This window comes from Klebsiella oxytoca NBRC 105695 (assembly GCF_001598695.1).
Taxonomy (GTDB): domain Bacteria; phylum Pseudomonadota; class Gammaproteobacteria; order Enterobacterales; family Enterobacteriaceae; genus Klebsiella; species Klebsiella oxytoca.
In genome coordinates, this window is record NZ_BCZK01000005.1 from 1 (window position 1) to 113,113 (window position 113,113).

The 113,113-nt window shown below is 56.4% G+C and carries 103 protein-coding genes, 1 tRNA gene and 1 pseudogene (1 of these 105 cut by a window edge); 53 read left to right on the forward strand and 52 right to left on the reverse strand.

Going from position 1 to position 113,113, the window contains the following annotated elements:
• The 6 genes from KO1_RS09885 to KO1_RS09910 form a co-directional block, all read left to right on the forward strand.
• The coding region (locus KO1_RS09885; protein WP_064406919.1) for a BapA/Bap/LapF family large adhesin at window positions 1-3,050 on the forward strand (3,050 nt) is incomplete at its 5' end.
• Between the two features lie 170 nt (window positions 3,051-3,220).
• A complete protein-coding gene (locus KO1_RS09890; RefSeq protein WP_004100810.1) occupies window positions 3,221-4,657 on the forward strand; it encodes a TolC family outer membrane protein in 1,437 nt (478 codons plus the stop codon).
• Window positions 4,654-6,801 (forward strand): type I secretion system permease/ATPase, encoded by a 2,148-nt coding sequence (locus KO1_RS09895; protein WP_004100811.1) that lies wholly within the window; start codon window positions 4,654-4,656, stop codon window positions 6,799-6,801. Before KO1_RS09890 ends, KO1_RS09895 begins: the two co-directional genes overlap by 4 nt.
• Window positions 6,798-8,003: a beta-barrel domain-containing protein gene (locus tag KO1_RS09900; RefSeq protein WP_047720071.1), complete on the forward strand. Its 1,206-nt coding sequence runs from the start codon at window positions 6,798-6,800 to the stop codon at window positions 8,001-8,003. Before KO1_RS09895 ends, KO1_RS09900 begins: the two co-directional genes overlap by 4 nt.
• Window positions 8,004-8,227: 224 nt before the next feature.
• On the forward strand, window positions 8,228-11,371 hold the full coding sequence (locus tag KO1_RS09905) for a glycosyltransferase (protein ID WP_049095006.1): 3,144 nt from the start codon (window positions 8,228-8,230) through the stop codon (window positions 11,369-11,371).
• Window positions 11,372-11,413: 42 nt separating this feature from the next.
• Window positions 11,414-12,382, forward strand: coding sequence for a hypothetical protein (locus KO1_RS09910; RefSeq protein ID WP_064406920.1), 969 nt, complete (start codon window positions 11,414-11,416; stop codon window positions 12,380-12,382).
• On the opposite strand, the gene hspQ is transcribed toward KO1_RS09910, so the two are convergent.
• On the reverse strand, window positions 12,379-12,696 hold the full coding sequence (hspQ, locus tag KO1_RS09915; RefSeq protein ID WP_004100817.1) for a heat shock protein HspQ: 318 nt from the start codon (window positions 12,694-12,696) through the stop codon (window positions 12,379-12,381). The two genes, KO1_RS09910 and hspQ, sit on opposite strands and share 4 nt — an antisense overlap.
• A gap of 59 nt (window positions 12,697-12,755) precedes the next feature.
• Window positions 12,756-13,958 carry a 23S rRNA (cytosine(1962)-C(5))-methyltransferase RlmI gene (rlmI, locus tag KO1_RS09920; RefSeq protein ID WP_049129428.1) on the reverse strand — a complete coding sequence of 401 codons (1,203 nt, stop codon included), beginning with the start codon at window positions 13,956-13,958 and terminating at the stop codon, window positions 12,756-12,758.
• 190 nt (window positions 13,959-14,148) lie between these two features.
• Here rlmI and KO1_RS09925 point away from each other — a divergent pair, with 190 nt between their 5' ends.
• From KO1_RS09925 to yccX, 3 genes are read left to right on the forward strand one after another with little or no spacing between them, the layout of a single operon-like run.
• Window positions 14,149-14,703, forward strand: coding sequence for a YbhB/YbcL family Raf kinase inhibitor-like protein (locus tag KO1_RS09925; protein WP_023320671.1), 555 nt, complete (start codon window positions 14,149-14,151; stop codon window positions 14,701-14,703).
• 16 nt (window positions 14,704-14,719) lie between these two features.
• On the forward strand, window positions 14,720-15,508 hold the full coding sequence (locus tag KO1_RS09930) for a helix-turn-helix domain-containing protein (protein WP_004111923.1): 789 nt from the start codon (window positions 14,720-14,722) through the stop codon (window positions 15,506-15,508).
• A 52-nt stretch (window positions 15,509-15,560) separates the two neighbouring features.
• Complete coding sequence (yccX, locus tag KO1_RS09935) at window positions 15,561-15,842, forward strand: acylphosphatase (protein WP_004100825.1); 282 nt, start codon at window positions 15,561-15,563, stop codon at window positions 15,840-15,842.
• Here yccX and tusE read toward each other — a convergent pair.
• A complete protein-coding gene (gene tusE / locus KO1_RS09940) occupies window positions 15,839-16,168 on the reverse strand; it encodes a sulfurtransferase TusE (protein WP_004100828.1) in 330 nt (109 codons plus the stop codon). The two genes, yccX and tusE, sit on opposite strands and share 4 nt — an antisense overlap.
• Window positions 16,169-16,256: 88 nt before the next feature.
• Window positions 16,257-16,916, reverse strand: coding sequence for an FtsH protease modulator YccA (gene yccA, locus KO1_RS09945; protein WP_004100829.1), 660 nt, complete (start codon window positions 16,914-16,916; stop codon window positions 16,257-16,259).
• Window positions 16,917-17,183: 267 nt separating this feature from the next.
• On the opposite strand from yccA, the gene KO1_RS09950 reads away from it, so the two are divergent.
• Window positions 17,184-18,812, forward strand: a complete 1,629-nt coding sequence (locus KO1_RS09950) for an ABC transporter substrate-binding protein (protein ID WP_004100830.1) — start codon at window positions 17,184-17,186, stop codon at window positions 18,810-18,812.
• Between the two features lie 143 nt (window positions 18,813-18,955).
• Window positions 18,956-19,043, forward strand: a tRNA-Ser gene (locus KO1_RS09955).
• A 225-nt stretch (window positions 19,044-19,268) separates the two neighbouring features.
• Here the strand turns inward: KO1_RS09955 and KO1_RS09960 are convergent.
• The 4 genes from KO1_RS09960 to KO1_RS09975 are packed head-to-tail and all read right to left on the reverse strand — an operon-like array spanning window position 19,269 to window position 23,546.
• Window positions 19,269-20,129 carry a ketose-bisphosphate aldolase gene (locus KO1_RS09960; RefSeq protein WP_064406921.1) on the reverse strand — a complete coding sequence of 287 codons (861 nt, stop codon included), beginning with the start codon at window positions 20,127-20,129 and terminating at the stop codon, window positions 19,269-19,271.
• 2 nt (window positions 20,130-20,131) lie between these two features.
• Window positions 20,132-21,544, reverse strand: coding sequence for a PTS fructose transporter subunit IIC (locus KO1_RS09965; protein WP_024273988.1), 1,413 nt, complete (start codon window positions 21,542-21,544; stop codon window positions 20,132-20,134).
• 21 nt (window positions 21,545-21,565) lie between these two features.
• Window positions 21,566-22,039 (reverse strand): PTS sugar transporter subunit IIA, encoded by a 474-nt coding sequence (locus KO1_RS09970; RefSeq protein ID WP_004100834.1) that lies wholly within the window; start codon window positions 22,037-22,039, stop codon window positions 21,566-21,568.
• Window positions 22,029-23,546, reverse strand: coding sequence for a BglG family transcription antiterminator (locus tag KO1_RS09975; RefSeq protein ID WP_024273990.1), 1,518 nt, complete (start codon window positions 23,544-23,546; stop codon window positions 22,029-22,031). The genes KO1_RS09970 and KO1_RS09975 overlap by 11 nt, the downstream gene beginning before the upstream one ends.
• 427 nt (window positions 23,547-23,973) lie before the next feature.
• On the opposite strand from KO1_RS09975, the gene KO1_RS09980 reads away from it, so the two are divergent.
• From KO1_RS09980 to KO1_RS09990, 3 genes are all read left to right on the forward strand, one after another.
• A complete protein-coding gene (locus tag KO1_RS09980; RefSeq protein ID WP_024273991.1) occupies window positions 23,974-24,984 on the forward strand; it encodes a LacI family DNA-binding transcriptional regulator in 1,011 nt (336 codons plus the stop codon).
• Between the two features lie 141 nt (window positions 24,985-25,125).
• Entirely contained in the window at window positions 25,126-26,601 is a 1,476-nt protein-coding gene (nhaC, locus tag KO1_RS09985) for a Na+/H+ antiporter NhaC (RefSeq protein WP_017146173.1), read from the forward strand.
• The gene (locus tag KO1_RS09990; protein ID WP_004100842.1) at window positions 26,591-27,769 is read left to right on the forward strand and encodes a MalY/PatB family protein; all 1,179 of its coding nucleotides are present in this window, start codon (window positions 26,591-26,593) and stop codon (window positions 27,767-27,769) included. The genes nhaC and KO1_RS09990 overlap by 11 nt, the downstream gene beginning before the upstream one ends.
• A 112-nt stretch (window positions 27,770-27,881) precedes the next feature.
• Here the strand turns inward: KO1_RS09990 and KO1_RS09995 are convergent, their stop codons facing one another.
• Together KO1_RS09995 and cspE are read right to left on the reverse strand one after the other, a co-directional pair.
• A complete protein-coding gene (locus KO1_RS09995) occupies window positions 27,882-28,784 on the reverse strand; it encodes a DMT family transporter (RefSeq protein ID WP_004112000.1) in 903 nt (300 codons plus the stop codon).
• Between the two features lie 532 nt (window positions 28,785-29,316).
• The gene (gene cspE, locus KO1_RS10000; RefSeq protein WP_004100844.1) at window positions 29,317-29,529 is read right to left on the reverse strand and encodes a transcription antiterminator/RNA stability regulator CspE; all 213 of its coding nucleotides are present in this window, start codon (window positions 29,527-29,529) and stop codon (window positions 29,317-29,319) included.
• Between the two features lie 446 nt (window positions 29,530-29,975).
• On the opposite strand from cspE, the gene KO1_RS10005 reads away from it, so the two are divergent.
• Window positions 29,976-30,203, forward strand: a complete 228-nt coding sequence (locus tag KO1_RS10005) for a cold shock domain-containing protein (protein WP_004100846.1) — start codon at window positions 29,976-29,978, stop codon at window positions 30,201-30,203.
• 244 nt (window positions 30,204-30,447) lie between these two features.
• Here the strand turns inward: KO1_RS10005 and lysM are convergent, their stop codons facing one another.
• Entirely contained in the window at window positions 30,448-30,900 is a 453-nt protein-coding gene (lysM, locus tag KO1_RS10010) for a peptidoglycan-binding protein LysM (protein ID WP_004100853.1), read from the reverse strand.
• 390 nt (window positions 30,901-31,290) lie between these two features.
• Here lysM and KO1_RS10015 point away from each other — a divergent pair, with 390 nt between their 5' ends.
• Both KO1_RS10015 and KO1_RS10020 read left to right on the forward strand, forming a co-directional pair.
• Window positions 31,291-31,668, forward strand: coding sequence for a RidA family protein (locus KO1_RS10015; RefSeq protein WP_004100855.1), 378 nt, complete (start codon window positions 31,291-31,293; stop codon window positions 31,666-31,668).
• A 177-nt stretch (window positions 31,669-31,845) separates the two neighbouring features.
• Entirely contained in the window at window positions 31,846-32,874 is a 1,029-nt protein-coding gene (locus KO1_RS10020; protein ID WP_016807364.1) for an LLM class flavin-dependent oxidoreductase, read from the forward strand.
• Window positions 32,875-32,925: 51 nt separating this feature from the next.
• Here KO1_RS10020 and KO1_RS10025 read toward each other — a convergent pair whose 3' ends face one another.
• The 5 genes from KO1_RS10025 to KO1_RS10045 all read right to left on the reverse strand — a co-directional run bounded on the left by KO1_RS10025 (window position 32,926) and on the right by KO1_RS10045 (window position 37,346).
• Window positions 32,926-33,261 (reverse strand): gamma-glutamylcyclotransferase family protein, encoded by a 336-nt coding sequence (locus KO1_RS10025; protein WP_024273992.1) that lies wholly within the window; start codon window positions 33,259-33,261, stop codon window positions 32,926-32,928.
• A gap of 105 nt (window positions 33,262-33,366) precedes the next feature.
• Window positions 33,367-34,125, reverse strand: coding sequence for a thiol:disulfide interchange protein DsbG (dsbG, locus tag KO1_RS10030; protein WP_004100860.1), 759 nt, complete (start codon window positions 34,123-34,125; stop codon window positions 33,367-33,369).
• A 38-nt stretch (window positions 34,126-34,163) separates the two neighbouring features.
• Window positions 34,164-34,886, reverse strand: coding sequence for a DsbA family protein (locus KO1_RS10035; protein WP_024273993.1), 723 nt, complete (start codon window positions 34,884-34,886; stop codon window positions 34,164-34,166).
• Between the two features lie 6 nt (window positions 34,887-34,892).
• Window positions 34,893-36,917, reverse strand: a complete 2,025-nt coding sequence (locus KO1_RS10040) for a protein-disulfide reductase DsbD family protein (protein ID WP_064406922.1) — start codon at window positions 36,915-36,917, stop codon at window positions 34,893-34,895.
• Between the two features lie 48 nt (window positions 36,918-36,965).
• Window positions 36,966-37,346: a hypothetical protein gene (locus KO1_RS10045; protein ID WP_023329474.1), complete on the reverse strand. Its 381-nt coding sequence runs from the start codon at window positions 37,344-37,346 to the stop codon at window positions 36,966-36,968.
• Window positions 37,347-38,294: 948 nt separating this feature from the next.
• On the opposite strand from KO1_RS10045, the gene leuO reads away from it, so the two are divergent.
• A complete protein-coding gene (gene leuO / locus KO1_RS10060; protein WP_064406923.1) occupies window positions 38,295-39,242 on the forward strand; it encodes a transcriptional regulator LeuO in 948 nt (315 codons plus the stop codon).
• A gap of 312 nt (window positions 39,243-39,554) precedes the next feature.
• The gene (locus KO1_RS10065; protein ID WP_162098346.1) at window positions 39,555-40,034 is read left to right on the forward strand and encodes a hypothetical protein; all 480 of its coding nucleotides are present in this window, start codon (window positions 39,555-39,557) and stop codon (window positions 40,032-40,034) included.
• Between the two features lie 185 nt (window positions 40,035-40,219).
• Here KO1_RS10065 and KO1_RS10070 read toward each other — a convergent pair whose 3' ends face one another.
• Together KO1_RS10070 and hpxD are read right to left on the reverse strand one after the other, a co-directional pair.
• Entirely contained in the window at window positions 40,220-41,188 is a 969-nt protein-coding gene (locus KO1_RS10070) for a PDR/VanB family oxidoreductase (protein ID WP_024273996.1), read from the reverse strand.
• A gap of 13 nt (window positions 41,189-41,201) precedes the next feature.
• Window positions 41,202-42,239, reverse strand: a complete 1,038-nt coding sequence (gene hpxD / locus KO1_RS10075) for a molybdenum cofactor-independent xanthine hydroxylase subunit HpxD (protein ID WP_024273997.1) — start codon at window positions 42,237-42,239, stop codon at window positions 41,202-41,204.
• A 125-nt stretch (window positions 42,240-42,364) separates the two neighbouring features.
• Here hpxD and hpxR point away from each other — a divergent pair, with 125 nt between their 5' ends.
• Window positions 42,365-43,297, forward strand: a complete 933-nt coding sequence (hpxR, locus tag KO1_RS10080; protein WP_004100870.1) for a LysR family hpxDE operon transcriptional regulator HpxR — start codon at window positions 42,365-42,367, stop codon at window positions 43,295-43,297.
• A gap of 143 nt (window positions 43,298-43,440) precedes the next feature.
• On the opposite strand, the gene hpxO is transcribed toward hpxR, so the two are convergent.
• On the reverse strand, window positions 43,441-44,595 hold the full coding sequence (gene hpxO, locus KO1_RS10085) for an FAD-dependent urate hydroxylase HpxO (protein WP_024273998.1): 1,155 nt from the start codon (window positions 44,593-44,595) through the stop codon (window positions 43,441-43,443).
• 346 nt (window positions 44,596-44,941) lie between these two features.
• Between hpxO and KO1_RS10090 the strand changes: the two are divergent.
• The 3 genes and pseudogenes from KO1_RS10090 (at window position 44,942) to uraH (ending at window position 47,124) form a co-directional block, all read left to right on the forward strand.
• Window positions 44,942-46,323: pseudogene (locus KO1_RS10090) on the forward strand (nucleobase:cation symporter-2 family protein).
• Complete coding sequence (uraD, locus tag KO1_RS10095; protein WP_004100882.1) at window positions 46,301-46,801, forward strand: 2-oxo-4-hydroxy-4-carboxy-5-ureidoimidazoline decarboxylase; 501 nt, start codon at window positions 46,301-46,303, stop codon at window positions 46,799-46,801. Before KO1_RS10090 ends, uraD begins: the two are co-directional and overlap by 23 nt.
• Window positions 46,798-47,124, forward strand: coding sequence for a hydroxyisourate hydrolase (uraH, locus tag KO1_RS10100; RefSeq protein ID WP_004100883.1), 327 nt, complete (start codon window positions 46,798-46,800; stop codon window positions 47,122-47,124). Before uraD ends, uraH begins: the two co-directional genes overlap by 4 nt.
• Before the next feature lie 146 nt (window positions 47,125-47,270).
• On the opposite strand, the gene guaD is transcribed toward uraH, so the two are convergent.
• Both guaD and KO1_RS10110 read right to left on the reverse strand, forming a co-directional pair.
• A complete protein-coding gene (gene guaD / locus KO1_RS10105) occupies window positions 47,271-48,590 on the reverse strand; it encodes a guanine deaminase (RefSeq protein WP_024273999.1) in 1,320 nt (439 codons plus the stop codon).
• 109 nt (window positions 48,591-48,699) lie between these two features.
• Window positions 48,700-50,187 carry an NCS1 family nucleobase:cation symporter-1 gene (locus KO1_RS10110; RefSeq protein WP_016807375.1) on the reverse strand — a complete coding sequence of 496 codons (1,488 nt, stop codon included), beginning with the start codon at window positions 50,185-50,187 and terminating at the stop codon, window positions 48,700-48,702.
• Between the two features lie 143 nt (window positions 50,188-50,330).
• Here KO1_RS10110 and KO1_RS10115 point away from each other — a divergent pair, with 143 nt between their 5' ends.
• The 3 genes from KO1_RS10115 to puuE are packed head-to-tail and all read left to right on the forward strand — an operon-like array spanning window position 50,331 to window position 52,739.
• Complete coding sequence (locus KO1_RS10115; RefSeq protein ID WP_017146161.1) at window positions 50,331-51,047, forward strand: GntR family transcriptional regulator; 717 nt, start codon at window positions 50,331-50,333, stop codon at window positions 51,045-51,047.
• Window positions 51,047-51,790 carry an allantoin racemase gene (hpxA, locus tag KO1_RS10120; RefSeq protein WP_004100891.1) on the forward strand — a complete coding sequence of 248 codons (744 nt, stop codon included), beginning with the start codon at window positions 51,047-51,049 and terminating at the stop codon, window positions 51,788-51,790. The genes KO1_RS10115 and hpxA overlap by 1 nt, the downstream gene beginning before the upstream one ends.
• Before the next feature lie 16 nt (window positions 51,791-51,806).
• The gene (gene puuE / locus KO1_RS10125) at window positions 51,807-52,739 is read left to right on the forward strand and encodes an allantoinase PuuE (protein ID WP_004100893.1); all 933 of its coding nucleotides are present in this window, start codon (window positions 51,807-51,809) and stop codon (window positions 52,737-52,739) included.
• 57 nt (window positions 52,740-52,796) lie between these two features.
• On the opposite strand, the gene hpxZ is transcribed toward puuE, so the two are convergent.
• From hpxZ to hpxW, 4 genes are read right to left on the reverse strand one after another with little or no spacing between them, the layout of a single operon-like run.
• Window positions 52,797-53,183, reverse strand: coding sequence for an oxalurate catabolism protein HpxZ (gene hpxZ / locus KO1_RS10130; protein WP_024274001.1), 387 nt, complete (start codon window positions 53,181-53,183; stop codon window positions 52,797-52,799).
• A complete protein-coding gene (locus KO1_RS10135) occupies window positions 53,180-54,577 on the reverse strand; it encodes an AtzE family amidohydrolase (RefSeq protein WP_064406924.1) in 1,398 nt (465 codons plus the stop codon). Before KO1_RS10135 ends, hpxZ begins: the two co-directional genes overlap by 4 nt.
• Complete coding sequence (gene hpxX / locus KO1_RS10140) at window positions 54,574-54,762, reverse strand: oxalurate catabolism protein HpxX (RefSeq protein WP_004100898.1); 189 nt, start codon at window positions 54,760-54,762, stop codon at window positions 54,574-54,576. The genes KO1_RS10135 and hpxX overlap by 4 nt, the downstream gene beginning before the upstream one ends.
• Window positions 54,763-54,771: 9 nt before the next feature.
• A complete protein-coding gene (hpxW, locus tag KO1_RS10145) occupies window positions 54,772-56,355 on the reverse strand; it encodes an oxamate amidohydrolase (RefSeq protein WP_004112028.1) in 1,584 nt (527 codons plus the stop codon).
• Between the two features lie 169 nt (window positions 56,356-56,524).
• Between hpxW and hpxU the strand changes: the two genes are divergently transcribed.
• From hpxU to hpxK, 7 genes are all read left to right on the forward strand, one after another.
• Window positions 56,525-57,364 (forward strand): MurR/RpiR family transcriptional regulator HpxU, encoded by an 840-nt coding sequence (hpxU, locus tag KO1_RS10150; protein WP_024274003.1) that lies wholly within the window; start codon window positions 56,525-56,527, stop codon window positions 57,362-57,364.
• A gap of 215 nt (window positions 57,365-57,579) precedes the next feature.
• Window positions 57,580-58,365: a transporter substrate-binding domain-containing protein gene (locus tag KO1_RS10155; RefSeq protein ID WP_024274004.1), complete on the forward strand. Its 786-nt coding sequence runs from the start codon at window positions 57,580-57,582 to the stop codon at window positions 58,363-58,365.
• Window positions 58,366-58,374: 9 nt separating this feature from the next.
• Window positions 58,375-59,040 carry an amino acid ABC transporter permease gene (locus tag KO1_RS10160; RefSeq protein ID WP_004100905.1) on the forward strand — a complete coding sequence of 222 codons (666 nt, stop codon included), beginning with the start codon at window positions 58,375-58,377 and terminating at the stop codon, window positions 59,038-59,040.
• The gene (locus KO1_RS10165) at window positions 59,040-59,696 is read left to right on the forward strand and encodes an amino acid ABC transporter permease (RefSeq protein ID WP_024274005.1); all 657 of its coding nucleotides are present in this window, start codon (window positions 59,040-59,042) and stop codon (window positions 59,694-59,696) included. Before KO1_RS10160 ends, KO1_RS10165 begins: the two co-directional genes overlap by 1 nt.
• On the forward strand, window positions 59,677-60,417 hold the full coding sequence (locus tag KO1_RS10170; RefSeq protein WP_004100907.1) for an amino acid ABC transporter ATP-binding protein: 741 nt from the start codon (window positions 59,677-59,679) through the stop codon (window positions 60,415-60,417). The genes KO1_RS10165 and KO1_RS10170 overlap by 20 nt, the downstream gene beginning before the upstream one ends.
• Window positions 60,418-60,427: 10 nt before the next feature.
• The gene (locus KO1_RS10175; protein WP_004100908.1) at window positions 60,428-61,669 is read left to right on the forward strand and encodes a pyridoxal-phosphate-dependent aminotransferase family protein; all 1,242 of its coding nucleotides are present in this window, start codon (window positions 60,428-60,430) and stop codon (window positions 61,667-61,669) included.
• Window positions 61,666-62,928 carry an allantoate amidohydrolase gene (gene hpxK, locus KO1_RS10180; RefSeq protein WP_024274006.1) on the forward strand — a complete coding sequence of 421 codons (1,263 nt, stop codon included), beginning with the start codon at window positions 61,666-61,668 and terminating at the stop codon, window positions 62,926-62,928. The genes KO1_RS10175 and hpxK overlap by 4 nt, the downstream gene beginning before the upstream one ends.
• A gap of 81 nt (window positions 62,929-63,009) precedes the next feature.
• Here the strand turns inward: hpxK and KO1_RS10185 are convergent, their stop codons facing one another.
• Window positions 63,010-64,719: a pectate lyase gene (locus tag KO1_RS10185; RefSeq protein WP_024274007.1), complete on the reverse strand. Its 1,710-nt coding sequence runs from the start codon at window positions 64,717-64,719 to the stop codon at window positions 63,010-63,012.
• A 72-nt stretch (window positions 64,720-64,791) separates the two neighbouring features.
• Window positions 64,792-65,493, reverse strand: coding sequence for an oligogalacturonate-specific porin KdgM family protein (locus tag KO1_RS10190; protein ID WP_004100915.1), 702 nt, complete (start codon window positions 65,491-65,493; stop codon window positions 64,792-64,794).
• A 681-nt stretch (window positions 65,494-66,174) separates the two neighbouring features.
• On the opposite strand from KO1_RS10190, the gene KO1_RS10195 reads away from it, so the two are divergent.
• Both KO1_RS10195 and KO1_RS10200 read left to right on the forward strand, forming a co-directional pair.
• Window positions 66,175-66,759, forward strand: a complete 585-nt coding sequence (locus KO1_RS10195; RefSeq protein WP_064406925.1) for a helix-turn-helix transcriptional regulator — start codon at window positions 66,175-66,177, stop codon at window positions 66,757-66,759.
• 120 nt (window positions 66,760-66,879) lie between these two features.
• Window positions 66,880-67,653 carry a nucleotidyltransferase domain-containing protein gene (locus KO1_RS10200; RefSeq protein ID WP_023320688.1) on the forward strand — a complete coding sequence of 258 codons (774 nt, stop codon included), beginning with the start codon at window positions 66,880-66,882 and terminating at the stop codon, window positions 67,651-67,653.
• 19 nt (window positions 67,654-67,672) lie between these two features.
• Here KO1_RS10200 and KO1_RS10205 read toward each other — a convergent pair whose 3' ends face one another.
• Entirely contained in the window at window positions 67,673-68,146 is a 474-nt protein-coding gene (locus tag KO1_RS10205; protein ID WP_024274009.1) for a DUF2938 domain-containing protein, read from the reverse strand.
• Window positions 68,147-68,229: 83 nt separating this feature from the next.
• Here KO1_RS10205 and KO1_RS10210 point away from each other — a divergent pair, with 83 nt between their 5' ends.
• The 3 genes from KO1_RS10210 (at window position 68,230) to KO1_RS10220 (ending at window position 70,245) form a co-directional block, all read left to right on the forward strand.
• The gene (locus KO1_RS10210) at window positions 68,230-68,628 is read left to right on the forward strand and encodes a MerR family transcriptional regulator (RefSeq protein ID WP_024274010.1); all 399 of its coding nucleotides are present in this window, start codon (window positions 68,230-68,232) and stop codon (window positions 68,626-68,628) included.
• Window positions 68,629-68,661: 33 nt separating this feature from the next.
• Window positions 68,662-68,976, forward strand: a complete 315-nt coding sequence (locus KO1_RS10215; RefSeq protein ID WP_004100922.1) for a hypothetical protein — start codon at window positions 68,662-68,664, stop codon at window positions 68,974-68,976.
• A 366-nt stretch (window positions 68,977-69,342) separates the two neighbouring features.
• On the forward strand, window positions 69,343-70,245 hold the full coding sequence (locus KO1_RS10220) for a GGDEF domain-containing protein (RefSeq protein WP_024274011.1): 903 nt from the start codon (window positions 69,343-69,345) through the stop codon (window positions 70,243-70,245).
• Between the two features lies 1 nt (window position 70,246).
• Here the strand turns inward: KO1_RS10220 and KO1_RS10225 are convergent, their stop codons facing one another.
• Entirely contained in the window at window positions 70,247-71,080 is an 834-nt protein-coding gene (locus tag KO1_RS10225; protein WP_024274012.1) for a helix-turn-helix transcriptional regulator, read from the reverse strand.
• A 252-nt stretch (window positions 71,081-71,332) separates the two neighbouring features.
• Between KO1_RS10225 and KO1_RS10230 the strand changes: the two genes are divergently transcribed.
• Window positions 71,333-72,100, forward strand: a complete 768-nt coding sequence (locus tag KO1_RS10230) for a phytanoyl-CoA dioxygenase family protein (RefSeq protein WP_004100928.1) — start codon at window positions 71,333-71,335, stop codon at window positions 72,098-72,100.
• A 120-nt stretch (window positions 72,101-72,220) separates the two neighbouring features.
• Here KO1_RS10230 and KO1_RS10235 read toward each other — a convergent pair whose 3' ends face one another.
• The 5 genes from KO1_RS10235 to KO1_RS10255 are packed head-to-tail and all read right to left on the reverse strand — an operon-like array spanning window position 72,221 to window position 77,185.
• Window positions 72,221-72,562 carry a PTS fructose-like transporter subunit IIB gene (locus KO1_RS10235; RefSeq protein WP_004100931.1) on the reverse strand — a complete coding sequence of 114 codons (342 nt, stop codon included), beginning with the start codon at window positions 72,560-72,562 and terminating at the stop codon, window positions 72,221-72,223.
• 15 nt (window positions 72,563-72,577) lie between these two features.
• Entirely contained in the window at window positions 72,578-73,453 is an 876-nt protein-coding gene (locus KO1_RS10240) for a [formate-C-acetyltransferase]-activating enzyme (RefSeq protein WP_004100933.1), read from the reverse strand.
• The gene (locus KO1_RS10245) at window positions 73,419-75,716 is read right to left on the reverse strand and encodes a formate C-acetyltransferase (protein ID WP_017146153.1); all 2,298 of its coding nucleotides are present in this window, start codon (window positions 75,714-75,716) and stop codon (window positions 73,419-73,421) included. The genes KO1_RS10240 and KO1_RS10245 overlap by 35 nt, the downstream gene beginning before the upstream one ends.
• 51 nt (window positions 75,717-75,767) lie before the next feature.
• A complete protein-coding gene (locus tag KO1_RS10250; RefSeq protein WP_004100938.1) occupies window positions 75,768-76,088 on the reverse strand; it encodes a PTS fructose-like transporter subunit IIB in 321 nt (106 codons plus the stop codon).
• 20 nt (window positions 76,089-76,108) lie between these two features.
• Window positions 76,109-77,185 (reverse strand): PTS fructose transporter subunit EIIC, encoded by a 1,077-nt coding sequence (locus KO1_RS10255; protein ID WP_017146152.1) that lies wholly within the window; start codon window positions 77,183-77,185, stop codon window positions 76,109-76,111.
• 308 nt (window positions 77,186-77,493) lie between these two features.
• Here KO1_RS10255 and ptsP point away from each other — a divergent pair, with 308 nt between their 5' ends.
• On the forward strand, window positions 77,494-79,995 hold the full coding sequence (ptsP, locus tag KO1_RS10260; protein WP_024274013.1) for a phosphoenolpyruvate--protein phosphotransferase: 2,502 nt from the start codon (window positions 77,494-77,496) through the stop codon (window positions 79,993-79,995).
• 164 nt (window positions 79,996-80,159) lie between these two features.
• Here ptsP and KO1_RS10265 read toward each other — a convergent pair whose 3' ends face one another.
• A complete protein-coding gene (locus KO1_RS10265; protein WP_017146150.1) occupies window positions 80,160-81,269 on the reverse strand; it encodes a tartrate dehydrogenase in 1,110 nt (369 codons plus the stop codon).
• Between the two features lie 82 nt (window positions 81,270-81,351).
• On the opposite strand from KO1_RS10265, the gene KO1_RS10270 reads away from it, so the two are divergent.
• Window positions 81,352-82,332 (forward strand): LysR substrate-binding domain-containing protein, encoded by a 981-nt coding sequence (locus tag KO1_RS10270; RefSeq protein ID WP_029496840.1) that lies wholly within the window; start codon window positions 81,352-81,354, stop codon window positions 82,330-82,332.
• On the opposite strand, the gene KO1_RS10275 is transcribed toward KO1_RS10270, so the two are convergent.
• The 4 genes from KO1_RS10275 to puuD all read right to left on the reverse strand — a co-directional run bounded on the left by KO1_RS10275 (window position 82,329) and on the right by puuD (window position 86,673).
• Window positions 82,329-83,609, reverse strand: coding sequence for an NAD(P)/FAD-dependent oxidoreductase (locus tag KO1_RS10275; RefSeq protein ID WP_004112063.1), 1,281 nt, complete (start codon window positions 83,607-83,609; stop codon window positions 82,329-82,331). The genes KO1_RS10270 and KO1_RS10275 overlap by 4 nt on opposite strands.
• Window positions 83,610-83,611: 2 nt before the next feature.
• The gene (gene puuC, locus KO1_RS10280; RefSeq protein WP_004100952.1) at window positions 83,612-85,099 is read right to left on the reverse strand and encodes an aldehyde dehydrogenase PuuC; all 1,488 of its coding nucleotides are present in this window, start codon (window positions 85,097-85,099) and stop codon (window positions 83,612-83,614) included.
• Window positions 85,100-85,337: 238 nt separating this feature from the next.
• The gene (gene puuR / locus KO1_RS10285; protein WP_004100955.1) at window positions 85,338-85,895 is read right to left on the reverse strand and encodes an HTH-type transcriptional regulator PuuR; all 558 of its coding nucleotides are present in this window, start codon (window positions 85,893-85,895) and stop codon (window positions 85,338-85,340) included.
• 25 nt (window positions 85,896-85,920) lie between these two features.
• Window positions 85,921-86,673, reverse strand: coding sequence for a gamma-glutamyl-gamma-aminobutyrate hydrolase (puuD, locus tag KO1_RS10290; RefSeq protein WP_168421987.1), 753 nt, complete (start codon window positions 86,671-86,673; stop codon window positions 85,921-85,923).
• 224 nt (window positions 86,674-86,897) lie between these two features.
• Here puuD and puuA point away from each other — a divergent pair, with 224 nt between their 5' ends.
• On the forward strand, window positions 86,898-88,316 hold the full coding sequence (gene puuA, locus KO1_RS10295) for a glutamate-putrescine ligase (protein WP_004112067.1): 1,419 nt from the start codon (window positions 86,898-86,900) through the stop codon (window positions 88,314-88,316).
• Between the two features lie 352 nt (window positions 88,317-88,668).
• On the forward strand, window positions 88,669-90,060 hold the full coding sequence (locus KO1_RS10300) for an APC family permease (RefSeq protein WP_004100961.1): 1,392 nt from the start codon (window positions 88,669-88,671) through the stop codon (window positions 90,058-90,060).
• Window positions 90,061-90,182: 122 nt separating this feature from the next.
• Here KO1_RS10300 and KO1_RS28135 read toward each other — a convergent pair whose 3' ends face one another.
• A complete protein-coding gene (locus KO1_RS28135) occupies window positions 90,183-90,305 on the reverse strand; it encodes a small membrane protein (RefSeq protein ID WP_004100963.1) in 123 nt (40 codons plus the stop codon).
• 273 nt (window positions 90,306-90,578) lie between these two features.
• Here KO1_RS28135 and KO1_RS10305 point away from each other — a divergent pair, with 273 nt between their 5' ends.
• Complete coding sequence (locus KO1_RS10305; protein ID WP_004112069.1) at window positions 90,579-90,803, forward strand: hypothetical protein; 225 nt, start codon at window positions 90,579-90,581, stop codon at window positions 90,801-90,803.
• 137 nt (window positions 90,804-90,940) lie between these two features.
• Window positions 90,941-92,188, forward strand: a complete 1,248-nt coding sequence (gene agp, locus KO1_RS10310) for a bifunctional glucose-1-phosphatase/inositol phosphatase (RefSeq protein ID WP_004100966.1) — start codon at window positions 90,941-90,943, stop codon at window positions 92,186-92,188.
• A gap of 139 nt (window positions 92,189-92,327) precedes the next feature.
• Here the strand turns inward: agp and KO1_RS10315 are convergent, their stop codons facing one another.
• Both KO1_RS10315 and wrbA read right to left on the reverse strand, forming a co-directional pair.
• The gene (locus KO1_RS10315) at window positions 92,328-92,555 is read right to left on the reverse strand and encodes a YccJ family protein (protein WP_004100967.1); all 228 of its coding nucleotides are present in this window, start codon (window positions 92,553-92,555) and stop codon (window positions 92,328-92,330) included.
• 20 nt (window positions 92,556-92,575) lie between these two features.
• The gene (wrbA, locus tag KO1_RS10320; protein ID WP_004100968.1) at window positions 92,576-93,172 is read right to left on the reverse strand and encodes an NAD(P)H:quinone oxidoreductase; all 597 of its coding nucleotides are present in this window, start codon (window positions 93,170-93,172) and stop codon (window positions 92,576-92,578) included.
• Window positions 93,173-93,546: 374 nt separating this feature from the next.
• Here wrbA and KO1_RS10325 point away from each other — a divergent pair, with 374 nt between their 5' ends.
• A complete protein-coding gene (locus KO1_RS10325; protein ID WP_004100969.1) occupies window positions 93,547-93,720 on the forward strand; it encodes a con-10 family general stress protein in 174 nt (57 codons plus the stop codon).
• 240 nt (window positions 93,721-93,960) lie between these two features.
• Here the strand turns inward: KO1_RS10325 and rutG are convergent, their stop codons facing one another.
• From rutG to rutA, 7 genes are read right to left on the reverse strand one after another with little or no spacing between them, the layout of a single operon-like run.
• Entirely contained in the window at window positions 93,961-95,283 is a 1,323-nt protein-coding gene (rutG, locus tag KO1_RS10330; RefSeq protein WP_004100970.1) for a pyrimidine utilization transport protein G, read from the reverse strand.
• Between the two features lie 21 nt (window positions 95,284-95,304).
• Complete coding sequence (gene rutF, locus KO1_RS10335) at window positions 95,305-95,799, reverse strand: NADH-dependent FMN reductase RutF (protein WP_004100971.1); 495 nt, start codon at window positions 95,797-95,799, stop codon at window positions 95,305-95,307.
• 9 nt (window positions 95,800-95,808) lie between these two features.
• The gene (locus KO1_RS10340) at window positions 95,809-96,399 is read right to left on the reverse strand and encodes a malonic semialdehyde reductase (RefSeq protein WP_004112075.1); all 591 of its coding nucleotides are present in this window, start codon (window positions 96,397-96,399) and stop codon (window positions 95,809-95,811) included.
• Window positions 96,396-97,199, reverse strand: coding sequence for a pyrimidine utilization protein D (gene rutD, locus KO1_RS10345; protein ID WP_004112078.1), 804 nt, complete (start codon window positions 97,197-97,199; stop codon window positions 96,396-96,398). The genes KO1_RS10340 and rutD overlap by 4 nt, the downstream gene beginning before the upstream one ends.
• On the reverse strand, window positions 97,196-97,588 hold the full coding sequence (gene rutC / locus KO1_RS10350; protein ID WP_004100974.1) for a pyrimidine utilization protein C: 393 nt from the start codon (window positions 97,586-97,588) through the stop codon (window positions 97,196-97,198). The genes rutD and rutC overlap by 4 nt, the downstream gene beginning before the upstream one ends.
• Entirely contained in the window at window positions 97,581-98,291 is a 711-nt protein-coding gene (gene rutB / locus KO1_RS10355; protein WP_004100975.1) for a pyrimidine utilization protein B, read from the reverse strand. Before rutB ends, rutC begins: the two co-directional genes overlap by 8 nt.
• Entirely contained in the window at window positions 98,291-99,382 is a 1,092-nt protein-coding gene (rutA, locus tag KO1_RS10360) for a pyrimidine utilization protein A (protein WP_004100980.1), read from the reverse strand. Before rutA ends, rutB begins: the two co-directional genes overlap by 1 nt.
• A gap of 284 nt (window positions 99,383-99,666) precedes the next feature.
• Between rutA and rutR the strand changes: the two genes are divergently transcribed.
• On the forward strand, window positions 99,667-100,305 hold the full coding sequence (rutR, locus tag KO1_RS10365) for an HTH-type transcriptional regulator RutR (protein ID WP_004100981.1): 639 nt from the start codon (window positions 99,667-99,669) through the stop codon (window positions 100,303-100,305).
• On the opposite strand, the gene KO1_RS10370 is transcribed toward rutR, so the two are convergent.
• Window positions 100,302-100,697 carry a lysozyme inhibitor LprI family protein gene (locus KO1_RS10370; RefSeq protein ID WP_004100983.1) on the reverse strand — a complete coding sequence of 132 codons (396 nt, stop codon included), beginning with the start codon at window positions 100,695-100,697 and terminating at the stop codon, window positions 100,302-100,304. The two genes, rutR and KO1_RS10370, sit on opposite strands and share 4 nt — an antisense overlap.
• A 179-nt stretch (window positions 100,698-100,876) precedes the next feature.
• A complete protein-coding gene (putA, locus tag KO1_RS10375; protein WP_004112096.1) occupies window positions 100,877-104,839 on the reverse strand; it encodes a trifunctional transcriptional regulator/proline dehydrogenase/L-glutamate gamma-semialdehyde dehydrogenase in 3,963 nt (1,320 codons plus the stop codon).
• Window positions 104,840-105,395: 556 nt separating this feature from the next.
• Between putA and putP the strand changes: the two genes are divergently transcribed.
• On the forward strand, window positions 105,396-106,904 hold the full coding sequence (gene putP, locus KO1_RS10380) for a sodium/proline symporter PutP (RefSeq protein WP_004100988.1): 1,509 nt from the start codon (window positions 105,396-105,398) through the stop codon (window positions 106,902-106,904).
• Window positions 106,905-107,016: 112 nt separating this feature from the next.
• The gene (locus KO1_RS10385; protein WP_004112099.1) at window positions 107,017-107,451 is read left to right on the forward strand and encodes a DUF3574 domain-containing protein; all 435 of its coding nucleotides are present in this window, start codon (window positions 107,017-107,019) and stop codon (window positions 107,449-107,451) included.
• 129 nt (window positions 107,452-107,580) lie between these two features.
• Here KO1_RS10385 and KO1_RS10390 read toward each other — a convergent pair whose 3' ends face one another.
• Window positions 107,581-108,765 (reverse strand): NupC/NupG family nucleoside CNT transporter, encoded by a 1,185-nt coding sequence (locus KO1_RS10390; protein ID WP_024274018.1) that lies wholly within the window; start codon window positions 108,763-108,765, stop codon window positions 107,581-107,583.
• Between the two features lie 272 nt (window positions 108,766-109,037).
• Here KO1_RS10390 and efeU point away from each other — a divergent pair, with 272 nt between their 5' ends.
• The 4 genes from efeU to phoH form a co-directional block, all read left to right on the forward strand.
• The gene (gene efeU / locus KO1_RS10395) at window positions 109,038-109,868 is read left to right on the forward strand and encodes an iron uptake transporter permease EfeU (RefSeq protein ID WP_004100994.1); all 831 of its coding nucleotides are present in this window, start codon (window positions 109,038-109,040) and stop codon (window positions 109,866-109,868) included.
• Between the two features lie 55 nt (window positions 109,869-109,923).
• A complete protein-coding gene (gene efeO, locus KO1_RS10400) occupies window positions 109,924-111,051 on the forward strand; it encodes an iron uptake system protein EfeO (RefSeq protein ID WP_023320698.1) in 1,128 nt (375 codons plus the stop codon).
• Window positions 111,052-111,055: 4 nt separating this feature from the next.
• Window positions 111,056-112,336 (forward strand): iron uptake transporter deferrochelatase/peroxidase subunit, encoded by a 1,281-nt coding sequence (gene efeB, locus KO1_RS10405; RefSeq protein WP_024274019.1) that lies wholly within the window; start codon window positions 111,056-111,058, stop codon window positions 112,334-112,336.
• A gap of 509 nt (window positions 112,337-112,845) precedes the next feature.
• Window positions 112,846-113,113: the 5' portion of a phosphate starvation-inducible protein PhoH gene (phoH, locus tag KO1_RS10410; protein WP_017146145.1), read on the forward strand. It continues 521 nt past the right edge of the window; 268 of the gene's 789 nt are visible here — the first part of the coding sequence; its start codon is at window positions 112,846-112,848; the stop codon falls past the right edge of the window.

Genomic DNA, 113,113 nt, shown 5'->3' on the forward strand with positions numbered 1-113,113 from the left:
CGGACAGCGATTCGGATTCTGACAGCGATTCGGACTCTGACAGCGACTCGGATTCCGACAGCGATTCCGACTCCGACAGCGACTCGGACTCTGACAGCGATATTGAGGCCAACCCCGATAGCAACAGCCCGGACGTTGTCGCGCTGGAAGGTAACCTGAACAATGTCAGCGGTACCAGCGGTCAACTGGTTGGCCTGACCTTGCTCAGCACCGTCGATGTCTCGCTGCTGGCGGGCAATAATCTGCGCTTTAGCGTGGGAGCCGGCACCGTGGAGGATATGACGGTATCGGTGAACGGCAACTCGCTGCTGACGGCGAGCGGATTGCTGACCACTATCGTCAATCTGCTGGGGGCAGGAAATACCCTGAAGGCCGATCTGTCGGTGGTGAATACGGTCACCGGTGAAGTTGTGGCGATAGCGGAAAACAGCGTCTCTATCTCGGCGAGCCTGCTTGGCGGGCTCTCCTACAACGGCACGGTCTCCTTCGCCAATCTGCCGGCCGGTGACTACACCATGGTTATCTCTGCGCCGGAAAGTAACGGCACCCTGGTATCGTTGATCAACGCGCTGGCAGCGGCACAGGTGGCAAGCTTCGTCAACGTAGATGTGACGGATTCGGTTGGCTACAGCGTCGACGCCATTGAAGGTAACGTGCTGGATACAACCGCCAGCGGCGATATGCAGGATAGCGGTCAGGGCATCTCGGTCACCAGTGCGGTATCGGATTCCGTCGACGGATCGACCCCGGTCAATGTGACCAGCGCTGGCGTCGATATCACCGGAGCTTATGGGGTGCTGACGATTCACTCTGATGGCAGCTATAGCTACCAGTTGACCAAAGGCGGGGCCGCTATCGGTAAATCGGATGTCTTTAGCTATACCATTACCGATGAAGCGGGTAATACATCGACGACGAACCTGACGATTAATATCGGCGGCAATATCGAACCGGCGCAGGCCAATCCGGATGCTCAGGAAACGGATCTGACCGCGACGTTCGATACTCTCAACGGAGAAAGCGGTACTGTCGGTCAGCTCGTCGGCGTCTCGTTACTCGGTAACGTCAATGTTGGGTTACTTAACGGTAATAGCTTTGACTTTGATGTGGCCGCCGGCGCGAACGAAAAAGTGCTGCTGACGGTCTCAGGGAGCACCGGACTTAGTCTGGGCGCGGCACTGACGACGCTGCTGAGCCTGTTGGGCGGCGCATCGTCCTTCACGGCGGATCTCTCTATCATCGATAAGGCTACCGGAGAAGTCGTGCAGGTCCTGACAAACGCCGTCAACATTAACGTTAACGGCATCGGGCTCAGCCTCGGCTATAGCGGAGGCGGCTGGTCCTCGATGTTACCTTCAGGATCGTATACGGCGGTGGTCTCATCACCGAATACCGGAGGCCTGCTGGGGGCCCTGCTGGACCTGAACCTGGGGACCTTTGTCAACGTCTCGGTCACCGATTCTGAGGGCTATCACACCGACAGCCTGACGGGCAACGTGCTGCAAAGCGATGGTGCAGGCGACGTAGCGGATACAGGGGTCAATATTAAGGTGACCAGCGTCACCGCCACCTCGGTTAACGGCGCTGAACCTAAGGAGGTCAGCGGCAGCGGAACGACGATAGAGGGCGCATGGGGATCGTTGACCATCCACAGCGACGGTAGCTATACCTATCAGCCTTATGGCGGAGTGAATAGCGTCGGTCAATCGGAAGTCTTTACTTACACCATTACTGACAGCCTCGGCCACACGGCGAGCACCACGCTGACGATCGATATCGATAGCCCGGCTTCGCTGGCGGTCAATGACCAGGTCACGCTGAACGTAGCAACGGCGCTGGCAACGGTGAATGTTCCGGCGATTGACACTGCGGGGCTGAATACAAGCGGTAAATCAACCACGGGAGGCGTATCAGCAACCAGGACCATCAACTTCAGCGTTGGGGCCGATCGCGAAATGGATACGCTCTCGGTGAAAGTGAACTACACCGCGAGTGGCTCGGTGGTCAATACCGTCAAAATAGACAGCACGGTCAGCATTTATCACGTGCTCAGCGATGGCAGTAAGGTTCTGGTATGGCAGGGCACGCCGACAGAGAGCTTGACCACCGTTATCGGCACCACAACAAATGCTGCGGATACGTTAACGCTGATGAATGTGGCATTGAGCGAAGGTAACTACGAGATGGTTCTGGTGTCTAAGGCGACCGCCACTCTTGATACTTTCTTAACGCCGGCACCGAATTATACCGTCGGGGCTTCGATAACCGGTACGACCATTGACACCGCGACGCACTACACGGTAGCGGGAACCAACGTCAGTGGAAATATACAGAACGGAAATAACTCAGGCGGTACGGAAGATTTCCATGGCGTACTGTACTCGTCTTACAGCGTCTCCGGACACACTTCCAGCGGCGCTGCGGAAACCTGGACTTTCCACAGCAATGGCAGTATCACGACCAGCAACGGGAGTAACGTAAGCGCAACCAGCGTCACAATTTACGGTGACTATGGCACCCTGACGATGGCGAATAATGGTTCTTACACCTACAGTCTGAAGGCAGGAATGGATGTGTCGACCATCACGCATAAGGAAGTCTTTGCCTACTCGGTGAACGACAGCAATGGCGCTTCTTCCGCGGCGACGCTGACTATCGATCTGCATCCGCAGATTACCGGCAGCGTGAACGGCGACGACATCCACAGTACCGCTTACGACGATACCTTCACCCTGGGCATCGGGGCCGACACGGTAATCTACAACCTGCTGGCCGATGATAATACCGGCGGCAACGGAAGCGATACCTGGAAGGACTTCTCGGTTGCGCAAGGGGATCATATCGACGTATCGGCGCTGCTGGTCGGCTGGGATGGTAACAGCAGTAGCCTGGGCAATTATGTCACCTTGAGCTACGTGGGCAGTAATACGGTGGTATCTATCGACCGCGACGGTGGCGCAGGCGGCCATCAATCGACAACCTTAATCACGCTGGAAGGGGTGCATATCAATTCGCTCAACGAGCTGCTTGATACTAATAACTCCAACTAACTAGCTTAAATCGATGACGGCACAGGGAAGCGCCGTCCAGATTATTTTATCGCGGAGGAATCATTCAGGTCAGTGAAGCGGGAGATCGCCGACTATCATTTAATAAAAATAATGATGCGGAAATTATTATATCCGTTTTTTCAGTGCGTGTTTTCTGAAGGGTAAATTTGATGCGTCTATTTATACAAAAAAGGAATGTCATAACCTGTGGCTATACAGCTCTATTAATCACGTTAAATCCGTCGCTTTCAGCTCATGCGGAAAATTCATATTTGCTGCCGAATGATATTAGCAGCCAGCGTTTAACCGATAATCAGCAGGTCGCGGGGTATAACGACGAGATTATTAACAGTCAGACCCGAATATCCGGTCCGCTGGATATTAAAAAGGCGGTAAAAAACGCGGTGAACTGGCATCCCTCTATTACGCAGGAGGTCAGTAAGCTTCAGGAGATGGCGCAAAAAGTTGATGTGGCGAAAGCAAAATATTACCCGCAAATAAGTGCGGGTATGAATAATGGTTATACAAACACTTATTCTGATGCCGGATATACGCCATCGCTGGTCGTCTCAGTGTCGCAAATGCTTTACGACTTCGGCAAAGTGTCCAGTTCGGTGAGAGCAGCAGACTCCGGCGTGGCTCAGCAGCAGGCCACCGTGATGCTGAATATCGATCAGGTCGCTCACGATACCGCCGCGGCGGTAGTCCAGGTGCAGGGCTATCAAAAGCTGGTTGAAATCGCCAAAGCGCAGGTTAACTCGCTACAGCAGATCGGCGATCTTATTCGCCAGCGCAACGATGCGGGGGCATCTTCATTATCGGACGTTGTGCAGACCGATACCCGCGTGGAAGGCGCGCAATCCACGCTCCTGCAATATCAGGCGGCCCTTGAACGCTGGAAAGCCACGCTCGCGACCTATATCGGCATCGGCGGAATCGCGACGGTAACGGATGATGTCCCGCAGGGAATGGATGCCGCCTGCGCGGTATCCAAAATCGATTACCGTTCCGTTCCAGCGGTACTGGCGGCGCTGGCCCAGGCCGGTCAGGCGCAGGCGCAGCTGGATAACGCCAACGCGCAAATGCTGCCGACGATTTCCCTGGAACCGGAGGTGACCCATTACCTTAACGATAACTACGCCAACAGCGCGGTGCTGAATAAAACGCAATATTCCGCTTGGGTAAAAGTGCAAATGCCTATCTACCAGGGCGGGGCGATGACCGCCTCCCGAGACGCCGCCCAACAAAGTCTGGCGGCGGCGAATGCGGCGATCAAAACCGCCCAGCTGGACGCCAGCCAGAAGCTGAACGCCTCTCGCGATGAAGCGGTCAATCTTGCCCAGTCGCTGGGGATTCAGAAACGACAGCAGCAGCTGGGCGAGCAAACCCGGGCGCTGTACCAGGATCAGTATCTCCAGCTCGGTTCACGGCCGCTGCTGGATCTGCTCAACGTCGATCAGGAAATTTACCAGGCCAGATTTAGCCAGGTCCTGACGGAATCACAACTGCGCTCGCTGGAGCTGGACTGCCTGTTCAGCACCGGCAAGATGCGCACGGTGTTCGCGCTGGAAAATCAAAATATCCAGGGCGTGGAGATCCGCCCATGACCCCACAAGATGAACGTGCCGGAATACCGCACTTGTCCGATTGGTCGAATGCGATTGCCTTTATTGCCAACCACTATCGACAAAGTTTTTCTCCCGGAACGCTACATGCGGCTGCCGAATGGGCGACGCAGAAAACGCTGCCCGAAGCGCTCCGGCACCTGGCGCGCCACGCCGGATTACACTGCCAGTTTTTATCCGCCACCGATCAGAAAATGTCGGCCTGGCGGCTACCGCTCGTTATCCAGCTGCGCGATGGCCAGGTGGCGATAGTTGAAAGCTTTGACGTCAATAATGCCGTCGGGGTGCGGTTCGTGAAGGAGCTGTCGCTGCTCAGCTACTGCCCGCTGGAAACTCTGCTGCCGGAAATTGACAAGACCGTTGCTTTTCGCCCGTCGGCTCCGGAAAGGGATATTCGTACAGAAAGCTATCTGACCCGCTTTCAGCCGGACTGGCTGCGTAAAATTGTGCTGAAAGATCTTCGCCCCTATATGCACGTCATGCTGGCTTCGTTCGCCATTAACGTTCTGGCGCTGAGCGGGATTCTGTTTTCGATGCAGGTATACGATCGGGTGATCCCGGCCCAGTCTTATCCCACTCTTTATGTCCTGTTCAGCGGCGTATTGCTGGCGGCGGTATTTGCTTTTGCGCTGAAAATTATGCGCGGACACGTCACGGATCTGCTCGGCAAACGTGGGGATATTCGGGTCTCGGACCGGGTTTTCGGCCACGCGTTGCGCCTGAAAAACAGCGCAGTGCCGCGCTCAACGGGGAGCTTTATTTCGCAAATCCGCGAGCTGGAGCAGGTGCGCGAAATGATGACCTCAACGATGATGACCATCGTGGCGGATTTACCGTTCTTTTTGCTGTTCCAGGTGGTGCTGTTTATCGTCTCGCCGTGGCTAAGCTGGATAGCGCCGGTGGCGACGGTTCTGATGATCCTGCCCGGCCTGCTATTGCAGCGCAAGCTCGCGGCGCTGGCCAACAAAAATCAGCACGAAAATACCTTACGAAACGCCATTCTGGTGGAGAGTATTCAGGGTTTGCAGGACATCAAAATGATGCAGGCGGAAAGCCGCTTTTTGCATCAGTGGAATAGCTATATTGCGATTACCGCCGAGTCGGGGGTCAGAACGCGCAGGCTCACTCACGGCCTGGTCAGCTGGGGAATGTCGGTACAAAACCTGCTATACGCCACGGTAGTGGTGGTCGGCGCGCCGCTGGTGATTAATGGCGACATCACCACCGGGGCCATGGTGGCGGCATCGATGCTTTCAACCCGCATGGTCGCGCCGATGACCGCGCTGTGCGGCGTGCTTGCTCGCTGGCAGCAGGTGAAAACGGCGAAGGCCAGCCTCGATAATCTGATGGCGCTACCGGTCGAAGGCGGCCAGGACGAACCCCGGGTTCACCGCGCCGTGCTGCACGGTAACTATGAGTTCCGCCAGGCGGAATTCCGCTACGGCCTTAACGACGCCGCGATTCCGCTGCGAATTAACCAGCTATCGATTAAAGCCGGTGAGAGAATCGCCATCCTTGGGCGAATCGGCGCCGGTAAATCGACCCTATTGCAGGCGATGATGGGCAACGTCGAGCTGGTCGCCGGCGAACTGCGGCTGGATGATTTAAGCCTGCCGCAGATCGACCTTGCGGATATTCGCCGCAACGCCACTTTGCTCACCCAGGAGGCGCGGCTGTTTCACGGCACCCTGCGCGAGAATTTAATCCTTGGGCGGCCAGCGGCGACGGATGATGAAATCTTCTCGGTGCTTACCCTGTGCGGCGCTCTGGAGTTTGTACGCAAACTGCCCCTCGGCCTCGAACATATTGTCATGGAAGGCGGGGTGGGGCTTTCAGGCGGCCAGCGCCAGTCGCTGCTGCTGGCCAGAACCCTGCTGCGCGATCCGAACATCGTCCTGCTTGATGAACCGACCTCTTATTTCGACGAGCGAACGGAAAAGGCCTTTGTGGAACAGCTGGCGCTGTGGGCCGGCGAGCGAACGATGATTATCGCCACGCATAAAGCGGCGGTGCTCAATATCGTTGACCGGATTCTGGTCATCCAGGATGGACAGCTGGCGCTGGATAAACCTAAAGCCACCGTCTTTGAACAAGAGAAAGCCCGCGGCCAGGTGGTGAATATATGAATAAGCTTCCCATGATGGCGGATCATGACCCGGTGGCGCTGCTGCCGGATAACGAACAAGACGAAGCGAAGATCGTAAAATCGCGGCGGCTGATACTGCTGCTGGCCGGTATGCTGCTGGTGGGCGCTGTCTGGGCCTGGTTCGCCGTGCTGGATGAAGTCTCTACGGGCACCGGAAAAGTGATCCCCAGCTCCCGGGAGCAGGTGATTCAGACCCTCGATGGCGGCATCTTAACCGAGCTGAACGTGCAGGAGGGCAGCAAAGTGCAAGCCGGACAGGTCGTGGCGCGCCTCGACCCCACCCGCAGCGAATCTAACGTGGGGGAAAGCCAGGCGAAGTATCGCGCCTCTCTGGCGGCGAGCATTCGCTTAACTGCTGAGGTCAACAATCAGCCGCTGGTGTTTCCCGACACCCTGAAAGCCTGGCCCGCGCTGTTGGCGGAGGAGACCCGCCTTTACCATAGCCGCAAGGAGCAACTGAGCAAATCGACGCGTCAGCTGGATGAGTCGTTAAAGCTGGTCAATAGCGAACTGGCCATTACTGAAAAACTGGCGAAAACCGGGGCGGCGAGCAACGTCGAAGTGCTGCGTCTTCGTCAGCAGGTCGCGGATATTAGTTTTAAAAAAATCGATCTCAATACGCGTTATTTTGTTGACGCGCGTGAACAGCTGTCAAAAGCCAATGCCGATGTAGCCAGCCTGGCGGAAGTGATTAAAGGGCGCGCCGATTCGGTGACGCGTTTAACCGTCCGCTCGCCGGTACAGGGAATTGTTAAAAATATTAAGGTCAATACTATTGGTGGGGTTATTGCGCCCAATGGCGAATTGATGGAAATCGTGCCTGTAGACGGCCGTTTATTAATCGAAGCGCGGATCTCCCCTCGCGATATTGCTTTTATCCATCCCGACCAGCAGGCGCTGGTCAAAATTACCGCCTATGATTATGCCATCTATGGCGCACTTAACGGCGTGGTGGAAACCATATCGCCGGATACCACTCAGGATGAAGCTAAACCCGATATTTACTACTACCGGGTATTTATCCGTACTGATAATGATTACCTGGAGAATAAGAGCGGCAAGCGCTTTTTAATTGGCCCGGGGATGATCGCTACCGTTGATATTAAGACTGGTGAAAAAACGATTATGGATTATCTGGTAAAACCATTTAATCGGGCCAAAGAAGCATTAAGGGAGCGCTAATCAAAGTGCGAACATCTTGTCGGCTACGGGTTCTCCGCCGTTTGCGGTCCGGGAGATGTGCCGGGGCTGATACCCCGGCGCGGTATACGGGAATGACAGGTCGGATAAGGCGTCATACGCCACCCGACAATAATGTGGCGCAATCCCTAAAACGAGTTTGTTTGCAGTCTCTGATAATAATTTTTAAACATCCAACGCATTCTTGAATAAATGGAGAGGGAAAGATGGCGCTAAGTGACTTACTGCAACAAGCTTGCTTTCAGGCCAAAAAATTGAAATCCACCGTGTTGCCCTCTGACTATCCGGCATGGGTGATTTTCTTTAGCGTCAGCGATGGCAAAGAGCGGGCGCATATGCATATCGCCAGCGGAACCAGCTTCGATCTCGCCTGGCTGGCGGGGGCCAGAGCGCTGCAGGAGTGGCGTAAAAAGCAGGCCAATGAACCGCAGTGGCTGCGTATCGACGTTGTGGACAGCGTGGAAAAGCTCAGCTGGCACTCCCTCAATGAGAAATTCAGAGTCACCAAGCGCAACTATTTTCGCTTTGGACTCGCGTTTGACCCGCAGTTTAGCTGTGCGATGCTAGAGCAGGAAATCGCCGGCAACGCGCTGCTCTACGACGGCGACAATGGCGTCGTCGCGCCGAATAGCGTCAATTTGCAAAACTACGGCCAGCGGCGGTTTAAGCAGACGCTTAGCTGGCCGGAGGATCCGCAGCAGCCTCTGTGGCGTTTTAAAACCCAGGCGGTCTTTTGCGATCGCTTTGGCGTAAAAGTCATTGAACATGCCGGGAGGGGCTCCGGCTATCGCGCCATTGGGGAAAACTGGCAGCAAGCGTGCCTGGCTGAGGTGATTAAAAAAGGCAGCGATTATCTGGCCCGTCAGGTCAGGAAAGACGGGCTGTATCATTATGGCTGGTTTCCCTGTTTCGATCGCCCGGTCCGTTCCTATAACGCGCTGCGCCACGCCAGCTCGACCTATTCGCTGATCGAAGGCTGGGAAGCGACGCGCCTGCCGTCGGTTCGCCAGGCCATAGACCGGGCGATTGCGTATCTGGTAAGCACGCTGATTGAGGTGCGGACGTTGGATGATGGGCGCGAGGCAGCGTTCCTCTGCGACGTTGGCGAGGAGATCAAGCTTGGCGGTAATGCCGTCAGCATCCTGGCGCTGGTAAAATATACCGAAACGACCGGAGACCGGCAGTACCTGCCGCTGATGGCGCAGCTGGCGACCGGTATTGCCTGGATGCAGGATCCGCAAAGCGGCCAATTTGTTCATGTATTAAATAGCCACGATCTGTCGTTGAAGGCCAAATTCCGCATTATCTACTACGATGGCGAAGCGGCGTTTGCCTTGATGCGCCTGTACGGCCTGACCAAAGAGCCATTGTGGCTGGACGTGGTGGAAAAAGCCTTCGCCTATTTCATTCAAAACAAACACTGGCAGCATCACGACCACTGGCTGAGCTACTGCGTAAATGAATTAACCCGCTTCCGCCCGGAGGAGAAGTACTTTCGTTTTGGTCTCAATAATGTGCGCGATCATCTTGATTTCGTACTGCATCGTGTGACGACCTATCCCACGCTGCTGGAGCTAATGATGGCGGCGTCGGAAATGGTCACCCGGCTGGGCGCCTCGCCCGAGCACCGCCACCTGCTGGATGATTTTGACCAGCAAAAATTCTGGCAGGCGCTGGAAACCCGCGCCCGCTATTTGCTGAACGGCTTCTTCTGGCCCGAGCTGGCGATGTTCTTTAAAAATCCCGCGCGGATCGTTAACAGCTTCTTTATACGCCACCACAGCTACCGCGTACGTATCGATGACGTCGAACACTATCTCTCCGGCTTTATCGCCTATCAGAAATACCACTTAGCGGCAAAAAAGCCGTCGCTCCAGCAGGACAACGCGCCGTCGTCGATTGATGCGACGCCCGTTTTTCTGCTGGAGACGCTACGCGATGTCGGTAACGGTATCGAGGTGGCCGCCATGCGGCGGGCGAAGCTGTTCACCGAACATCTGCGCGCCGTACCCTGGCTGATTACCGCGACGTGGAATCCCGAATTACCCACGGTGGTCAAGGCGCTGAAGGCGCGGGGGGCGCTGCCCAAAGAGGTACCGGTTTATAACCTTTACCAGTGGTTAAGCGACTGCCTGGAGATGAACGCGATTGCGACGCTGGAGCCGCTGGTGGGGAGTATTGAACTCAGGCATGTCGTCAATCCCGACGCGGACCTGCCGGTGGGAAAACAGAACTTCCTGCTACGCCCGCAGGGGAAAATTATCGAAGATTATATCGATAGCGCCGGCAATATTCTGCTGCGTAAAAGCTTTGATGAGAAGAAAGGCAACCTGCGGCTCAGCGCTCTGGAAATTGCCCTCGCCGGGGGCGACGTCAAACGCTTTACTCTGGAGGAGGACTTTTTTTCGTGGATGCTGGAAACCATGCTGGCGGGGAAAGGGCGTTGGCACTTTATCGTGGATAAAAATAAAACGTGGAAAAACTTCGTCTGTTCACGGCCAGCTCAGCGTATGGCCTGCTCATTAAGCGCCATTATTCACTCCCATCATCAGCTCTCTAACGGCGCGCTGAAAAGCTCATATCGACACCTCCTGGAGCAGCCGGATCTCGTCGACCAGTTGATTATCCTCACCGATGAGCAGTGGCAGGATTTGCAGCAGGAGGGATTCCCGGCTACGCAGATGGCGGTGATCCCCAACCATCTCGATAACGGCAATATTCCGGCGAACCCGCAGAAAGTGCCGTCACAAACGGTTATCTACCTCGCGCGTTACTCGGAGGAGAAGCAGCACGCCTTACTGCTGAGCGCCTTTCGTAAAGTGCTGGCGGTTATCCCCGATGCGCAGCTGCACACTTATGGCGTAGGGCCGCTGCGGCGCAGCCTGAGCGCGCAGGTGGCGGAGTGGGGGCTGGCGCAGGCGATCCATATCAATGGCTTCACGTCCGATATCGCCCAGGCGCATAAAACGGCCTGCTGTACCGTGCTTTGTTCGACTCAGGAAGGGCAGTCTATTTCCGCCGTGGAGGCGATGGCCTACGGTACCCCGCTGATTAGCTTTGCTATCAAATACGGTCCGCGCGACATCCTGCAGGACAGGCAAGCGGGGATGCTGGTTCCCTGCGGCGATGAAGAAGCTCTGGCGGCGGCGTTGATCAAGGTTATCGCGGACAAAACGCTACAGCAAAGTATGCGGCAGGCCGCGCTGCGCAACGCTCAACGCTATTATGCCAGCGCCATCGCCGAACGCTGGGCAGCGTGGCTGCAGGCCAGCGAGCGGCTGATGGCAGCGCAGGCGAAGGCGGATATCGGCCTGGCCAGCAAGAGTCCACAGGCGGCAAGCGTTGGGTAACCGTCCGTGTCCGTTTCCCCTGCGCTTGCCGCAGGAGAGGCCATGAGGCGAGTCGTCGCGCTGCTGCTGGCCTGCGGCGGCTGTGCGCCGCTGCTGGCCCGCGACGTGGTGCAGGTTGCCCGCTGCGTGCCAGGATCGCTGCTGCACAATCATCATCTGGAAAAAGCGCACGTTGTCGATGAGTTTCATATTTATTACAGCCTGCAGGGTAAGGACGCCCTGCAATACCCGCAGGATAGTACCGGCGATGGCGTGCCGGATGTCGTGAAAGACATCGCGAGCCAGCTCCAGGCTGCAAAATATCTTTACACCTCGCTGCTGGGTCTACGCCCGCCGCTGCAGCAGAAAATTTATACCCAGGCCCGACAAATTAATATCTACCTGCTGACGCTTCCCAAAGGTCACGGCCTGGCCTTTGACCGCGTGGCGGCGGAAACCATGAGCGATGGCGCGACGCTCCCCTGCGGTTTAAAAATTGTCCTCAATGCGGCCCGGCGGCCGGCGCGCAACGTTACGCCCGCCCATGAATTGTTCCATTTGTATCAGTACGGCTACGCGGTTTTTAAACAGAAATGGTATCTGGAAGGCATGGCGCGCTGGATGGAAAATGCATTCAGGCCCGCGGAGCAAAGCATCTTGCCGTTAGCCGCCCCGCCCGTTTGCGAAAATTATTTCTCGCGCGGCTACGGCGCGGCAAGCTTTTGGGCCAGCCACGCGCAGCAGTCGTTTGCCGCCACCATATTGCCGGACCACGCGCTGGCGTATCGCTACATCGACGGTAGCCCGGTGTTTAAAATTCAGGTTTTACCGGGTGGGGCGATGCTCGCGCCGTTTTTTCAACAGCTTGCGCTTAATAGCGAGGGCATTTCACGTGAGATGAGGCTGGCTAATACCCGCTGGAGTGAAAAACAGCAGCGTGACGGACGGTTTAATAACCAGATATGCCAGGCGCTGGCAGCGACTGCAAAAAGAGAGGGTAATAAAAAACCCGCAGCGCGGGTTTTAGATTAGTTGCGCAATCGCGGCGCCTGCAGCTGCTGGCGTATGGTTCTCGCCAGCTCGTCCAGAGACGGTTGCTCCGGATGCTCGTCGCTGGGCTCGCTGCTTAGCTGCGCTTCTGCAAGATAAGTGTGAATCGGCTGGCCATCGTCATCTTCCATCACCACGTGATACCAGGGCGCAAGACGCAAATCGTCGTTAGCGGCGATTTCGTCTACTTCCGGCTCCGTGAGCGAATATTCTGGATCGACATCGACGATTACGCCCAGGTAGCCCAGAAGCGTGTGGCGAACTTGTTGGCCAATACCGAATTTGCTGGCTATCATAAGCACCTCCCGGGTTACATGATTACCTGCTATATGCGGGCCGATTCTCCATTTTCAAGTTACATAATGCGACAAGCAAACCCTTTCAGATACAGCCCTTCCGGATAGGTTGCAATCACCGGGTGATCGGCAGCCTGACGGAACTGTTCTATAAATTGTACATCACGTCCGGCATCCAGGGCGGCATCGGCGATGATTTTCTGAAATAAATCGGTGGTCATCAGGCCGGAGCAGGAGAAGGTCAACAGAATGCCGCCGGGGTTCAGGAGCTGGATCGCCAGCATATTGATATCTTTATAGCCGCGGCAGGCGCCCATCAGCTGGCTTTTGTTTTCGACAAACTTTGGCGGGTCCATCACGATGACATCAAACTTTTCGCCTGAATCGCGATATTTACGCAGCAGCTTGAACACATCGTCACGGACGAATTCCGCTTTCGATAAATCCAGCTTATTCAGCTCAACGTTCTGTCTGGCGACGTCCAGCGCTTCCTGCGACGTATCGACGCTGACAACCTGACGGCAGCCGCCCATCAGCGCAGAGATGGCAAAACCGCCGGTATAGGAGAAGCAGTTCAGCACACGTTTATCCGCAACATAGCGACGCGTCGCCAGGCGGCTGTCGCGCTGGTCAAGGTAATAGCCGGTTTTGTGGCCGCCCTGAATGTCGACCAGCAGCTGCATACCGTGCTCGGTAATCGGCAGCAGGGCAGGCGGCAGTTCACCGACCACCGGCCCCTGCGCCAGCTCCAGGCCCTCTTTTTTACGTACCGCGACATCGCTACGATCGTAGATGGCGCAGTTCGGGAACAGCGTTTGCAGCGCGCTGACAATTGACGCGCGCTGATATTCAGCGCCGGCGCTCAGCAGCTGCAGCACAAAAAAGTCGCCAAAACGATCGATGGTAACGCCCGGCAGGCCGTCGGATTCTCCGGCAATCAGGCGGTAGCTATCGAGCCCGTCGCGGGCCGCCAGCCACTCACGCCAGGTGTGCGCCTGCTGCAGGCGACGCTCGAAAAAGGCGTTATCAATGGCTTCAGTGCGATCGAAGCTCCAGACGCGGGCGCGGATCTGCGACGAAGGCGAATAGGCGCCGCGGGCCAGCCATTTTCCCTGTGCATCCACAATATCGATGGTTTCACCTGAACGGGCTTTACCTTCCATCCGGGCGACGGCGCCGGAGAAAATCCACGGATGGCGACGCAGCAGGGATTTCTCGCGTCCTTTGGTTAACACTAAGCGGGGGAAAATGGAGTCTGTCATGGAGCTACCTTTAAGCAACGGGAATATCGGCACTAAAAAACGGCGCGTAGATTAGCACAAGTGGCTGTGGCAAGCACCATTCCACCGCTATCGGCAGGTGAGCGTTTCGGCACAAAATGCAGGCGCTTTGGCACAATAAAAATCTCGCCGCGATCTTACAGTATTTCCTCAACCGACGGAGGAAAATACGATGAAAACAGGATTGAAATGGGCTGTCGCAATAATGGTTATTATGAGCGGAACGGCGAATGCCGCAGCGTTTAGCGTCAGCAGCGTAGATATGCGCGATGGCGGGTCTCTGGCGCAGAATCACTGGTTTGGCGGCTTTGGCTGCACCGGCGGCAATGTATCACCGCAGATCGCCTGGCAAAATGCCCCCGCGGGTACCCGTAGTTTCGCGGTGACCGCATATGACCCGGATGCGCCGACCGGGAGCGGCTGGTGGCACTGGACGGTGGTGAATATTGCCCAACAGGTGACAAGTTTAGCCGCTGGCGCCGGAGACAAAAATAACGCTAAACTGCCTGCCGGGGCGGTACAGGGGCGCAATGACTTTGGCTATGCGGGTTTTGGCGGCGCGTGCCCGCCGGCCGGAGATAAACCTCATCGCTACCGCTTTACGGTCTGGGCGCTTGATACCCCGACGCTGCCCATTGATAGCGCGGCCAGCGGGGCGTTAGTCGGATTTATGTTACACAGCCACGCCATCGCCAGCGCGCAGTTAACGGCGCTGGCCGTAAGATAACAAAAAGGGCGGCATGATGCGGAATATCAATTTTCACCATAATGCGCTAACGGCGGCGGAAATTACCACCCGCCGTCTATGCAAACTGCACCGCGTCACGCTGTTCTCGCCCGCGATCTGCCGGGTAAACCGCGGCAGTAAGGTCATTGTGCAGGGAGCCAGCGAGATGCTGGCAACGCCGCAACAGCTGATCATTTTGCCCGCCGAGGTGGAGCTGGAAGTCATAAATCAGCCGGAAAACGGGCTGTTTTGCTCCGATCTGCTGTCACTAACGCCCGAGCTGTTGGCCGATTTTAAGCATCGCTATATGAGCGAACCGCAGGTCGGTCGTTTGACTTCGCTTTGCGCGCCGCTGGTGCCGGAACTGTCGTTTATGTGGCAGAGCGTTCTGCAGGCGGTGCGGGAAGGGCTTTCGGCGGAGTTACAGCATCATCAGGCGATGGGGTTGCTGCTGGCGTTGTATCAGGCCGGATACGCCGGACCGCTGCTTAACGAACGGCGCGACGACATAACCGGTCAGGTCAGGCAGATTATTATGCTGTCGCCTGCCGAAGCGTGGAGCGTGGCGAAAGTCGCAAAAATGCTGTTTCTTGGCGAATCGACGCTGCGCCGCCGTTTGCAGCAGGAGTCCCGGAGCTTTCGCCAGATCGTGGAAGAGGTGCGGATGGCCTACGCGCTGGGGCAATTACAGTCGACGTCGCGGCCCATTGGCGACATTGCGCAAAGCAGCGGCTATCTGTCAGGCTCGCGCTTTACCGCCCGTTTTCGTCAGCACTATGGATTATTACCAAAGCATGTACGCTGAAAGAATTTGCTATCCTCTGTCATTGAGTCAATGTCCGGAAAGGAGAGAAAGCATGGCAACGGTTTGCACGATGGCGTGGGTATACGGTTCCGTTCAGGGCGTCGGATTTCGCTATTCTACCCAGCGCGAGGCGCTACAGCTTGGGCTAACGGGATACGCGCGCAACCTAGACGACGGCGGCGTGGAGGTGCTTGCCTGCGGAGAGCCGGAGCAGGTGGAGAAACTTATCGCCTGGCTGAAAGCCGGTGGGCCGCGCAGCGCGCGGGTGGACAGGGTTCTGACCGAGCCGCATCAGCCTACCAGAGAGTGGCAGAAATTCGCCATTTTGTATTAGATACACTTTACCGGTTTAGGCAGACCGGCGATTTTTGTCGCCTGCTTAGCCGGGCCTTTCGGAAACAGGCGGTAAAGATAGCGGCTGTTGCCTTTCTCTTCGCCGAACTTGTTCGCCATGGCTTTCACCAGCATGCGTATTGCCGGTGAGGTGTTGAATTCCAGATAAAAATCGCGCACGAAGCGCACGACTTCCCAGTGTTCAACGGACAGGGCGATGCCCTCCTGTTCAGCAATAACGGTCGCCATCGCCTCGCTCCACAGGGTCGTATCCTTCAGATAGCCTTCGCTATCGGTCTCTATTTCGTTGCCTTCAAAGATAAACATGATTCTTCACATACCGCTGAAAATGGCGGCAGTGTAGCAAAAAATAAGGCCCCGCATAAGCGGGGCCTGAGTAGAGCCGGAGAGAGGATTAGTCTCTGCTGGCGAAGCCAAGGATGCTCAGCAGGCTGACGAAGATGTTGTACAGCGAGACGTACAGGCTTACGGTCGCGCGGATGTAGTTGGTTTCACCGCCGCGGATGATGTTGCTGGTCTCAAACAGGATGGCGCCTGAAGAAATCAGGATAAACACCGCGCTGATCGCCAGATGCAGAGCCGGCAGCTGCAGGAAAATATTGGCAACCATACCGATAAGCACCACAACCACGCCCGCCATCAGCATGCCGCCGAGGAAGGACATATCTTTACGGGTCGTCAGCACGTAGGCCGAGCAGCAGAAAAACACCAGCGCGGTTCCGCCCAGCGCCAGGCCAATCAGATCGCCCATGCCCGCAGACAGGTAGGCATTGAGCATCGGCCCCAGGATATAGCCAAGGAAGCCGGTAAAGGCAAACGCGGAAATAATGCCGGTAGGTTTATTTGCCGTTTTATAGGTCAGGAACATCAGGCCATACATGCCGACCAGCGTCAGAATCAGACCCGGCGAAGGCAGCATCAGTACCGTGCTGGCCGTCGCCGTAATGGCGGAAAATGCCAGCGTCAGGCTAAGCAAAAAATAGGTGTTCCGCAGAACTTTATGCGTGCTAAGCAGCGATGAACGGTCACGCGACGATGTAATTATACGATCCATGAGTCACTCTCTTATGACAGATGTAATTAATAATGAAGCATAAAAAAAACGAGGCCGAAGCCCTAATGCTTTTACCCATCTTTACTCAAAGTAAACGGGCTGGATTCAGCATTTTATTCCAGTAAAAGACTAATAAGTGGAATTTTTATTCATTTGCTTTCTGTGGCCAGATCGAAATCTGATAACTAACTGAAAAATATTGCGTTATAGCCATTCTGCGACTAACTCTGGAGAGGGTACAAACGAAGCGTAACAAAGGCAAGGGATATGAAATCACAAAAATATAATCACATCACGCGGGTACTGCTGGCTGTCGGTCTGTTCTCAATCACTCTCCCGGCGCTGGCCGCGCAGGTGCCGCCGGGAACGGTGCTGGCAGAGAAGCAGGAGCTGGTCAGAAATAACGGCAGCGAGCCGTCGTCGCTGGATCCGCATAAAGTCGAAAGCGACGTTGAAAACAATATCATTAGCGATCTTTTCGAAGGGCTGGTCAGCGTTTCGCCAGCAGGCGACATTCAGCCCCGGCTGGCGGAGAAGTGGGAGAATAAAGATAACACCGTCTGGACCTTCCACCTGCGTCCAGGTGCGACCTGGTCTGATGGGACGGCGATTACGGCGCAGGATATCGTCTGGAGCTGGCAGCGTCTGGTGTCGCCGCTCACGGCGTCCCCTTACGCGAGTTATCCCGGCAATATGCATATCGTCAACGGTGCGGAGATAGCACGGGGTCAAAAAGCGCCCGAGACGCTGGGCGTCAGAGCGGTTGATGATGCGACCTTTGAGGTGACCTTAACCCAGCCGAATGCGGCGTTTTTGGCCATGCTGGCGCACCCGTCTCTGGTTCCGCTCGATAAAGTCCTCATTTCGCGCTACGGCGACAAGTGGACCAAACCGGAACATATGGTAACCAGCGGGCCCTACAAGCTGTCGCAGTGGGTGGTGAACGAGCGTATCGTCGCAGAGCGCAATCCGCGTTACTGGGATAACGCGCATACCGTCATCAATAAGGTGACCTATCTGCCGATAAGCTCTGAAGCCGCCGATATCAACCGCTACAAAGCGGGGGAGATCGACATCGTCTATACCGTGCCGATTAACCAGTTCGCCCAGCTTAAAAAAACTCTGGGCGAACAGCTGAATGTTTCGCCGCAGCTGGCGACCTACTATTACCAGTTCAATACGACCCGGCCGCCGTTTAATGACCCGCGCGTACGGCGGGCGCTGAATATGGCCCTCGATAAAGAGATTATCGCGGAGAAGGTACTGGGGCAGGGGCAGCGTCCTGCCTGGCTTGTCAGCCAGCCTGATATCGGTGGGGTGAAGCTGCACAATCCCGAATATGCCAGCTGGTCGCGCGATAAACGTATCGCCGAGGCGAAAAAACTGTTGAGCGAGGCCGGGTATAACGAGACCCATCCGCTGGTATTTAATTTGCTCTATAACACTTCGGAATCGCACCAGCGAATTGCCATCGCCGCCAGCTCAATGTGGAAAAAGAATCTTGGCGTCGAGGCGAAGCTGCAAAATCAGGAGTGGAAGACCATGCTCGACACCATGCACACGCATAATTTTGACGCCGTGCGCTACGCGTGGATTGCCGACTATGACGATGCCGCGACTTTTCTCAATACCTTCCGTACCGGCGATAGTGAAAATACCACTCAGTACAGTAATCCAGCCTACGATGAGGCGTTGCGCAATGCGGCAAAAGCGTCTGATACCGCGGCGCGGGGTCAGTTCTACCAGCAGGCGGAGGATTTACTAGGCCAGGATGTCCCGGCTATTCCGGTCTATCACTATGTGCGTACCCATCTGGTGAAGCCATGGGTCGGGGGTTTTACGCCGGATAAACTGGGGTATTACTACACCAAAGATATGTACATCAAAAAACATTAGGTCGGCGCGGGCAGTTTGCGCTGAATTTCTGCGCAAACTGCCTGAGTTTCAGACGAATAACACGTTTTTGCTTATTTTTAAGCCGATTGAACAAATTGATGCTTTACAGCCTCAACAGAGGTGTTTATAGTGCGCCCCATACCGGAAGCGTGGCCGAGCGGTTGAAGGCACCGGTCTTGAAAACCGGCGACCCGAAAGGGTTCTAGAGTTCGAATCTCTACGCTTCCGCCAAATAAAACAAGGGGTTACCGAAAGGTAACCCCTTGTTGCTTTGTAGTGTTGGAATATTCTGAGGTTCCAGCCCATAAAAAGACCCGCCGAAGCGGGTTTTTTTATGCCTGTTTTACTGCAAGGGGTGCCCATCTGAGAGATGAGCTTCATTTCGCTGATTCATTCCCTGTTTTAGGGCATCAGCAACAGAGTCGGTCAGGACTTCCTCTGCTCCCATCGCATACCTCAGACGTAGAGCGCCGCCTTGCCGATAGATGAAAACAAATGCATCTTGCGAACCACAACGGCTTTTGCGGCTTTCATTGGCCTGATAAATAAGCTGTTAGGTTCGTGGCTGCCTGATTTCAGCTCTTCTTCCAGAGCAACAAAGAATGCTTTTTTCATGTCGCTGGAAATATTGATTTTTCCGACCCCGTGCTGGATAGACTCGGCGACTTCTTCATCCTTATTTCCCGATCCGCCATGAAGAACCAGCGGGATGGTTAACCGCTGTTTAATGGATTTCAGCCTTTCGATATCCAGTTTTGGCTGCATTCCTGCAGGATATAAGCCATGCGATGTACCAATCGCGACCGCCAGCGTATCGACCCCGGTCTCGTTGACAAATTGCTCAGCCTGCTGCGGATCGGTATACAGTATTTCGCCATGCCCGCCTTCGCCGCTGCCTTGTGCCACGCCGATGGTACCCAGTTCAGCTTCAACGGAAACACCTGCAGCATGAGCGACTTCCGTCACGCGGCGTGTGATAGCGATATTGTCTTCCAGCGGGTGCGCTGAAGCATCAATCATCACTGAGGTATAGCCGGTGCGAATCGCCCGCATAACCTGCTCCAGAGTCTGCCCATGATCCAGGTGAATGACGACCGGTACCGTTGCTTTGATAGCCAGTTCACGAAGATAGAAAATAAAATCATCGCCGGTGAAATCATGTTCATCAGGATGAATTTCAAGAATAACCGGCGAACGCAGCTTTTCTGCAACCTCAATAACCGCTCTGGCGAATTCGGCAGAAGCAATATTAAAAGCGCCAATACCAAATTTATGTTGCTGAGCTACAGATAATAACTCTTTCATATTCATAAGCATGACTACATCTCCTGTACAGTTTCAGGGCTGTCTTTTTTAATAAAACGCAGAATAATCGCGGTGAGTAACGCGCCGGCGGCGATGGCGACGATATATCCCACAACGTGGGTGATCACATTGGGAATAAACATGACGAATATGCCGCCGTGTGGGGCTCTGGAGGCACATCCCAGAGCCATGGAGAGCGCGCCTGCCAGCCCGGAGCCGGCGACGATAGCGGGAATAACGCGTAGCGGATCGGCTACGGCATAAGGGATAGCGCCTTCAGTGATAAACGACAGGCCGAGAACATAGGTGACTTTGCCGGTGTCCCTCTCCTGACGGGAGAATTTCCGCCCGAACAGCGTGGTGGCGAGCGCAATACCCAACGGCGGTACCATTCCTGCCGCCATACAGGCCGCGATAGGTTCGTAGATCCCTGTCGACATCAAGCCAATTGCAAACATGCAGACAGTCTTGTTAAGGGGACCGCCCATATCAAACGCCACCATCATGCCTATCAAAAGGCCCATAATTGCTGCGTGGGTATTGCCCAGGTTTTCGAGGAACGCTGTCAGCGAGTCGAGAAGAAACTTGATCGGTTCGCCAATCACCAGCACCATTAACGCCCCGGTAATAAAAACGCTCAGCAATGGCACGATTAAAATAGGCTTCAGGCCCGCTATCGATTTAGGAAGGTTGATATATTTGACGATGAGCAGCGTGGCGTATCCGGCCAGAAAACCCGCCAGCAAAGCCCCCAAAAAACCTGACCCTGTCTGAATGGCCATCATGCCGCCGACCGCGCCCGACACTATCCCCATATTGCCGCTAATCGATTTACTTATTCCGAGCGAGAGAACGGGTAGCATCAGCGCAAAGGCCGCACCACCGCCAATGTCAGAGAGCATTTTCGCCAGCGGGTTAAAATTTTCATCTCCCGGCGTTGCCGCAGTAATACCAAATGAGAAGCTCAGCGCGATTAAAATACCGCCGGCAACGACGAACGGGATCATCAGGTTAACGCCGGTGATAAGATGAATATAAATTTGAGACACCAGTGATTTATCTTTATCTTTATCTTTTTTCGGCGATTCCTGAGCATCGTCTGCCGCCAGGTGTCGTTGTGGCTGTAATTTACCGGTGACAATCTCGTCCAGTAATCCTGCAGCATCCTTTGCGGCGCGAGTCACCGAGACGCGGATTATATTTTTGTTATGGAAACGAGAGAGATCGATGACCTTATCCGCGGCGATTAAAACAATATCTGCTTGTTGAATATCCTCCTCGGTAAAAATATATTCACTGTCTACGGCACCATGCGTTTCAACGAGTAAAGGGATGCCTTTTTTAAGGGCGTTCTTTTTAAGATTGGCTTCTGCAAGGTAAGTATGTGCAACGCCTGTTGGACAGGCGGTAATGGCAATTATTTTCATATTATTCTCCTTGTGAGGATACTACTCTCCGGTATTGTTAATAATTAAGCGGTAGAGTTCCTCTGGCGAACTGGCATTAATTAGCTTTTCAACAACCTCATCGTCACCCAGGGCGATAGATATACGAGCGAGAACTTTTATATGTCCCGCTCCGCTGTCGGCTTCTTTTACCGCAAAAAGAATAACCAGCTTAACATCTGAACTATCCATGGTTTCCCAGTCGACATTATCCTTCAGTTTTGCGACGGCTATCCTTGTTTCATTGACCCAACAGGATTTGCCATGAGGAATGGCTATTTGGTTTTCAAAACCAGTCGATCCCAGGGCTTCACGAGCCAGGACATCTTTAATAAAACCTTGTTTATTATCAATGACGCCTTCATCGCACAGCGCCTGAGTCAACTGCTCGATGACGTCGATTTTACTTTTTGCCTGCATCTCAGTAATAACGCAGGCCTTACTTAACAGATCGCTGATTACTATTTTATTTAACATATTCACTCTCCTGAGTCTGGCGTTTGCTGAATAAGGCTTCGGTCACCCGAATGATGTCTTTCGCAGAAAATAGTGCGGAAACATAGGCAACAGGGATCATCATTTCCTCTATTCGGATGGTGGATATGATTAGGTCGCACTTTTTTTCAGCTAACGTCTCCTTTAATCGACTGCCGGGAACAATGTCGATAATCTCCCAGTCGGGGAAGGCTTTGGTAATCCGGCTGTACAGGAGCTGAGATGTACCGACTCCGCTTGAACAGACAAGGATGATTTTCTTATTTTCTTTAATCTTTTCGATTGCCGCCTGGATGTATACCGTTAAATAGGCGACTTCATCCTCAGAGGGGGGATCGTGTTTACTGTAATTATTGATTTGCATAGTTGCGTTTCTGACCGCTAAAAATACCGGAGAGAGTTCTTTTTTAATCTCATCCAGCAAAGGGTTATGAATAATGATGCGGAAAGCCAGACGGTTCAACATCGGCTTAATATGCATAACCAGAGCGTTCAAGAGCGGCTGATCGGAGATTAAATCACATTTAAGCAGCTGCGAAAGTAGACTGGTTAACTTAATGGCATAATGTAACGCTTCCTGGTCCTGCACTCCTCTGTCAGGATGGACGGCATGAACGGGATGCTTGCCGGATGAAACAAGATATTGATAAATATAATTAATCTCGATTTGCGGGAACCTGAGCGTATATTTCTGCTCAAGCCATGCGATAGCTTTTTCAGCAATCTGCCATTCCTTGTTGTCATGCACTGGCGCAGCTTCATCAGCCGGGCAAACGATTCTCTTCTCCAGACGTCTGATGGTGACCAGTAAATGTGAAAACAGATTGGTATAGTAGGGCTCGCTAATGGCGCAGGTTAATTCATCCTCGATAAATGCAATCAAATTGATACAGTTGGCCACGTTGTCTTTACCAAATTCTTTGATAAGCTGTACGCGAGAGAACCTATCGATTCTGCTATCGGTCATGTGATAGTTACATAAAACGCTATGAGTAATGATCTCCTTAAGCGCCATGCGGATGTCATAGTCATTACCGTCAATAAACGTACCGGTATGGTTCTTTATCATTCTAAGGGAGAAACACTCTAGCCATTTTTCAACTTTAATTAGGTCTTCCACAATGGAAGAGCGACTGATGAAGTATTTCTCAGCTAAAAAGCTGATAGATAATGGCGTGGGAGAATGCGTCAGCAAATCGGTCGCAATGCCCACCAGCCGCTTGTTTTTAAGTATGTTTACAACCTGCGCATCCCCGGAGATAAGGGGGAGGGGAACAACGTCGTTCGCCTCAAGCTTCAGGCCCAGACCGGGTTTACTGAGTACAGAATGACCTTTATCAGTGAAATAAAGGTTAATAGCTTCAACATCTCGTCTGAGCGTACTGACTGAAGTATTGAGTATTTTTGCCGCCCGGGAGGTGGCCAGCCAGCCACTTTCCTGCGTTAAATGATTGATTAATGATATTTGTCTTTTACTGAGCACTTTCATTATCCGCTCCTACAAAGATAAGTTGGCGCCTTAATGACGTTAGTTATAGCGGCTGGCATGACAAAGGGAAATACCAGGAGATGAACATATGTAAACCATCATAATGAACAGCAGGCAACAAGGCAGATACATCATTATACGTGGAGATATGTAAGAAATTGTCCCTGATGGAAAAGAATATAATATCTGAATAACACGCTGTGGGGATGATATGATTAGAATGTTCTTTTTGTTAATTCTTTATGTTGATCTTTTACAAAAAGAGCGCAAACCTCAATGAAGCTAAAACTAAAGCTATTATTAAAATTGATAAAGTGATCCAAGGGGATTTTGCGGTTTTAAATAAAACGACAGCGATCGCTACAGAAAATATCACCACCACGGTACTATGAATCTCAGTTAAATCTAAAGCATAAAAGGAAGGGGAATGGCAACAATAAAGGATGTTGCACAGCTTGCGGGGGTTTCAACCGCGACGGTTTCGCGCGTTATTAATCAAACTGCCTGGGTTGAACCGGTAACGCGTGAGCGTGTTGAAAAAGCGATGCGTGAACTGAATTATCATCGCAATGCCGCGGCGCTGGCGCTGGCGAAACGCAGCGGCGATATGCTCGGGTTATTGACCGGTAACCTTGCCGATCCCTTTTTCGCTCGCCTCGCCCGCGGCGTCGAGGAGGTCTCACGGCAGGAACAATTCCGCTTGATGGTATGCAGCGGCGGGCATGATGAAGGGATGGAAAAAGCCGGGCTGGATTTTCTAATCAACCAGGGCTGTGAGGCGATCGTGGTCCATGCGAGCAGATTGGCGGAAAAGGAGTTGCTACGTTATGCCGCCCATTTCCCCGCGATGGTGGTGGTAAATCGCTATATTGCCGGGATGGCCAATCGCTGCGTCTGGCTGGAGAACTGCGAGGCCTCAAAAAAGGCAACGCTGCATTTACTTGAGCAGGGGCACCGCTGTATTGCCTGCGTGACGAGCGACTTACCGATAATCGATCGCCGCGAGCGGCTGGAAGGCTATCGCCAGGCGCTAGCGGAATACGGCATTACCCCGGACAGGAGCTGGGTGATAAGCGTTCCTTTTAACGAAGAAGGCGGCGAACGCGCGGCGCATCAGCTTCTTAACTGCGGGATCCCTTTTACCGCGGCGGTAACCTTTAATGATGTGATGGCGGCCGGCATCATGCGTATCCTGCATCTGAAAGGCATTACGCTACCGCAGCAGCTTTCAATAGTCGGGTTCGATGATGTGGTGATGGCGCGTTATCTCTATCCGGCGCTGACAACAATGCATTACCCGGTTGAGCGAATGGCGCGTTGCGCTTCGCAGCTGGCGATCCAGCTCTTTAAAGGCGCCACCCAGCAGCCCTGCGTCAATAGCTTCGCTGCGGAGCTGGTGGTCCGCGATTCCGTTCTTTCTCCCGGGAGCGGTAGTTAAATCGTCAAGCCTCACAAGTGTGATCGGCTTCAAATTTAATAGTCTCATGTAATCGCTTACATGAAGGCGAACGGAGGATCACAGTCAGGCAAAAGGGGGGGCAGTTACCCTTGAACGACCTTACAGACTGGAGTTCTAGTTATGAATGCCTCTCAAAAGCAGAAAAAAACGCTCTCATTTGGCCTGGCCACCGTCCCTATTTTAGCCATGCTAATGCTGTTAATTATTGGCTACGGCATCATGGGGTTGCGAATCGAACCGCTACTGCTCTGTTCCGCTGCCGTAGCCGCCGTATTAGCCTTATGGCAGGGCTTTACGTGGGAAGAGATCATTAGTTCGGTCGTGGATAAACTGGCGAAAGCGATGCCAGTCATTATGATCCTCATCTGCGTTGGCGCTTTAATTGGCACCTGGATGTTCAGCGGCACCATTCCTTATATGGTGTATTGGGGGCTTAAATTAATCAGTCCTGAGTATATTCTTATTGCCGCATTCTTTTTGACCAGCGTCGTCTCGGTGTGTACCGGAACATCATGGGGATCGGCGGGAACGGTGGGGGTGGCGCTGATGGGGGTCGCGGCCGGGCTGGACGTCTCCCTGGCGGCTGCTGCCGGGGCGGTGGTATCCGGGGCTTACTTCGGCGATAAAATTTCACCGCTGTCTGACTCCACCAACTTCGCCGCTATTGTCGCCGATACCACGCTCTTCGAGCATATTCAGCACTTACTATGGACCACAATCCCCAGCTTTCTGCTTGCCGCGGCGGTATATCTTATCGCCGGTCACAGCAATATGCTGGGCGAGGTCGCGACGCCGCAGCGGGTCACCGATATTGTCAATGCGCTGGAGTCGCTGTACCGCTTTAATATCGTTTTGATTTTACCGCCCGTCATTGTTCTGTGGGGAGCGGTTCGCAAAAAACCGGTCATTCCTTTAATGCTGGGCGCCTGCGTGTTAGCCCTGATTCTCGGCGTCGTGATGCAGGGGCTTAGCCTTAAGCAGGGGTTGGATGCCTTTATTGACGGTTTCAACATCTCCATGTTCCCGCAGGGGAGCGAAGGCATCATTGCTGATGTGCCGCGACTGCTCAACCGTGGCGGTATGTTCTCTATGATGAGCACCATTCTGCTGGTGTTTTGCGCTTTCTCCTTTGCCGGCGCTTTAACCTTAACGGGGGCGCTCAACATTATTATCAACCGCCTATTGACGGTTATTCACAGCGTCGGTCAGCTCATCGCCGCCACCATTGGCACCACTATTCTGGTAACTGGCGCAACGAGCGATGGAAAACTGGCTCTTCTGGTACCCGCTGAATTATTCAAAGATGCCTACCGGCGTATGGGGCTGGATACCAAAAATCTTTCTCGAACCATCGAAGATGCGGGCACCGTTATTGAGCCTTTATTACCCTGGACCTCTGCCGGGGTCTATATGGCAACGACGCTGGGAGTGAGCACCCTGGATTTACTGCCCTGGGCGGTTCAGTGCTATGCCGCCATCTTCTTTGCCTTATTTTTCGGCTTTACCGGAATCGGTATCGCGAAAACCTCCCCAGCCGCAGAAAATGCAACGAATATGCTGGCCACAGAACAGGAAGGGAAGCCAGATGGACTTTAATAAAATAATTGATCGCCACCATACCGGATCGCTGAAATGGGATTTTATGACGCGCTATTTTGGCGAAGAAGCCACTGAACTGTTGCCGATGTGGGTTTCCGATTTTGACTTTAGCTGCCCGCCGGACGTTCAGAAAGCCTTAGTTCAGCGTATTGAACACGGTATTTTTGGTTACAGCGAACGACCGCAAACCTACTATGACGCATTAATCTCATGGTTCTTAACGCGGCATCAGCTGGCTATAAAACCAGAGTGGATATGCAGTATTGAAGGGGTGGTTCCCGGATTATCCCTCCTCGTGCAAATGCTGAGCCACCCCGGTGAAGGGGTGGTGGTTCAGGGACCCTATTATGGATCTTTTGCCAAAATTATTTCGCTCAACGGTAGACGCCTGCTGGATAATCCGCTCTATGAGGAGCCTGACCAGGGCTACAGAATGGATCTCGATCATCTGGAAAGGCTGTTTCGTACAGAGCGCCCGCCGCTAATGATCCTCTGTAATCCGCATAATCCAACCGGTCGGTGTTGGTCAGCTCTGGAACTGAGCGAGTTGCTCCGGCTGTGTGAAGAGTATGATGTTATTTTAATTTCCGATGAAATCTGGGCCGATTTACTGCTTCCAGGGGAAGCATTTACTTCGGTCTTGCATTTAGAGGAGCGCTGGCATTCGCGCGTGATATCCGCCACCTCCGCCAGTAAAACGTTTGGTTTATCTACCCTACGCATTGCGAACTTTCTCATACCGTCGCCGGCGCTGCGTGAACAATTTATGCGCCGTCTCGATGCTCATGGACTGGACGTCTTCAATGCGTTGTCCATTGAAGCGAGCACAGCTGCGTGGCAACACGGCGCTCCCTGGCTGGATGAGCTACTGCGCTATCTGGCAGAAAATCGACGGTGGTTTATTCAGCAGGTTGAGCAATATCTACCGTGGGCGCGCATCATCCCTGCTCAAGGGACGTACCTGCTATGGATAGACTGCAAACGGCTGGGACTGGACGATGAACAGCTGAAATGGCTCATGGTGGATGTTGCGGGTATTGCCCCTTCAATGGGAAACAGCTTTGGCGCAACCGGCAGCGGTTTTATTCGCCTTAATCTCGGGTGTCCGCGCGCGTACCTCGAAAAAGCGGTGGAGGGACTGAAACGCATTGCTTTTACAGCATAAATAACATTGCCTTCGGTGAGTCCGTCTAAGCGAAGTTCCTGTCGCCCGTTTTAATGCGCAGGTGCTGAGAGTCTGTCCTCCCCCTGTCAGGGTTAAAACGGTGCATTCCTGCTTACGAATGCACCGTTTCCTTTTTTGCGATCGAACAAATCGCGATGCCAATTAAAATTAACAGCGTGCTCAGTAAGTGATAGAGGTGCGGCCGGGTATGTAAAAACAGAATACTCAATATCCCGCCAGACAGCGGAATAAGGTGAGTGTAAATTTCACCGCGAGTCGCGCCAATGGCGGCGATGCCTTTGTTCCAGAACAAATAGGCCAGCCACGAGGGGAAGATAACCAGATACGCCAGGCCGGTGAGGAAAGAGATATCGTGGTACGCGGCGAACGAGGTGGCGGGGTGTCGCCATAGCCAGAAAATGACCACCGGAAGCAGAATCAGGGCGCCGATAAGTGAACTGACGGCGACGAAAGCGTTGGCGGGAATACGCCGATCTTTATTACGCAGCAGAGAGCAATAAACCGCCCAGCTTAGCGCAGACCCCATGGCCCACAGGTCGCCCTGGCTAAATCCTTTGAGTCCCTCGGCGTTGGTCAGATTGCCGTGCAGCAGAAGCAGCAGTACGCCTGCGGTGCTAAACGCAACGCCGCACCAGTTACGCGCTGAAACCCGGTCATGGAAAATCAGACGGTTAATCATCAGCACCATGCAGGGGGTCGCCGACATATAAATTGCGGCGTTTAGCGCGGAGGTGGTCTGCAGACCGATATAGAGGGTTAGCGGGAAACTCACCTGCCCACACAGCGTTAAAATCAGCAGCGTCGATGCATTTCCACGCAATAAACGCCAACTCTCGCGGATTTGACGTTGATAAAGCCCTACCAGCAGCACGGCGGTTAGCGCCCACCTTGCTTCCGTCATAACAATCGGATCTGCGCCCTGAACGAGAATATGCCCTACAACATAATTCCCTCCCCAAAACAGGGCTGCCAGCGTAAGTAACAGGTAGGGCATGCTGATTCCTTGCATCGCTTTAAACTGTACTACATGGTAACTACGTTTTTTTTAAAACATCAATTAAATTGGACGTTTTTTTTAATTTTCATGAATAATCAATGGGTAGCGGCGTCATTCAGGATGGCTATCATCATTACTATCCCTTCCGCAGGTGCTGGCTTTAACCACCTTGAGAAAATATCGCGAAAAAACTGATAGAGACGCGCCTTATCGACAGGCTCTCTTCACTGGCAGCATAAACGATACGCACTGTACATTCTTATCTTTTTAATTGCTGAAGTCGCTCGCCGTTAATTTAAAACGAGGGCTGCGTACTTTGCCGGTGGCTTAAGGTATTACGACTCTAAACGGGAGCATTTATTGCTGCAAAGAGATATACCAGTGGGAGGGGTTATAGCAATACTCTGGGGGCGTCATTTGGGGGGGGTTATCGAAAGCATGAAAATAGCAAAATGACGCGATTATCTCAAAAACTCTCATTATAAATAACCCCGACGTGATGTCAGGGTCATTAAAGCAGGAGCGCGCTTTAAACGGCGTAGACGTTACCCGCTGAAGGACCCTTCTGGCCATCTTCAATGGTGAATTCGACTTTCTGGCCTTCGCTCAGGGTCTTAAAGCCACCGCTCTGGATAGCAGAAAAATGGACGAAAACATCCTTGCTACCGTTGTCCGGAGTGATGAAACCAAAACCTTTTGATTCGTTAAACCATTTTACTAAACCAGTCATTTTATTAGACATTGATAATACCTCAACATATCTGAGCCTTACGGCGAAAAGGGTTTTCGCACAGAATCAAATTAATAACGATAAGGAGACTCAAAAGGAAGAATTATCAACGGATAACACTTAAGATGAGGACTGCTTTACTAAACCGCTTTATTATGTCTGTATGCTAAACCGACCCCTCATTAGTCACACACATCACTATAGATAGCAAGACTTATTTCCAGGTAAATATCCTGATAAAGCTTTTTGCTGCGCCAGGATATCTGGATGGCTAAAAATTGATTTGCTTATTATCGCTATCCGTGCATTAATGGCCTAATCTGTGCGCGATAAACGAACATCAAACTCTACTGAGCAGTTCTCATGACCAGGCGCTATCGCTGATATCCCCTCCTTTTGAGTCCAAAATTTGATCCTGTACGTTTCTCTCAATTTCATGCTGTGTAACTGGAGGGAGTATGTCCTCAAGAATTAAAGGTCTGGTGAAGTGGTATAATGAATCGAAGGGGTTTGGTTTCATCTCTCCTCTTGATGGCAGCAAAGATATCGCCGTTAATTACTCAGCGCTTCACGGCGATAACTTTAATACCCTCTTTGAAGGGCAAAAAGTTGAATTCGCCATACATCGCGGTGATAAAGGTCCAGCGGCGACGAAAGTTATTCTGTGCGATAAAGAGATATTTTAGAACGATGACCATGAGAGGAGAGGGCATCGATTGTGCCATCTCGACGGCTGCGGTTCGCCGTGGCAGAAGCCATCCCGAACTGACAGAAAAATTATCTCTCCCGGCCACTAAAGCGGCCTGCGATGCTGCCAGGCAGAATGCCCTGATAAACGTTCACATGGTCGAGAGTGAATTACCGACCAGCAGACCGGCCGGTAATAAACGAAGTGTGGTGAGTGAACTGACGGAAGCTTAGCGAAATAACTTACTGCTTCGCCGGGATAATCAGCACCTGACCCGGATAGATCTTATCGGGATGCGTCAGCATCGGTTTATTGGCTTCAAAAATACGCTGATAGTCATTAGCCGAGCCGTACATCGCTTTTGAGATGGCGCTCAGGGTATCGCCGGATTTCACCGTGTAATAACGGCTTTCCGCTCCGCTCTGCGTCACATTAACGCTATCATTGACCTGGCCTACCCCGGTGACGTTACCCACCGCCACCAGAATTTTTTCTTTATCTTCCTGTGAGCCGACGTCGCCCGTTATCGTTGCGGTGCCATCGTCCGCGACATCAATATTCACTTTTTCAGCGCCGGGCAGGTTAAGGTTATCAATGTGTTTTTTCAGCTTTTCGGCCCGATCTTCCTTGCTGCCGCCAGAAACCGCATCCCAGATTTTCTCGCCCGCGTCTTTCACAAAACTTAATAATCCCATCGTTCCATACCTCCATTACTGCTTCATGATTAATATTTTCATCAGACCCAATAATCCAATATCCAATATAGATAAGTGCAGGATGCCTCCACCGTAGCGGCAACGTCTTAAAGAAGCGCAACCTGCCATTGAAGTATATGCAATAAGCGTCAAAGTGCAGGATATTTGCCTTAAATTCTCCGCGATGGCGCGGCATCAACGCTAGTCATCACGGCCATTATGCGATCCGTTTTGCAACGATATCGGTACCGTAGCAACGCCTTACCAGGCTGCGAAGAGAGCATAGATAAGGGCTGTAATGCTATTTTTTGCCAGGAGGAGACATACTGAATGCCTTAGCTAAAGCATGTTAGGATGACGACTCCTTTCCTCTGAAATAAGGACGTCAGCATGAGCAAGGTGGTACGGAAAAATTATCCTCAACTGGGTGAAGTCAAGGCTCCCTACGTTCACTCGGTAACGCACGGAAACACGCTCTATATTTCAGGGTTAACCGCGTTCGGCACGCAGGCGCAGCAGGGGAGCATCGCCGCCCAGGCGGAGGAGATCTTTAAGCAGATCAGAACCATCGCTGACGCAGAAGGCGTTGATTTTTCATCCCTGATTAAAGTCACTATTTTTATAACCTCATTTGCTGAGATCGACGCATTACGCCGGGTTCTCTATCAAAACTACGGTGACCATCTGCCTGCCAGCTCTCTCGTTGAAGTCAGCCGCCTCTTTTCACCCGACCTTAAAATTGAAATTGAAGCGATTTTCGGCCTCTGAAGGACCGCCCATGGCCGGGAGGCGGCAAATAGCTTTATCAATTTATTTGAAGTATTCGGTTAAACAAACGATATTTATTCTCACCTGGTTACGCGTAGAGTAGTGGGATACGCGGCAGACACGCTTGTCATAAGGCGCGCTCTACCGACGACTCCCTGCAAACCAGGAAACTTCGTCATGAAAAAGATTGGCTTTTTATCATTTGGTCACTGGACGCCGTCGCCGCAGTCCGGAACGCGTTCAGCCGCTGATGCGCTGTTACAATCCATCGACCTTGCCGTCGCCGCCGAAGAACTGGGCGCGGACGGCGCCTATTTCAGGGTGCATCATTTTGCTCGCCAGCTCAGTTCCCCGTTTCCCCTGCTGGCTGCGATAGGGGCGAAAACCAAAAAAATTGAAATCGGCACCGGCGTGATCGATATGCGTTATGAAAACCCGCTGTATATGGCAGAGGATGCGGGTGCGGCGGACCTCATCTCCGGTGGCCGCCTGCAGCTGGGTATCAGCCGCGGCTCTCCGGAGCAGGTTATTGATGGCTGGCGCTATTTTGGTTACGTCCCGGGCGAAGGCGAAAACGAGTCGGATATGGCGCGTCGTCACACCGAAGTGCTGCTGGACGTCCTGCGCGGAGAAGGTTTTGCGAAACCCAATCCGCAGCCTATGTTCCCCAACCCGCCGGGGCTGCTGCGTCTGGAACCGCATTCCGAAGGTCTGCGCGAACGAATCTGGTGGGGCGCCGGTTCGAATGCTACCGCGAAGTGGGCGGCAACGCTGGGTATGAACCTACAAAGTTCGACGCTGAAGGATGATGAAACCGGGGAACCGTTTCACATTCAGCAGGCGAAACAGATCCGCGCCTATCGCGAAGCGTGGGCACAGGCGGGCCATACCCGTACGCCGCGCGTCTCGGTTAGCCGCAGCATTTTCGCCCTGATGGACGATCGCGATCGTCTCTATTTCGGTTCAGGCCGTGACGAGAGTGATTCGATCGGTTTCCTCGATGAGAAAACCCGCGCTATTTTCGGCCGCAGCTACGCCGCAGAGCCGGACAAGCTCATCACGCAGCTGAAACAGGATGAGGCCATCGCCGAAGCGGATACGCTGCTGTTGACGGTGCCGAACCAGCTGGGCGTGGAATATAATGCGCATGTCATTGAGTCGATTCTGAAGCACGTTGCGCCGGCAATGGGCTGGCGCGATGCCTGAGTTAGTCGCGGTCGATGCCCCGCCGGCAATCGCTGTGCGGGGCGAAATCGTCTACGGGATCCTCTTCGGCTGTAGCTGGTAGGTCCAGGCGGTCACTCGCTGACCCTCATCGGTGGTGACTTCAACAGCAACGCGATCGTAGCCCTCTTCGAACGCATCCAGCATGGCCCAATGGGCCTCGAGATTCGCCGACAGAAACAGAAAGCCGGGCACCCGGGGGCCGTTTTTGTCGAGAACAATGCCCGGAAAATCTGCTGCTGCTCCCCAGCCGCGTTCATAAAAGGTGCCGGTGACGTAGCCTGGCTGCCACTCTCCGCCAATGCTGTCCATAATATGGGCGTTAGAGTGGCCCGGGCGCAGCGTGCCGTAGACAAATAAGCGTTCCATTATCCCTCATTAACTCAAGCGTTGAAGACCCAAACGGGCAGAACAGGCCATAAAATACGAACTCTGGCCTGGGTTGGCAAGGCGCCCCGCAGAGCGCCTTATCTGTCAGGGCGCTGGCCCGAACATCTCCCGCAGCTGCTGTTCGTCGGGCATGCCGATGACCTGCTGGAGCTCATTCTGCTCATTCATGTAATAAATAGCCGGCGTCGCGCTGGCGCCCAAATCATCCATCAGTTTTTGATGATGCTGAAGAAGATTAAAGGTGTCGCGTGGAGTAACGCCCTCAAAATGCGGCACTTTTTTGCCGCCTGAAAGCTCATACTCTCGCCACGCGGCGGCCGGATCGCGCGCGTTCAGGATCGCCGTTGCGTATCTGCCGCTTTTCGGATTGAGAAAAGCAACGAGCAGGGTATTTAGCTGGACCTTGCCCGCTTTTACCCACGGCTGCGCCGCCGACCAGAACGCTTTGCACCAGGGGCAGAAAGGATCGGCAAAGACAATGATTTTTCTGGCAGCCGAATCCGCGCCTTCCTTCAGCGGACGAGCATTATTCAGCGTCTGCCACATTTTGCGGCCTGAAGGGGTATAGATGGCTTCCTGAAAATAGGCCTCGCTAAGGTTTTTACCTTTTTCGTCATACAGATATCCAGAAATCACGTGCTTTCCGTCCGGCGTCAAAAACAGGGTCACCCCCATATCCTGATACTGGCCGATCCACCCTTTTACCCCGCCGGGCGAATCGATCTCTTTAATCATGGCGATCCCTTGCTGTTCGCCAAAATTTTTCACTATCTGAGGGAGAGCTTCCCCGGCAGATGCCAGGCCCGGCATTATCCAGGCCGCCAGCAGTAGAATATATTTCATCACATTACCTCTGAATTCCGGGGGCCCCCCGGAGAGGGTTACTGTTTTTTCAGCGCGTCGCTGACCATGGCGTCAAATTGCTCCCAGGGGATCCAGCCCGACAGCATCTCGTCGCCAACGATTGTGGCTGGCGTACCCTGAATGCCGAGCTTTTCGGCCACCAGCAGGCTTTGCTTAATCGTCGCCAGGCTTTGTTCATCCGGCGTTGCTACGCTGACCCCGGCCTTCGTCTTGGCTTGCTCAATGCTGGCGCCGTCGTGATATCCCTTTTTTGCCATCAGGATATGGTTAAATTTCACAAACTGTTCAGGATGCGCACGCCACAGAGTTAGCGCAGCCCTTGCCGAAGTCAGCGAACTTTCAGAACGCCAGGGCAGAAATTTAAAGACCACGGCAACATCCGGATATTTCTCGACAATCTTCTGCAGATACGGGTCAAACTTTTTGCAATACGGGCAGTTGTGATCCGTAAAAACGACCAGCGTCAGCTTCGGTCGCTGCGCGCCGATACGCGGCGAGTTGGGATCGTGAAAGATAACATCGCCGTACTGAGTAAGAACCTGCTGAAGCTGTTCCTGCCCGGCAAGGGCATTCTGCCGATCGAGCTTTTCGGCGGCGGCGATCAAGATTTCGGGATGATTAAGCAGCGTCTCCTGCACCAGTGCCTGGACGCGAGCCTCCTGCGCAGGGGTAAGCGGCGAAGATGCCAGTGTCGGCAAAGAGGCCGAAAGAAGAGTGAAAGCAAGCAGCGTTTTTTTCATCGTAAATTAACCTTTGGCACGGCTGAGGGCGTTGAGGACGGTTTGTTTATCGAGCAGCGGCGACAGTATGTCGCCTTGCGGCTGGCCTGGGCCGTAGACCTGATTAAACGGAATGGCGTAGCGATTTCTGCTTTGCAGGAAACGGGCGATCGGTTCGGAGGGCAGACTCCAGTCCCCGCGCAGCGCTACTACGTCGGGCTGGGAGAGCGCGCTAATGATGGCGGGCTGATTTAATACCCGATGTTCATTCACTTTGCACGTCACGCACCAGTCGGCCGAAATATCGACAAAGACCCGTTTGCCCGCCGCCAGCGCGTTCTGGATAGCCTCCTCGCTAAGGGGCTGCCAGCGGATCGGCTGAGCCATTGCCTCCGTGGTAGCGCGCGCGGGCTCCCCTGCCAGCAGGCCGCGAAGCTGGAAGCCGGCAAACGCCGCCAGCGCAATAATCACCAGCCAGAAGGCAGATGTCGTACGCTTATGGGTTACCCGTAGGGCGGCCAGCGCCGCCAGGGTAAGAACCAGCGCAATAATGCCGCCGGGGGTCTCACCCAGATGGAGGCCCAGCAGCGTCGTCAGCCAAAAACTGGAGGCCAGCATCATGAGGCCGAGCGCCATTTTCAGTGAATTCATCCAGCGACCGGGGCGCGGGATCAGAGCGGCCGACCCGGGCAACAGGGCGACGAATAGCCAGGGGATGGCCATACCCAGCCCGAGCGCCAGGAAAATTAGCCACAGTTCCTGCAGTGGGGCAGCAAGCGCAAAAGCGACGGCGGTCCCCAGGAAGGGGGCAGAGCAGGGGGTCGCCAGCAGCGTGGCAAAAATGCCTTCACAGAAACTGCCCGCCATGCCGGTGCCGCCGGCGGTCGCCATCCGGTTAACGGCTGATGACGGTAGCAGCACCTCGAAGACGCCAAACAGGTTGAGCGAAAAGATAAACGTAACGGCAATCATTAAGCCGATAAACCAGGGGTTCTGGAACTGGATCCCCCAGCCCAGGGACGCGCCGGTAAGCTTCAGTATCGTTACCATCAGCGCTAGTAGGGCAAATGAGGTCAGAATACCTGCGCTGGTAGCAAGAAAACGCCGCCCGATCGCGCGCTTATCTGACCCGGACTGCAGCACGGCGCTGAGCTTCATGCCCATTACCGGCAACACGCAGGGCATCAGGTTAAGAATTAATCCGCCGATCAGGGCAAAAAGCAGCATCTTCCAGAGGCTAACCGTTGAGGTTGGCGCAAGATCTGCGCCGATCGTCAGACTGGTCTGCTGCGCCTTTGCGCCATTTGTCAGCACCAACGACAGCGCTTTCCCCGCAAGGGTTGCGGGCTCTTCCCCCCATTCATCGGTTACCGGTACCGTTACCTTGAGGCTGGCGCCCTCGGTACGGAGGCGCGGAGCGCCAGCGATTATCCCGCCCTCCATGGGATCAAAAAAGATAGCGGGGTTTTTCCACTCACCGACCGTGGTGGCGGTTATCACCAGGTCGCTGCCGACCCGATGCGCGGCGAGATCGTCCGACACGCCTTTATCAGTCGGAATGGTTCGCATCGCCTGTGCAAAAGCCTCCTGAAAACCGGCAGTGGCGGGCTGACTCAAATCCAGACGCAGCCTGTAGTCGGTTAACAAACAGACGTTGTTGCAGGTGGATAGCGTGAGCGTACCGTCCAGCAGGTCGCCGGGAACGGCGGTGATGATTATCGGGATAACGACCCGCTGATGGTAGCCCTGGATCGTCAGACCGGAAATCTCGAACCTTGAGGGAACCGGCCAGTACCACTGCGCCTGTTCACCGTTATGCCAGACGATTTGCGGGGCGACGCCGCCCTCACCCGGCGAGCGCCAGTAGGTTTTCCAGCCGGAAGCCAGCTCAATAGAGAGCAGGGCGTCGATCCGATCGTTCTTTTTCTCCGCCTGGAAGCGGACCCGGGCGTGGTCGTTCTGTGGGGATGTCAGCCATCCGGTGTCTGCCGCATGAGCAACGCTCGCGCAGGTCAGCAACAGGAAGACGAGGCCCCTGAAGATATTCAGCATTATTTTCTCCGTGAATTAAAAAATTAATCGTTTAAAAAAACGATTTTTTCATTCACGGAAAACGCAGTTTTTGAGATGAATTCGTAGCGTGGGCGGCCGAACGGGATCGTCCCGGAAGACCCAGGCACGTGCCGCGGCAGTCAGCTGAAGCAGAGTAAGGAACAGAATGATGGCCGGTAAGGCGCCATCGAAGAACAGCGGCTGCGCGCAGAGCAGAGATTTGGCGCTCAGCTGACAGGGAGAGGGCCCTTGCTCAGCTTCATCCGCTGACGGCTGCTGCGACAGTGCGCTGACGGCGGGTTCCTGAACCTGGCGCGCGGCGTTGTCCAAAAAATGGTGTACATAGACCGCCCGCTGAACAAGGCAAATAGCCATGACCAGGCAAGTCAATACCAAAAACCATTTTCCAGGAAGCTGACGATTGCGCATAGGTGACCCGTACGTTTCAGAACCGAGGATCATAAACAATACTTATCAATGTTCAAGAGGGTACCGTGTAAGGTTTTGTCTGTCTGCTTAACGGGGCGGCGACTTTCCAGCAGATAGCGCTGTCACAGGGATATTTCATGCATTTATATTATTTACATGGCTAATTATTCTCGATACCATGCGCGCCGCTCATCGTTATCGGCACGCCGCTGCTGACGTTGAGCGATTAGCATCTGACCGCCATTAGCTCATCAGGAAGAGCGAACGACGTACGTTGTAGGGAACGGGGTTCGAGGCCTCGATGGCGGCCCAAATCCGATTTAGCCCACTGATTAACATTGCACACCTGGCAACCGCCGACCGTCCATCAGCCTTTCCCGGTCATGACGCGCGCTAAAGACGCTAGCGCTGAAATTAACGATTTCTTTATCACAGTCCGATAATCGCTTTATGACGATTACTGCATTGAGGTGACCATTACGCGTGTAATAGTTTCCGTTGTCAGTTATTCATCGCGATGGAATGTTAATGAAAAGTATTATTGGTTACCGCCGGTAAATTAATATCTGGATTTTGGTTTTTTCTGCGATTTACCTAAGAACATCTTAATAATTTCAATGAGAATTAACTTATTCGGATTAAGTCGCGTATTTTTCAGAAATTTCACCACTTTTTATATGGTATTCTCTTTTGTTCAAGGAGTAAACGAAAGGAAAAATAATGCTTTACCGCTATGCCGTTTTCTCCAGAAAACACAACACGTTTCATATTCTTCTGCTGTTTACCATTTTACTAATAAGTTTCGTCCATTTGAGCGTGCTGCTGGAAACCGATAACACATGGCTACTGTGGCCGATGATGATTTATCTGCCTGTTTTTTTGCTTTGGCGAAAGGTCTCAGTGTTACGAAGCAGGATCGCTGATTAATGTGCTGGTGGAGTTCCCTACATGAGTGAAAATACAATATCTAAACCAACCTCTGAACCGAAAGTCCTGCAGCCCGTATTACGGAAAGTCGATCTTAACCTGCTGACTATTTTCGATACCGTTATGCAAGAGCAAAGCTTAACCAAGGCGGCACAAACGCTCGGCATGTCCCAGCCAGCGGTGAGCAGCGCGGTATCGCGCCTCAAGGTGCTGTTTAAGGATGAACTGTTTGTCCGTAACGGTCGTGGGATTAAACCGACCGATCGCGCCTTTCAGCTATTCGGCTCGGTTCGACGCGCTCTGCAGCTGGTGCAAAATGAGCTACCGGATACGCTGTTCGATCCGCTGGACTGCGAACGTATTTACCATCTTTGCGTCTGTAGCCCGCTGGATAACTATCTGACACCGCTTATTTTTAATAAAGTGAGCGAGATTGCGCCTCGGGTCAGTCTCTCCTTTAAATCTACCCTAAGCCAGCAGGTCATCAACCAGCTTCGCTATCAGGAAGTTGAATTTGTTCTCGATTACAACAAGTTCAACCACCCGGAGTTCACCAGCATCCCGCTGTTCAACGATCGCATGGTGCTGGTGGCCAGGCGGAATCATCCGCGTATTGCATCGCCGTTGACCGAGCTGGATATTTATCGCGAGCAGCACGCTACCGTCGCGCTGGATCGCTACGGCTCATTCAGCCATCCCTGGTATAGCTCTGAGGAACAGCAGGCCTGCGTCGCATTCCACGGAAACGCCATGGTCAGCGTGCTGAGCGTGGTGTCGCAAACCAATATGGTGGCCATCGCGCCTGAGTGGCTGGTCAAAGAGTTTGAAGAACAGTTTGCGCTCCAGCTGCTGCCGCTGCCTTTAGAAATGAACAGTCGCACCTGCTATCTTTCATGGCATGAAACGGCGGCCCAGGAGAGGAGCCACCGCTGGATGGCGGAATTGCTGATTAACATTTGCCAGCGTTAATGCTATTGCAAAAAATGCCTGGTGGCACGCCAGGTATTTTATGACTCCTTAATCAATCCTTGAACAGAGAAATATAATCATATCTGATTTTTTCGCTTCCTGGCGGCATAATTATCTGACGAAATGCGCTATCTAATTATTATTCATCTTTAAAACTACATTTAAATATCTTTTTGCAGAAAATTTATCATTTCTCAGGCAGGGGCCACCGACGATTTCTATACTCTGATTATCCAACCGGGCGGCGACCTCAAGCAGAGGATGATGTTAATGGGCACAAAGATAACCATCGCCGTGGCGAGTGCTGCCCTGATGGCTGCGTCGACGGCCGCAGAGGCTGATGAAATCACTCTTTATTCGGTTAATACCGGCTCCTGGATCTATCATCTGTCAAACAATCACGGCCAGTACACCGAGGGCTTTGATAACCAGTTTGCCTCGGTTGAACGCAAGTTCTCCGCGGATTCGAAGTACAGCCTGCTGGTCGGGACGATGAAAAACAGCTTTGACGATCGCTGTATTGCGCTCGGGGTACGCCGCGACTGGGCGTCGTTGGGCAGCGGCTGGGTATTTAAGGGGATTTATGGCTACGTCGGCGAATTTTTCTTCGATGCTTTTGAGCACTGCGGCGACCATGGCTCATATAAGGATTTTAAAGATGCGACCGGCATTGGATTTTCTCCCTATATTTACCATGGTCTCCAGTATAACTTTACCGATTATTTCGGCATCGAAAGCGGAATTATTCTCCCGGCCGTTTTTGTCATCAGCGTGCAGTGGAGTTTTCGTTAATACTGCATACAACATTCGCCAGCCGCGATGTTTATCATGTATCGCGATAACGCCTTTACTTCATAAGATTATTGCTTGAGGCAATGGAGCCTGTTAAATCGTACTTATTCGTCATTAACCCTCGGTGCCCCCGCTGGCTTATGATTGATTGTATTACGGGCAGGTCACTGGCCAACGCCGCCGGACTATAAATCAATGCACAAATTCGCTGACCGGCTGCGCGAGCAGCACAGGGCTATCTGCTGCGCGCTGGCGGATTTCTCTGCCTCCGACTGCACGGTATCGCGGTGGTCGACGATGCCTTCAATAACCGGCGTCAGGCAGGCGCCGCAAATCCCCATTTCGCAGGAGAGGGGGACGGCGATGCCGTTCTCCTGGAGGACCTGAGCGATGGTTTTATGCGCGGGTACCGGCCAGCGTTCGCCCGAGGAGGCAAGGATCACGTTAAAGGTGTTTTCCTCTGCGCACGCCGCTGGCGTAGCGACAGGCTGAAAGGCTTCGCTGTGGATCCGCGCTTCCGCCCATCCCTGCGCCAGGGCGGCCCGGTGCGCGGCGGCCATAAATCCTGCCGGCCCGCAGAGATATATCGGCTGCCCGGCATGTGCACTATTCAGCGCCGCATCCAGGTTTTGCCTGGCGCTGCGCCCTTCGCTTGAACAGTGAATTACCACGCTTTCGGCGCTAAATCGCTGTTGCAGTTCGCGGATAAACGCCCCGCGCGCGCGGCTCTTAAGATAGTAGTGCAGGGTAAACGGCACGCCTTCTGCCTCCAGCCTTAGCGCCATGGCATACAGCGGCGTAATCCCGATGCCGGCGGCCAGCAGCGTCACCCGCTCTGCCGCCTGCAGAGGGAACAGATTGCGCGGAGGGGAAATCAACAGCGTCTGGCCGGGGCGCAGCTGCTGATGAATGTAGCGCGAGCCGCCGCGGGATGCGCTGTCGAGGGCCACGCAAATCAGATATCCGTCAGCGACGCTATCAGGGCCGGTAAGCGAATACTGGCGGATAATGCCGCACGGCAGATGAACGTCAATATGCGCGCCAGGCTGCCAGGCAGGGAGCGTCTGACCCTCCGGCGCCACCAGCCTGACGGCGAGGCTCTGGCTTCCCTGACGCCAGAGGCCGTCGACAATGACCTTTAATACCTCATTCATAGTGCTGCTCCACTTACACGAGGAAAAAATCGCCGAAGCCCATTTTCTTCAGCCCGCGCCGATAGGCGATGGAGCTGCGGTCGGCAGGAATATGCGCTTCCAGCGTTAAATCCAGCGGCAATCTTTCCGGGCGCTGGGTCTCTACCATCATGCGGTCTTCCTCAAAGACGCGCAGGTTAAAGGCGTGGACGTCTTCCACCGGTACGTGCAGATCGAAATTGCGCGCGATGGGCGCAAACATACGGGTAATGCGCGAGGATACCGGCGAGGCGGCGTTCATAATCACCAGCCTGGCGTCCCCCGGAAAATGAATCGTCAGGGTGGCGGTAAACGGCAAATGCATTTCAAAATGGCGCAGCCACTGGAAGCCTTCCGGCGCGCGAAATTCGGTGCTGGCGGGATAGTTGCCGACTGAACTCCAGTAATCGGCGATAAACCCAAACGCCGTTTCCTGCGGGTTGTAGTCCGGCACCACCTGGTTATTGGGGTCGGCGAAAGTCCCGGTATGGATCCAGGCAAAATGGGCAACATCAAGAAATCCCTCGACCTGGCGACCCGCAAAACCGTTGACCTCAAAAGCCGGACAGTTGATTTGCTGAAAGCCATCGTCGTGCCAGTGCGGCATCACCGGCAGCGGCATCGGGTCTTGCGGATCGAAGGCCAGGCAGGTCCAGATCAGGCCATAACGTTCTTCTACCGCAAAGCTGGTGAGGTTGAGTTTCGCCGGTACCGGCTGGTCGGGGCTGGAAGGGATACGGTTGCAGCGGCCATCCTCACCGAAGCGCAGGCCGTGGTACGGGCAGACAATCCCCTCTTCATCGTGAAAACCGAGCGTCAGCGGTACGCCGCGATGGGGGCAGACGTCGCGTGCAACGACCACCTGGCCCTTAATACGATAGATGACCAGCTGTTCATCAAGCAGGGTGGCTTTCACCGGGGCGGGGCCAATATCGCAGGCGCGGGCAACCGGGTGCCAGCATTTTGCCAGGCGCAGCCAGTCCTCTGGCGCAAAGGTGCAGTGGGCGGGTGGGGTAGGTTGTGGTCTGTTCATGGCTTCTCTTCCTGCTCACAAAAATATTTGTTTAATTGTTGTGAGTTTATTGTTGCCATATTAGGGTGTTGACATCCATCAGCAAGAATTCATTCAGCTGTTGCAAAAAAGAGAACAGGTCCACGATGAGCCCATTTTCACGTTTCGCTATCTATTTTACCGAAGTGGCGCGCAGCGGTAGCCTGCGGCGGGCCGGGGAGAAACTGCATATTTCCGCTTCGGCTATCAACCGGCAAATTCTGCAGGCGGAAGAGGATTTCGGCACGCCGCTGTTTGAGCGTCTGCCGGAGGGGCTACGCATGACCACCGCCGGCGAGCTGCTGTACGACAATCTGCTGCGCTGGCAAAAGGAGTTTCAGCTGACGCGGCAAAAGTTTGATGAGCTGCAGGGGCTTAAACGCGGCTCCGTCAGCCTCGGCATGGTGCAGGCGCTGGCGGAAGGGAGCTTTGCCGCCGCGCTGGCGGACATTATCAGCAGCTGGCCATGGCTGGAACTGGATCTGCAGGTGGCGGATAGTCATAGCGTCAGCCAGAAGGTACGGCAGGCGGATCTCGATTTCGGTCTGATTCTCGATCCCGAAGGCCAGGCGGGGCTTAGCGTGCTGGCTTTTGCCGAACTGGAGATGGGGGTGGTGATGTGTCCGGATCACCCTCGGGCGCAGGCTAAAATGCTGTCTTTGGGCGAGCTAAGCGAGGAGCGGCATATTCTTCCCGGCGCGCCGCTGATCGTCCACGAGCGGGTCGCGATGCTCTATCGCCATTATGATTTTTCCCCGACGAACAGCATCAGCTGCAACGATATTCGGTTGATTAAATCGCTGGTGCTTAAAGGCGGCGGCGTGACCCTCCTCAGCCGTCTGGACGTGCTGGAGGAGATCGCGCTCGGCCAGCTGGCGTTTGTCCCGCTGCGCAACCGTCTGCTGCGGCCGCTTACCCTGGCCCTGTGCGCCGCGCCATCACGCCAGCTTTCACGTCCGGCGCAGATGGCGATCCAGAAGCTGACCGCGGTGATGGAGGCGATACAGGGCGGGACAGCGGCTTCCCTCCCGTCTGCGTAAACTGTCCGGCCTGCAATTCTCTGCGGCCTGCTTCCCCGGTGGCGCTGCGCTGACCGGGCTACCAGTTCACCATCGTCTGCTGACCGGTAGACCGGCTAAGGCGTTTACGCCGCGAGCCGGGAAGGGGGCTGATACCGGGATCTTTACCCCAGCGGGCCGCCCTGAATGGTTTCGCACAGGCCGTTGATAATTCGCTCTCCGGTTTCGGATTTCAGCTCCTGATACCAGGCTTCCGTCAGCGCCATATCTTTACCGTGGGTCACATCGCAGCGCTTACGCGCCTTCAGCACCAGGTCGCGCACCCGGTCGCAGCGCTGCGCTTCGTACTGACGCAAAACCCCGCTGATATCGCGGCTCTGGCTGAACAACTCCCCCAGCACCACCGCATCCTCCAGCGCCGCGCAGCCCCCCTGGCCGATATCCGGGGTGGTGCTGTGTCCGGCATCGCCCAGTAGCGCAACTCTGCCGCGAACCAGCTTGGCGAACGGTTCAATATCGTGGATTTCAATACGGTTGGTGGTCTGCGGGTCGAGGGCGGCGATCAGCGTCTGCACCTGCGGCGCCCAGCCGCTGAAATAGCGGCTGAGATCCGCCCGCAGGGTGCTGCGGTCCTCGGCCAGCCCCGCCGGGAGCGGGACATCAAAGAAAAAGTAAAATCGCCCCCCGGAAACCGGCATCAGCGAAACGCGTTTCCCTTCTCCGACGAAGGTCGTCCACTGATTGCCGGGCGCAATCGCTTCATCAATATTGACCAGACCGTTCCAGTTAACGTAGCCCGCGTAGCGGCGTTCCGGCGTATAGCCGAGCACGTGCGGGCGTAGCGCCGAATGGCTGCCGTCGGCGGCAATCAGAAAATCGCCCTCCGCCATCGATCCGTCGGTAAACCAGACCCGAACGCCGTCGGCGTTTTCTTCGCAGCGGGTAACGCGTTTACCAAACTGCACTGCCTCCCGTCCCCAGAATTTGAGCATTTCGCGCTGCAATTCGGCGCGGGAAACCGGACAGGGGCGTCCGCCGGTGCGCGCAATCAGCGGAGCGAGGCTAAATTGAGTCAGCGTCTCTCCCCGCAGATACTCCTTGTAGGCCAGAAAATGCATCGGTCCGCCGTAGTTTTCGATAATATCGCCCATGCCTAAATGCTTCATGCACTTGACGCCGTTAGGCCAGATGGAGATGGCCGCGCCCACCGGCTTGATTTCTTTTACCGCTTCAAACACTTCACAGTGGATACCGGCATTTTTTAATGCCACCGCCGCGCTCAGGCCGCCGATTCCGCCGCCGATAACTAATGCTTTCATTTCCTTCTCCTTTACATACGTCGTTATTGGCTTGAGCAATTTGCGTACCACTTTGGCGCAGGCGCTGATTTCGCCGATTCGGGCTCCCCGCTACCGTGCGGTTGCACAACGTTGGTGCGCAGAGCGGCTTTTATTGCCTTTTTATGAATCAATAATTTCTAAATTTTCAATTGAGAATCTAATGTTTCATAGGCGCGCCGAGGTCATATAGCGGGAACGTCGCGAAAAGGATGTGTTATCTGTTTGAAAAAAATGAATAAAATTAAATGTTGCTCAGATGTGAGTGAGTTTGGCCTGTTTTGTGCACCCGTTCCCGCACGCTTATTCGCAACGGGATGAAACGATCATGTCAGATGAAAAAAACGGCGGCTTACTGTACGGCCTTGAGCAGCGGATCCCGCCGCTCCCGGCCTTTTTTAGCGCCTTACAGCACGTACTCGCCGGGCTGGTAGGCATTATTACGCCGCCGCTGATTATCGGCGCGGCGCTGGGGCTGGGGGAGTGGCTGCCCTATTTGATCAGCATGTCCCTGCTGGCTTCCGGCATCGGCACTTTCCTGCAATCCAACCGCCTGTGGGGGATCGGTGCGGGCATGATCTGTATGCAGGGAACCAGCTTTGCGTTCCTCGGGGTGGCGATTGCCGGCGGTATGTGGGTAAAAGGGCAGGGCGGCACGCCGCAGGATATTATGGCCATGCTGTTTGGCGTCAACTTTGTCGCCGCGCTGGTGCCCTGCCTCGTCAGCCGCTTTATTGAACCGCTGAAGCGTATTTTTACCCCGGTGATTACCGGCAGCGTGATTGCGCTGATCGGCATTAGCCTGATCAAAGTCAGCGTGATTAACTGGTGCGGCGGTGAGCAGGCTAAAGCCTTTGCCAGCACGAGCAATATTGCCCTCGGCGCGGTTACGCTGGGGACCATCGTTCTGCTGAGCTGCGCGAAAAACCGCTGGCTACGCCTCTCGTCGGTGGTGGTGGGGATGGCCGTCGGCTGCGCGGCGGCGGCGCTGAGCGGCTCGTTCCAGCTTAAGGCGTCGGCGATGTCTGGTTTCGCTTACCGCAGCTGTTCCCGTTTGGTTTCCAGTTCAACAGCGCCATTTTTTTGCCGATTGCCCTGGTGTCGCTGGTGTGCATTCTTGAGGCGGTGGGCGACCTGACGGCCAACTGTCTCATCTCTCAGCAGTCGATAGATAACGAAGCCTTCCGTTCACGGCTGAAAGGCGGCATTCTGGCTGATGGCATCAGCTGCATGGTGGCGGCGATGCTGTGCGCGTTCCCCAATACGACCTTTGCGCAAAACAACGGCGTGATTCAGATGACCGGCGTCGCCAGCCGCTACGTTGGCCGCTACATCGGGGTGATTTTGATTCTGCTGGGTTTGTTTCCGCCGTTCGGCGAGATACTGCGCCAGATCCCGGCGCCGGTGCTGGGCGGCGCGACGATGGTGATGTTTGGCTGCGTTGTGGCGGCGGGGATCCGCATTATCACCCAGAAACCGCTGACCCGCCGCGATATGCTGATCGTCGGTCTGGCCTTTGGTTTTGGTCTCGGCATTGAAGCGGTCCCGGCGTTTCTGACCCACTTCCCGCCGATCGTCGGCAACCTGTTCGGTTCCGCGGCGACCAGCGGCGGGCTGGTGGCGATTGTCCTGAATCTGATTATCCCGGAAGAGAAACCGGCCGCGGCGGCGGCCACAAGGAGTACTGATGATCGCGCTGAATCACTTTAATCAGCTGAGCGGCGAACAGGCCGTCGCCGTGCTGGAACCCTGCGTGGCCGTCTCTGGCTGGGCGGCGACGCTGGCAGCCGGTCGGCCATGGCGCAGCCGCGCGGAACTGCTGGACGCCGCCCAGCGGCTGATGGCAGGTTGGGGGGAAGCGGAGCTGGCTGAGGCGCTGAACGCCCATCCGCGTATCGGCGAAAAGCCCACCGGGCAGCAGGCCCATGCGGCGCTCTCCCGCCAGGAGCAGGGGAGCGTTGATGACCGTGATGCTGCGCTGGCGCAGGCGCTGAAAGAGGGTAACGCCCGCTACGAGGCGCGGTTTGGCCGGGTCTTTTTGATTCGCGCCAAAGGGCGCAGCGGGGAGGAAATCCTGGCGGCGCTGTCGCGTCGGCTGCACAACAGCGATAGCGCAGAAGTACGGGACGCGTTAGCCCAGCTAGGCGAAATTACCTTGTTAAGACTGAAAGGAGCGATTGGCGAATGAGCACCTTAAGCACCCATATTCTCGATATTTCCACCGGCCGACCGGCGCAGGGCGTAAAGATTACGCTGGAGTGCGAAGGCGCGCAGGTTGCCTGCGGCGTCACCGATGATAACGGCCGCATTGGCGAACTCGGTGCCGGGCCGCTGGCGCCAGGACATTACCGGTTAAGCGCGGAAATTGGCGCGTGGTTTGCCGCCGGCGGGCGCGAGACGCTCTACCTGAGTGCGCAGATTGATTTCGTCATCCGCGAGGAGGCGGATGAGCACTATCATTTACCGTTTTTAATTGCCCCCGGCGGCTGGTCCACCTATCGCGGCAGCTAAATGGCCCCGGCGGCGCTACGCCTGGCAGGGCTACAGGTTCTGAATTTCCCCGGACAGGCGCTGCGCGCCTGTCCGGGCTACGAGTTCGGCACTGCCTGTGGTCTGGCAGCCCGGACAGGCACAACGTGCCGCCTCCGGGAAAGGGACTACTCCGCAGCCGCATCTCCCCATACGCGCTCGCCGTTCACCCACGTCTCGCTGATATTACGCTCATCGCCCAGGGTCATCAGGACGAACAGCTGCTCATAGATATCCTTGCAGCGCCCGCCGCGTAACCTTTGCAGCGGCGTGACCGCCGGGTCGATAACCACAAAGTCAGCCTCTTTACCGGGCTGGAAATTACCAATCTTCTCATCAAGGCGCAGGGCGCGCGCGCCGCCGAGGGTCGCATGGTAAAACGCTTCGCTGGCGCGCAGACGATAGCTTTGCAGCTGGCTGACCTTATACGCCTCGCCGAGGGTGCGCAGCATACTGAAGGTGGTGCCCGCGCCAACATCGCTACCGATACCCATCCGCACCTTGTTCTGCCAACAGGCCGGTAAACGAAACAGCCCGCTGCCGAGGAACAGGTTTGACGTCGGGCAGAAGGCCAGCGCCGAGCCGGTATCGTGCAGGCACTGCCACTCCGCATCCGCCAGATGAATACCGTGGGCAAATACGCTGCGCTCGCCGGTCAGTCGATAGTGATGATAAACATCCAGATAGTGTTCATGTTCCGGCCAGAGGCTTTTAACCCACGCCACTTCATTGAGGTTTTCGCTCAGGTGGGTATGCAGCCAGGTATCGGGAAACTCTTCCCGGAGCTGCTGCACCGCCGCCAGCAGCTCCGGCGTTGAGGTCGGCGCGAAGCGCGGCGTAATGGCGTATCCCAGACGGCCGCGCTGGTGCCAGCGCTGAATCAGTTCGCGGGTTTGCCGGTAGCTCTGCTCCGCGCTTTCGCTCAGATACTCGGGCGCGTGGCGGTCCATCATCACTTTCCCGGCGATCAGGCGCATATTGAGGCGCAGCGCTTCGTTAAACAGGGCATCCACCGATTCAGGGTGCAACGTACAAAAGACCAGCGCGGTGGTGGTGCCGTGGCTCAGCAGCTGGTTGACAAAAAATTGCGCGATCTCCGCGGCGTAGTCGGCATCGGCAAACTGGCTCTCCACCGGAAAGGTATAGGTGGTGAGCCACTCCAGCAGCTGCTCGCCAAATGCGCCAATCATCTCGGTTTGCGGATAGTGGACGTGGGCATCGACAAAGCCCGGCAGCAGCAGCTTACCGCGCAGGTCGCGATAGCCCTTCTGCGGGTGCAGAAAGCGTTCGCCCTCCTGCCACGGCAGCAGCGCCTGAATGCGTCCGTCGCGAAGAAACAGCACGCCATCCTCCAGATAGCGCGCCTGGCGGGCGATATCGTCGGCGCTCTCGGCAACCTCGGAGATATCGAAAAATGCGCCGCGAACCGCGGCATGGTAGTCAAACATCATAGCTGCCCTGTGGGTAAGCGAAAGGATAGGTGGATAGAGCAAGATTGATGCCAGGTTGTGCGGGCGGAAAGTCGCCGCGACGTCACGCCGCGGCGGGGAGGCAGGGTTACTCTTTCTGGACGAGAGGGCTGAAACCGGTGGTGGCGCCGATGCGTTCGTCGCGGGCGATCCAGCGATAGGCCGCGCCGCTCAGGAAGACGCCGATAAACCAGCTAAAGTTAGCCACTTCGTGCAGGGCCGGAATAAAGCTGATGATCAGGCCAATGGCGACGGAGGGCACCAGCGCGGCGATCGCTTTCGGGTTAAAGCCGTTGCGGTACCAGTACTGGCCCCTGGGCGTGTCGTCAAACAGGTCGTTAACGGAAACCTGCCCGCGCTTAATGATGTAAAAATCCACGATCAGGATGCCGAACAGCGGGCCGATAAACGCCCCCAGCACGTCGAGGGTGTAGTGGATCAGCTCCGGCGAGTTAAACAGGTTCCACGGCGTCAGCAGAATAGACCCTACGGCGGCAATCATCCCGCCGGTGCGGAAGCTGATTTTCTGCGGCGAACAGTTAGAGAAATCGAAGGCCGGAGAGACAAAGTTGGCCACGATATTAATCCCGATGGTGGCGGTGATCATGGTCAGCAGGCCAATGGCGACCGCCAGGTCGTTGCCTACGCGGCTCACGGTCTCAATCGGGTCGGTGATCATGCGGCCAAACAGCGACTGCGTGCCGGAGACAATCACCACGGTCACGATGGAGAACAGCAGGAAGTTAAACGGCAGGCCCCAGCGGTTGCCGCGGCGGATCTCGCCCATGCTTTTGCCATAGCGCGAGAAATCGCCAAAGTTGAGCAGCGGGCCGGAGAAGTAGGAGACCACCAGCGCGGTGGCGGTGATCATCTGCCAGGTCTGCTCCCCGGCGCTCAGCGATTTGCTGGCGAGGGTAAAGGAGATCCCGTCAAAACCGGTTTTGTATACAATCCATCCCGCCAGCGCCAGCATCACCACGTAGACCGCCGGGCCGGCGATATCGATAAAGCGCTTGATGGCGTTCATCCCGTGCCAGAACACCATCGCCTGCAGCAGCCACATGGTGGCGAAGCAGAGCCAGCCCAGATGCGACAGGCCCAGGAAGCTGGATGCGGTGAGGGTCGACAGCGACGGCCAGAACTTCAGCAGCACCAGCATCAGCGCGTTAGCGGCGAGATAAGTCTGAATACCGTACCACGCGAAGGCGATAAGCCCGCGGATCACCGCCGGGATATTAGCCCCAAAGACGCCGAACGCCTGACGACAGATCACCGCGTAGGGCACCCCCGCCATCTGGCTGGGCTTTGCCACCAGGTTAGCGCACAGCTGAACGATACAAATCCCCACCAGCAGGCATAGCAGCACCTGCCAGCTCGCAAGACCAAGGGTAAAGAAGCTCGCCGCCACCACGTAGCCTCCCATGCTGTGCACGTCCGACATCCAGAAAGAAAAGATGTTGTACCAGCTCCAGTTCTGGTCGCGCGTCGGCGCCAGATCCTCATTGCAAAGCCGTGGGCTGTATCCAGCGTGGGGATCAGCGGCCTTAACCTGATGCATCGCTTGTGTATTTGGCATGAAACCTGCTCCTGTAAATGAACACCCGTTGAAATAGATTGCTGGTGTCGTTGCAGGATTTGGGCCAAATAGTTAATTTTGTATACAAGAAATAAGTTTTATGTATACGATTCGGTGTAAAAAAGTAAAATTTGGAGTGGTTAATGAACAACCAACAACGGCTGCAGGCCGCGCCAGAGCTGCATGACAAAGACGAGTCCATCTTTCAGGCGCTGATGACCGCTATCGTCGAGCATCAGCTACCGCCGGGCAGCAAACTGCCGGAGGAGGCGCTGGCGGAGGTGTTTGGCGTGAGCCGTACCGGGATCAGAAAAGTGCTGCAGCGACTCGCAACCGTGCAAATGGCCATCCTGACGCCCAAACGTGGTGCACAGGTCGCCAGCCCGACGGTTGAAGAGGCGCAGGCGATCTTCCGTACCCGCGCGCTATTGGAAGTGGCCAACCTGCCGGATGTGCTGGCCCGCTGTCAGCCGCCGCACCTGGCGGCGCTGGAAGCCATCACCCGCCAGGAACAGCTGGCCCACGAAAGCCATGACGGCCCGGCGGCGATTCGCTATTCCGCCGAGTTTCATATTCAGCTGCAGGCGATCTCCGGCAATCAGGTGCTCACTGAGATGGTGACCCGCCTGAGCCAGCGCTCTTCATTAGTTATCGCGGCGTGGGGATCGCCGTGGCGGCAGGGCTGCCGCTGCGACGATCACGAACGGCTGATCCAGCTGCTGCGCGATAAAACGCTGCAGCCCCTGAGCGACGCCTTAAGCCACCATTTTGAACATATTGTCGCCAGTCTCTGCTTTGAGCGTTCTGGCGTGACCCTGCCTGATTTTGCCCGGCTGTTTGCCGGCTATAAGGAGCCGTAATGGCCGCCGTTTGTATACAAGTCATCAATCCCAACACCAGCCTGGCCATGACGGAAAGCATCGGCGCCGCCGCGCGGGCGGTTGCCGCGCCGGGAACCGAGATTCTGGCGGTCTGCCCCGGCGAAGGGGTGCCGTCGATAGAGGGCCACTTTGATGAAGCCATCGCCGCTGTCGGCGTGCTCGAGCAAATTAAGGCCGGTCGCCAGCAGGGCGTTGATGGTCATGTCATCGCCTGCTTTGGCGACCCCGGGCTGCTGGCGGCGCGCGAGCTGGCGCAGGGGCCGGTGGTAGGGATTGCCGAAGCGGCGATGCATATGGCGACGCTGGTGGCCACCCGTTTCTCCATCGTGACCACGCTGCCGCGCACCCTGATTATCGCCCGCCACCTGCTGCACCAGTACGGTTTCCATCACCATTGCGCCGCCCTGCACGCCATTGATTTACCGGTGCTGGCGCTGGAGGACGGTAGTGGTCTGGCGCAGGAGAAGGTGCGCGCGCGCTGTATTCAGGCGCTAAAGGAGGACGGCTGCGGGGCTATCGTACTGGGATGCGGCGGGATGGCGACGCTGGCTCAGGAGCTGACCCGCGAGCTGCGCGTACCGGTAATCGATGGCGTCAGCGCGGCGGTCAAAATGGTTGAGTCGCTGGTGGCGTTAGGCCTGTCGACCAGCAAGCAGGGCGATTTAGCCTTTCCGGAAAGCAAGGCGTTGAGCGGTAAATTTCAGGCATTAACCCCGTTTTAAATGAAAGAGGTGGCAGATGGCATTTTTGGCAGAAGATTACCCGCGCGACCTGCGCGGCTACGGCGGACAGCCGCCGCACGCGCGGTGGCCGAACAACGCGCGCATCGCCGTGCAGTTTGTGCTGAACTATGAAGAGGGCTCGGAAAACCACGTGCTGCACGGCGATGCCGGTTCTGAACAGTTTCTGTCCGATATTATCGGCGCCGCCAGCTATCCTGACCGGCATATGTCGATGGATTCGCTGTATGAGTACGGCAGCCGCGCCGGCTTCTGGCGCATCCATAATGAGTTCAGCAAACGAGGATTGCCGTTGACCGTGTTCGGCGTCGCGATGGCGCTGGCGCGGCATCCCGAGGTGGTTGAGGCGATTAAGAGGGCGAACTATGACGTGGTCAGTCACGGCTGGCGCTGGATCCATTACCAGAATATGCCTATCGAGCAGGAGCGGGAGCATCTTCATAAAGCCGTGCAGGTATTAACCGACCTGTTTGGCAAACCGCCCACCGGCTGGTATACCGGGCGCGACAGCCCCCATACCCGCCAGTTGGTGGTGGAGCACGGTGGTTTTGATTACGACAGCGACTATTATGGCGACGACCTGCCGTTCTGGAGCGAAGTGGCCTGTAGCGACGGTTCGCGTAGGCCGCACCTGATCGTGCCTTATACCCTCGACGCTAACGATATGCGCTTCGCCACTGCCCAGGGGTTCAATACCGCCGAGCAGTTTTATACCTATTTAAAAGACAGCTTCGATGTGCTGTACGCGGAGGGGGCCAGCGCGCCGAAGATGATGTCCATCGGTATGCACTGTCGTTTGCTGGGGCGCCCGGGCCGCTTCCGGGCGCTGCAGCGCTTTCTTGATTATGTGCAGCAGCACGACCAGGTTTGGGTCTGTACCCGTCAGCAGATTGCCGACCACTGGCGCGACGTTCATCCGTTCAGGGGGTAAAGTCGTTCCCCGGGTAAGCGCAGCGCAACCCGGGGGATACCGGGAAATGCGCAAGGCTTAACTCATCAAACTGACCTGAGCGGCGACAATGCGCCAGCCAAAGGGGAAGCGTACCCAGGTCTGCTGCTGGCGACCGATGCGCTCGCTGCCTGCGCGGGTGAATTCGGTGCTACACACCGCGTAATCCTCGCCAAAGGTGGTGATGATGGTATGCCGCAGCTCGCGCTGCAAACCCGCTGCCGGACGGGCGGCGCGAAAGGCGCGGATTTCATCGATGCCGTAGAGATTTTCCCCGGCCCCCAGCCGCACCGTGCGCTTATCGTGCCAGAACAGCTCATCCAGCACCGCGATGTCGTTGCTCACCAGCGCTTCCTCATAGCGGTAAAACGCCGCCGTCACCTCGGCGAGAACCAACGGGCGATTAATCTGTTCTGAGCTCATCATGCGGCGATCTCCACCGGGCGGGCGTCGGTGATGCCCATCTCTTCCAGCGCCCGCGCCGCGCGCAGACAGGCTTGTTCATTAAAGGGCGCGGCAATCAGCTGCAGGCCAATCGGCTGACCGTTCGCTGTGCGCAGCGGCACCGTGACGACCGGCAGGCCAAGGAAGGAGATGGGTTGGGTCAGCATCCCCATGCTGGCGCGAATCGGCAGCAGCTGGCCGTCGATCTCCATGGTCTGCGCGCCGATGAGCGTCGCGCTGCACGGCGTGGCCGGGGCGATTAGCACATCGGCATGAGCGAACAGGCCTTTGAACGCCTGCTGCGCATAACGGCGAAAGCGCTGAGCCTGGAGATACCAGGAGGAGGGGATCATCGCGCCGGCCAGCAGTCGCTCGCGGGAGTTCGGCTCAAAACGTTCGGGCTGGCTCCGCAGCGCGGGCAGGTACTGGTTACCGCCCTCGGCGGCGCTGATAATAAACGCCGCCGAGCGGGCCAGTTCGGCCTCCGGGAATATCAGCTCCTCATGCGCCTCAAGGGCGTGGGTAACGCTGGCAACCGCCGCACGGGCATCGTCATCGCACCATGTCGTAAAATAGCCGCCGAGCGCGGCGCAGCGCAGGCCATCGAGACCACGCGGCAGCAGATTAGCCGTACGCTCGCTGGCTTTATCGGCCTGAAAACCATCGCTCGGATCGCGCCCCTGCAGCGTATCGTAAACTGCCGCAAGATCGCCGACGCTGCGGGCAAAAGGACCGATATGGTCAAGGCTGGCGACAAAGGGATGACTGCCGGAGCGCGACAGGCGGCCAAAAGTGGGCTTAAGGCCAAAGATCCCGCATAGCGAGGCCGGGACGCGAATGGAGCCGTTGGTATCGCTGCCCAGCGAGAAATTCACCAGCCCGGCGGCCACTGCGGCTGCCGACCCGCCCGAGGAGCCGCCGGCGATCCGCGAAAGATCGTGCGGGTTATGCGTCGCCCCGTAGTGGCTGTTTTCCGTGGTAAAACCGTAGGCGTAGGCATCCATATTTAGCATGCCGGATAATAATGCGCCCGCGCTGTGCAGCTGGCGCACCGCCCAGCTGTCGGCTACGGCGGCAGGGCGATCGCTCAACAGCTGCGCCCCGGCAAGGGTGGTATGGCCGGCGACATCGAACAGATTTTTCACCGCGTAGGGAACGCCTGCCAGTGCGGGCAGGGGCTTTTTTTCCCGTCGCAGGGTGTCGATATTCTCCGCCTCAGCGAGCATGCGCTTTCCGCTGACGTGGGTCCAGGCGTTGATCTGCGGGTTAACGCGAGCGATATTCTCCAGGGTGTGGCGGGCAATCTCTTTGGCGCTGAGTTCGCCGGTGGCCAGCGCGCGCTGGATTTCGTGAATGGTCATTTCAGGCAGCTTCATGCTTTATAGACTCCGGCGATTTCGACGCGCTCGTCGAGGGGAAAGGCCATCAACGGCCCGGCCATGGCGGCAATGCGGCTAAACTGCACTCTGAGTTCTGCGCGCCGCGTATCGTCCAGCTCCAGCGCCAGCAGCTGTTCCATTTGCGAGAGCCAGGCGTCCCATTCGTTCTGCGATGTTGTCATTATCAGCTCCTAATATCCGGCGGCGGAGCCGTTGCTGCGCGGATCGCTGGCCCCCTCAAACAGGCCGTTGGGATGACGTACAATCGCTCCCGCATGGCCCATGGCTTCGCTGAAATCGGCCAGCACTTCAACCTCGTGCCCCAACTGACGCAGGCGGTCAACGCTTTCGGCGCTGAAGCGGCCCTCCAGCTTGAGCGAGTCGGAAGTCTGCCCCCAGGTGCGCCCCAGCAGCCAGCGCGGTCGGGTGATGCTTTCCTGCAGCGGCGCGTTTTGCATGACGTAGCGGGTGAAGATAGCGGCCTGGGTTTGCGGCTGGCCGTCGCCGCCCATGGAGCCGTAAACCATCACCCGGCCATCGTTCAGCTTTGCTGCGGCCGGGTTGAGGGTGTGAAACGGCTGTTTACCGGGCGCCAGCGCCAGCAGGTGGCTCGGGTCGAGGCTGAACGATGCCCCGCGGTTCTGCCAGACAATGCCGCTCTCCGGCAGCACCACGCCGCTGCCGAATTCGTGGTACAGGCTTTGGATAAAGGAGACCGCCAGCCCGCTTTTATCGATCACCCCCATCCAGACGGTATCGCCCGGGCCTTTACCTGCGCCCCACGGAGCCGCCCGCTGGTCGTCGATGTTATCCGCCAGCGGCTGCAGCGCCGCCGGTGTCAGCAGGCTCTGAATATCAACATCAAGGTGGCGCGGATCGGTGATGTGCGCGTCGCGCAGACCGAAGGCCAGCTTGGTCGCCTCCACAATACGGTGGACGGTCATCGCATCGTCGGCGTCGGCCATCGCCAGCCTGTCGGTGATGCCGAGGATCGCCAGCGAAACCAGCCCCTGAGTCGGCGGCGCGAGGTTCCACAGTTCGCCGTGTCGATGCGCCAGCCTGAGCGGCTGGGGGCGGCGAGCGCGATGCTGCTGCAGGTCGCTAAGGGTGACGGGCAGTCCGTACTTTTCCATCCCGCGGGCCAGCTGCTCCGCCAGCGGCCCGCGATAGAAGCTATCCAGGCCTTCTTCGGTTAATCGGCGCAGGGTGTTCGCCAGCGCCGGCTGCAAAAAGCGGCTCCCGGCCTTCGGCGGCTGGCCGTCCACCAGAAAGGTTTCAGCGAAGCCGGGCTGGTCGCGCAGTTCACTGAATTTATCGGCGCTCGCGCTGGCCTGCGACGCGGTAACCGGGATACCGTTCGCGGCGTAGCCGATGGCATCTTCCAGCAGACGCGTGAGCGGCAGGGCCGCGCCGGTTAACTCGCGCGACACCTTAAGCGCTTCGTCCCAGCCGCTGACGGTGCCCGCCACGGTCAGCGCCGCCTGCGGACCGCGATGGGGGATCTGCGCGAGGCCGGCGTAGGCCTGCGGCGTCGCTAACGAACCCGCCGCGCCGCTGGCGTCAATGGCGATGGGGTCGCCCTCGGGCGGCACGATAAGCCAGAAACCATCGCCGCCGAGGCCGTTCATATGCGGATAAACCACCGCAATGGTCGCGGCGGCGGCGACCATGGCTTCGATGGCGCTTCCGCCTTCGCGCAGTACCGCCAGCGCGCTTTGGCTGGCCAGATGATGGGGGGCGACCGCCATCCCGTGGGCAGCAACATGACTTTGCATGAATTTTCCTCAATTAAGCGACTCGTCCGCTGAGGGTTGCAAAAGCTGTTCCATATCTGAACGTAAAGTTTCACCTGTTGCCGACAACGCGCTTTTTTTGGCGGGACTGGCATACATTATGAATGCGGATACGGTTATGATGCGGTGAAACGAAAGTTACAGAGGACTTATGCAACAGCTTGATGAACGACTGAAAGAGCAGTACCCGTCATTATCGCCGCAGGAGCAGCGGGTGGCGGATTTTATTTTCGATCATTTTGATGACCTGATTAGCTACAACAGCGCAGAGCTGGCGCAGCTTAGCGGCGTGTCAAAAGCCACGGTCAGCCGGCTGTTCAAGCGCCTGGGCTATGAGAAGTATAAGGATATGCGCGATGAGCTGCGTACCCTGCGCCAGAGCGGTATGCCGCTGACCGACAATCGCGATGCGGTACAGGGCAATACTCTGCTGGCGCGCCACTATAAACAGGAGATGGCCAACCTGACACAATGGGTTAACGCGCTGGATGTTCAGCAGTTCGCCGAGGCGATTCAGGCGCTGGTCGCCGCCCGGCGTATTGTGATTGTCGGCATGCGTAATGCTTATCCTGCGGCGCTGCATCTGCGTCAGCAGCTACTGCAGGCGCGCGGGCAGGTACTGGTGCTGCCGCTGCCCGGACAAAGCCTGAGCGAGGAACTGGTGGATCTCAGCGCCGACGACCTGGTGGTGGTGATGGCATTCCGCCGCCGCCCGCGAATCATTCGCCCTCTGCTGCAGCAGCTACAGAGCAGCGATATTCCGGTGCTGCTGATGTGCGAGCCGCAGGCCCACGGTCTGTTTCCGCTGGCGCGCTGGCGGCTTTGCGCGCCGCTGGATAGCGTGTCGGCCTACGACAGCTACGCGTCGGTCAACAGCCTGATCAATCTGCTGTCGAACGCCTTTTTGCACGAAATTCTCGATAAAGGTCGCCCGCGCATTCACGATATTGCCACGCTCTACCAGCAGCTGGATGAGCTGGAACAGCGATGATGGGGCGCCAGCGTGGTGCTTTGCATGGTTTTGGTGCGATGAAATATGCAGAAATCAGCGCCGCTGGTTCCTCTTTACTCTTCTCTTTCTCTTGTTTTACTGGCCCTTAAGCGAAGCGTTGCCGATGGCGCAGTGCATAAATTTATCTGGCACATTAGTTGCAAAAGTGACTTTAAAGAATCTTTTGTTTCATGCTAACGTAACGGGTAAATATCATGAAGAAACTGTTGATCGCGCTGGCCGGGGCCGCTTGTCTGTTAACCAACCTCTCGGCGGCGAAAGCTGACCAGCTGCAGGATATCGAAAAACGCGGCGTGATCCGCATTGCGGTGCCGCAGGATTTCCCGCCGTTTGGCTCGGTGGGCACCGACCTTCAGCCGCAGGGCTACGACATCGATATGGCGCGCTATCTTGCCAAAGAGATGAAGCTCAAGCTGCAGCTGGTACCTGTGACCAGCGCCAATCGCGTGCCTTATCTGCAAACCGATAAGGTAGATCTGGTGATTTCCAGCCTGGGTAAAAACGCCGAGCGCGAGAAGGTGATCGATTTTAGCCGGGCCTACGCGCCGTTCTTTCTCGGCGTATTTGGCGCGAAAGGCGCTGAGCTGAAAGACCCGGCGGCGCTGAGCGGTAAAAGCGTTGGCGTAACCCGCGGCGCGGTGGAAGACATGGTGCTGACCAGCGTGGCGCCGAAAGAGGCGCAGATTAAGCGCTACGAAGACAACAACACCACGCTGTCGGCGTACCTTTCCGGTCAGGTGCAGTATGTGGCTACCGGTAACCTGGTGGTGGCGGCCATCGCCCGGCAGAACGCCGATAAAGCGCCGGTGCCGAGCTTTATGCTGAAAGATTCGCCGTGCTTTATTGGTCTGAAAAAGAACCAACCGGCCCTGAAGGCGAAAGTGGATGCGTTGATTGAGCAGGGGGTAAAAGACGGCACTCTCAACGGCCTTTCCGAGAAATGGCTGAAAGCGCCGCTGCCTGCCAGCCTCGGCGCATAAGGTCCGGGCATGACGGAGCAACTTCATTTCTCTGCGCTCTGGCCGCACTGGCCGGAGCTGCTGGCGGGGCTGTGGGTGACCATCCAGCTAACGGTACTGGCGACGCTCGGTGGCCTGACGATTGGCATCTTCGGCGCCGCCATCCGCAGCGGGCGGCCCACGTGGTTCAGCCGGATTTGGGGCGGGTATGTCGAATTGATTCGCAACACGCCATTTGTGGTACAGCTGTTTTTTATCGTCTTCGGCTTACCGAACCTGGGGCTAAAGATGACGGCGGGCGAGGCCGCGCTGCTGGCGATGGTGGTCAATCTTGGGGCCTACAGTACCGAGATCGTGCGCGCCGGTATTCAGGTCACGCCGAAGGGGCAGTGGGAAGCAGGGCGCGTGCTGGGGCTGACCCGGACGCAGACCTTTATTCAGGTGATTCTGCCGCCTGCGCTGCAGCGCATTTATCCGGCGCTGGTGAGCCAGTGCATCATCGTCATGCTCGGTTCGTCGGTAGTGTCGCAGGTCTCTTATGAAGAGCTGACCTTTGCCGCTAACCTGATCCAGTCGCGCACCTTCCTCAGCTTTGAGGTCTACCTGGTGACGACAGGAATTTATTTGGTGCTGTCGATAACGATGCGCCAGCTGCTGATGGCGGCAGGACGAAAATGGCTGGGGGTGCAGGCATGATGACCACCTTTACCGATTGGGACATTGTTCGCAATCTGCTGCTGGCCGGGCGCTGGACGGTGCTGCTGTCGCTGGTGGCGTTTCTCGGCGGCGCGCTGGTCACTCTGCCGCTGCTGCTGCTGCGCATGACCGGCGGGCGTCAGATAAAGCGCCTGATCCGCGGCTATGTTGAGCTGTTTCAGGGAACGCCGCTGCTGATGCAGCTGTTTCTTGCCTTTTTCGGCGTGGCGCTGTTCGGCATCGACGTTTCGGCGTGGACCGCGGCATCGCTGGCGCTGACGCTGTATACCAGCGCGTTTTTGCTCGATATCTGGTTTGGCAGCATCCGCGCGCTGCCAAAAGGGCAGTGGGAAGCATCGCGCTGTCTGGGGCTGAGCTTTGGCCAGACGCTCTATCGGGTCGTTGCGCCGCAGGCGCTGCGGATCGCCATCGCCCCGACGGTGGGGTTTGCCGTGCAGGTGATTAAGGGCACGGCGCTGGCGTCGATTATCGGCTTCGTTGAGCTGACCAAAGCGGGCACCATTCTGACCAACGTGACGTATCAGCCGTTTAAAGTCTTCGCGCTGGTGGCGCTGGGCTATTTCATTCTGTGTTATCCGCTGTCCCGCTACAGCCGTTATCTGGAGAACAAATTCAATGCCTCTCATCACCATTAATCAGATGCAGAAGTATTACGGCGATAATCACGTGCTCAAGGGCGTCGATCTGGATATCGATATGGGCGAAGTGATCTCGATTATCGGCCGCAGCGGGTCCGGCAAAAGTACGCTGCTGCGCTGCATCAACGGCCTGGAAGGCTATCAGGATGGCAGCATTAAGCTCGGCGGGATGACTATTACCGACCGCGACTCGCAGGCGCGGGAGATCAGCCGCTCTATCGGCATGGTGTTCCAGAACTTTAACCTGTTCCCGCATATGACGGCGCTGGAAAACGTGATGCTGGCGCCGCGTCGGGTGCTGAAGAAGAGCGCCGCCGAGTGTCGGGAGCTGGCCCAGCGGATGCTGGAAAAGGTCGGGCTTGGCGACCGGCTGGATTACTACCCGTCCAGTCTTTCCGGCGGTCAGCAGCAGCGCGTGGCGATTGCCCGCGCGCTGGCGATGTCGCCAAAAGTTTTACTCTGTGACGAGATCACCTCGGCGCTGGATCCCGAGCTGGTTGGCGAAGTGCTTAAAGTGCTGGAGCAGCTGGCGGCGGAGGGCATGACGCTGATTCTCGTGACCCATGAAATGAATTTTGCCCGCGAAGTGGGCGACCGCGTGGTGTTTATGCATCAGGGGCGCGTCTGGGAGCAGGGGGACAGCAAAACGCTGTTCGCTAACCCGCAGACCAGCGAACTGAAGCAGTTTATTTCATCCGTGCGCGGCTTAAATCAATAAGGAATCAAAAATGGACATGACACAGTTTCCGCAACTCAATCCGCCGGCGCGTCTGCTGATGGGGCCAGGCCCGATTAACGCCGACCCGCGCGTGCTGCGCGCCATGTCGAGCCAGCTGATCGGCCAGTACGACCCGGCGATGACCCATTATATGAACGAAGTGATGGCGCTCTACCGCGGCGTATTTCGTACCGAAAACCGCTGGACGATGCTGGTGGATGGAACCTCAAGGGCCGGGATTGAGGCGATCCTGGTTTCGGCTATTCGGCCGGGGGACAAGGTGCTGGTGCCGGTATTTGGCCGCTTCGGCCATCTGCTGTGCGAAATCGCCCGCCGCTGTCGGGCGGAAGTGCACACCATTGAAGTGCCGTGGGGTGAGGTGTTTACTCCGGACCAGGTGGAGGATGCCATCAAACGTATTCGTCCGCGCCTGCTGCTGACGGTGCAGGGCGACACGTCGACCACTATGCTGCAGCCGCTGGCGGAGCTGGGGGAGATCTGCCGCCGCTACGACGTGCTGTTTTACACCGACGCCACCGCTTCGCTGGGCGGCAACCCGCTGGAAACCGATGCCTGGCAGCTGGATGCGGTCTCGGCGGGGATGCAAAAATGCCTCGGCGGCCCGTCCGGCACCTCGCCGATTACCCTCAGCGCGCGCATGGAGGAGGCGATTCGCCGCCGCAAATGCGTCGAAGAAGGGATTCGCACCGATGCCCACCGCGACGGCGACGAGGAGATGATCTACTCCAACTATTTCGATCTCGGCATGGTGATGGACTACTGGGGACCGGAGCGCCTTAACCACCATACCGAGGCCACTACCGCGCTGTTCGGCGCCCGCGAATGCGCGCGTCTGATCCTCCAGGAGGGGCTGGATAACGGCATTGCCCGCCATAAGCTGCACGGCGATGCACTGCTAAAAGGCATTCAGGCGATGGGGCTGGAGACCTTCGGTGACCTGAAACACAAGATGAACAACGTGCTTGGCGTCGTTATCCCACAGGGGATAAACGGCGACCAGGCACGCAAGTTGATGCTGGAAGATTTCGGCATTGAGATCGGCACTTCGTTCGGCCCGCTGCACGGCAAAGTGTGGCGTATCGGCACCATGGGCTACAACGCGCGTAAGGATTGCGTGATGACCACGCTCAGCGCGCTGGAGTCGGTACTTAACTATCTCAAATTCCCGACCACTCAGGGCGCCGCGATGCAGGCCGCGTGGGATCACTATCGCAGCGAGAGCGCGCAATGAGTCAAGCACAACGCCAGCAGGCGGATATGCAGCAGGCTGCGGCTCGGGTGTTGGCCCGCGCCGATGAGCTGGCGGCGATCAGCGAAACGCCGGACGCCCTGACCCGGGTTTATCTCTCCCCACAGCATCTTGCGGCTAACCAGCGGGCGGCGCTGTGGATGACCCAGGCCGGGATGACCGTCTGGCAGGACAGCGTCGGCAATATTTGCGGTCGCTATGAGGGGGTGCAGGAGGGCGCGCCGGCCATCCTGCTGGGGTCGCATCTTGATACGGTGCGCAACGCCGGGCGCTATGACGGTATGCTCGGCGTCCTGGCGGCGATTGAGGTAGTGCATCGCCTGCATCAACAGGGGCGACGGCTGAAAAAAGCCATTGAGATTGTCGGCTTTTGCGATGAAGAGGGGACGCGTTTCGGCATTACGCTGCTTGGCAGCCGCGGGCTGACCGGTACCTGGCCTGAGAGCTGGCTGGCGCAGACCGATGCCGATGGCGTCAGCGTGGCGCAGGCGATGGTGCTGGCCGGGCTGGATCCGGCGCGCATTCACCTGGCCGCCCGCAGCCAGGAGGAGATCGCCGCGTATCTGGAACTGCATATCGAGCAGGGGCCGTGCCTGGAGCAGGAAGGACTGGCCTTAGGCGTAGTGGAAGCGATTAACGGCGCGCGTCGGCTGAACTGCCGCTTTACCGGCGAGGCGGGACACGCCGGGACCGTACCGATGAGCCATCGGAAAGATGCGCTGGCCGCCGCCGCCGAGTGGATGGTGCTGATAGAGTCTCTGACCCGCGAGCAGGGCGGAAACCTGGTCGCCACGGTGGGCACGCTGCGCTGCGCGCCCGGCGCGGTTAACGTTATCCCCGGCGACGTTACGCTGACTCTGGATATTCGCGGGCCGCACGACCAGCCGCTCGATGCGCTGCTCGAGACGCTGCTGACGGGGGCACAGGCGATTGCCGCCCAACGCCAGCTGCAGTTTAGCGCGGAAGAGTTTTACCGCATTGCCGCCACCGCCTGCGATAGCGGATTGCAGCAGGTACTGAGCGAGGCGGCGCAGGCGGTGCAGGGGCGTTCGCTGACCCTGCCGAGCGGCGCCGGACATGACGCTATCGCCATGGCTGAACGTTGGCCGTCCGCGATGCTTTTTGTCCGCTGTAAAGGCGGCATCAGTCATCATCCTGCCGAGTCGGTCACCGCCGTCGATGTGGCGCTGGCGATTGAGGCCTATTATCGCGCGGTGACGGCGCTGGATGCCGGGAAGTAAGCGCCGGGCGGCCCGGCGCGGTGCTTGCGCGGGCTGTCCCGTCGCGGTACGGTCCCCCACCGCTGGCGATGGGGCACAGTTTTATTTTTTGCCGTTCGGTTTCAGCTGCTCACTGGGTCTGAGCCTGAACAGCTCGTCATCTCGGGTGGAGTAGCGCACGGTTCCGTCAGCCATCCGATAAGCGCCTTCCGTGAATCCAGCGCCGTTCAGGAACGGAGCGACCGCGTCCGGCATGTTGCGGAAGGCGGCTTCCAGGGCGAGAAGCGCATAGGGGGCGATACTATCGATACTGGCATATTCGGCCTCAGGATCATCGACAAAAAAGCCGTTGAGGCGCTGCTTGTTGATGATGTTCGCGCCGATGCGATCCGCCAGCGTCAAATAATCCCGCTGCCCGGTGGCCTGCCACAGGTCGATAAGCGCGAAAATCGCATACGGCTGATGATTCTCCGTTTGGCTATTCAGCCTGCGGTTTGTGCCGCCGGGTTCACCGATATCGCCTAACCCCTGGCCTTTCGCGATGCCGCGGGCGACCTTCCAGATGGCATGATCCGGTTCAAGCGTCCAGGCGCGGGCATAGGAGAGAAGAAATTCATTTCCCGCCGGATAGGCTTTGAGCACCGTCCCTTTTTTTCCATAATAGCCATCGCGTTTTAACGCGTAGTCGGAGAGATCCGTGCCGTTGGCCAGCATCGGGCGGAAGGTATTATTCTGCTCATCGTAAGCGTAGGTCGCGAAGGCCTTGAGGCCATCAAGAGTCCATTTTTTGAGATCGTCACCGTCTTTGCCGAGCGATTTTGCCAGGGCAAGCTGCATCAGCGCATTTTCTGAATAGAGCGTACTGGTTCGGCCCTTAAGCAGCATATTGCCTTCCAGCGCGTCCGGGCCCAGTTCCGGGCCAAACTGACGCTGCGCGCGGTCGCCGTATTTCGAATGCGTGTCGCTGTCATCGCTGGTATCGGCGCGTTTTAACGGTTGGGTAAACTGGTATACGCCCAGCCCGGTCTTCTTATCTCGCGGCAAAACGTACTGTTCGGCCAGCCGTTTTGCCCACGTCAGTGCGCCAGCGTCACCATCGTATTGATACAGCAGCGATGCGGAGTAGATCAGGTCGTTGCCGGCATTGAGAAAGCTCAGACCTTTGGTGGCGAAAAAGGGCGGCTGTTGGACAAAATCACTTTGCCAGAGCGCGCCCATCGGTTTGCCGTACTCCCCGTGGCGGCTGGTTTCCAGCGTTTTCCAGTCGTAAACATGGGCATTCCAGAAAGCCTTGATAAAGCGCGCGGTCGCCTGGTCATCGACGGCAAACATCATGTCGTAATAGGGATAGGCATTCTTAAGTTCATGAACCCGCTCTTTTTCACTTGGGCCTTGAGGCTGCAGCGTTTTTAAATCAACAAAACGATGCCCTCCCCATAGCAGCAGCCCGCTTGCATCCTGATAGTGGTCAAAGTAGTAGCGTATATTCTCCGCGACCCGCTGTTTATATTTTGTTTCGCCAGTCAGGTTGCTTAACCCTACCAGCACCCGCATCAAGTTTTGCTGGGCAGAGAAGTTCGACAGCACGGTCACTTTACCGTCCGGAAATACCCATTCCATTTGTTTGCCGGTGCGTGGGTCCACGCCATTAGCCAGCAGGGGAGAGTGATGCCCGTACCGATCGCTTGCTTTGTCCAGCACGACGTCGGCGAACTGCTTTACGCTGCTCAGGCGCTCGTTCTCCTGGGCACCCGCATTCAGTGAGAAGAGACTCAGAACGCCCAATGCCAGGGTGATTTTTGCAATCTTCATTATTTTCCTCTTAATGAAAATAAGGGTTTAATTAAACCCTTATTTATTTTTTATCTGACTGACAGGACGTTATCAGAAGGAATATTTCACGCCAACGCGATAACGCGTTTGGCGTTCATCGGTGGATTTACTACCGGAAACGTTGCCGATGGCCATATAAGGAGACCAGTTTTTATCAAATTTATAGGTCAGCTTAAAATCATGGGTCCAGTCATAGCTTTCGTTATCCGCTAAAATAACCCCGGCGGAGTTGGCTTTTTTATAGTCCAGCTCATAATCCAGTTGATAATCTTTGAGGAATTTCCAGGAAATAACGCTGGTCAGATTATAGCCGTTCTCCGAGGTGTCTTTAGACGTGCCAATATTGCCTGAATTGCGCTTGTAGTAAGGGCGATAGCGCAATGAGGCGCTGAGATCGTCGGTCAGATTCGCTTTACCGCGCAGATAGGGCCGATAGTTATTTGAGGACGAACTGGTATCCAGAGAGAAGCCGGGCTCAATCTGGAAGGTCTTATTTATTTTATGCACGTAGCTCGCCACCACTTCGGTGCCGTTACTCACGGTTTCATCATAGGCTTTATTTTTATCTTGCGATCCTTTCCATTTTCCTTCCAGCGATAAGCCAAAGCCATTGGCAAAACGGTGAGACATCAACAGACGATCTTTATGATTGTTCCCGGCTTTGTCATTCGTTTCATGACGATAATCAAAGGTCACCGCGTGAGCAGCAATACTGATGAAAGGAATTGTGACTAATAATAATGAGCGAAACATAGGGTGCCTCTACTTTTTTTATTTTCCAAAGGTACAAGAAATGACCTGCCGTAAAGCAGGCAGAACGATACAAATGAAATTTTTAAATGGTTGTGTGGTGCCGGGTGCCTCCCGGTGAATCAGGCGCTGACTTCCTGATCCGTCTATAAAAACGAAACGTCGATGAGGGTATTCCTCTATTCAGCATGACCCCGCCGCTTAGGGGGATTCACCACACATTATTCTTTATTCCCCGGTGATGACGAGTTTGTACTGCTTGTGATTTTATTGAAAATAACTTTTACACAAAATGAAATGATGTTTTGAGATCAAGATCTGAATATTTAAAAGAGTGATTAAATAATTTTTATGACATTTATAAAGATAATCCTAAAGAAAATTAACATTTATAATCATGTGGTTGCGGTGTTTTTGGTGTTTTATTTCTGGTCTATGCACGGCTTTAATTGAATTAACGGTAATCTTATTCCTATATTTTTAAGGGTTTATTTTGTTAAAAATTAAAAAATATTCCGGCGGTATCAATGGTTAAATCGGGGCTAATGCTTGCGATGTGCTTTAGTTAAACAAAAGCTAAACGGATAGGCTCGCGGTATTGATCTGCCTGACTGACGACATAACACTCACAAAAACGCGTCCATGTGGAAGGATAATAAAAGACGGTGACCTCGGGGCTACAAGATGACCATTTATGGAAAGGATCGTGTATTTATTTATGGAGTAGAAAAGATACTGCAGGCGCTTAGCGATGAGGCGGGAACGGAGGCAGAGAGCGATGCGGCCTGCATGTACGTCACCCATGGGATGGATATTCAGGAGATCTATGCTCTTTTCTTCCGCCACCCGCCGGAGCACTACGCCATCTTCATCACCTCCGAACGCCATTTTGAGGCGATCAACCGCCTGTTTCCGGGCCTGTTAAAGCTCTGTTTAGCTGAGCGGTTGACGGTAGACGAGCTGTATCAGGCGTTAAGGGTGATGCGCCTGTTCTCGGCGCAGAACCAAAGCGTGGCCTATCTGCCCGCCAGGTTGAATTTTACCCATGCCGAGCGACAGATTATGCGGCTCAGTTTGCGCGGCCATTCTCTGGATGATATTGCCCGTATCCGTGGGGTTAGCCCCTCTACGGTCAGCGTCCAGCGTACCCGGCTGATGAAGCGTATGGGAACCAAAAGCCTGCAGGAGCTATGCTCCCTCTATGCGGCAATGCGCGCCAGCGATCGCTCACGCACTCCGGCTAAGCTGAATGAGGATCGCGGTTATTGATTAATGCAGCCCGTTGGGTAAGCGCGAAAGGCGAACGCGAGATAATATTGTTTGCCCGTCAGGCGCCAACGTACCGCCCGCAGGTTGTTGCGGGCATACCGTCAGTAAACAGGAGAAAGAATGGCCGTCGATCGCAATGGCGACATTGCCCTGCCAATAGTGAACGCAATGCAGCCCGAATTCGCCCGCCTAGTGGACGGGGTCGTGGCAACGCTAACCCGGTGCTTCCCTGAACTGATGCATAGCCTTTATGTTTACGGTAGCGTGGCGCAAGGACGAGCAACGCCCGACAAGTCCGATCTCGACATGAGCGTGATATTCCACGATCGCCCCGATCGGGCCACAGCGGCGCGGCTCGCTGAGATTAAGCGTGAACTGGAAAAGAGCTATCCGGTTGTCAGTAAAATCGATTTTGATTGCGGTGTGCTGCCGCAAGTCCTGCACCCGGATCATACGCTGAGCTGGGGATACTGGCTTAAACATCATTGCATCTGCGTGTACGGCGAAGATCTGAGCCGCCGGTTTGCTCCCTTTAAACCGGCAAAAGCTATCGCCGTTGCCGTAAATGGGGATTTCCTGCCGGTACTGGAAAAATTCATGGCACAAATACGCTCATCCGCGGATAAGAATGAAGGGTTACAGCTGCAGCGCGCTGCCGCACGCAAAATCATCCGCGCAACCAGTATCCTGCGTAGTGAGTACGACAAAGACTGGCCGGACACCCTTGCTGAGCACCATGGTAAGCTCATTGCCCGCTATCCTGAAAAAGCTGATGACATGGATTACCTGCTGGCAGTGAGTCATGAACCTCAGGGAGACCTGGCCGACTTTGAAAAAAGGATTCTGGCTTTTGCCCGCTGGCTTAACGTCGAGTTTCATCGTCGTCAAAGCTGAGCTGAAAAGCGCCCTGGCCTCATGCTCTGCTAACCATAGCCGTGATATAAAGTCCGCATCCCCAGGCCAGGTGCGTAAGCACGCTCAGCAAGCGAGCCAGCCACGGGCGAGGTGTTTGTGACGCCGCAATGCCGAAGCCCAATGCGGGTTGAAGAATCAAGAACGGCGCAAATAAAGTTAGCACGCCTGCCAGCAGGCCTGCCGTCAGCGTCGGCTCGTTTAACCAGACGGTTCCGTTCAATGCCAGCGGGACAAAAGCAAAAATGGCCCCGGTCAGGTAGTGAAACACCCAGCCGATAACGCTCTCTCCACGCAATGCCGGCGTGGAAGCGATGGTATTATGGCAAAGCTTTCCTCTGAAAAGCCATGCAACCCAGCGACCCACCAGCGCATAGTTTAGCGGCGGCAGCTTGAGCAGGTATTTTTGGCCGAATGACCAGAGATCCATTATCAGCGTCGCGCCAATACCCGTTATGACCGTTTTTACTACCATCATCGTCTCCAGGGTGTACTCCTTTTCCAATGCATGTCAGGCTGGTAGCCAGTGTGCAACTTGAAGCGAGGTTTAAGTCAACCATGAAAGCCCTCGATATCCGGGAAATTGCCGATCTTTCTGGCATAAATCCCTCCGCGCTGCGTTATTACGAAAAAAAAGGATTAATTCAGCCTGTTGGCCGTAACGGTTTACGACGGCAATATCACAAAAATGTGCTCAATAAACTGCAGCTCATTACGTTGGGGCAGGCGGCAGGGTTTACGCTGGATGAACTTGCCGCGATGTTTGGTTCGCAAGCCGGGGTCACGATTGACCGGGGGCTGCTCCTCCAGCGGGCGAAAGAGATTGATGCCACCGTGCGCAAGCTGCAGCAGTTAAGCCGCGGGCTGAAGCACGCAGCGCGCTGCACGCAGCCGGAGCCTGTTCATTGTGAAGAGTTCAAAAGAGTGGTGGCGAAAGGGTTGAGGCTGGTTGGCTGATTAATTACTTCAGACTGTGATGAGAGCATAATAATGGACAAAAATTTTACACCTGAGCAAATCGAAATCATTAATCGCGTGGTTTTTGCGCGCGTCGAACAAATGAAAGAGCAAGTGACTGACCTTATTGCGCAGACAGAGCGCGATGCGCACCAGCAGCTGGCGGATTGCGGGATTGATATGACCGATTTCTGTCCGGCTAATCAGCACTTTCTTATGATGACAATCGTCCAGGCGCTGATAGATCGGGTGCACGGCGGCGACAGGGCCCTTGCCCGGAAGATAATAACCATGGAGGCGAAGAGACTGAACGTCAGCGTTAACGTTGAAGCTGATAGTTCGAGATAGCCTTGAGGCTGAGTCTGCGGCGGACCAGAGCGTTATAAACTGCGTCAGCACTGCCTTGTTTGCATAGCAGAGTCAGCCCCTTCAGCATCGGCCATCGGGCTAAAAATGGAAGACCGCTCCCGGAGTCCAGAAAAGGCCTTTCCCCCAGCACCGATTGCCACATCCTCGTAGCGTTAACTCTTTATTATTCGCGCCACTGACTTCGTCGCCATGGATTGGTAGTAGGTTGGAACATTCCGCGGGGTCAGTCCACTCTCTTCTGCTCGCTGCTGCGCATCGTCAGGCTGCGCGCCTTTAAAGTTCGCTCAATCGCTCTGCGCTGTTATGCTAAAAGTCTGGCAAGCCGCGCTGTTAAGAGACCTGACCATGCCCGAACGCGAGAAAAACATCCATATTCAACCCTCATCTTCAATCTCCCGCACCCATATTCTACCGGCGCTGCTGGCGATCGTCGCCGTGACCGGACTGTGCGCGTATATCTCGTCGCCGCTGGGGCCGTGGCGCGAAATTTTGATTAATCCCGGAATGTATATCGATCTGCTGGCGCTGCTATTTCTGCTGTTTATGCTCTGGAGCTCCACCAAAGTGCGCATGAATCACGTGGCGGTTAACTGGGTACGCTACGGACTGCTGCTGTGGATTGCCGGCGGTACGTTCGATCTGATGGATGAAATCTTTCACCAGCCGCGCTGGATGGGGTACTACTGCGAAGATCTGCTGCGCCTGTCCGGCATGCTGCTGAGCGCAGTCGGGGTCTACAAAATTATTGAGCGCATCAATCTGCTGTACGTTGATGCGCGTTCCCAATCATTAAAGGATGAGCTGACCCAACTGCCTAACCGTCGCTTCTTTATCGACACCATCCGCGAGAAGGAGGGACGCAGGCTGGGGCTAATGATTGTCGATATCGATTACTTCAAGAAAATTAATGATACCTGGGGCCATCTGGTGGGGGACGAAGTCCTCTTTGCTCTCGGTAAGCAGCTGGCTAAGCTCACCAGCGATAAGGTGCTGCCTTCGAGGATTGGCGGCGAAGAGTTTGCCATTATTGTCGACGGAATGACGGCGCAGGAAGTGGATGAACTGGCGCAGGCTATTCTGCAAAACGCCCGGGCGATCCTGATCAACCACGACCATCCGCTGTCGATCAGTATCGGCGTTGGTCTGCGTAACAAAGGGGAACCGCAAAACCTGTTCATTAAAAAGGTCGATGACGCCCTCTATAAGGCCAAAAATAACGGTCGCGGGCGGGTCGAGTGGGCCGTCTGAGTTAGCCCTGCTGCGCGCTGCGGCAGTGGCGACGATATTCTGATGGCGAACGCTCGGTGTAGCGTTTAAACACCCGGCAAAAATAGTTGCTGTCGACGAACCCGCAGTTGTGGGCGATCTCTTTTACCTTGAGATCGTAGCCGCGCAGCAGCTTTTTGGCCTTTTCCAGGCGTACGCTGGTGAGAAACTCATTAAAACCGACGGAGCCGGATTTCTGGAAAATATGCGACAGGTAATTGGGCGTAATATGAAAGCGTTTCGCCACCGACTCGCGGGTCAGGGGCTGGCTGAGATGCTCTTCGAGATAGTCCTGCACCGCCAGAAACAGATCGCGACTGCGGCTGACGCGCATCTCCAGCCCCACCAGCTGTTCAAGGCAGTGGCTTAACAGGGCCGCGACCACCAGCCTGGCGGTCACCGCATCCGGCTGCAGGCAGATTTCATTAAGCGATAGCAGCAGATAGGAGCCGACGCGCGGCCCGAGGCGGGCAACGTTCTGCTTTTCCGTGCGCAGCTGCTTGCCGTCCCAGTACTGAACGCAGAATCCGAGCTTCTGGCGGCCAAAGAGGATGCTTAACGTCGATGCCGGCCCGGTCCACTCCGGCAGCGTCCACTTGCCCGCCTGAACGTAGAGCACCTGCGAGGCGGAGAGCATCGTCTCCGATAGCGGCAGCCCGCTCTCCTTAAGTTCACCCTCAAGCACAATTTCCAGCCGCGGAAAGGGCACTTTAAACGCCAGCGCAGGCTCGGAGATATCCGGGTCGGGGAATCTGACGTGCAGATTATCTTTCTGATTTACTAAACGATTTAAAATATCCGCCAGATCGTCAATCATTCCGTACGCCTTAGAAGAGAACAATTATCTTGTTGATTATAATCTATTTTATCAGTGGTGATTTGTTCTGTGTCAGGCTGGGTCGCGAATGTTTGCCCTACAGAAAGAGGAAAAAAGCTGGATTTTGATAGCCATCACACTTTTCTTCCTCGCGTACGCTTGTCCAGTTTTTCGTAGTTTTGGCCTCATGTATTCCCGTTCGGTGCAGATTAGAGTTTGTTTTGTGTTATCGATAAGTTAAGGAATAGAAATATGGAACAACAATCTGCGGTTTATCTGGATGCGCTGGGGGCAAATGTTGCGCTGAGCCCGACAATGAAACAGGAACTGGATACCCTGGGCTACACCGTTGTGCATAACGTGGTGGACGCGGAGTGGCTGGCGGCGATGCGTGAGCTTATCGACGCCATCGTCGAGAGAGAGGGCGACAGTCTGGCCATTGAACACCACCAGGAAGCGACCGCCACGCGCATTGCCAACCTGATTAATAAAGGGGTGATTTGGGAAAAGGTCTGGTCGCATCCGCTGATACTTTCCGCCTGCCGGTATATTTTTCAGGGCGATTTTAAAGTCTCCAGCCTGAACGCGCGGGAAGCGTTGTTTAACGGCGGCCATCAGCCGCTGCATGCGGACTGGAAAAAACCGCGTCCTGACTTTCCGAAAGTACATCTGGTGAATACGATATGGGCTATTGATGACCTGAGCGCTGAAAACGGCGCACCGCGCATTATCCCCGGCACCCATTTGCGTCCGGAGCTACCGGAAGAGGTGCTGGACGACCCGGAGCTGGCGCATCCTGATGAAGTGGTGTTCGCCGCGCCGGCGGGCAGCGTGATGATTTATAACGCCCACGCCTGGCACGGCGGGACGCGCAACCGCGTCGGCAGCAGAAGGCGGGTGCTGCACGGCTTATATATCGACAGAGCGGATACCGCGCAGCAGGATCAGCAGCGCTGGCTGACGCCGGAAACCGCCAGCCGTTTGACCCCCGCGCAGAAATGGCTGCTGGGGGTGGCGTAAATTAAATTGCCGAAACACGGTGTTCCCGGAGGCGGTGCTGCGCACCTGTCCGGGCTACAAAATCGTTGAGCACCGGTAGCCCGGACAGACGCATCGCGCCGCCTCCGGGATTTCCCGCTCTCAAGGGATCTCAATATAAACCACCGGCTTTTTCATAATGCATTTAACCGCTTCGACAATCTGCTGCGGCTGCAGCAGAAAAGTTTTGATGCTGGTCTTAATGGTGCGGATGCCGTTGAAGCGTCTGGCATCGTCAATTTCAATATCCGTCACCAGCAGAACGACATCGGCATGGGCAATATCGTCAGCGGTAATTTTGTTCTCAACCCCCAGCGCGCCCTGGGTTTCGATTTTGATATTCCATTTCTCATGGTGGCCGACCTTTTCCAGGCGTTCGGCCGCCATATAAGTGTGAGCGACGCCGCTGACGCAGGCCGTGACGGCAACGATATTGAAATCCATAGCATCCTCCAGGCGTTATCCGCCAATGGTCACGCTAAAACCGGCCCGTTCGGCCAGCGTCTTGAATGGCTGAATCTCAGATTCTGCAGGGGCCTTAATCATCGACATCGACCATTTTTTTCCCAGTAAATGATATTTTGGTTCGCCGAACTGATGGAACGGCAGAAGATGAATTTCGCGCAGCTTAAAGGGGGCCAAAAACGCCAGGATCTGGCGGAAATTCTCTTCGTTAAGCGTAAATCCCGGAATCAGCGGCACCCGGGGAATTAGCGGGATTTGGGCTTCGACCAGACGGGTGAAGTTATCCAGCACCCGCGGCATATTCATCCGCAGCTGCTCCCGGGCCAGCGTTTCATCCATGATTTTCAGGTCGAACAGCACTTCGTCGCACGCCTGAGCCAGCGGAAAAAAGCGGCTGAACGCGGTATCGCCCGCTGTTTCAATTGCCGTTCTGATCCCCCATTCGCGCAAGCGGCGCAGAAAACGCGCGGCAAATTCGGCCTGCATCAGGACTTCGCCGCCCGACAGGGTCACGCCGCCGCCCGAGGCACGGAAGAAGATCTCATCCTTCAGCACCTCTTTAAGCAGATGATCGAGGGTAACGTCGCGGCCAATCTGCTCCCACGCGCCGGAGGGGCACTCGACCACGTCCTGCTGGCAGCGCGAGCAGCGCAGGCACTTGCTCTCCCGGCGTACGGTCTGAATTTTCGGCGAGATCGACTCCGGATTAGCGCACCACGGACAGGTATGCGGGCAGCCCTTAAAAAACACCACGGTGCGGATCCCCTGACCGTCATTCAAAGAGTAGCGCTGGATGTTAAAAATGCGCGCCTTATCGGCGCGCGTTTCCATGACCTCACAGCTGATGCGCGGTGCGGCGGATAATGTCATCCTGAATCTCCTGCGACAGCTCAACGAAAAAGGCGCTGTAACCCGCAACGCGCACCACCAGACCGGCAAAATCCTGCGGCCGCTGCTGGGCTTCGCGCAGCGTATCGGCGTTGACCACGTTGAACTGAATATGCTGTAGCCTCAGCCTGGTGAATGCCTGCAGGAAGTCGGCCAGCTTATTCAGGCCGCTGTCGCCGGCAAGCGTTGCCGGGGTGAATTTGACGTTCAGCAGCGTACCGTTGGAGAGCAGAAAGTTATCCAGCTTGCTGACCGACTTGAGCACCGCGGTCGGTCCCTGAACGTCCTGGCCGAGCATCGGCGACAGCCCGCCGTCCGCCAGCTGTTCTCCCGCCAGGCGTCCGTCCGGGGTGGCGCCGACGACCGAACCGAGCGGCACGTGGGCAGAGACGGTATAGGAACCCGGCGTAAACTGACCGCCGCGCGGGTTCTGGTATTGTTCTACCTCTTTGCAGTAAAAGCGCAGTAGATCGGCGCTGATGTTGTCCACTTCGTCAATATCGTTGCCGTATTTCTCGAAGCGGTTGATCAGGCGAGCGCGAATTTTTTCCCCTTCCGGCGTCTGGAAATTGGCTTTCAGCACTGCGATAAGTTCAGCGAAGCTGAGCCGTTTCTGCTCAAAAACCATCCCTTTTAGCGCGTGCAGCGAGTCGCTGAGGTTAGCAATGCCGATGCCCTGGACCCCGGAGAAGTTATAGCGCGCGCCGCCTGCGGTAATATCCTGACCGTGCTGCACGCAATCCTCAATAAAAGAAGAGAGCAGGGGAACCGGCGCCCAGTCGCGGTGGCCGATATCGCAAATGTTGCTGCCTTCCACCATCAGCTTAATGTAATAGCGAATCTTGTCGCGGATCTGGTTAATCAGCCCATCCCAAGTGATATCAGGATTGCTTTCGTTTTCCAGCATCACGATTTCCATCACCTTCAGCAGGTTAAACATGGCGATATCGTGCAGGCCGTAGGTGCGCCCCGGGATCGACAGCTCAACGCAGCCAACCACCGAATAATCCCGCGCGTCCTCCAGCGATACGCCGCGGTTGAGAAATGCCGGGATCACCACTTCATCATTAAAGATTTGCGGAATGCCGGTACCGAGGCGAATGGTCTCGGCGGTTTTGCGCAGGAAAGGACGATCGATGAGTTCGTTGACGCGTACGCCAAGGTTCGGCTGCGGCAGTCGAACGTTCTGGTAGGCGTCGAGGGACAGAAACGACAAAATATTAACCGCGCTGCGTCCGGTCTCGGTCAGGCCGCCGAGCAGCGCGGTATAGCCGGTCGGGAAGCCTGCAAAGTAGCGCGCGCTGCTGGTGGAGCGCAGCAGAACGATATCGTTGCACTTCACCCACAGCGACTCCAGCAGCTCCTGAAGAAACTGCGGATCCTGGCCGCGATTCAGCGAAGCCTGATAGTACGGCAGCATGTACTGGTCAAAACGTCCCAGCGAGATGGAGCTGGCGTTGGATTCATACTGCAAAATGATGTTCATATACCAGAAGAGCTGGCAGGCCTGCCAGAAATCTTCCGGGCGGTGTACCGCATTATGGCGGGAGATGTTGGCGATGGTCTCCAGCTCTTTGCGCCGCTGTTCATCAGCACAATCGGCGGCCATTTCATCGGCAAGGGCCGCATAGCGCAGAATATGGCGCTGGGAGGCTTCCAGCAGGATCAGCACCGCCTGATAAAAACTGTTCTGCGGGTGCTGCTGACGCACCGCCTTAATCTCCGTCACCAGCGCGGCGAGGCCGTTTTCCAGCAGGCGAGGGTAGTCGATAATGATATGTCCCTGGCCCTTATCGGTCTGGTTGACGCTAAAAATCTGCGTGCTGACGGCGTTTTTGACTTCATCGGTCATCTGGGCGTTGATGAAGTCCTTCATCGAGCGATTTTCCCAGTAGGGGAACAGCTCTTCGCGATAGATGCGCTTGTCTTCTTCGCTGATATTGAAACGGTCCTGCGGGCGGGTCGGGAACTGGTCCAGCTCCTTGAGCAGCCAGTAGGGGTCCATCTCCGGGGACATAATTCCGGCGCGCGGCTTGATGGTTCGGTTGCCGGCAATCAGTTCATCATCACGAATCGAAATCTGCACATGATCGAGGATCCATGCGGTCGCTTTCGCCCGGCGGATCATTACCGGCTCACCCTCCGTCTGTTTATGGCTGGCGGTGTAGAGCAGCGCCCGCTCGAGTGAGATTTCGCGCGGGTTGGCGAACAGAAGATCTTTTAAGCGTTGAGTGCGATTGGTCATGACAAACTCCATGTTATTTTGCGGGGCGCAGGGCGCGCCCCGGGCATTCAGTCAGGCATTCTGTGAAAGGTGGCTGTCGATTTTGTTCATAATGGCTTCGGCGCGCTTCACGGCATCACTGATGTTGACGCGCACGATGGTTTTACCGGCAAAGCGTTCTTCAAACTTAATGCCGATATCTTTGGTCAGAATCACCATATCGGCGCTGGCGACGTCTTCTGCGGTCAGCTCGTTCTCAATGCCGATGGAGCCCTGAGTCTCGACTTTGACCTGCCAGCCTTTGGCTTTAGCGGCGCTCTCCAGCGATTCGGCGGCCATATAGGTATGGGCAACGCCAGAGGGGCAAGCGGTAACGGCGATAATTTTGGTCATACGATATTCCTTCCACTGTTTCAGTTAATTTCGAAATCAAGATCCATCTCGTCATCGGCTTTGGCGTCTGACGTTTTCTTTTTCGCCAGGGCTTTGAGCAGAATGACGCAGGCGGCGCTGACGATGGCGCCGACCGCCAGACCGGCAACAAACCCGCCTTTACCTTCGACGACCGGCAGAACGATGAGCCCGCCCCAGCCGGCGTAGCACTGGGCGCCGAGCAGCGCGGCGGTGACGCAGCCGGTGGCGGCGCCGATCATATTGGCCGGGATAACGCGCAGCGGGTCGGCGGCGGCGAAGGGGATCGCGCCTTCGGTCACGCCAACGCAGCCCATCACCAGCGCGGCTTTCCCGGTTTCGCGCTCTTCCGCGGAGAAATATTTACGCCCAATCAGCGTTGCCAGGCCCATGCCCAGCGGCGGCACGGCGATACCGACGGCGGCGATGGCCACTACGCTGTAAACGCCCTGAGAAACGCAAATCAGCATGAAGGCGTAGGCGACTTTATTCACCGGACCGCCCATGTCGAAGGCCAGCATCAGGCCCATAATGATGGCGAGAATAACGATGCTGCCTTCGCGCATGCCCTGCAGCCAGCCGGTCAGACTGGCGGTCAGCGCGCCAATCGGCTCGCCGAGACCCCACATCATGATCCCGGCGGTTATAAAGGTGCCGATAATCGGGATAACGAAGATGGGCATCACCGAGCGCAGCACCTTGTGCACCGGGATTTTCTTCAGGTAGTAAACCACCAGCCCGCCAATGATCCCGGCAATCAGCGCCCCGAAGAAACCGGCGCCGAAGCTGTTGCCGACCCAGGCGCCGATGGCGCAGGGGGCCAGCGCCGCGCGGTCGGAGATGGAGTAGCCGATATAGGCCGCCAGAAATGGCACCATTAGCGTCAGACCGGCGACGCCGATATCAAACAGTTTTTTCAGGTTAGGGTCGGTGGCGGCATCGGGCACCGCGCCCTTGCCGTACAACATGACGGAGACTGCCAGCAAGATCCCACCGGACACGACAAACGGGATCATATGTGAAACCCCGGTCATGAGGTGCTGGCGGGTATTTTTTAATATTTGCACCAGTTCGTTCATTGTTTTTCTCCTGAGCGCTGCGTGGCCCGTGACTGAGTTGATGTCTCAACATTAGAAAAAGGGCGGCGCATAAAATAGTAGAGAAAAAGTGCATTTACTGGATATTTGTAAGGCGAGGAGAAAATTGCGATCCACCTCAAATCTTAGTTCTGGTGGGTTTTTGACGCCCTTCACGAGGCGATTTGTGACCACGAGCATAAAAAAGATTCAGCCATACAATTATCCAGTAATTACCACTTTTATCGTGTAGTGGCGGGCGGCTTCTTTCTTTACCTTTTGGCTAATACGCATTATTCAGGAGGAAGGCGATGGCTCTGGTAATTGAATTCATATGTGATTTGCCCAACGGCGTACATGCGCGTCCGGCAAGCCTGGTAGAAACGCTGTGCAATACTTTTTCATCTTCGGTCGAATGGGTAAACACCCGCACAGAAGGACGCGGAAACGCCAAAAGCGCGCTGGGGATTATTGGCACCAATACCTTAAAGGGCGACCGCTGCCAGCTTGTTGTCAGCGGTGAAGATGAACAGCAGGCGTTTAATACACTGACGGCGTTCATCACCGACGAGTTCCCGCACTGCGATGCGCCGCTGCCGGCGGCGGAGCAAATGGCCGTTCAGCCGGTTCCTGAATCCCTCTCGCGTCTTAATCCTACCCTGTTTCACGCGCTGCCGGTCTGCGCCGGCAGCGCGGGCGGCAGGCTCACCCATCTTAAGTCCCTCGACCTGCGCGATTCAGGCGCGCTGCCTGTAGCGGGCGCAATCGAACAGGAACAGGCGGCGCTGGACAGGGGCCTGACCCTGCTGGTGAAAAATATTGAGTTCCGCCTGCTGGATAACGACGGTACCGCCAGCGCGATCCTTGAGGCGCATCGCTCTCTGGCCACCGACGCCTCGCTGCGCCAGCATCTGCTGGACGGGCTGTTGAACGGTCTGAGCTGCGCTGAAGCGGTGGTCGCGACCGGCGAACATTTTTGCGCCCAGTTCAGCGCTTCCGGTAATAGCTATTTGCAGGAGCGGGTGCTGGACGTGCGCGATGTGTGCTTCCAGCTTCTGCAGCATATCTACGGTGAGGATCGTTTTCCGGCACCGGGTAAGCTGACCGAAGAGGCCATCTGCCTCGCCGATGAACTCACCCCCAGCCAGTTTCTTGAACTGGATAAAACGCTGCTTAAAGGCCTGCTGCTGCGCAGCGGCGGCACCACTTCACATACGGTGATCCTCGCGCGTTCGTTCAATATTCCTACCCTGGTGGGCGTCGATATGGAGGCGCTGCTGCCGTGGGTCGATCGCCGGGTACAGATTGACGGTAACGCCGGGCTGGTGGTGGTGAATCCCGATGAAGCGGTGGCGCGCTACTATCAGCAGGAGGCCTGGGTACAGGCGCAAACCCGCCGCCAGCAGCAGGCCTGGCTGGATAAAGAGGGCCGAACGGAAGACGGTATTCGTCTGGAGGTGGCGGCCAACATCGCCCATTCGGTAGAGGCGGCGGCGGCCTTCAACAACGGCGCGCAGTCGGTAGGACTGTTCCGCACCGAGATGCTCTACATGGACAGGCCCAGCGCGCCGTCGGAAAACGAGCTGTATAACATTTTTTGCCAGGCGCTGGAGCCGGCCAACGGGCGCAGCATTATCATCCGTACCATGGATATCGGCGGCGACAAGCCGGTGGCCTACCTCAACATCCCGGCGGAGAATAACCCGTTCCTCGGCTACCGGGCGGTGCGTATTTATGAGGAGTATCAGGCGCTGTTCCGCACTCAGCTGCGGGCGATTCTGCGCGCTTCCGCGCACGGCGCGCTGAAAATCATGATCCCGATGATCTCCTCGATGGAAGAGATCTTATGGGTCAAAGAGCAGTTGGCGGATGCTAAACAGTCGCTGCGCAGCGAACATATCCCGTTTGATGAAAAGATCCCGCTGGGCATTATGCTTGAGGTGCCGTCGGTGATGTTTATCATCGATCAGTGCTGCGAAGAGATTGATTTCTTTAGTATCGGCAGCAACGACCTGACCCAGTACCTGCTGGCGGTGGATCGCGATAACGCCAGGGTGACGCGCCACTACAACAGCCTCAATCCGGCTTTTCTGCGCGCGCTGGATTACGCGGTTCAGGCGGTGCATCGTCAGGGGAAATGGATTGGCCTGTGCGGCGAGCTGGGGGCTAAAGGTTCGGTGCTGCCGCTGCTGGTGGGGCTGGGGCTGGATGAGTTGAGCATGAGCGCGCCGTCGATTCCGGCAACCAAGGCGCGTCTGGCGCAGCTTGACAGCCGCGCCTGCCGTCAGCTGCTTAACCAGGCGATGCAGTGCCGTACTTCATTAGAGGTAGAACATCTGCTTGCCCAGTTCCGCATGACCCAGCAGGACGCGCCGCTGATTACTCCGCAGTGCATTACGCTGAACAGCGACTGGCGTAGCAAAGAGGAGGTCATTAAGGGCATGACTGATAATCTGCTGCTGGCCGGGCGCTGCCGCTATCCGCGTAAGCTGGAAGCCGATCTGTGGGCTCGCGAAGCGGTGTTCTCTACCGGTTTAGGCTTTAGCTTCGCCATTCCACACAGTAAATCTGAGCATATCGAGCAGTCGACCATCAGCGTCGCCCGTCTGGCGCAGCCGGTAGCGTGGGGCGACGACGAGGCGCAGTTTGTGATTATGCTGACGCTTAATAAGCATTCGGCGGGGGATCAGCATATGCGTATTTTCTCGCGGCTGGCGCGGCGCATTATGCATGAAGAGTTCCGGCAATCGCTGGTGACGGCGCAGAGCTGCGAGGCGATCGCGACGCTGCTGCAGCGCGAGCTGGAGCTGTAATTCGGTCCGGAGAATCTCCCCGGTGGCGCTTGCGCTTACCGGGGCTACGGGTTTCCAGCGATCTGCGGGGCGGTAGCCCGGGTAAGGCGTTTACGCCGCGACCCGGGATATCCGGGCCCGGTGCTTGAGGGAGGCTGTCCGGCGACCATTGCCGAAAGCGGCGCTTACGCGCCTGTTCGGGCGACCTGGTGTCCGGCAATAGCCCGACAAATGGCCTCGCCCACCTGCTGGGTGGAGGCGGTGCCTTTCATATCCGGTGTCTTTGGTCCGCTGGCAATAGTCTGCTCAATCGCTGCGAGAATGCCGTCATGGGCGGCCTGGTAGCGAGCGTCACCGTTGCCGAGGAAGTCGAGCATCATCGCGCCGGCCCAGATGGTGGCAATCGGATTGGCGATATTTTTGCCGTAGATATCCGGCGCCGAACCGTGTACCGCCTCAAACAGCGACGGAAAGGTGCGATCCGGGTTGAGGTTTGCCGATGGGGCAATGCCGATGGTGCCCGTACAGGCCGGGCCGAGATCGGAAAGGATATCGCCGAACAGATTAGAGCCGACCACTACGTCAAAACGCTCCGGCTGCAGCACGAAACGGGCGCACAGAATATCAATATGCTGCTTATCCCATTTCACCTCCGGGTATTGCTGCGCCATCGCTTCGACGCGCTGGTCCCAGAAGGGCATGCTGATGGCGAGGCCGTTAGATTTGGTCGCCGAGGTCAGGGTTCTGCGCGGGCGGCTTTGCGCCAGCTCAAAGGCGTAGCGCAGGATGCGGTCAACGCCGCGGCGGGTAAACACCGACTCCTGAATCACCACTTCATGTTCGGTTCCCGGATTCACATGGCCGCCAAGAGCGGAATATTCCCCTTCGGTGTTTTCACGCACCACGTAGAAATCGATATCGCCGGGCTGTTTACCCGCCAGCGGGCAGGGGACGCCGGGGAACAGGCGCACCGGACGCAGGTTGACGTACTGGTCGAATTCGCGGCGGAACTTCAGCAACGAGCCCCAGAGGGAGATATGATCCGGGACGATATCCGGCCAGCCGACCGCCCCGAAATAGATCGCATCAAAGCCTTTCAGCTGCGCGTGCCAGTCCTCGGGCATCATAGTGCCGTTTTGGGCGTAATAATCGCAGCTGGCCCACTCGAAGTGCTCGAAGCTTAACGCCAGCCCCCAGCGTTCGGCGGCGGCCTGCAGTACGCGCACCCCTTCCGGCAGCACTTCTTTACCGATGCCATCGCCGGGGATGGCGGCAATACGTAAGGTTTTATTCATCGTTATTCTCAGTTTGAGGTAAGGAAAATTGACTTCATCTCTATCCTATAATTGACTAATTCATAATTAATCCCGTCAACTGGTGAAACATAAAACACGAATCATGAATAATCTTCCGCTGCTGAACGACTTACGCGTCTTTATGCTGGTAGCCCGCCGCGCCGGTTTTGCCGCCGCTGCGGAAGAGCTCGGCGTCTCTCCGGCATTTGTCAGCAAACGCGTATCGCTGCTGGAGCAAACCCTTAACGTCCAGCTGCTGCACCGCACTACCCGGCGAGTGGCTATCACCGAAGAGGGCGAGCGCATCTACGAATGGGGGCAGCGCATTCTGCAGGATGTCGACCAGATGATGGATGAGCTCTCCGATGTGCGGCAGGTGCCGCAGGGAACGCTGCGGATCATCAGCAGCTTTGGCTTTGGTCGGCGGGTGGTCGCGCCGGCGCTCTCCGAGCTGGCCCGTCGCTACCCGCAGCTGGAGATCCGCTTCGACGTCGCCGACCGGCTGGTAGATTTGGCTAATGAAGGGGTCGATCTGGATATTCGCGTCGGCGACGATATTGCGCCCAACCTGATAGCCCGCCAGCTTGCCAGCAATCATCGCATCCTCTGCGCCTCGCCGGCGTTTGTCGCCCGCCATCCCTCGCCGAAACAGCTGAGCGACCTTGCCGCGCTACCGTGTCTGGTGATCAAAGAGCGCGACCGGCCTTTTGGCGTCTGGCAGCTGCGCGATGATAAAGAAGGTGAGCACGCCATCAAAGTGACCGGGCCGCTGTCGTCAAACCACGGTGAAATCGTCCACCAGTGGTGCCTCGACGGGCAGGGGATTGCGCTGCGCTCATGGTGGGACGTAAAGGAGAATATCGCCAGCGGCAATCTGGTACAGCTGCTGCCGGAGTACTATCAGCCCGCCAGTATCTGGGCGGTATACGTGTCTCGGCTGGCGACTTCGGCCAAAATTCGCACCACCGTGGAGTTTTTACGCCACTACTTTCAGCAGCGCTTTCCGCAGCAGTGCGGGGCGGCGATATTGCCGACGGCGGGCGCCGTCGGCCGGGGGGATTAAACGCCGAGCCGATCGCGCAGGCTATAGTAAGCCGCGCCCATGGCGGTAAACGGAATGCGCAGGCTGCGTCCGCCGGGGAACGGGTAGTGCGGCAGCTTCGCGAAGGCGTCAAAACGTTCGGCGTCCCCGCGCAGCAGCTCCGAAATTAGCCGTCCGGCGAGGTGGGTACAGGTGACCCCGTGGCCGCTGTAACCCTGCATATAATAGATATTGTTATCGAGGCGGCCAAACTGCGGCATCCGTGAGAGGGTCAGCAGGAAGTTGCCGGTCCAGCGGTAGTCGATTTTCACCCCCTTCAGCTGCGGGAAGGTTTTCAGCAGCTTCGGCATAATCAATCGCTCAACGTCGTCCGGATCTCGCGCGCCGTAGACCACGCCGCCGCCGTACAGTAGACGGTTATCGGCGGTCAGACGGTAGTAATCCAGCAGATAGTTACAATCCTCCACGCAGTAATTTTTCGGGATCAGCGAGCGCGCCAGTTCCTCAGACAGCGGTGCGGTGGTGACCACCTGGGTGCCGCACGGCATGCTGCGTTTCGCCAGCTCCGGCTCGATCTTATCGCCGAGATAGGCGTTACCGGCGACGATCACGTAGCGAGCGGTCACTTGTCCGCGCGCGGTGGTCACTACCGCCGGGCTGGTGTGCTGAATGCGGGTAACCGGTGATTGCTCGTACACCCGGCCGCCGTTTAGCCGAATGGCGTCAGCTTCGCCAATCGCCAGGTTGAGCGGATGGATATGGCCGCCGCTGCGATCCAGCAGGGCGCCGGTGTAGCGGTCGCTGTCGACTTCGCGGCGAATAGCGCTGGCATCCAGCAGCTCCAGCTGGGTATTGCCGTAGCGCTCCCAGTTGGCTTTCTGCTCTTCCAGAGTTTCCAGCTGTTTATGATTCATCGCGACAAACAGCCCGCCGGGGCGATAGTCGCAGGCAATCTGATAGCGCTGGATGCGCTCGCGAATAATATCGCCGCCTTCAAACATCATGCTGCCGAGCATTTTCGCCGCGTCCGGGCCGTAGGTTTTCTCGATAACGTCGATATCGCGGCTATAGGAGTTAACTAACTGGCCGCCGTTGCGTCCGCTGGCGCCGAAGCCGATGCGCGCGCCTTCCAGCAGCACCACGTCGTAGCCCATTTCGGCCAGATGCAGCGCCGAAGAGAGGCCGGTATAGCCGCCGCCGACGACGCAGACGTCGCAGCCGATCGTTTCTTCCAGCGCCGGGAACGGTTCATAGCGGTTGGCGCTGGCGGCGTAATAGCTGGTGGTATGTTCGGTCATGATTAAGACTCCAGGGCAATCCAGATAGTTTTCAGTTCAGTGAATTTTTCCAGCGCATGCAGCGACTTATCGCGTCCGTTGCCGCTCTGCTTATAGCCGCCGAACGGCACGGTCATATCGCCATCGTTGTAGTTGTTTACAAAGACGGAGCCGGCTTTCAGACGGCGGCTGATGCGGTGCGCGCGGGAGAGATCGCGGGTCCAGACCGCCGCGCCGAGGCCATAGCGGCTGTCGTTGGCCAGCGCCAGCGCCTGCTCTTCGGTTTTAAAACGGGTGACCACCAGCACCGGGCCGAAGATCTCCTCCTGGCTGAGCGCGGAGGCGGGATCGACGTCAACGAAAATGGTCGGGCCAACCGCCGCGGGCCACGGATTTTTGCGTCCATCCAGCAGCAGCGTGCTATGCGCTTCACCGGCGCGAATAAAGCTGTGGACGCTATCGGCGTGGCTGTTGTCGATCAGCATGCCCATGGCGGTATTCGGGTCGAGCGGATTGCCCGGCTGCCAGCCTTTGGCCTGCTCTTTAAGGAGATCGAGAAACCTGTCGGCAATGCTCTCCTCAAGCAGCAGGCGGGTTCCGGCGATACAGACCTGGCCCTGGTTGTAAAAGATACCGCCGGCGGTAGCGTTAACCGCTTTTTGCAGATCCGGACAGTCGGCAAAAACGATATTGGCGCTTTTACCGCCCGCCTCCAGCCAGACGCGTTTCATATTGCTGTCGCCTGCGTCCTTCAGCAGCTGTTTACCCGTGCGGGTAGATCCGGTAAAGGTAATCACTTCGACGTCAGGATGCTGCGCCAGCGCCTGGCCGGCTTCATGGCCGAAACCGCTCACTACGTTGAACACGCCGTCCGGCAGTCCGGCCTCTTTCGCTAAGCCCGCGAGTCGCAGGGCGCTGAGTGGGGATTTTTCCGACGGTTTGAGCACTACGCTATTACCTGACGCCAGCGCCGGGCCAAGTTTCCAGCAGGCCAGCAGCAGCGGAAAATTCCACGGCACCACCGCCGCAATCACGCCAATCGGTTCGCGGACGATCATAGCCAGTTCGTTGCCGCCGGTAGGGGCAACTTCGCCGTAGACTTTATCGATAGCTTCGGCATACCAGCGAATCGCGCGGGCGGCGCCGGGGATATCGTCGCGCAGGCTGTGACGGATCGGTTTGCCGGTGTCCAGGGTTTCCAGCAGCGCCAGCTCTTCGCAATGGGCCTCCATCAGGTCGGCAAACTTATTCAGGACCGCTTTACGCTGGGCAGGAGAGGCCTGCGACCAGTCGCCGCGCTCGAATGCGCTGCGGGCGGCCTGGACCGCGCGATCGACATCGGCCTTTTTGCCGCGCGCGACTTCGGCGAGCGTTTGCTGGGCGGCAGGGTCGATGGTGGCAAACACGCTGTTATCGGCGGCGGCGCTGTATTCGCCATTAATAAATAACCGCGTTTCAATCGCGATGTTCTTTGCTTTTTCTTGCCAGTAAGCCAGGTTGTGAAAATCCATCATGACTCCTTAATGACGTAATCGGAAAAAAAGTGGTGATTTCAGACCCTCAGGGCGCAGGGCGTCCCCGGGGTTGAGTACCGTTTAAATTGCCCATTAACAGGCGTGAATTATCCGGGGCCAGCGGAATACGTTTTTCCGCATTGCGCAAGGTGAACTGCGTTATCTTCGCGCCGCCGGAATTCACCCCGGGCGGCGCAGGCCTGAAGAAAACCTGAGAAAGGCTCAGGCTAATAAATCAGAAGGTGGTGGGAGTATGGGCGCTGATAATTCGGCAGATACCTGCCGAAGTGTTGCTGAAGCTATGCGGTATGCCGGTGTTAATGGCATAACTTTGCCCAGCCACCAGGTGATACGCCTGACCGTTAATGGTCAACACGACTTCACCCTCCAGTATGGTGCCTATCTCTTCACCCTGATGCTTGATCCTCTCCCCGGTTGTGGTTCCAGGCTGGTACGTTTCAAATATCATCGCCAGCGTGCGGTTCGGATTGCCATTGTGAACCAGCTTCATCGATACCCCCTGGCTGCCGATTTCAATCAGATCGTCCTGATTGATAACCACCTGCGGTTCAGCCGGTTTTTCTGGTTCAGAAAAGAATTCCGAGAGCGACAGCCCGTAGACTTTCAGCAGCTTTTGCAGCGTGCTGATGGCAGGACTGACTTTGTCCTGTTCTATGGTGCTGATGGCACTATGTGTTAACCCAGACAGTTCGGCGGCACGACGCTGTGAGAGACCCAGCTGTTGGCGGATCGCTGACAAACGTTTCCCTGGCGCCAGTCCGTCATCGCTCATATTTGCATTTCCTTAACGGTAGTGGTCAGAGTCGCTGTTTTTCAGCGATATAGTTCTGACAGGCGGTGATAAAACCTTCAAACAACATTCGCGACAGGGCGTATTCGCTACTGTTCCATTCAGGATGCCACTGCACGCCGAGGGCGAAAGGATGGTCGTTAACGCTGACCGCTTCCGCTAGCCCGTCCGGAGAACGCGCTTCCACGCGCAGCCGTGGACCCGTCATTTTTGCTCCCTGCCCGTGTAACGAGTTTACCCAAAACGTGTTGCAGCCCGGTATTAACTGAGAAAGTAATCCTCCCTCCTGAACCTGAACTTCATGCGAGGGCGCGTATTGCTGCTCGACGGGAAGTTCGGGGTCTTCGCGGTGCTCAAGAAGCTCAGGCTGCTCGAACAGACGACGATACAGAGTCCCGCCGGTGGCGACAACCAGTTCCTGTAGTCCACGGCAGATGGCGAAAATGGGGATGCGCCTTTCGAGCGCGGCGCTAATCAGCGCCATGCTCAGAAGATCACGCCCGGGATCGGCGTCAGGCTCATCGCCGTTTTCACCATAAAGGTGCGGCTGTACGTTGCTCGGGCTACCGGGCAGATAAATGCCGTCCAGTTTTGGCAGTAGCGTAGCAAGCAGTTCCGGCTCGGCCAGCGCGTGCGGCAGGGCAATCGGTACGCCGCCGGCGTGAACAATCGCGTTCAGGTACTTCTCTTGCAGAGTCTGGGTCTGGTGACCCTTAAGCCTGTTTCGGCACATCACTACGCCAATAACTGGCTTGTACATTATATTTTCCATGATCGCCCTCACAAAGTGGACTAAATTATGACCGGGTTAGCGGGTAAAACGGCCATTTCGTTCAATATTTTCTCAATCTAGCAGTGGATATTGCCCTTTGCAAACTTAATTTAACATTTGACAAACAATTTGTTTGCATACACATTCGAAGGGTGGACATTATATTTAACAGTGCAATTCAGGGTCCGAAACTACAACAACGGCGGTGAATCATGGAAACCAATATCGTAGAAGTTGAGAATTTTGTTCAGCAGTCGGAAGAGAGACGGGTCAGCGCATTCACCTGGGAAGTGAAGCGCTACCTTGAGCGTTACCCCAATACGCAATACGTTGATGTGCTGTTAACCGATCTGAACGGCTGCTTCCGCGGTAAGCGGATCCCGGTCTCCAGCCTGAACAAGCTGGAGAAGGGCTGCTATTTCCCGGCTTCGGTATTTGCCATGGATATTCTCGGCAACGTGGTGGAAGAGGCGGGGCTCGGCCAGGAGATGGGCGAACCTGATCGCACCTGCGTGCCGGTGCTGGGGACCTTAACCCCGTCCGCGGCGGACCCGGAATACATTGGTCAGGTTCTGCTGACCATGGTTGATGAAGATGGCGCTCCCTTTGACGTTGAGCCGCGGAACGTTCTGAACCGCCTCTGGCAGCAGCTGCGCCAGCGCGGGCTGTTCCCCGTGGTAGCGGTAGAGCTGGAGTTCTATTTACTTGACCGCAAGCGCGACGCGGAAGGCTACCTGCAGCCGCCTTGCGCGCCGGGAACCGGCGATCGCAATACCCAAAGCCAGGTTTACTCCGTCGATAACCTCAACCATTTTGCCGACGTGCTTAACGATATTGATGAGATCGCTCAGCTCCAGCTGATCCCCGCCGACGGCGCGGTGGCAGAAGCTTCTCCCGGCCAGTTTGAAATCAACCTCCACCATACCGATAACGTACTCGATGCCTGCGATGATGCGCTGGCGTTAAAACGTCTCGTGCGTTTAATGGCGGAGAAGCATAAGATGCACGCCACTTTTATGGCGAAACCCTATGAAGAACACGCCGGTAGCGGGATGCATATCCACATCAGCATGCAGAACAACAAAGGCGAGAACGTGCTGGCTGACGCCGACGGTGAAGATTCCGCGATGTTAAAACGCGCGCTCGCCGGGATGATCGATCTGATGCCGGCATCGATGGCGCTGCTGGCGCCGAACGTGAACTCGTATCGCCGTTTCCAGCCGGGAATGTATGTGCCGACCCAGGCGTCGTGGGGGCATAACAACCGGACGGTGGCGCTGCGCATTCCATGCGGCGATCGGCACAACCATCGCGTCGAGTATCGGGTGGCCGGGGCGGATGCCAACCCATACCTGGTGATGGCGGCGATTTTTGCCGGCATCCTCCACGGGCTGGATAATCCGCTGCCGTTACAGGAAGAAGTGGAAGGCAATGGCCTTGAGCAGGAGGGGCTGCCGTTCCCGATTCGCCAGAGCGATGCGCTGTGGGAGTTTATGCAAAACGACCACCTGCGCGAGCGGCTTGGCGAACGCTTCTGCCACGTTTATCACGCCTGTAAAAATGACGAATTACTGCAATTTGAGCGTCTGATCACAGAGACTGAAATTGAGTGGATGTTGAAAAACGCCTGATTTTCGCCCCGCTAGGGGCGCTTTAGCATTATCACGAGTAGCATCATACGGCCTGAGCGGAGCCTGGTCGGACGTTTTTGCTGGGAGCCCAGCCATTCCCGGATGCCGCGTTAAGGAGCGCAGGCGGCAACGGGGCTTCAGTTAACGACACAGTGTGTAACGAGGTAGGAAATGATGCAGATGTTTAAATATCCGCAGGGAGAAGGGGGCCGTCATGGCCGCATGGAATGCGCCGCTACCGCCGCTCGTCGGTTCTTTTTACCTTTTGATTTGCCATTAACCCCGTTGCGAAGCAGGTTGGTTTCCCGGTCTCTACGACCGCAAGCCCAGGCGTGCAGCGGGGGAAATGGCCATGGCTATTAATCCCTCTCTCGACAACGCCTCCGGGGCGGGGAAACCGCGCCTGCGCAAATCCCTCAAGCTTTGGCAGGTGGTGATGATGGGCCTCGCCTATCTGACGCCGATGACGGTTTTTGATACTTTCGGCATTGTTTCCGGCATCAGCAACGGCCACGTTCCGGCATCCTATCTGCTGGCGCTGGCCGGCGTGCTGTTTACCGCCATCAGCTACGGCAAGCTGGTGCGCCAGTTTCCCCAGGCGGGCTCAGCCTACACCTATGCGCAGAAATCGATCAGCCCGCACGTCGGCTTTATGGTGGGCTGGTCGTCGCTGCTGGATTATCTGTTCCTGCCGATGATCAACGTGCTGCTGGCGAAGATTTATCTTTCCGCGCTGTTTCCGGACGTGCCGCCCTGGGTATGGGTGGTGACCTTTGTCGCGATTCTGACGGCGGCGAATCTGAAAAGCGTCAATCTGGTAGCGAACTTCAACACCCTGTTCGTGCTGGTGCAGATCTCGATTATGGTGGTCTTCATCGTGCTGGTGGTGCAGGGGCTGCATAAAGGGGAAGGGGTGGGCACCGTCTGGTCGCTGCAGCCTTTTATCAGCCAGAATGCGCACCTGATCCCGATTATTACCGGGGCGACGATCGTCTGCTTTTCATTCCTCGGCTTCGATGCGGTGACTACGCTTTCCGAAGAGACGCCGGACGCCGCGCGGGTAATCCCGAAGGCGATCTTTCTGACCGCGGTCTATGGCGGAGTGATTTTCATTGCCGCTTCGTTCTTTATGCAGCTCTTTTTCCCCGATATCAGCCGTTTTAAAGATCCGGATGCGGCGCTGCCGGAGATTGCTCTCTACGTCGGCGGCAAGCTGTTCCAGTCGATCTTCCTGTGCACGACGTTTGTGAATACGCTGGCCTCCGGCCTGGCGTCGCACGCCAGCGTTTCACGACTGCTGTACGTCATGGGCCGCGATAACGTTTTCCCGGAGCGTATTTTTGGCTACGTCCATCCGAAGTGGCGTACCCCAGCGCTCAACGTGATCATGGTGGGGATTGTCGCGCTGTCGGCGCTGTTCTTTGACCTGGTCACCGCCACGGCGCTGATTAATTTTGGCGCGCTGGTAGCATTCACCTTCGTTAATCTATCGGTGTTCAACCACTTCTGGCGGCGTAAAGGCTTTAACAAAACGTGGAAGGATCGCTTTCACTATCTGCTGCTCCCGATGGTCGGCGCGCTGACGGTGGGGGTACTGTGGATTAATCTGGAAGCGACATCGCTGACGCTCGGCCTGATATGGGCGGGGCTGGGGTTACTCTATCTGACTTACCTGACCCGCCGTTTCCGTAAACCGCCGCCGCAGTTTGACGGCGCTAAAGCGGAACAGGCCTGGGAATCGTAACCATTTTTTACGTCGACACAAAGGCAGGCGAAAGCGCCTGCCTTCTTTTTTGTCATTCTCGTTTGAAATCAGGCGGTCGGTTAGAAATAGCAGGGGCAAAAGGTAAGAATAGTGAGGATGAATTATTTCTTTTTCTTATGAGTTGGCAGTTGCGCGGAGCGCCGATCTTTGACGTAGGAGACCAGGCTGTAGACCGCGACTCCCAGCAAAACCACCGCGACGATAAAGAGCAGGATACCTGACATAGATTAACCTAATGTTATGTTTAACATGGAGAAAAAATACCGTGATATCGGGATAATAGCATCGGGATATTTCTTAAAGATGACCCGATGAGTCGGACGAGAATAGACAGCCAGCCGAGCAATGAAATTATTATTTACATGAATAAATGTGAAGAGTAAAGCTCGACGGTGATGAAAAAATGAACGGAGTAACACTCGTTTAAGCGAATTTACAGACCACGGCCCGGCAGGCTGCTACCCTTGGCCCGCTTAAATAGGGGGCGAGAGTAATCAATGGTGAATAAGCATATCGTCGGGCTGGCTGGGCTGCTGCTGATGGCGACGTCAGCAAGCAGCCTGGCCGATTCCGGCCATCAATCTATCCATGAACGCGTTGTCGAACGGATTTTAAAACCCTGCGAAGGAAAAAAAGCCGGAGATAAAGTGGTCATCGTTGACCATCACGGCGGCGAGCATGAGGCTATCTGCACTCTGGCGGCAGTACCGCTGCCGCAGTAATCCTGTTCACTGATTTTGCGACCCTCGGTCATCGCGGAAAGCGTATTTCTTTCCGTACTTTGCGAGCCATTGCCCGGAAAAATGTCATAAATTTGTCACAATCAAGGCGATGATAATCACTGACTGAGGATGAAGGGATGAGAAAAAGTCTACTTGCCGCCGCTGTGGCCGGCGCTGTTTTACTGTCCGCTGGCGTTCAGGCGCAGGAACCGGCCGCACCGGAAGGGTACCAGCTTCAGCAGGTGCTGATCATGAGCCGCCATAACCTGCGCGCGCCGCTGGCGAACAACGGCAGCGTGCTGGAGCAATCCACGCCAAAGTCCTGGCCAGAGTGGGATGTCCCCGGTGGACAGCTGACCACCAAGGGCGGAGTGCTGGAAGTCTACATGGGGCACTATATGCGCGAATGGCTGGCGCAGCAGGGAGTGGTGACCAGCGGCGAATGCCCGCCGGAGAACGCGGTCTACGCCTATGCCAATAGCCTGCAGCGTACCGTCGCCACCGCGCAGTTCTTTATCACCGGCGCGTTCCCCGGCTGCGGCGTGACCGTACATCATCAGGAAAAAATGGGCACCATGGACCCGACGTTTAATCCGGTGATCACCGATGATTCCGCCGCCTTCAGCGAAAAGGCCGTACAGGCGATGGAGAAAGAGCGGCAGGGGATGCAGCTGAGCGAAAGCTATAAGCTGCTGGAGGAGATGACCGACTACCGTAACTCCCCGTCCTGTAAAGAGAAGCAGCAGTGCTCGCTGAGCGACGCGAAAGATACCTTTAGCGCTAAATATCAGCAGGAGCCGGGCGTTTCCGGGCCGCTTAAAGTCGGCAACTCGCTGGTTGACGCCTTTACACTGCAATATTATGAAGGTTTCCCGAAAGACCAGGTGGCGTGGGGTGAAATTAACAGCGATAAGCAGTGGCAGGTGCTGTCGAAGCTGAAAAACGGCTATCAGGACAGTCTGTTTACTTCGCCGGAAGTGGCGCGCAATGTGGCCAAACCGCTGGTGAAATATATTGATAACGTTCTGGTAGGGGACGCGGCGAAGTCGGCGAAAGTGACGCTGCTGGTGGGGCACGACTCTAATATCGCCTCGCTGCTGACGGCGCTGGATTTTAAACCTTATCAGCTGCACAACCAGTACGAACGCACGCCCATCGGCGGCAAGCTGGTGTTCCAGCGCTGGCATGATAAGAGCGGCAATCGTGATTTGATGAAGATCGAGTATCTGTACCAAAGCACCGAGCAGTTGCGTAATGCCGATGCGCTGACCCTGCAATCGCCGCCGCAGCGGGTAACGCTGGCGCTGAACGGTTGTCCTGTGGATGACAACGGCTTCTGCCCAATGGATACCTTTAAAAAGGCGATGGCCGAGGCGACAAAGTAGCAGAGCATAAAAAACCCGGAGCAATCCGGGTCTTGCTGCCGATGTTTAGCCGGGTGTTGTCGCCTGGACTGGCGCAACGCGCCGCCTCCGGGAAGCTCATGCAATAAATCCAGGAGGCGGTACTGCGTACCTGTCCGGGCTACACGTTCTTGCGTTCGATGGTTTGTTCGCCCCAGAACAGCGAGTCTTTGTCGGTTTTGGCGAAGGCGCGGGGCAGGACTTCATCGCTGCCTTCTTCCCAGATTTTCTCCGCCAGCTTTTCATCATAATTGGCGAGTTCAAAAATTGCCTCGGCAATTTCAGGAGATGTATTGCGCAGACTTGCCCATTCACCCACGCGGTGGGCCTTTGCTTCTTGATTCGGCATGCTTTTCCTCCTGCTGAAGATTAACCGTGTAATTTAACTGCCAGACCTGCAACGTGTTGACCCTGATAGCGGGCAATGGCCAATTCTTCTTCACTTGGCTGACGCGATCCGTCTCCGCCGGCAATGGTGGTGGCGCCGTAAGGCGTGCCGCCGCGAACCTGCGAGACATCAAACAGCTCCTGAGCGCCGTAGCCAATCGGCACAATGATCATCCCGTGGTGGGCAAGGGTGGTCCAGGTGGAGGTGATGGTCTGTTCCTGACCGCCGCCGGTACCGGTTGAGCTGAATACGCTGGCCAGTTTGCCGTACAGCGCGCCGGATGCCCACAGACCGCCAGTTTGATCGAGGAAGGTGCGCATCTGCCCGGACATGTTGCCGAAGCGGGTAGGGGTACCAAAGATGATGGCATCGTACTCAGCCAGCTCCTGCGGTGTGGCAACGGGGGCGTTTTGTGTTTTCCCGCCTGCTTTGGCAAAAACCTCTGCCTGCATGGTTTCCGGCACGCGCTTCACGACCACTTCCACGCCATCGACTTTGTTAGCCCCTTCGGCGACGGCATGCGCCATGGTCTCGATGTGTCCGTACATTGAATAATAAAGCACCAGAATCTTAGCCATTTGCATCACTCCTCGGTTGCGTTATGCGCCAGCCAGACGACTGGCTACCTTTAAAGATAAGATCTCTGGCGAAGAGTGCAAATGTAACAATCATTTGTTTGATTTATAACAAAAATGCAAAAAATAGCGGCTGTTGCAAAAAGATACATCTTTGGCGGCGCTATTTTAGGCTGTCATAAGAGTTGCTTAGCGCAGAATGTGCGCCATAGCGGCGGTTGTTATCAGAAATCTATTTCAGGATATGACTATCTGCCTACAGCCGCTTCTGTATTCGCTAACCTTAACAGTACGCGATCGGAAAATGGGATCGCGGAGGCTAAGGCCTTTTGTTTCACCTAATGCAGCATGATGTCTAACCTAAATGGAGGTCAGTAATGGCAAACCATCGTGGCGGTACCGGCAACTTTGCTGAAGACCGTGAAAGAGCATCAGAAGCAGGTCGTAAAGGTGGCCAGCATAGCGGGGGAAACTTTAAAAACGATCCTCAGCGCGCTTCCGAAGCTGGTAAAAAAGGGGGAAAAAACAGTCACGGCAGCCGCGATAGCTAGCGCCGTCCTGATTGTCTGCCGATAGGGGTTAATCTCCAGAGCAAACCCCATCGCCCTCACCGCCGACGTGTAGTCGGCGGTTTTTTTTATCCCGATGCATGCAGATGCCGCTAAGCGGAAGTAGCCCCCGCCCTGCGGCTAATGCCTTAGCCGGGCTACGGGTTGGCGCTGTTTTGTCGCCCCGGTAAGCGTAGCGCGACCGGGGATTTCCCGGTACGGGTCTGCTGGCGTTGCACGCTTTCATACCGGGGTGACGTTGGTTTGCCCGGCCTCACGCGGACGGCGGTTAAGCAGAGCGTGGAGCAGAATCGCGCCGAAGGTGGCCGTGCCGATCCCGCCGAGGGTAAAGCCACCGAGCGAAAGCGCAAAATCGCCCGCCCCCAGCACCAGCGTCACTGCCACCATAATCAGATTCGCATTCTGGCTCAGATCCACCCGATTCTGTACCCAAATTCGCGCGCCCGCGACGGCAATCAGGCCAAACACCACGATCGATGCGCCGCCGATCACCGGTCCCGGAATGGTATGGATCAGTGCGCCGAATTTCGGTGAAAACCCAAGCAGCATCGCAATCAGCGCCGCCGCGACGAACACCAGCGTCGAGTACACTTTGGTGACCGCCATCACGCCGATATTCTCCGCATAGGTAGTCACGCCGCTGCCGCCAACCGAGCCGGAGAGCATCGTTGCCAGCCCGTCGCCGACGAACGCGCGGCCCATATACGGGTCCATATTGCGCCCGGTCATCCCGGCAACCGCCTTCAGGTGGCCGAGATTTTCCGCCACCAGAATTACCGCCACGGGAGCGATCAGCATCATTGCCTGGCCGTTAAAGGTCGGGGCGGTCAGCTGCGGCAAACCGAACCACGCCGCCTGCGCAAGCAGGCTAAAATCCAGCGGCTTGCCCAGCCCGAGGCCGTTGGCCAGCAGCGCGTAGAGGGCGCAGGCGATAATCAGCCCGACGAGGATCAGCAGCCGCTGCAGCATCCCGCGGGTAAACACTGCCACCAGGCCGATACAGAGCACGGTCAGCACCGCCATCCAGCCGTCGAACGGCGTCGCTGATACGCTGCGAACCGCAATAGGGGCCAGATTAAGACCAATCGCCATCACCACCGCGCCGGTGACCACTGGCGGCATCAGCCGCTCAATCCAGCGGGTACCGAGTTTCATCACTACCAGACCAATCAGGGTATACACCAGTCCGCAGAGGATAATTCCGCCCAACGCGACGCTAAGGTGCGGGTTAAGCCCCTGGCCGTTGAAGCCGGTGACGGCGATGACCACGCCGACAAAGGCGGCGCTGGAACCAAGGTAGCTCGGCACGCGCCCGCCGGTGACCAAAAAGAACAGCAGGGTGCCGACGCCGGACATCAGGATCGACAGATTAGGATCTAACCCCATCAGGATTGGCATCAGAACGGTTGCGCCAAACATCGCCACCGCGTGCTGAACGCCCATCACCACGGTTTGCCCGACCGACAGCCGTTCATCGGGGGCCACGACGCCGGACGCGGCGGAGGGGGAGGTTAACTGCCAGCGAGGAAAATCGAAGAGAGCCATGATGAGATCCTGGGTTTAGGGTTAACAGGCTGGACGCATCAGCGTGTGGTAGCCGCGATCGAACCACATCAGTCCACGCGGTTCCGGATGGCGAACAATCGCCGCCACTTCGCAAAACAGAATGTCGTGCGTCCCGACGCTGACGATCTGGCTGATGCGGCAGTCGAAGCTGACCAGCGCTGCCTCCAGACGCGGGCAGCCGGTCGCGCCGGTTTGCCAGTCGGCGGCGGCGAAGCGCTCCGCCATCGGCGTTTTACCGCCGAAAAGGTTCGAGAGTCCTTCCTGACCGGCCGCCAGGGTATTAACGCACAGCGCCTGATGCTGGCTGAAGATCGGCCATACCGAGGCTGAACGATTCAGGCAGACCAGCAGCGTGGGCGGCGCGTCGGTGACGCTGCAAACCGCGCTGGCGGTAAATCCTGCGCGGCCTGCGGGACCATCGGTGGTGATAATGTTCACCGCCGCTCCGACGTGGGCCATGGCGTCGCGAAAGCTTTGTTTATCGGCAAGAGACATGCGGGCTCCTTATACCAGCTGGCAGGCATCATCAAAGGACAGACGCGGCAGGCGCGCGTACAGTTTACCGGGATCGCCGTAGCCGATATTAATCAGCAGGTTGCTTTTCCAGGCGCCGTCGGCAAAAAACGCCGCATCGACTTTTTCGCGGTCAAAACCCGACATCGGACCGGTATCCAGGCCCAGCGCGCGGCAGGCGAAAATCAGGTATGCCGCCTGCAATGAGCTGTTGCGAAAGGCGGTCTCCTCCGCCATTTGCGAACTGGAGGTAAACCAGCTGCGGGCGTCGCCGTGGGGGAACAGCTCCGGCAGCCGGTCATAGAACGCGCGGTCCCAGGCGACAATAGCGGTGACTGGCGCCTGCAGGGTCTTCGCGATGTTGCCGCTCGACAGGGCCGGGCGCAGCTTCTCTTTACCTTCCGGGGTGCGGACGAAAACGAAGCGCGCCGGGGAGCAGTTGGCGGAGGTCGGCCCCATTTTCAGCAAGTCGTAGAGTTCGCGCAGCTGCGCGTCGCTGACCGGCTTATCCAGCCAGCCGTTGTGGGTTCGGGCCTCGGTGAACAGCGCGGCGCAGGCGGCCGGGCTAATGGCTTCGCTCATAGGTTCTCCTGGGGTACGGGCAGCATCGCGGCCAGCCCGTCGCATAAAATAGGGTTAAAGGTGGCGCTATCGGTGACGTTGCAGGCGTGGCCGCCCCAGGCCATTTCCACCAGTTGGCTGTCGGGGATTGCCGCCTGCAGCAGGCGGGAGCAGGAGGCCGGGACCAGCAGATCGTCAGCGGCGCTGATAACCAGCGTCGGGCAGACGATGGCTGCCGCCCGGCGCGAAAAGTCGGCCTGCTTGAGAGCATTCAGCCTTTTCAGCAGATTCTCTTTGCCCTGGAAATGGCTGATGGCGAGCGCGTCTTCGGCCTCCAGACGCGGTAGGCGAGAAGCCATCCACTCCGCCGGATAGAGGAACAGCGGCTGCGCTTCTACCCACGCCTGCGCGCCGCCCGCGTGCAGCAGGCGCTCGCGCACCAGGAAGCAGCGGCGAGTATGCGGGGAGAGCGTCAGCCAGCCGTTCACCAGTACCAGGGCGCTTATCGCTTCGGGATGGTCCAGCGCGAGCTGCAGGCCAATCAGCGCCCCCAGGGCGTGGCCGACCAGCGCAAAGCGCCCAATACCCGCCTCCAGCAGCGCCGCGTAGAGCTCCTGCGCCATCTGCGCCATGCTATAGCCGGCGGGCAACGGGCCGCCGTTTTCGCCGGTGCCGTTGTGGTCATAGCTCACCAGCTGGTAGTGCGCTTCCAGCGCCGAACGCTGCGGCAGCCAGTAGCCGCCCGCGCCGCCGAGCCCGGCGCTCAGAACCACCACCGGCGCGCCGGGATAAGGCGCCGGGGAGATATTCAGCTTCATCATGCCGGTTTCCCGATATGGGCGACGGTGGCGATCTCCACCAGCGCTTCGGGCTTCACCAGCCCGCACTGAATGCAGAAACGCGCCGGTTTGTCGCCGGGGAAGAACTCCGCGTAGACTTCGTTAATCGCGGCGTAGTTTTTCCAGTCGGTGATAAAGATGCTGTTGAAGGTCACATCCGCCATACTGCCCCCCGCCGTCTCGATAACGCTCCTGATGGTTTCCAGCACGTGGCGGGTTTGCGCCTTTGGGTCGCCGATGTAAACCACGTTATTTTGCTTATCGAACGGCAGGGTGCCGGAGACGTAAACCACGCCGTCGGCCAGCGTGCCGGGAACAAACGGTGCGATAGGCGCGGTGGTGCCTGGCGGAATAATCACCTGTTTAGGCATAACGTTTCTCCTCGGTAAATGCGTGCGGCGCGGCGGGCTCAAGGGCATTACAGAAGCTGGCGACATCGCTGACCCAGCCAAAGAAGGTTTCGATATTAAACAGCGCCGCCTGCTGGGCAAACGCCGGACCGGCCTGGTGCGTAGCGTCCTCCAGCACGATGCCGAAATATTCGAGGAAAAAGCCGTCGCGCAGGGTTGATTCCACGCAGACGTTGGTGGCGATGCCGGTAAACACCAGATGGCGGATGCCGCGGCTGCGCAGGATGCTGTCGAGCGCGGTATTAAAGAAGCCGCTGTAGCGCGGTTTCGGCAGCACGATATCGCCGGGCTGCGGCTTAAGCTGATCGACCAGCTGATAGTCCCAGCCGCCTTTCGCCAGCAGCTTGCCCTGCAGCTCCGGGTTCTGGCGCATGGTTTTCAGCGCGTTGGATTTATGAAAATTGGGCGAACCGGGGCCGCCGGCCTCCACGTACTGGTCATCCCAGCCGTTCTGAAACCAGATAACCAGCATCCCGGCGGCGCGCGCGGCGGCCACGGCGAGGTTGATATTGTCGATAACCGGTCGGGTGGTGGAAACATCAAAGCCGGCGAGGTCGAGATAGCCGCCCTGGCTGGCGTAGGCGTTCTGCATATCGACGACGATCAGCGCGCTTTGTAGCGGCGCGAAGGTCAGGGATTCCGGGCGAGCGGGCAGGGTAATCATCAGGCAACCTCTTGAGTCATGGTGGCAATATGGTCGCGGCAGCGCATCAGCGGCTGAATGCGCTGTCCAAAGGCTTCGATACCGATAAGGAAATCATCAAACGTCAGCAGCACGCCGTCGGTGCCGGGAACCGCCGCCACCTCGTCGAGCATACGGGCGACATTGGCGTAGGAGCCCACAAGAGTGCCCATGTTGATATTGACCGCCGAGGTGGGATCGGCCATCTGGCGCACGTTGGTGTCGCTGCCGGAACGGGTGTCTTTCTGGCTCTGTTCCGTCAGCCACGCCAGCGCCTCGTCATCCGCGCCGGCTTTGTAATGCTCCCATTTGGCCCGGGCTGCCTCGTCGGTTTCGTCGGCAATCACCATAAACAGGACGTAGGAGCCGACGTCGCGGCCGGTTTTTTCCGCCGCCTGCATCATCCGGGCGGCGGTGGGGGCAAAGGCGGCAGGGGTGTTCACGCCTTTACCGAAGCAGAAGTTATAGTCAGCGTGTTGGGCGGAGAACGCCATACCGGCATCGCTTTGCCCGGCGCAGATGACCTTCATCGGCTGCGACGGCTGCGGGCTGACCCGGCAGTCATTCATGGTGAAGTAGTCGCCTTTGAAGTCGCTGCGCCCGGTTCCCCACAGGTCGCGCAGGACCTGGACATATTCGGTGAGGTAGTCATAGCGGCTGGCAAAATAGTCATCGCCCGGCCAGATGCCCATCTGCTCGTACTCCGGCTTTTGCCAGCCGGTGACCAGATTGACGCCAAAGCGGCCGCCGGAGATAGAGTCAATGGTTGAGGCCATGCGGGCGACGATCGCCGGGGGCAAGGTCAGGGTGGCGGCGGTGGCGTAGATCTGGATGCGTGAAGTCACGGCGGCCAGTCCGGCCATCAGGGTGAAGGACTCCAGATTATGATCCCAGAATTCGGTTTTGCCGCCGAAGCCGCGCAGTTTGATCATCGATAGCGCGAAATCGAAGCCGTAGTGTTCGGCTTTTTGCACGATAGCCTTATTGAGCTCAAACGTCGGCATGTACTGGGGAGCATGGGTGGAAATCAGCCAGCCGTTATTACCAATCGGAACGAAGACACCAATTTTCATACCTACCTCTCTGCATGTCGTTGAACAAGAAGGCGCGGCGCTGCATCCTGCATCTCCCTCAATCACCTCGCCTGAAAGATAAAGCAAAGGCGATGCCAGTTTTATAAAGGCTAATGTTATTAATGTGTTGCGTTATGGTTGCTGAAAATGGCAGCAATAAAAGTGGACTGAATGGTCAAAATCGGTGCACGAAAAAGCCGCAGTCGTGCGCAATCGGGGTGCACAGAGTCGTGCCGGCGCTGGGCTTTTGCTATGCTGATGGCGGGAAAAGAAGGAGATAATGCATGGCACAGGGCGGCGTGAAAAAGATCGGCAAACGTTCACAGGCGGTGAGCGCAAAAAAAGAGGCTATTCTGGCCGCCGCGCTGGACGCGTTCTCGCAGTATGGCATTCACGGCACGCGGCTTGAGCAGGTTGCCGAGCTGGCCGGGGTGTCGAAAACCAATTTGCTCTATTACTACCCCTCGAAAGAAGCACTGTATATCGCGGTGCTGCAGCAGATCCTGGCTATCTGGCTGGCGCCGCTCAAGGCGTTTCGTGAAGACATCAGTCCGCTGGTGGCCATCGGCGAATATATTCGCCTTAAGCTGGAGGTTTCCCGCGATCACCCGCAGGCGTCAAAGCTGTTTTGTCTGGAGATGCTGCAAGGTGCGCCACTGCTGATGGGCGAGCTGACCGGCGATCTGAAAGCGTTGGTAGATGAGAAGTCGGCGATTATTTCCGGCTGGGTTGAGAGCGGCAGGCTGGCGCCCGTCGACCCGCAGCATCTGATCTTTATGATCTGGGCGACTACGCAGCATTACGCCGATTTCGCCACTCAGGTTGAGGCGGTAACCGGCGCGACGCTGCGCGATGAGGCGTTTTTTCAGCAAACCGTCGATAACGTCCAGCGGATGATTATCGAAGGGATTCGGGTGCGTTAATTGGCGGGCGGCAGCGGGCAGCTCTGATCGCCATCCTCGCACTGCAGCAGCGAAGCGAGATACGACTCGCGCTCGACGGTTTTATCGGACATGCACTGGTTGATCAGCATCGGCTGTACGCTGCCGCCTTCTGCGCCGGAGGCGAGGAATTGACAGTCGGCGTCGCGCAGGGCAATCCACGTCAGCTGCGCTTTTTTCAGCAGTTCCTGCTGTTTTTCAGAGGCGCGCTTCAGCGCTTCCTGATACGTTTCATTTAATTTTTTGTCGTCAGCCTGGTACTGCTCGGCGGTGCATTGGTTCATTTCCGTTTGATTGCTGGCGTTGCTACATTCGTCCGCCAGCGCATGGGTGCTTGCCAGCAGCGCGGCAAAAGCGAGTAAAGTGCGTTTCATTGGTCAACTCCCATAAAAAAAGCTCCCGTCCGGGAGCCTTAATTAACCACAGCCTGCGTCTGGTGTCATTAGCTGACGTTGTGCCGTCTGCTTTCCCGGGGGCGGCGCGGAGCGCCTTGCCCGGGCGACAGGTCTACAGCCGCCCGGACAGATGCGCAGCATCGCCGCCGGGAAACGGTTTAGCCAATCGTCATCAGGCTGGCGTTGCCGCCGGCTGCGGCGGTATTGACGCTGAGCGAACGTTCAATATAGAGCCGCTCCAGCAGCAGATTGCTCTCGCCGCGGGCGAAGCCCTGCACCGAAACAATCGCGCCATCGCGCGCCGCTACCTGTTCACACAGCTCACGCAGCTGATCGGAATCGCCGTGGTAGATAACCGCATCGAAAGGCTCGCTCGCCAGGGTTTCCGCTTTGGCAAAGTGGATCCGTTCGCTGACTTCGCGCGGCAGCTTTTTCGCCAGCTCGCGCTGCAGAGGCGCGTCAGGCCACAGCACTTCGCACCCCACGGCGGTCACGCCCGCCAGCTGGGTGAGCGCGTCCTGCTCGTTATCGGCGACGCACAGCACGCGGTCGCGCGGCATAAAGGTCAGGGTGTTGCGCTCACCGGTTGGGCCCGGAAGCAGACGCTGGGTACCGGCCTGCGCCTGTTCGCTGAACTGTTGGCACAGGGCCTGCAGTTCCGGGCGGTCTTTAGCCCACTGCTGTAACGCGAGCAGCGGTTTCTCCAGCAGCGTTTTCAACTGCGCGTCCAGCGGGTACTCCGCATCCTGGCGGGCGAGGGTGATCCCGACGGCGTTCTGCGGCCGGCTGGAGAGCAGTCGGTACAGATACAGCGGGCCGCCGGCTTTTGGACCCGTACCCGACAGGCCCTCGCCGCCGAACGGCTGCACGCCGACCACGGCGCCAACCATATTACGGTTGACGTACAGGTTGCCGACGTTGGCGTTGCCGGTGACCTGCGCGATGGTTTCGTCAATACGGGTATGCACGCCCAGGGTCAGGCCATAACCCGAGGCGTTGATCTGCTCAACCAGCCCGTCCAGCTCGTTGCGGTTATAGCGCACCACGTGGAGCACCGGGCCGAAGACCTCTTTTTTCAGCTCGTCGAAGCTATCGAGTTCGATCAGCGTCGGTGGAACGAAAGTACCGCTGGTCCACTCGCGCGAATCTTCACTGGTTTCGCGCACCGCCTGGAAGACTTTGCGCCCTTTGGCGCGCAGCGTCTGAATATGGCGCTCAATGTTCTCTTTGGCTTCGGCGTCAATAACCGGCCCGATATCGGTGGTCAGGCGGCCCGGATTGCCCATCCGGCACTCGGCCATCGCGCCGCGCAGCATCGTCAGCGTATGGTCGGCGATATCATCCTGCAGGCAGAGCACGCGCAGCGCAGAGCAGCGCTGTCCCGCGCTGTCGAACGCCGAGGCAAGAACGTCGATCACCACCTGTTCGGTCAGGGCGGAAGAGTCAACGATCATCGCGTTCATGCCGCCGGTTTCAGCGATGAGCGGCGTCGGGCGACCCTGAGCATCCAGGCGGCTGGCGATATTGCGCTGCAGTAGCGTGGCGACTTCGGTTGAGCCGGTGAACATCACGCCGCGAACGCGCTCGTCGGAAGTCAGCGCCGCACCGACGGTTTCTCCGCGGCCCGGCAGCAGTTGAATAACCCCCGGCGGTACGCCCGCTTCCAGCAGGATAGCGACGCCCTGAGCGGCGATCAGCGGCGTCTGTTCGGCGGGTTTCGCCAGAACGGTGTTGCCGGCCGCCAGCGCGGCAGCAATTTGGCCGGTAAAGATTGCCAGCGGGAAGTTCCACGGGCTGATACACACTACCGGGCCGAGCGGACGATGGGTTTCGTTATCAAAATCCGCGCGCACCTGGCCTGCGTAATAGTGCAGGAAATCCACCGCTTCACGCACTTCGGCAATGGCATTGCTGAAGGTTTTTCCCGCCTCGCGCACCAGGATACCCATCAGCGTTGGCATCTGGCCTTCCATCAGTACCGCAGCGCGTTCGAGGATCGCCGCGCGCTCCTGCGGCGGGGTGGCGAACCAGATCGGCGCGTTGTTGACCGCGCTGGTCAGCGCCAGCTGAACTTCAGCCTCGCTGGCTTCGCGCACGTGGCCGACGATATCTTTTGGCTCCGCCGGGTTGATGACTGGCTGCATTTCGCCTTCGGCAACCGGCTGTTCCAGCATCGGCAGCGCCTGCCATTTATGCAGCGCGCTGTTTAAGAGCGAGGAAGAGAGGGAGGCCAGGCGATGCTCGTTGGCCAGATCCAGACCGGCTGAGTTACTGCGCCCCTTGCCGTAGAGATCGCGCGGCAGCGGGATTTTCGGATGCGGCAGGCCAACCTGACCTTCCTGCTGGGCCAGTTTTTCCACGGCGGCGACCGGGTCAGCAACCAGCTCATCCAGCGGCAGGGTGCTGTCGGCGATGCGGTTCACGAACGAGGTGTTAGCGCCGTTTTCCAGCAGGCGACGCACAAGGTAGGCCAGCAGCGTTTCGTGGGTGCCCACCGGCGCATAAATACGGCAGGGACGGTTGAGTTTGCCATCGGCGACTTTGCCGGTCACCTGCTCATACAGCGGTTCGCCCATGCCGTGCAGGCACTGGAACTCATACTGACCGGGGTAGTAGTTTTGTCCGGCGAGCTGATAAATCGCCGCCAGGGTATGCGCGTTATGCGTTGCGAACTGCGGATAGATCAGGTTCGGCACCGCCAGCAGCTTTTTCGCGCAGGCCAGATAGGAGACATCGGTATAAACCTTGCGGGTATAGACCGGATAGCCTTCGAGCCCGTCCATCTGCGCGCGTTTGATTTCGCTATCCCAGTAGGCGCCTTTTACCAGACGAATCATCAGGCGGCGACGGCTGCGGGTAGCCAGGTCGATCAGGTAGTCAATGACGAACGGGCAGCGTTTCTGATAGGCCTGGATCACAAAGCCAATCCCGTTCCAGCCCGCCAGCTCCGGCTCAAAGCAGAGTTTTTCCAGCAGATCGAGCGAGATCTCCAGGCGATCGGCCTCTTCGGCGTCAATGTTGATACCGATATCGTACTGGCGAGCCAGCAGGGTTAGCGATTTCAGGCGCGGGTAAAGCTCATCCATCGCGCGATCGTACTGGGCGCGGCTATAGCGCGGATGCAGCGCGGAGAGTTTAATCGAAATGCCCGGCCCTTCATAAATCCCCCGGCCGTTCGAGGCTTTGCCTATGGCATGAATAGCCTGCTGATAGGAAACCATATAGGCCTGGGCATCGTCAGCGGTCAGCGCCGCTTCGCCCAGCATATCGTAGGAGTAGCGGAAGCCTTTGTCTTCCAGCTTGCGGGCATTGGCCAGCGCTTCGGCGATGGTTTCGCCGGTGACGAACTGCTCGCCCATCAGGCGCATCGCCATATCGACGCCTTTACGAATCAGCGGTTCGCCGCTCTTGCCGATAATACGGTTCAGCGAACGCGACAGGCTGGTTTCGTTATGGGTCGAGACCAGCTTGCCGGTAAACAGTAGCCCCCAGGTGGCGGCATTGACGAACAGCGAGGGGCTGCGGCCGATATGCGATTGCCAGTTGCCGTTGCTGATTTTGTCGCGGATCAGGGCATCGCGGGTGGCTTTGTCGGGAATGCGCAGCAGCGCCTCCGCCAGGCACATCAGGGCCACGCCTTCCTGCGACGAGAGCGAGAACTCCTGCAGCAGGCTCTGCACCATTCCTGCGCGGCCGCTGGCGGTTTTCTGGTTGCGCAGCTTCTCCGCCAGCTGATATGCCAGCTTGTGGGCCTGCTCGCCGAGATTCTGCGGCAGGCGAGCCTGCTCCAGCAGCATCGGCACGGCGTCGGTTTCGGCCCAACGCCAGGCGGCGGTAATTGACGCGCGGGAGACGGACTGCGGCAGGATCTGCTCAGCGAATTCGAGGAACGGCTGCCAGGGCTCATCGCCCGGACTGCCCGTTTCATCGCTTTCGTTAGCCGCGCCGGAAAGTAACGCCGGTAGCTCAGGCAGCGTCTCGTCGTTTTCCAGCTTTTCCAGATAATTGAAAATGGCCTGCTTAATCAGCCAGTGCGGCGTACGGTCAATACGGCTCGCCGCGGATTTAATACGTTCGCGCGTCGCGTCGTCAAGTTTTACACCCATGGTGGTGGTGCCCATGTCAGGAACTCCTGTTATTGGTCATTCGCTTTATCCTTCAACCCGCCTCTTTATTGGCTGCATTACCACGCTCCGGCCACAAGGTTAACGATGTCGCCGGATGCTGATAAATTTGCCGCCCGGACGCCGAGTGATTGATTTGGCGAAGTTCGCTTCTGTGCAGTGATGAGGTTGCGTAGAAATATCTACCATGTTGCAACTTTGTGCAACCTTGTTAATTGAGAATTGTGCTGCAGGCCTGAAATTGCCGTAATTGTTAAATTGTATGGCGTTAATAGCAGCTATTCATTCCCTTTATATTTGGGGTTTTATCTGCGTGACTTAACACTTTTACGTGGTGCAACCGATAAAAACGTGAGAGAGTGCAACCTATTACAAAATGAAGTTTGGTCCCCGATGCATTTAGTGTAAATGCTGTGTTAAATCATTTGTGAAAAAACAAAGCTTCCGTCAGGATACGGTCGCCCAATACAACCAAAAGGCCATTGCCCCGTTCCGGTAGTGGATAAAACGACAAATCTGGACGCTGTCGACAAAAAATTCTGGAGATTTTTACATGGCTATTAGCACACCCATGTTGGTGACTTTTATTGTTTATATTTTTGGCATGGTACTCATCGGTTTTATTGCCTGGCGTTCGACGAAGAACTTTGATGATTATATTCTCGGCGGCCGCAGCCTTGGCCCATTCGTCACCGCGCTCTCCGCCGGCGCTTCAGATATGAGCGGTTGGCTGCTGATGGGGCTGCCCGGCGCAATATTTATCTCCGGGATTTCCGAAAGCTGGATTGCCATTGGCCTGACGCTAGGCGCATGGATTAACTGGAAGCTGGTGGCGGGGCGTTTGCGGGTACACACCGAGGTGAATAATAACGCGCTGACGCTGCCGGATTATTTCACCGGCCGTTTTGAAGATAAAAGCCGGGTGCTGCGAATTATCTCGGCGCTGGTGATTCTGTTATTTTTCACCATCTATTGCGCATCCGGTATTGTGGCCGGAGCGCGTCTGTTTGAAAGCACCTTTGGCATGAGCTATGAAACCGCGCTGTGGGCCGGCGCGGCGGCAACCATTATTTATACCTTCGTCGGCGGTTTCCTTGCGGTGAGCTGGACCGATACCGTCCAGGCCAGCCTGATGATATTTGCCCTGATCCTGACGCCGGTCATGGTGATTATTTCGGTCGGCGGCTTTGGCGAATCGCTGGAGGTTATCAAGCAAAAGAGCATTGAGAACGTTGATATGCTGAAAGGGCTGAACTTCGTGGCGATTATTTCGCTGATGGGCTGGGGGCTGGGCTATTTTGGCCAGCCGCATATCCTGGCGCGCTTTATGGCGGCGGACTCGCACCATAGCATCGTACACGCCCGTCGTATCAGCATGACCTGGATGATCCTCTGCCTGGCGGGGGCCGTAGCCGTTGGCTTCTTCGGCATCGCTTACTTCAACAACAACCCGGGCGTGGCGGGCGCAGTTAATCAGAACGCTGAACGCGTCTTTATCGAACTGGCGCAGATTCTGTTCAACCCGTGGATTGCCGGGATTCTGCTGTCGGCGATCCTGGCGGCGGTCATGTCGACCCTGAGCTGCCAGCTGCTGGTTTGCTCGAGCGCCATCACCGAAGATCTGTATAAAGCGTTTTTGCGTAAAAATGCCGGTCAGCAGGAGCTGGTATGGGTTGGCCGCTTTATGGTGCTGGCCGTGGCGCTGGTCTCCATTGCCCTTGCAGCGAACCCGGAGAACCGTGTGCTGGGGCTGGTGAGCTACGCCTGGGCCGGCTTCGGCGCTGCGTTTGGTCCGGTGGTGCTGTTCTCGGTGATGTGGTCGCGAATGACGCGTAACGGCGCGCTGGCCGGGATGATCATCGGCGCCGTCACGGTGATTGTCTGGAAACAGTTCGCCTGGCTGGGCCTGTATGAAATTATCCCGGGCTTTATTTTCGGTAGCATCGGAATTGTGGTCTTCAGCCTGCTGGGTAAAGCGCCTTCCGCAGAGATGCAAAAACGCTTTGCCGAAGCGGACGCCCATTACCACTCCGCGCCGCCGGTGCGCGCGACCGCCGAGTAATGCTCTGTCGCATCATCAAGCCCGCATCATGCGGGCTTTATTGTTTGTGCCTCTTGCTAATCGATTGAAAATACGCTGATATCTGAGCATAAATATCAATGAGGGTAGCAAAATGAGTGTCAAACAGGGTGCGATGGCGTTAGTACTGGCAGGGATTTTAAGCGGCTGCGTAGCGCCCGCCGCGAAGATGGCCCCGGCGGCGGATGCTGATGCCTGCCCGGCGGATAACGCCATGGTGCAAACCACGCTTTATTTTGGCTTAAGCCGTCCGGCCGGGAAGGACATTACCGCCCAGGAGTGGCAGCAGTTCGTTGATCGCGACGTGACGACGCGCTTTCGCGATGGCCTGACGGTCTTTGACGCGCGCGGTCAGTGGCTCGGCAATGACGGAACCGTGGCGCGCGAGCAGAGCAAGGCGCTGATGCTGATCCATGGCAAAGATGCGAAGAGCGAAGAGGGGATTGAGGCGCTGCGCAATACCTATAAATCGCGCTTTGCACAGGAGTCGGTCATGCGCGTTGACCAGCCGGTCTGCGTGCACTTTTAATTGGCATCTGATGAAAGGCCCGGGTTGCGGCTAACGCCTTACCCGGGCTACGCAACCTCAGCTCGTACGAGCTGGCAGCCCGGGCAAGGCGCTCTGCGCCGTCCCCCGGATCACAGGCAATAACTGCGGTTACAGTACCAGACCAGCAAAGCTGGCAGAGAGCAGGCTGACCAGCGTTGCGCCATACACCAGCCGCAGGCCAAAGCGGGAAACGATATTCCCCTGCTGCTCGTTCAGACCCTTAATCGCCCCGGCGATGATGCCGATAGAAGCGAAGTTGGCGAAGGAGACCAGGAACACTGATAAGATACCCAGCCCGCGCGGCGTCATGCTGGCAGCGATTTTTTGTAGCTCAATCATGGCGACAAATTCATTGGCCACCAGCTTAGTCGCCATAATACTGCCGGCGCTCAGCGCATCGCTTAGCGGGATACCAATCAGCCACGCCAGCGGATAGAAGACATAGCCGAGTATCTGCTGGAAGCTCAGGCCAAACAGGGTGGCGAAGAGCGCGTTAATGGCGCTAATTAAGGCGATAAAGCCAATCAGCATCGCCAGAATAATCATGGCGACTTTGAATCCGGCCAGAATATATTCACCGAGCATTTCAAAGAAGCTCTGCGATTCATGAAGCTTCTCAAGCTTGATCTCTTCCTCGCTGCCTGGTCGCGTCGGATTAATGATCGACAGCACAATAAAAGTGCTGAACATATTCAGGATCAGCGCGGCAACGACATATTTCGCGTCGAGCATACTCATATAAGCGCCGACAATGGACAGCGAAACCGTCGACATTGCAGTGGCCGACATGGTGAACAGGCGGCGCGAAGAGAGGTCGCCGAGCACGCCCTTATAGGCAATAAAGTTCTCTGATTGCCCGAGGATCAGCGAACTGACCGCGTTGAAAGATTCCAGCTTACCCATACCGTTAACTTTCGATAACAGGGTACCAATCAGGCGAATAAAAATCGGCAGAATACGCCAGTGCTGAAGAATACCGATGAGCGCGGAGATAAAGACAATCGGGCACAGCACGCCAAGGAAAATAAACGCCAGCCCTTTTTCACTCATGCCGCCAAATACAAAGTTGGTGCCTTCGGCAGCGAAGCCGAGCAGTGATTCAAAAAAGGATGCAATATTTTTCACTAGCCACAGGCCGCTTTCGGCGTGGAGAAAAAAGAAAGCCAGCGCAACTTCAAAAATAATTAACTGGATAATATAGCGAATGCGGATTTTTTTACGGTCGTAACTGGCAAGCCAGGCGAGCGCGAGGATAACCGCCAGCGCCAGCAGGAAGTGCAGGAATTGAGTCATGTTGTTCATTTCGCAGTAAATAAGGCCGCCATTTAGCCACAGCTCTTCGGCCGGGTAAATATCCGGCGCAAAAAATCCCCTTATCCTGCAGGGATGGCTTAAGGCAGAGAAATAATTCCGTAGCTCATTATTTGTTAGCGATTAATTTACAAATCGTCATCATTCCCTACACATTTCACTTGTGTTTCTGATTATTGTAATGATAATCACTATCAGAAATATTTACCTAACTTTGCATCAATTGACTGCGGTTCACATTTAAGGGTTTTGGTATGTTTGTCCCATTTCTCATCATGTTACGTGAAGGCCTCGAGGCCGCGCTGATTGTCAGCCTGATTGCCAGCTATCTGAAACGCACCCAGCGCGGGAACTGGATTAGCGTTATGTGGATTGGCGTTTTCCTGGCGGCGGCGCTGTGCCTGGGACTGGGGATCTTTATCAACGAAACGACCGGCGAATTCCCGCAACGCGAGCAGGAATTATTCGAAGGCATCGTGGCGGTGGTGGCGGTGTGTATTCTGACCTGGATGGTCTTCTGGATGCGCAAAGTGTCGCGCAACGTCAAACAGCAGCTTGAACAGGCGGTTGATAATGCGCTTCAGCGCGGCAACCACCATGGCTGGGCGCTGGTGATGATGGTGTTTTTCGCCGTCGCTCGCGAAGGTCTGGAGTCCGTATTCTTCCTGCTGGCGGCGTTCCAGCAGGATGTGGGTATCTGGCCGCCCATCGGAGCGATGCTTGGGCTGGGAACGGCAATCGTTTTAGGATTCCTGATCTACTGGGGCGGTATCCGCATGAATCTCGGCGTCTTTTTCAAATGGACCAGCCTGTTTATTTTGCTGGTTGCCGCAGGTCTGGCGGCCGGGGCTATTCGCGCTTTCCATGAAGCCGGATTGTGGAACCATTTTCAGGACGTCGCCTTCGATCTCAGCAACGTGATTTCGACGCATACGCTCTTCGGGACGCTTCTGGAGGGGATTTTCGGCTATCAGGAAACGCCGACTATCAGCGAAGTGGCGGTCTACTTTATCTATTTGGTTCCGGCGCTGGTGCTGTTCGCGCTGCCGTCGGGCAATAACACCACCGCATCCCGAGCCGCGTAGTCGGGCATCGCGAATTAAAATAGTTACAACATACTTATCGAAAGGGATGGTCATCATGATGAATCATTTTCGTCGCACTGCGCTGCAGCTTACCGTTGCCGCGCTATTCAGCTCTGCATTTTACGCCCAGGCGGCCGATATTCCGCAGGTAAAAGTTACCGTTACTGACAAACAGTGCGAGCCAATGAACGTCACCGTCAAAGCGGGTAAAACTCAGTTCATCATTCAGAACCACAGCCAGAAAGCGCTGGAATGGGAGATCCTGAAAGGCGTGATGGTGGTTGAAGAGCGCGAGAATATTGCCCCCGGCTTTACGCAAAAGCTAACGGCAAACCTGCAGCCGGGTGAATATGATATGACCTGCGGCCTGCTGACTAACCCGAAAGGCAAACTGACGGTGACCGGAGAGGCGATCCAGGGGGCCGCGAAAGCCGATGCGCTGCTTAGCCTCGGCGAAGCGATTACCGCCTATAAAGCCTGGGTTAGCGCCGAGACTGCGCAACTGGTGAGCAGCACCAAAGCCTTTACCGATGCGGTGAAAGCAGGCGATATCGAGAAAGCAAAAGCGCTGTATGCGCCAACGCGTCAGCACTATGAACGTATCGAGCCGATCGCTGAGCTGTTCTCTGACCTTGATGGCAGCATTGACGCCCGCGAGGATGACTACGAGAAAAAAGCCGAAGATCCAAAATTCACCGGTTTCCACCGGCTGGAAAAAGCGCTGTTTGGCGATAACAGCGTCAAAGGCATGGATAAATACGCCGATCAACTACACGCTGACGTTATTGAGCTGCAAAAACGCATCAGCGAGCTGGCGTTCCCGCCGTCAAAAGTGGTTGGCGGCGCAGCCGGTTTGATTGAAGAAGTGGCGGCCAGCAAAATCAGCGGTGAAGAAGATCGCTACAGCCATACCGACCTGTGGGACTTCCAGGCCAACATTGACGGCGCGCAGAAAATCGTCGACCTGCTGCGTCCTCAACTACAAAAAGAGAACAGCACGCTGCTGGCAAAAGTGGATGCCAACTTCAAGAAAGTTGACGCCATCCTCGGTAAATACCGCACCAAAGAGGGTTTTGAGACCTATGACAAGCTGACGGATGCCGATCGTAACGCGCTGAAAGGCCCGATCACCACCCTTGCGGAAGATCTGGCCCAGCTGCGCGGGATCCTCGGTCTGGATTAAGTCGATGGCAGAGCAAAAATACCCTATCAATGAACCGTCGCGTCGGCGGTTACTCAAAGGGATCGGCGCGCTTGGCGGCGCGCTGGCCTTGACCGGTGGCTGCCCGGTGGCGCATGCGGCAAAAGAGAAAAGCTCACCGGGTACGGTCTCCCCCGATGCGCGCATGGAAGCGCAGCCGTTTTATGGTTTGCACCAGGCCGGCGTGCTGACGCCGCAGCAGGCATCGATGATGATCGTCGCATTTGATGTCCTCGCCGGTGATAAAGCGGATCTGGAAAGACTGTTTCGTCTGCTGACCCAGCGGATCGCCTTTCTGACTAAGGGGGGGCCCGCGCCGGAGACGCCGAACCCGCGGCTGCCGCCGATGGACTCGGGCATTCTTGGGCCGTGGATCGCCCCGGATAACCTGACGATAACCGTTTCGGTGGGGCATTCGCTGTTTGACGAACGCTTCGGTCTGGCCAGCCATGCGCCGAAGAAGCTGCAAAAAATGACCCGTTTTCCTAACGACTCGCTCGATGCGGCGCTCTGTCACGGCGATCTGTTGCTGCAAATTTGCGCCAATACCCAGGATACGGTGATTCACGCGCTGCGGGATGTGATTAAACACACGCCGGATTTACTCAGCGTGCGCTGGAAGCGGGAGGGCTTCATCTCCGATAGCGCCGCGCGCAGCAAGGGTAAAGAGACGCCGGTGAATCTGCTGGGCTTTAAAGACGGCACCGCGAATCCATTGAGTTCGGATACTGCGTTAATGGACAAGGTAGTGTGGGTAACCGCCGACCAGGGGGAACCGGTATGGGCGACGGGCGGTAGCTACCAGGCGGCGCGGATTATTCAGTTCCACGTTGAGTTTTGGGACCGCACGCCGCTGAAAGAGCAGCAGACCATTTTTGGCCGCGACAAACTGACCGGAGCGCCGCTGGGGATGGAGCACGAGCACGATGTGCCCGATTACCGTAACGATCCTGACGGCGAAATCATTGCGCTCGACAGTCATATTCGGTTGGCCAACCCGCGCACTCCGGAAACGGCCTCCAGCCTGATGATGCGTCGGGGCTACAGTTATTCGCTGGGGGTCACGAATTCCGGCCAGCTGGATATGGGGCTGCTGTTTGTCTGCTATCAGCACGATCTGGAAAAAGGCTTCCTGACGGTGCAAAAGCGGCTGAACGGAGAAGCCCTGGAAGAGTACGTGAAGCCGATTGGCGGCGGATACTTTTTTGTTCTGCCGGGGGCCGTTGACCCTCAACATTACCTCGGTCAATCGTTAGTCGAAGCCTGACGTACCTGCCCTCCGGGGCAGGGCGTTTTCTGCTGTTTTTCCATTCATTTTTTGTATTTCCTGCCTTGTTTCATTTTTCTGTAATCTTATAGTCGGAAACTCTCCCGAGCCGCCTTGAGAATTATTTGTTGTCTGTATGTGAAAAATAAGTTGCGCTTAGAATTATTTCTGATGTACTTATTACAGACGCGGTAGTTCTCGGCAGCAGTATCGTTTCATTATGGAGATCGCGAATGCCCGATTGCTGTAACGGAAAACGTCAAACCCGATACCGTACTCATCAGCACGGAAGCCCCACTTCCGGCCGCGATTTTCTCACCGCCAAATCATCCCCCTCTATCACAGAATATCTGAACCCAGGCAAGGTTATCGGTGCGCGTAGCCGTGACCCTCTGCCAATTCGTCAGGCAAGCAATGGCTTACAAGGAAGCCAAACCTCAATCGTTAGTGCGCATAATCGCGTCGAACGTGGCGCGTGTGATGTAAACCAACAACGCAAGGTGCTATCCATGGGAAGACAAAAAGCAGTGACCAGAGCTCGTCGTGAGGCCAAACGTGTGCTGAGACAGGATTCGCGAAGCCATAAGCAGCGCGAAGAAGAATCGGTCACATCGCTTGTGCAAATGAGTGGCGTAGAAGCCATTGGCATGGCGCGGGATAGCCGCGATCTATCGCCAATTGAAGCGCGCAATGAGGCTCAGGCGCATTATTTGAACGCCATCGACAATAAACAGCTGATCTTTGCCACGGGCGAGGCCGGGTGCGGTAAGACCTGGA

Excerpts from the sequence above, each read along its gene's own strand:
- KO1_RS09890 (WP_004100810.1), top strand. The coding sequence starts at position 3,221 with ATGCGTCTATTTATACAAAAAAGGAATGTCATAACCTGTGGCTATACA.
- KO1_RS09895 (WP_004100811.1), top strand. The coding sequence starts at position 4,654 with ATGACCCCACAAGATGAACGTGCCGGAATACCGCACTTGTCCGATTGG.
- KO1_RS09900 (WP_047720071.1), top strand. The coding sequence starts at position 6,798 with ATGAATAAGCTTCCCATGATGGCGGATCATGACCCGGTGGCGCTGCTG.
- KO1_RS09905 (WP_049095006.1), top strand. The coding sequence starts at position 8,228 with ATGGCGCTAAGTGACTTACTGCAACAAGCTTGCTTTCAGGCCAAAAAA.
- KO1_RS09910 (WP_064406920.1), top strand. The coding sequence starts at position 11,414 with ATGAGGCGAGTCGTCGCGCTGCTGCTGGCCTGCGGCGGCTGTGCGCCG.
- hspQ (WP_004100817.1), bottom strand. The coding sequence starts at position 12,696 with ATGATAGCCAGCAAATTCGGTATTGGCCAACAAGTTCGCCACACGCTT.
- rlmI (WP_049129428.1), bottom strand. The coding sequence starts at position 13,958 with ATGACAGACTCCATTTTCCCCCGCTTAGTGTTAACCAAAGGACGCGAG.
- KO1_RS09925 (WP_023320671.1), top strand. The coding sequence starts at position 14,149 with ATGAAAACAGGATTGAAATGGGCTGTCGCAATAATGGTTATTATGAGC.
- KO1_RS09930 (WP_004111923.1), top strand. The coding sequence starts at position 14,720 with ATGCGGAATATCAATTTTCACCATAATGCGCTAACGGCGGCGGAAATT.
- yccX (WP_004100825.1), top strand. The coding sequence starts at position 15,561 with ATGGCAACGGTTTGCACGATGGCGTGGGTATACGGTTCCGTTCAGGGC.
- tusE (WP_004100828.1), bottom strand. The coding sequence starts at position 16,168 with ATGTTTATCTTTGAAGGCAACGAAATAGAGACCGATAGCGAAGGCTAT.
- yccA (WP_004100829.1), bottom strand. The coding sequence starts at position 16,916 with ATGGATCGTATAATTACATCGTCGCGTGACCGTTCATCGCTGCTTAGC.
- KO1_RS09950 (WP_004100830.1), top strand. The coding sequence starts at position 17,184 with ATGAAATCACAAAAATATAATCACATCACGCGGGTACTGCTGGCTGTC.
- KO1_RS09960 (WP_064406921.1), bottom strand. The coding sequence starts at position 20,129 with ATGCTTATGAATATGAAAGAGTTATTATCTGTAGCTCAGCAACATAAA.
- KO1_RS09965 (WP_024273988.1), bottom strand. The coding sequence starts at position 21,544 with ATGAAAATAATTGCCATTACCGCCTGTCCAACAGGCGTTGCACATACT.
- KO1_RS09970 (WP_004100834.1), bottom strand. The coding sequence starts at position 22,039 with ATGTTAAATAAAATAGTAATCAGCGATCTGTTAAGTAAGGCCTGCGTT.
- KO1_RS09975 (WP_024273990.1), bottom strand. The coding sequence starts at position 23,546 with ATGAAAGTGCTCAGTAAAAGACAAATATCATTAATCAATCATTTAACG.
- KO1_RS09980 (WP_024273991.1), top strand. The coding sequence starts at position 23,974 with ATGGCAACAATAAAGGATGTTGCACAGCTTGCGGGGGTTTCAACCGCG.
- nhaC (WP_017146173.1), top strand. The coding sequence starts at position 25,126 with ATGAATGCCTCTCAAAAGCAGAAAAAAACGCTCTCATTTGGCCTGGCC.
- KO1_RS09990 (WP_004100842.1), top strand. The coding sequence starts at position 26,591 with ATGGACTTTAATAAAATAATTGATCGCCACCATACCGGATCGCTGAAA.
- KO1_RS09995 (WP_004112000.1), bottom strand. The coding sequence starts at position 28,784 with ATGCCCTACCTGTTACTTACGCTGGCAGCCCTGTTTTGGGGAGGGAAT.
- cspE (WP_004100844.1), bottom strand. The coding sequence starts at position 29,529 with ATGTCTAATAAAATGACTGGTTTAGTAAAATGGTTTAACGAATCAAAA.
- KO1_RS10005 (WP_004100846.1), top strand. The coding sequence starts at position 29,976 with ATGTCCTCAAGAATTAAAGGTCTGGTGAAGTGGTATAATGAATCGAAG.
- lysM (WP_004100853.1), bottom strand. The coding sequence starts at position 30,900 with ATGGGATTATTAAGTTTTGTGAAAGACGCGGGCGAGAAAATCTGGGAT.
- KO1_RS10015 (WP_004100855.1), top strand. The coding sequence starts at position 31,291 with ATGAGCAAGGTGGTACGGAAAAATTATCCTCAACTGGGTGAAGTCAAG.
- KO1_RS10020 (WP_016807364.1), top strand. The coding sequence starts at position 31,846 with ATGAAAAAGATTGGCTTTTTATCATTTGGTCACTGGACGCCGTCGCCG.
- KO1_RS10025 (WP_024273992.1), bottom strand. The coding sequence starts at position 33,261 with ATGGAACGCTTATTTGTCTACGGCACGCTGCGCCCGGGCCACTCTAAC.
- dsbG (WP_004100860.1), bottom strand. The coding sequence starts at position 34,125 with ATGAAATATATTCTACTGCTGGCGGCCTGGATAATGCCGGGCCTGGCA.
- KO1_RS10035 (WP_024273993.1), bottom strand. The coding sequence starts at position 34,886 with ATGAAAAAAACGCTGCTTGCTTTCACTCTTCTTTCGGCCTCTTTGCCG.
- KO1_RS10040 (WP_064406922.1), bottom strand. The coding sequence starts at position 36,917 with ATGCTGAATATCTTCAGGGGCCTCGTCTTCCTGTTGCTGACCTGCGCG.
- KO1_RS10045 (WP_023329474.1), bottom strand. The coding sequence starts at position 37,346 with ATGCGCAATCGTCAGCTTCCTGGAAAATGGTTTTTGGTATTGACTTGC.
- leuO (WP_064406923.1), top strand. The coding sequence starts at position 38,295 with ATGAGTGAAAATACAATATCTAAACCAACCTCTGAACCGAAAGTCCTG.
- KO1_RS10065 (WP_162098346.1), top strand. The coding sequence starts at position 39,555 with ATGGCTGCGTCGACGGCCGCAGAGGCTGATGAAATCACTCTTTATTCG.
- KO1_RS10070 (WP_024273996.1), bottom strand. The coding sequence starts at position 41,188 with ATGAATGAGGTATTAAAGGTCATTGTCGACGGCCTCTGGCGTCAGGGA.
- hpxD (WP_024273997.1), bottom strand. The coding sequence starts at position 42,239 with ATGAACAGACCACAACCTACCCCACCCGCCCACTGCACCTTTGCGCCA.
- hpxR (WP_004100870.1), top strand. The coding sequence starts at position 42,365 with ATGAGCCCATTTTCACGTTTCGCTATCTATTTTACCGAAGTGGCGCGC.
- hpxO (WP_024273998.1), bottom strand. The coding sequence starts at position 44,595 with ATGAAAGCATTAGTTATCGGCGGCGGAATCGGCGGCCTGAGCGCGGCG.
- uraD (WP_004100882.1), top strand. The coding sequence starts at position 46,301 with ATGATCGCGCTGAATCACTTTAATCAGCTGAGCGGCGAACAGGCCGTC.
- uraH (WP_004100883.1), top strand. The coding sequence starts at position 46,798 with ATGAGCACCTTAAGCACCCATATTCTCGATATTTCCACCGGCCGACCG.
- guaD (WP_024273999.1), bottom strand. The coding sequence starts at position 48,590 with ATGTTTGACTACCATGCCGCGGTTCGCGGCGCATTTTTCGATATCTCC.
- KO1_RS10110 (WP_016807375.1), bottom strand. The coding sequence starts at position 50,187 with ATGCCAAATACACAAGCGATGCATCAGGTTAAGGCCGCTGATCCCCAC.
- KO1_RS10115 (WP_017146161.1), top strand. The coding sequence starts at position 50,331 with ATGAACAACCAACAACGGCTGCAGGCCGCGCCAGAGCTGCATGACAAA.
- hpxA (WP_004100891.1), top strand. The coding sequence starts at position 51,047 with ATGGCCGCCGTTTGTATACAAGTCATCAATCCCAACACCAGCCTGGCC.
- puuE (WP_004100893.1), top strand. The coding sequence starts at position 51,807 with ATGGCATTTTTGGCAGAAGATTACCCGCGCGACCTGCGCGGCTACGGC.
- hpxZ (WP_024274001.1), bottom strand. The coding sequence starts at position 53,183 with ATGATGAGCTCAGAACAGATTAATCGCCCGTTGGTTCTCGCCGAGGTG.
- KO1_RS10135 (WP_064406924.1), bottom strand. The coding sequence starts at position 54,577 with ATGAAGCTGCCTGAAATGACCATTCACGAAATCCAGCGCGCGCTGGCC.
- hpxX (WP_004100898.1), bottom strand. The coding sequence starts at position 54,762 with ATGACAACATCGCAGAACGAATGGGACGCCTGGCTCTCGCAAATGGAA.
- hpxW (WP_004112028.1), bottom strand. The coding sequence starts at position 56,355 with ATGCAAAGTCATGTTGCTGCCCACGGGATGGCGGTCGCCCCCCATCAT.
- hpxU (WP_024274003.1), top strand. The coding sequence starts at position 56,525 with ATGCAACAGCTTGATGAACGACTGAAAGAGCAGTACCCGTCATTATCG.
- KO1_RS10155 (WP_024274004.1), top strand. The coding sequence starts at position 57,580 with ATGAAGAAACTGTTGATCGCGCTGGCCGGGGCCGCTTGTCTGTTAACC.
- KO1_RS10160 (WP_004100905.1), top strand. The coding sequence starts at position 58,375 with ATGACGGAGCAACTTCATTTCTCTGCGCTCTGGCCGCACTGGCCGGAG.
- KO1_RS10165 (WP_024274005.1), top strand. The coding sequence starts at position 59,040 with ATGACCACCTTTACCGATTGGGACATTGTTCGCAATCTGCTGCTGGCC.
- KO1_RS10170 (WP_004100907.1), top strand. The coding sequence starts at position 59,677 with ATGCCTCTCATCACCATTAATCAGATGCAGAAGTATTACGGCGATAAT.
- KO1_RS10175 (WP_004100908.1), top strand. The coding sequence starts at position 60,428 with ATGGACATGACACAGTTTCCGCAACTCAATCCGCCGGCGCGTCTGCTG.
- hpxK (WP_024274006.1), top strand. The coding sequence starts at position 61,666 with ATGAGTCAAGCACAACGCCAGCAGGCGGATATGCAGCAGGCTGCGGCT.
- KO1_RS10185 (WP_024274007.1), bottom strand. The coding sequence starts at position 64,719 with ATGAAGATTGCAAAAATCACCCTGGCATTGGGCGTTCTGAGTCTCTTC.
- KO1_RS10190 (WP_004100915.1), bottom strand. The coding sequence starts at position 65,493 with ATGTTTCGCTCATTATTATTAGTCACAATTCCTTTCATCAGTATTGCT.
- KO1_RS10195 (WP_064406925.1), top strand. The coding sequence starts at position 66,175 with ATGACCATTTATGGAAAGGATCGTGTATTTATTTATGGAGTAGAAAAG.
- KO1_RS10200 (WP_023320688.1), top strand. The coding sequence starts at position 66,880 with ATGGCCGTCGATCGCAATGGCGACATTGCCCTGCCAATAGTGAACGCA.
- KO1_RS10205 (WP_024274009.1), bottom strand. The coding sequence starts at position 68,146 with ATGGTAGTAAAAACGGTCATAACGGGTATTGGCGCGACGCTGATAATG.
- KO1_RS10210 (WP_024274010.1), top strand. The coding sequence starts at position 68,230 with ATGAAAGCCCTCGATATCCGGGAAATTGCCGATCTTTCTGGCATAAAT.
- KO1_RS10215 (WP_004100922.1), top strand. The coding sequence starts at position 68,662 with ATGGACAAAAATTTTACACCTGAGCAAATCGAAATCATTAATCGCGTG.
- KO1_RS10220 (WP_024274011.1), top strand. The coding sequence starts at position 69,343 with ATGCCCGAACGCGAGAAAAACATCCATATTCAACCCTCATCTTCAATC.
- KO1_RS10225 (WP_024274012.1), bottom strand. The coding sequence starts at position 71,080 with ATGATTGACGATCTGGCGGATATTTTAAATCGTTTAGTAAATCAGAAA.
- KO1_RS10230 (WP_004100928.1), top strand. The coding sequence starts at position 71,333 with ATGGAACAACAATCTGCGGTTTATCTGGATGCGCTGGGGGCAAATGTT.
- KO1_RS10235 (WP_004100931.1), bottom strand. The coding sequence starts at position 72,562 with ATGGATTTCAATATCGTTGCCGTCACGGCCTGCGTCAGCGGCGTCGCT.
- KO1_RS10240 (WP_004100933.1), bottom strand. The coding sequence starts at position 73,453 with ATGACATTATCCGCCGCACCGCGCATCAGCTGTGAGGTCATGGAAACG.
- KO1_RS10245 (WP_017146153.1), bottom strand. The coding sequence starts at position 75,716 with ATGACCAATCGCACTCAACGCTTAAAAGATCTTCTGTTCGCCAACCCG.
- KO1_RS10250 (WP_004100938.1), bottom strand. The coding sequence starts at position 76,088 with ATGACCAAAATTATCGCCGTTACCGCTTGCCCCTCTGGCGTTGCCCAT.
- KO1_RS10255 (WP_017146152.1), bottom strand. The coding sequence starts at position 77,185 with ATGAACGAACTGGTGCAAATATTAAAAAATACCCGCCAGCACCTCATG.
- ptsP (WP_024274013.1), top strand. The coding sequence starts at position 77,494 with ATGGCTCTGGTAATTGAATTCATATGTGATTTGCCCAACGGCGTACAT.
- KO1_RS10265 (WP_017146150.1), bottom strand. The coding sequence starts at position 81,269 with ATGAATAAAACCTTACGTATTGCCGCCATCCCCGGCGATGGCATCGGT.
- KO1_RS10275 (WP_004112063.1), bottom strand. The coding sequence starts at position 83,609 with ATGACCGAACATACCACCAGCTATTACGCCGCCAGCGCCAACCGCTAT.
- puuC (WP_004100952.1), bottom strand. The coding sequence starts at position 85,099 with ATGGATTTTCACAACCTGGCTTACTGGCAAGAAAAAGCAAAGAACATC.
- puuR (WP_004100955.1), bottom strand. The coding sequence starts at position 85,895 with ATGAGCGATGACGGACTGGCGCCAGGGAAACGTTTGTCAGCGATCCGC.
- puuD (WP_168421987.1), bottom strand. The coding sequence starts at position 86,673 with ATGTACAAGCCAGTTATTGGCGTAGTGATGTGCCGAAACAGGCTTAAG.
- puuA (WP_004112067.1), top strand. The coding sequence starts at position 86,898 with ATGGAAACCAATATCGTAGAAGTTGAGAATTTTGTTCAGCAGTCGGAA.
- KO1_RS10300 (WP_004100961.1), top strand. The coding sequence starts at position 88,669 with ATGGCTATTAATCCCTCTCTCGACAACGCCTCCGGGGCGGGGAAACCG.
- KO1_RS28135 (WP_004100963.1), bottom strand. The coding sequence starts at position 90,305 with ATGTCAGGTATCCTGCTCTTTATCGTCGCGGTGGTTTTGCTGGGAGTC.
- KO1_RS10305 (WP_004112069.1), top strand. The coding sequence starts at position 90,579 with ATGGTGAATAAGCATATCGTCGGGCTGGCTGGGCTGCTGCTGATGGCG.
- agp (WP_004100966.1), top strand. The coding sequence starts at position 90,941 with ATGAGAAAAAGTCTACTTGCCGCCGCTGTGGCCGGCGCTGTTTTACTG.
- KO1_RS10315 (WP_004100967.1), bottom strand. The coding sequence starts at position 92,555 with ATGCCGAATCAAGAAGCAAAGGCCCACCGCGTGGGTGAATGGGCAAGT.
- wrbA (WP_004100968.1), bottom strand. The coding sequence starts at position 93,172 with ATGGCTAAGATTCTGGTGCTTTATTATTCAATGTACGGACACATCGAG.
- KO1_RS10325 (WP_004100969.1), top strand. The coding sequence starts at position 93,547 with ATGGCAAACCATCGTGGCGGTACCGGCAACTTTGCTGAAGACCGTGAA.
- rutG (WP_004100970.1), bottom strand. The coding sequence starts at position 95,283 with ATGGCTCTCTTCGATTTTCCTCGCTGGCAGTTAACCTCCCCCTCCGCC.
- rutF (WP_004100971.1), bottom strand. The coding sequence starts at position 95,799 with ATGTCTCTTGCCGATAAACAAAGCTTTCGCGACGCCATGGCCCACGTC.
- KO1_RS10340 (WP_004112075.1), bottom strand. The coding sequence starts at position 96,399 with ATGAGCGAAGCCATTAGCCCGGCCGCCTGCGCCGCGCTGTTCACCGAG.
- rutD (WP_004112078.1), bottom strand. The coding sequence starts at position 97,199 with ATGATGAAGCTGAATATCTCCCCGGCGCCTTATCCCGGCGCGCCGGTG.
- rutC (WP_004100974.1), bottom strand. The coding sequence starts at position 97,588 with ATGCCTAAACAGGTGATTATTCCGCCAGGCACCACCGCGCCTATCGCA.
- rutB (WP_004100975.1), bottom strand. The coding sequence starts at position 98,291 with ATGATTACCCTGCCCGCTCGCCCGGAATCCCTGACCTTCGCGCCGCTA.
- rutA (WP_004100980.1), bottom strand. The coding sequence starts at position 99,382 with ATGAAAATTGGTGTCTTCGTTCCGATTGGTAATAACGGCTGGCTGATT.
- rutR (WP_004100981.1), top strand. The coding sequence starts at position 99,667 with ATGGCACAGGGCGGCGTGAAAAAGATCGGCAAACGTTCACAGGCGGTG.
- KO1_RS10370 (WP_004100983.1), bottom strand. The coding sequence starts at position 100,697 with ATGAAACGCACTTTACTCGCTTTTGCCGCGCTGCTGGCAAGCACCCAT.
- putA (WP_004112096.1), bottom strand. The coding sequence starts at position 104,839 with ATGGGCACCACCACCATGGGTGTAAAACTTGACGACGCGACGCGCGAA.
- putP (WP_004100988.1), top strand. The coding sequence starts at position 105,396 with ATGGCTATTAGCACACCCATGTTGGTGACTTTTATTGTTTATATTTTT.
- KO1_RS10385 (WP_004112099.1), top strand. The coding sequence starts at position 107,017 with ATGAGTGTCAAACAGGGTGCGATGGCGTTAGTACTGGCAGGGATTTTA.
- KO1_RS10390 (WP_024274018.1), bottom strand. The coding sequence starts at position 108,765 with ATGACTCAATTCCTGCACTTCCTGCTGGCGCTGGCGGTTATCCTCGCG.
- efeU (WP_004100994.1), top strand. The coding sequence starts at position 109,038 with ATGTTTGTCCCATTTCTCATCATGTTACGTGAAGGCCTCGAGGCCGCG.
- efeO (WP_023320698.1), top strand. The coding sequence starts at position 109,924 with ATGATGAATCATTTTCGTCGCACTGCGCTGCAGCTTACCGTTGCCGCG.
- efeB (WP_024274019.1), top strand. The coding sequence starts at position 111,056 with ATGGCAGAGCAAAAATACCCTATCAATGAACCGTCGCGTCGGCGGTTA.